The sequence below is a fragment of the Paenibacillus sp. FSL R5-0490 genome (genome assembly GCF_001956215.1).
Taxonomy (GTDB): Bacteria; Bacillota; Bacilli; order Bacillales; family Cytobacillaceae; genus Cytobacillus.
Map to the genome: position 1 here is coordinate 1 of NZ_MRTQ01000022.1, position 86,255 is coordinate 86,255.

86 protein-coding genes and 4 pseudogenes are annotated in these 86,255 nt (G+C 43.8%); 35 read left to right on the forward strand and 55 right to left on the reverse strand.

Annotation, left to right across the window (positions count from 1 at the left end):
- Positions 1-482: 482 nt before the first annotated feature.
- Positions 483-971, reverse strand: a complete 489-nt coding sequence (locus BK139_RS17440; protein WP_076261290.1) for a GNAT family N-acetyltransferase — start codon at positions 969-971, stop codon at positions 483-485.
- A 145-nt stretch (positions 972-1,116) separates the two neighbouring features.
- On the opposite strand from BK139_RS17440, the gene BK139_RS17445 reads away from it, so the two are divergent.
- A complete protein-coding gene (locus tag BK139_RS17445; protein ID WP_076261292.1) occupies positions 1,117-2,436 on the forward strand; it encodes a short-chain fatty acid transporter in 1,320 nt (439 codons plus the stop codon).
- Between the two features lie 62 nt (positions 2,437-2,498).
- Here the strand turns inward: BK139_RS17445 and BK139_RS17450 are convergent, their stop codons facing one another.
- The 4 genes from BK139_RS17450 to BK139_RS17465 form a co-directional block, all read right to left on the reverse strand.
- On the reverse strand, positions 2,499-2,690 hold the full coding sequence (locus BK139_RS17450; RefSeq protein ID WP_076261294.1) for a hypothetical protein: 192 nt from the start codon (positions 2,688-2,690) through the stop codon (positions 2,499-2,501).
- A 66-nt stretch (positions 2,691-2,756) separates the two neighbouring features.
- A complete protein-coding gene (locus tag BK139_RS17455) occupies positions 2,757-3,764 on the reverse strand; it encodes an ABC transporter ATP-binding protein (protein ID WP_076261296.1) in 1,008 nt (335 codons plus the stop codon).
- Between the two features lie 11 nt (positions 3,765-3,775).
- Positions 3,776-4,582, reverse strand: a complete 807-nt coding sequence (locus BK139_RS17460) for an ABC transporter permease (RefSeq protein WP_076261299.1) — start codon at positions 4,580-4,582, stop codon at positions 3,776-3,778.
- Between the two features lie 3 nt (positions 4,583-4,585).
- Positions 4,586-5,389, reverse strand: coding sequence for an ABC transporter permease (locus BK139_RS17465; RefSeq protein WP_076261302.1), 804 nt, complete (start codon positions 5,387-5,389; stop codon positions 4,586-4,588).
- A 174-nt stretch (positions 5,390-5,563) separates the two neighbouring features.
- Here BK139_RS17465 and BK139_RS17470 point away from each other — a divergent pair, with 174 nt between their 5' ends.
- Complete coding sequence (locus tag BK139_RS17470) at positions 5,564-6,928, forward strand: YjiH family protein (RefSeq protein WP_139325645.1); 1,365 nt, start codon at positions 5,564-5,566, stop codon at positions 6,926-6,928.
- Between the two features lie 44 nt (positions 6,929-6,972).
- Here BK139_RS17470 and BK139_RS17475 read toward each other — a convergent pair whose 3' ends face one another.
- The 10 genes and pseudogenes from BK139_RS17475 to BK139_RS17520 all read right to left on the reverse strand — a co-directional run bounded on the left by BK139_RS17475 (position 6,973) and on the right by BK139_RS17520 (position 16,006).
- Positions 6,973-7,494 carry a hypothetical protein gene (locus BK139_RS17475; RefSeq protein ID WP_076261305.1) on the reverse strand — a complete coding sequence of 174 codons (522 nt, stop codon included), beginning with the start codon at positions 7,492-7,494 and terminating at the stop codon, positions 6,973-6,975.
- Between the two features lie 20 nt (positions 7,495-7,514).
- Entirely contained in the window at positions 7,515-8,612 is a 1,098-nt protein-coding gene (locus BK139_RS17480) for a PRK06851 family protein (RefSeq protein WP_076261308.1), read from the reverse strand.
- Between the two features lie 117 nt (positions 8,613-8,729).
- Positions 8,730-9,206, reverse strand: coding sequence for a Cys-tRNA(Pro) deacylase (gene ybaK / locus BK139_RS17485; RefSeq protein WP_076261311.1), 477 nt, complete (start codon positions 9,204-9,206; stop codon positions 8,730-8,732).
- Between the two features lie 112 nt (positions 9,207-9,318).
- Positions 9,319-10,980, reverse strand: coding sequence for a glycoside hydrolase family 13 protein (locus BK139_RS17490; protein WP_076261457.1), 1,662 nt, complete (start codon positions 10,978-10,980; stop codon positions 9,319-9,321).
- Between the two features lie 265 nt (positions 10,981-11,245).
- Positions 11,246-11,907: pseudogene (locus BK139_RS17495) on the reverse strand (Type 1 glutamine amidotransferase-like domain-containing protein).
- A 220-nt stretch (positions 11,908-12,127) separates the two neighbouring features.
- Complete coding sequence (locus BK139_RS17500) at positions 12,128-12,388, reverse strand: CPCC family cysteine-rich protein (RefSeq protein ID WP_076261459.1); 261 nt, start codon at positions 12,386-12,388, stop codon at positions 12,128-12,130.
- 262 nt (positions 12,389-12,650) lie between these two features.
- Complete coding sequence (locus BK139_RS17505; protein WP_286149049.1) at positions 12,651-13,112, reverse strand: hypothetical protein; 462 nt, start codon at positions 13,110-13,112, stop codon at positions 12,651-12,653.
- Positions 13,113-13,209: 97 nt separating this feature from the next.
- Positions 13,210-14,112: an NAD(P)/FAD-dependent oxidoreductase gene (locus BK139_RS17510; protein ID WP_076261317.1), complete on the reverse strand. Its 903-nt coding sequence runs from the start codon at positions 14,110-14,112 to the stop codon at positions 13,210-13,212.
- A 107-nt stretch (positions 14,113-14,219) separates the two neighbouring features.
- A complete protein-coding gene (locus BK139_RS17515) occupies positions 14,220-14,813 on the reverse strand; it encodes a hypothetical protein (protein WP_076261320.1) in 594 nt (197 codons plus the stop codon).
- An 11-nt stretch (positions 14,814-14,824) separates the two neighbouring features.
- A complete protein-coding gene (locus BK139_RS17520; RefSeq protein ID WP_139325648.1) occupies positions 14,825-16,006 on the reverse strand; it encodes a ParM/StbA family protein in 1,182 nt (393 codons plus the stop codon).
- Positions 16,007-16,475: 469 nt separating this feature from the next.
- Here BK139_RS17520 and BK139_RS17525 point away from each other — a divergent pair, with 469 nt between their 5' ends.
- Both BK139_RS17525 and BK139_RS17530 read left to right on the forward strand, forming a co-directional pair.
- Complete coding sequence (locus BK139_RS17525) at positions 16,476-17,744, forward strand: GGDEF domain-containing protein (protein ID WP_076261326.1); 1,269 nt, start codon at positions 16,476-16,478, stop codon at positions 17,742-17,744.
- Between the two features lie 231 nt (positions 17,745-17,975).
- Positions 17,976-19,469, forward strand: coding sequence for a peptide MFS transporter (locus BK139_RS17530; RefSeq protein WP_076261328.1), 1,494 nt, complete (start codon positions 17,976-17,978; stop codon positions 19,467-19,469).
- A gap of 123 nt (positions 19,470-19,592) precedes the next feature.
- Here the strand turns inward: BK139_RS17530 and BK139_RS17535 are convergent, their stop codons facing one another.
- From BK139_RS17535 to BK139_RS17560, 6 genes are all read right to left on the reverse strand, one after another.
- Complete coding sequence (locus tag BK139_RS17535; protein WP_076261331.1) at positions 19,593-20,093, reverse strand: cupin domain-containing protein; 501 nt, start codon at positions 20,091-20,093, stop codon at positions 19,593-19,595.
- 19 nt (positions 20,094-20,112) lie between these two features.
- Positions 20,113-20,961 (reverse strand): KPN_02809 family neutral zinc metallopeptidase, encoded by an 849-nt coding sequence (gene ypfJ, locus BK139_RS17540; protein ID WP_076261334.1) that lies wholly within the window; start codon positions 20,959-20,961, stop codon positions 20,113-20,115.
- 118 nt (positions 20,962-21,079) lie between these two features.
- Complete coding sequence (locus BK139_RS17545; RefSeq protein WP_076261336.1) at positions 21,080-22,198, reverse strand: NAD(P)/FAD-dependent oxidoreductase; 1,119 nt, start codon at positions 22,196-22,198, stop codon at positions 21,080-21,082.
- 148 nt (positions 22,199-22,346) lie between these two features.
- The gene (locus BK139_RS17550) at positions 22,347-22,538 is read right to left on the reverse strand and encodes a hypothetical protein (RefSeq protein WP_076261338.1); all 192 of its coding nucleotides are present in this window, start codon (positions 22,536-22,538) and stop codon (positions 22,347-22,349) included.
- Between the two features lie 68 nt (positions 22,539-22,606).
- Positions 22,607-23,584, reverse strand: coding sequence for an ornithine cyclodeaminase family protein (locus tag BK139_RS17555; protein WP_076261341.1), 978 nt, complete (start codon positions 23,582-23,584; stop codon positions 22,607-22,609).
- Positions 23,585-23,589: 5 nt separating this feature from the next.
- Positions 23,590-24,909, reverse strand: a complete 1,320-nt coding sequence (locus tag BK139_RS17560) for an MFS transporter (protein ID WP_076261344.1) — start codon at positions 24,907-24,909, stop codon at positions 23,590-23,592.
- A gap of 198 nt (positions 24,910-25,107) precedes the next feature.
- Here BK139_RS17560 and BK139_RS17565 point away from each other — a divergent pair, with 198 nt between their 5' ends.
- Entirely contained in the window at positions 25,108-26,280 is a 1,173-nt protein-coding gene (locus BK139_RS17565; RefSeq protein ID WP_076261346.1) for an MFS transporter, read from the forward strand.
- A 29-nt stretch (positions 26,281-26,309) separates the two neighbouring features.
- Here the strand turns inward: BK139_RS17565 and BK139_RS17570 are convergent, their stop codons facing one another.
- Positions 26,310-26,906, reverse strand: a complete 597-nt coding sequence (locus BK139_RS17570; RefSeq protein WP_076261349.1) for a class I SAM-dependent methyltransferase — start codon at positions 26,904-26,906, stop codon at positions 26,310-26,312.
- 41 nt (positions 26,907-26,947) lie between these two features.
- Here BK139_RS17570 and BK139_RS24090 point away from each other — a divergent pair, with 41 nt between their 5' ends.
- From BK139_RS24090 to BK139_RS17580, 3 genes are all read left to right on the forward strand, one after another.
- Positions 26,948-27,085 (forward strand): hypothetical protein, encoded by a 138-nt coding sequence (locus BK139_RS24090; RefSeq protein ID WP_175609150.1) that lies wholly within the window; start codon positions 26,948-26,950, stop codon positions 27,083-27,085.
- Between the two features lie 36 nt (positions 27,086-27,121).
- The gene (locus BK139_RS17575) at positions 27,122-27,328 is read left to right on the forward strand and encodes a thioredoxin domain-containing protein (protein ID WP_076261351.1); all 207 of its coding nucleotides are present in this window, start codon (positions 27,122-27,124) and stop codon (positions 27,326-27,328) included.
- Between the two features lie 415 nt (positions 27,329-27,743).
- Positions 27,744-31,490: a S8 family serine peptidase gene (locus BK139_RS17580; RefSeq protein ID WP_076261353.1), complete on the forward strand. Its 3,747-nt coding sequence runs from the start codon at positions 27,744-27,746 to the stop codon at positions 31,488-31,490.
- 156 nt (positions 31,491-31,646) lie between these two features.
- Here the strand turns inward: BK139_RS17580 and BK139_RS17585 are convergent, their stop codons facing one another.
- A complete protein-coding gene (locus tag BK139_RS17585) occupies positions 31,647-33,341 on the reverse strand; it encodes a methyl-accepting chemotaxis protein (RefSeq protein WP_076261355.1) in 1,695 nt (564 codons plus the stop codon).
- A 182-nt stretch (positions 33,342-33,523) separates the two neighbouring features.
- On the opposite strand from BK139_RS17585, the gene BK139_RS17590 reads away from it, so the two are divergent.
- Positions 33,524-34,009: a hypothetical protein gene (locus BK139_RS17590; protein WP_076261357.1), complete on the forward strand. Its 486-nt coding sequence runs from the start codon at positions 33,524-33,526 to the stop codon at positions 34,007-34,009.
- 301 nt (positions 34,010-34,310) lie between these two features.
- Here the strand turns inward: BK139_RS17590 and BK139_RS24095 are convergent, their stop codons facing one another.
- Positions 34,311-34,460: a hypothetical protein gene (locus BK139_RS24095; protein ID WP_175609151.1), complete on the reverse strand. Its 150-nt coding sequence runs from the start codon at positions 34,458-34,460 to the stop codon at positions 34,311-34,313.
- Between the two features lie 162 nt (positions 34,461-34,622).
- Here BK139_RS24095 and BK139_RS17595 point away from each other — a divergent pair, with 162 nt between their 5' ends.
- The 6 genes from BK139_RS17595 to BK139_RS17620 all read left to right on the forward strand — a co-directional run bounded on the left by BK139_RS17595 (position 34,623) and on the right by BK139_RS17620 (position 38,139).
- Positions 34,623-35,327 carry a DUF421 domain-containing protein gene (locus BK139_RS17595; protein ID WP_076261360.1) on the forward strand — a complete coding sequence of 235 codons (705 nt, stop codon included), beginning with the start codon at positions 34,623-34,625 and terminating at the stop codon, positions 35,325-35,327.
- Between the two features lie 17 nt (positions 35,328-35,344).
- Positions 35,345-36,331, forward strand: a complete 987-nt coding sequence (locus BK139_RS17600; RefSeq protein ID WP_076261362.1) for a DUF3231 family protein — start codon at positions 35,345-35,347, stop codon at positions 36,329-36,331.
- A 92-nt stretch (positions 36,332-36,423) separates the two neighbouring features.
- On the forward strand, positions 36,424-37,233 hold the full coding sequence (locus BK139_RS17605) for a hypothetical protein (RefSeq protein ID WP_076261365.1): 810 nt from the start codon (positions 36,424-36,426) through the stop codon (positions 37,231-37,233).
- Between the two features lie 71 nt (positions 37,234-37,304).
- Positions 37,305-37,523, forward strand: a complete 219-nt coding sequence (locus BK139_RS17610) for a DUF1659 domain-containing protein (RefSeq protein WP_076261368.1) — start codon at positions 37,305-37,307, stop codon at positions 37,521-37,523.
- Positions 37,524-37,560: 37 nt separating this feature from the next.
- Positions 37,561-37,779, forward strand: a complete 219-nt coding sequence (locus BK139_RS17615) for a DUF2922 domain-containing protein (RefSeq protein WP_076261371.1) — start codon at positions 37,561-37,563, stop codon at positions 37,777-37,779.
- A gap of 222 nt (positions 37,780-38,001) precedes the next feature.
- On the forward strand, positions 38,002-38,139 hold the full coding sequence (locus BK139_RS17620) for a YvrJ family protein (RefSeq protein ID WP_048010265.1): 138 nt from the start codon (positions 38,002-38,004) through the stop codon (positions 38,137-38,139).
- Positions 38,140-38,173: 34 nt separating this feature from the next.
- Here the strand turns inward: BK139_RS17620 and BK139_RS17625 are convergent, their stop codons facing one another.
- The 11 genes from BK139_RS17625 to BK139_RS17675 form a co-directional block, all read right to left on the reverse strand.
- On the reverse strand, positions 38,174-39,046 hold the full coding sequence (locus BK139_RS17625) for an AraC family transcriptional regulator (protein ID WP_076261373.1): 873 nt from the start codon (positions 39,044-39,046) through the stop codon (positions 38,174-38,176).
- 83 nt (positions 39,047-39,129) lie between these two features.
- On the reverse strand, positions 39,130-39,579 hold the full coding sequence (locus BK139_RS17630; protein WP_076261375.1) for a helix-turn-helix domain-containing protein: 450 nt from the start codon (positions 39,577-39,579) through the stop codon (positions 39,130-39,132).
- Between the two features lie 164 nt (positions 39,580-39,743).
- Complete coding sequence (locus BK139_RS17635) at positions 39,744-41,492, reverse strand: FTR1 family protein (protein WP_076261377.1); 1,749 nt, start codon at positions 41,490-41,492, stop codon at positions 39,744-39,746.
- A 12-nt stretch (positions 41,493-41,504) separates the two neighbouring features.
- Complete coding sequence (efeB, locus tag BK139_RS17640; RefSeq protein ID WP_076261379.1) at positions 41,505-42,776, reverse strand: iron uptake transporter deferrochelatase/peroxidase subunit; 1,272 nt, start codon at positions 42,774-42,776, stop codon at positions 41,505-41,507.
- A 5-nt stretch (positions 42,777-42,781) separates the two neighbouring features.
- A complete protein-coding gene (efeO, locus tag BK139_RS17645; protein WP_076261461.1) occupies positions 42,782-43,630 on the reverse strand; it encodes an iron uptake system protein EfeO in 849 nt (282 codons plus the stop codon).
- A gap of 198 nt (positions 43,631-43,828) precedes the next feature.
- Positions 43,829-45,340 (reverse strand): malate:quinone oxidoreductase, encoded by a 1,512-nt coding sequence (locus BK139_RS17650; protein ID WP_076261381.1) that lies wholly within the window; start codon positions 45,338-45,340, stop codon positions 43,829-43,831.
- Between the two features lie 274 nt (positions 45,341-45,614).
- Positions 45,615-46,556: an aminoimidazole riboside kinase gene (locus tag BK139_RS17655; protein WP_076261383.1), complete on the reverse strand. Its 942-nt coding sequence runs from the start codon at positions 46,554-46,556 to the stop codon at positions 45,615-45,617.
- Between the two features lie 12 nt (positions 46,557-46,568).
- Positions 46,569-48,017, reverse strand: coding sequence for a glycoside hydrolase family 32 protein (locus BK139_RS17660; RefSeq protein WP_076261385.1), 1,449 nt, complete (start codon positions 48,015-48,017; stop codon positions 46,569-46,571).
- 30 nt (positions 48,018-48,047) lie between these two features.
- A complete protein-coding gene (locus BK139_RS17665) occupies positions 48,048-49,457 on the reverse strand; it encodes a sucrose-specific PTS transporter subunit IIBC (protein WP_076261387.1) in 1,410 nt (469 codons plus the stop codon).
- Positions 49,458-49,605: 148 nt separating this feature from the next.
- A complete protein-coding gene (locus BK139_RS17670; protein WP_076261389.1) occupies positions 49,606-50,595 on the reverse strand; it encodes a LacI family DNA-binding transcriptional regulator in 990 nt (329 codons plus the stop codon).
- An 86-nt stretch (positions 50,596-50,681) separates the two neighbouring features.
- Positions 50,682-51,626: a hypothetical protein gene (locus BK139_RS17675; protein WP_076261391.1), complete on the reverse strand. Its 945-nt coding sequence runs from the start codon at positions 51,624-51,626 to the stop codon at positions 50,682-50,684.
- A gap of 241 nt (positions 51,627-51,867) precedes the next feature.
- Here BK139_RS17675 and BK139_RS17680 point away from each other — a divergent pair, with 241 nt between their 5' ends.
- The 5 genes from BK139_RS17680 (at position 51,868) to gnd (ending at position 58,664) form a co-directional block, all read left to right on the forward strand.
- Positions 51,868-52,773 carry a nuclease-related domain-containing protein gene (locus BK139_RS17680; RefSeq protein ID WP_076261393.1) on the forward strand — a complete coding sequence of 302 codons (906 nt, stop codon included), beginning with the start codon at positions 51,868-51,870 and terminating at the stop codon, positions 52,771-52,773.
- 784 nt (positions 52,774-53,557) lie between these two features.
- Positions 53,558-54,289, forward strand: coding sequence for a GntR family transcriptional regulator (locus tag BK139_RS17685; RefSeq protein ID WP_076261395.1), 732 nt, complete (start codon positions 53,558-53,560; stop codon positions 54,287-54,289).
- The gene (gene gntK, locus BK139_RS17690) at positions 54,282-55,823 is read left to right on the forward strand and encodes a gluconokinase (protein WP_076261397.1); all 1,542 of its coding nucleotides are present in this window, start codon (positions 54,282-54,284) and stop codon (positions 55,821-55,823) included. Before BK139_RS17685 ends, gntK begins: the two co-directional genes overlap by 8 nt.
- Positions 55,824-55,835: 12 nt before the next feature.
- Positions 55,836-57,182, forward strand: coding sequence for a GntP family permease (locus BK139_RS17695; RefSeq protein ID WP_076261399.1), 1,347 nt, complete (start codon positions 55,836-55,838; stop codon positions 57,180-57,182).
- Positions 57,183-57,257: 75 nt separating this feature from the next.
- Positions 57,258-58,664 (forward strand): decarboxylating NADP(+)-dependent phosphogluconate dehydrogenase, encoded by a 1,407-nt coding sequence (gene gnd, locus BK139_RS17700; RefSeq protein ID WP_076261463.1) that lies wholly within the window; start codon positions 57,258-57,260, stop codon positions 58,662-58,664.
- Between the two features lie 54 nt (positions 58,665-58,718).
- Here the strand turns inward: gnd and aspA are convergent, their stop codons facing one another.
- Together aspA and yeiL are read right to left on the reverse strand one after the other, a co-directional pair.
- Positions 58,719-60,149 (reverse strand): aspartate ammonia-lyase, encoded by a 1,431-nt coding sequence (gene aspA / locus BK139_RS17705; protein WP_076261401.1) that lies wholly within the window; start codon positions 60,147-60,149, stop codon positions 58,719-58,721.
- A 219-nt stretch (positions 60,150-60,368) separates the two neighbouring features.
- Positions 60,369-61,055, reverse strand: a complete 687-nt coding sequence (yeiL, locus tag BK139_RS17710; RefSeq protein WP_076261403.1) for a transcriptional regulator YeiL — start codon at positions 61,053-61,055, stop codon at positions 60,369-60,371.
- Positions 61,056-61,133: 78 nt separating this feature from the next.
- On the opposite strand from yeiL, the gene BK139_RS17715 reads away from it, so the two are divergent.
- Together BK139_RS17715 and BK139_RS17720 are read left to right on the forward strand one after the other, a co-directional pair.
- Entirely contained in the window at positions 61,134-62,312 is a 1,179-nt protein-coding gene (locus BK139_RS17715; RefSeq protein WP_076261405.1) for an MFS transporter, read from the forward strand.
- A 72-nt stretch (positions 62,313-62,384) separates the two neighbouring features.
- On the forward strand, positions 62,385-63,284 hold the full coding sequence (locus BK139_RS17720; protein WP_076261407.1) for an EamA family transporter: 900 nt from the start codon (positions 62,385-62,387) through the stop codon (positions 63,282-63,284).
- 3 nt (positions 63,285-63,287) lie between these two features.
- Here BK139_RS17720 and BK139_RS24100 read toward each other — a convergent pair whose 3' ends face one another.
- From BK139_RS24100 to gltC, 3 genes are all read right to left on the reverse strand, one after another.
- On the reverse strand, positions 63,288-63,428 hold the full coding sequence (locus BK139_RS24100; protein WP_175609149.1) for a hypothetical protein: 141 nt from the start codon (positions 63,426-63,428) through the stop codon (positions 63,288-63,290).
- Positions 63,429-63,476: 48 nt separating this feature from the next.
- Positions 63,477-63,911 carry a GNAT family N-acetyltransferase gene (locus tag BK139_RS17725; RefSeq protein ID WP_076261409.1) on the reverse strand — a complete coding sequence of 145 codons (435 nt, stop codon included), beginning with the start codon at positions 63,909-63,911 and terminating at the stop codon, positions 63,477-63,479.
- 192 nt (positions 63,912-64,103) lie between these two features.
- Positions 64,104-65,006, reverse strand: coding sequence for a glutamate biosynthesis transcriptional regulator GltC (gene gltC / locus BK139_RS17730; protein WP_076261411.1), 903 nt, complete (start codon positions 65,004-65,006; stop codon positions 64,104-64,106).
- A gap of 172 nt (positions 65,007-65,178) precedes the next feature.
- Between gltC and gdhA the strand changes: the two genes are divergently transcribed.
- Positions 65,179-66,558 (forward strand): NADP-specific glutamate dehydrogenase, encoded by a 1,380-nt coding sequence (gene gdhA, locus BK139_RS17735; RefSeq protein WP_076261413.1) that lies wholly within the window; start codon positions 65,179-65,181, stop codon positions 66,556-66,558.
- Positions 66,559-66,624: 66 nt separating this feature from the next.
- Here gdhA and BK139_RS17740 read toward each other — a convergent pair.
- Positions 66,625-67,571, reverse strand: a pseudogene (locus BK139_RS17740) (helix-turn-helix transcriptional regulator).
- A 105-nt stretch (positions 67,572-67,676) separates the two neighbouring features.
- Here BK139_RS17740 and BK139_RS17745 point away from each other — a divergent pair.
- Positions 67,677-68,156, forward strand: coding sequence for a GyrI-like domain-containing protein (locus tag BK139_RS17745; protein ID WP_076261417.1), 480 nt, complete (start codon positions 67,677-67,679; stop codon positions 68,154-68,156).
- Positions 68,157-68,221: 65 nt separating this feature from the next.
- Here BK139_RS17745 and BK139_RS17750 read toward each other — a convergent pair whose 3' ends face one another.
- From BK139_RS17750 to BK139_RS17760, 3 genes are all read right to left on the reverse strand, one after another.
- Positions 68,222-69,430 carry a sensor histidine kinase gene (locus BK139_RS17750; RefSeq protein WP_076261419.1) on the reverse strand — a complete coding sequence of 403 codons (1,209 nt, stop codon included), beginning with the start codon at positions 69,428-69,430 and terminating at the stop codon, positions 68,222-68,224.
- A 135-nt stretch (positions 69,431-69,565) separates the two neighbouring features.
- A complete protein-coding gene (locus BK139_RS17755) occupies positions 69,566-70,057 on the reverse strand; it encodes a hypothetical protein (protein ID WP_076261466.1) in 492 nt (163 codons plus the stop codon).
- A gap of 11 nt (positions 70,058-70,068) precedes the next feature.
- Positions 70,069-70,785 (reverse strand): DUF2306 domain-containing protein, encoded by a 717-nt coding sequence (locus BK139_RS17760; RefSeq protein ID WP_076261421.1) that lies wholly within the window; start codon positions 70,783-70,785, stop codon positions 70,069-70,071.
- 278 nt (positions 70,786-71,063) lie between these two features.
- On the opposite strand from BK139_RS17760, the gene BK139_RS17765 reads away from it, so the two are divergent.
- Positions 71,064-71,378 (forward strand): YciI family protein, encoded by a 315-nt coding sequence (locus BK139_RS17765; RefSeq protein ID WP_076261423.1) that lies wholly within the window; start codon positions 71,064-71,066, stop codon positions 71,376-71,378.
- A 47-nt stretch (positions 71,379-71,425) separates the two neighbouring features.
- Positions 71,426-71,794 (forward strand): hypothetical protein, encoded by a 369-nt coding sequence (locus BK139_RS17770; protein ID WP_076261425.1) that lies wholly within the window; start codon positions 71,426-71,428, stop codon positions 71,792-71,794.
- A 371-nt stretch (positions 71,795-72,165) separates the two neighbouring features.
- Here BK139_RS17770 and BK139_RS17780 read toward each other — a convergent pair whose 3' ends face one another.
- The 3 genes from BK139_RS17780 to BK139_RS17790 all read right to left on the reverse strand — a co-directional run bounded on the left by BK139_RS17780 (position 72,166) and on the right by BK139_RS17790 (position 74,630).
- Positions 72,166-73,380 carry a TerD family protein gene (locus tag BK139_RS17780; RefSeq protein ID WP_076261429.1) on the reverse strand — a complete coding sequence of 405 codons (1,215 nt, stop codon included), beginning with the start codon at positions 73,378-73,380 and terminating at the stop codon, positions 72,166-72,168.
- A gap of 175 nt (positions 73,381-73,555) precedes the next feature.
- A complete protein-coding gene (locus tag BK139_RS17785) occupies positions 73,556-74,104 on the reverse strand; it encodes a DUF488 domain-containing protein (protein ID WP_076261431.1) in 549 nt (182 codons plus the stop codon).
- A gap of 79 nt (positions 74,105-74,183) precedes the next feature.
- On the reverse strand, positions 74,184-74,630 hold the full coding sequence (locus tag BK139_RS17790; protein WP_076261432.1) for a DUF4385 domain-containing protein: 447 nt from the start codon (positions 74,628-74,630) through the stop codon (positions 74,184-74,186).
- Positions 74,631-74,852: 222 nt separating this feature from the next.
- Between BK139_RS17790 and BK139_RS17795 the strand changes: the two genes are divergently transcribed.
- The 6 genes from BK139_RS17795 (at position 74,853) to BK139_RS17825 (ending at position 78,140) form a co-directional block, all read left to right on the forward strand.
- Positions 74,853-75,179, forward strand: a complete 327-nt coding sequence (locus tag BK139_RS17795) for a PadR family transcriptional regulator (protein WP_076261434.1) — start codon at positions 74,853-74,855, stop codon at positions 75,177-75,179.
- Positions 75,180-75,194: 15 nt separating this feature from the next.
- A complete protein-coding gene (locus BK139_RS17800) occupies positions 75,195-75,530 on the forward strand; it encodes a DUF1048 domain-containing protein (RefSeq protein ID WP_353615009.1) in 336 nt (111 codons plus the stop codon).
- A gap of 35 nt (positions 75,531-75,565) precedes the next feature.
- Positions 75,566-75,919 carry a DUF1048 domain-containing protein gene (locus tag BK139_RS17805; RefSeq protein ID WP_076261436.1) on the forward strand — a complete coding sequence of 118 codons (354 nt, stop codon included), beginning with the start codon at positions 75,566-75,568 and terminating at the stop codon, positions 75,917-75,919.
- The gene (locus BK139_RS17810) at positions 75,916-76,248 is read left to right on the forward strand and encodes a DUF1048 domain-containing protein (RefSeq protein ID WP_076261438.1); all 333 of its coding nucleotides are present in this window, start codon (positions 75,916-75,918) and stop codon (positions 76,246-76,248) included. The genes BK139_RS17805 and BK139_RS17810 overlap by 4 nt, the downstream gene beginning before the upstream one ends.
- A 380-nt stretch (positions 76,249-76,628) precedes the next feature.
- Entirely contained in the window at positions 76,629-77,390 is a 762-nt protein-coding gene (locus BK139_RS17820; protein WP_076261440.1) for an ABC transporter ATP-binding protein, read from the forward strand.
- Positions 77,391-78,140, forward strand: coding sequence for an ABC transporter permease (locus BK139_RS17825; protein ID WP_076261442.1), 750 nt, complete (start codon positions 77,391-77,393; stop codon positions 78,138-78,140).
- A 362-nt stretch (positions 78,141-78,502) separates the two neighbouring features.
- Here BK139_RS17825 and BK139_RS17830 read toward each other — a convergent pair whose 3' ends face one another.
- From BK139_RS17830 to BK139_RS17840, 3 genes are all read right to left on the reverse strand, one after another.
- Entirely contained in the window at positions 78,503-79,066 is a 564-nt protein-coding gene (locus tag BK139_RS17830; RefSeq protein WP_076261444.1) for an SMI1/KNR4 family protein, read from the reverse strand.
- 5 nt (positions 79,067-79,071) lie between these two features.
- Positions 79,072-80,538 (reverse strand): T7SS effector LXG polymorphic toxin, encoded by a 1,467-nt coding sequence (locus tag BK139_RS17835; protein ID WP_286149050.1) that lies wholly within the window; start codon positions 80,536-80,538, stop codon positions 79,072-79,074.
- A 122-nt stretch (positions 80,539-80,660) separates the two neighbouring features.
- A complete protein-coding gene (locus BK139_RS17840) occupies positions 80,661-81,122 on the reverse strand; it encodes an Imm30 family immunity protein (RefSeq protein WP_076261445.1) in 462 nt (153 codons plus the stop codon).
- 237 nt (positions 81,123-81,359) lie between these two features.
- Between BK139_RS17840 and BK139_RS17845 the strand changes: the two genes are divergently transcribed.
- On the forward strand, positions 81,360-81,737 hold the full coding sequence (locus BK139_RS17845) for a VOC family protein (protein WP_076261447.1): 378 nt from the start codon (positions 81,360-81,362) through the stop codon (positions 81,735-81,737).
- Between the two features lie 147 nt (positions 81,738-81,884).
- On the opposite strand, the gene BK139_RS17850 is transcribed toward BK139_RS17845, so the two are convergent.
- On the reverse strand, positions 81,885-82,307 hold the full coding sequence (locus BK139_RS17850) for a hypothetical protein (RefSeq protein WP_076261449.1): 423 nt from the start codon (positions 82,305-82,307) through the stop codon (positions 81,885-81,887).
- A 17-nt stretch (positions 82,308-82,324) separates the two neighbouring features.
- A complete protein-coding gene (locus BK139_RS17855; RefSeq protein ID WP_139325647.1) occupies positions 82,325-82,696 on the reverse strand; it encodes a hypothetical protein in 372 nt (123 codons plus the stop codon).
- A gap of 180 nt (positions 82,697-82,876) precedes the next feature.
- Here BK139_RS17855 and BK139_RS17860 point away from each other — a divergent pair.
- Positions 82,877-83,023, forward strand: a pseudogene (locus BK139_RS17860) (DUF779 domain-containing protein); the annotation flags it as partial.
- Positions 83,024-83,464: 441 nt separating this feature from the next.
- On the opposite strand, the gene BK139_RS17865 reads toward BK139_RS17860, so the two are convergent.
- The 3 genes from BK139_RS17865 to BK139_RS24440 all read right to left on the reverse strand — a co-directional run bounded on the left by BK139_RS17865 (position 83,465) and on the right by BK139_RS24440 (position 85,762).
- On the reverse strand, positions 83,465-83,800 hold the full coding sequence (locus BK139_RS17865) for a tRNA-Val4 (protein WP_076261453.1): 336 nt from the start codon (positions 83,798-83,800) through the stop codon (positions 83,465-83,467).
- A 381-nt stretch (positions 83,801-84,181) separates the two neighbouring features.
- A complete protein-coding gene (locus BK139_RS17870) occupies positions 84,182-84,607 on the reverse strand; it encodes an SMI1/KNR4 family protein (RefSeq protein WP_076261470.1) in 426 nt (141 codons plus the stop codon).
- Between the two features lie 18 nt (positions 84,608-84,625).
- On the reverse strand, positions 84,626-85,762 hold the full coding sequence (locus BK139_RS24440; RefSeq protein ID WP_083675403.1) for a T7SS effector LXG polymorphic toxin: 1,137 nt from the start codon (positions 85,760-85,762) through the stop codon (positions 84,626-84,628).
- A gap of 291 nt (positions 85,763-86,053) precedes the next feature.
- Here BK139_RS24440 and BK139_RS17885 point away from each other — a divergent pair.
- Positions 86,054-86,173 (forward strand): annotated as a pseudogene (locus BK139_RS17885) (VOC family protein); the annotation flags it as partial.
- Between the last annotated feature and the right edge of the window lie 82 nt (positions 86,174-86,255).

Genomic DNA, 86,255 nt, shown 5'->3' on the forward strand with positions numbered 1-86,255 from the left:
GGCTGGGTTCTGACTCTAGAGCGCCGATTATCGCTTTTTGTGTCCGAAGTTGATCCGGGTTCTGACTCTGGAGCGCCGATTTTCGCTTTTTGTGTCCGAAGTTGATCCGGGTTCTGACTCTAAGCCGCCCTTTTCGCTTTTTGTGTCCGAAGTTGATCCGGGTTCTGACTCTAAGCCGCTCTTTTTCTCTTTTTGTGTCCGAAGTTGATCCAGGTTCTGACTCTAAACCGCTTATTTTCGCTTTTTGTGTCCGAAGTTGACTCGGGTTCTGACTCTAAACCGCTCTTTTTCTCTTTTTGTGTCCGAAGTTGATCCGGGTTCTGACTCTAAACCGCTTATTTTCTCTTTTTGTGTCCGAAGTTGATCCAGGTTCTGACTCTAAACCGCTTATTTTCTCTTTTTGTGTCCGAAGTTGATCCGGGTTCTGACTCTAAGCCGCCCTTTTTCTCTTTTTGTGTCCAACGTCGTTCCAGGGATTCGATCTATTCCACCTTCAACAACTGCCCCACTACCTCTTCTCCATCTTCTATCCTCAAAGTCTCCTGAACCTCAAGCTGATAATCCCGATACACCTTTTCCCAAAAGCGGACGGCAGGCTCGTTTCGTTTTAATTGCTCGATATACCACGTACCCTTATAGTCACTAAAAAGCTGTCCCACAGCTGCCTGCCCCACTTTTTTCCCCCGGAACGAGTTGTACAGGAAAAAGTCATTAATGCAGTAGTCTGCTTTTGTTAAAGAAGGGGCCCTCAGAAGCAGCAGGAACCCTGCCAGTTTGCCATCAGCCTTAATAAGATAAGGTTCAATGCCTTCCTTGTCCCAGATTAATGAAAATGCATCAAATTCAAAGGTGCCTTCATCGTTTACATGCAAGGCATCTGTGTATTTTGTTAAATCATGCAGATAGAACGCATACATGTTCCTTACAATGTCCCGATCCCTGATTGCGGCTTTCACTATTTTGATGTCCATATCCCAATCCCCTTTTCACTTTTTATCTCCAAATTTAAATGGCAAGTGCATTTTAGGCAAGTTTTATTTCAGAAAAGAAGGAATAAATTGAATTTTACTGAAAATATACTAAGTTCAAGAAATATATTTTTTAGGGGGTTGCAGCATGAGGGTACTGGTATCATTCTTTAACCGCATTATGCAGCGGTACTTGCCGGATCCATTTTTATTTGTCATTATCCTAACTTTTGCGGTTTTTGGATTAGGCTTGATTTTTACAGATAATGGGCCATATCAGATGGTTCAGCATTGGGGAAATGGGTTTTGGGGCCTCCTGACTTTTTCCATGCAAATGGTGCTGGTTTTAGTCACAGGACATGTATTGGCCAGCAGCAATGTTTTTAAAAAGGGGTTAGGCGCCCTGGCATCCTTAGCCAAGTCTCCCGGCCAGGCCATCCTGATTGTGTCATTCGTGTCGATGGTTGCAAGCTTAATTAACTGGGGTTTCGGCCTTGTGATTGGCGCACTGTTTGCAAAAGAGCTTGCTAAAAAGGTGAAAAATGTGGATTACCGCCTGTTAATTGCAAGCGCTTACGGAGGGTTCGTTGTCTGGCATGGGGGGATTTCCGGGTCAATCCCATTGACGATTGCGACGAAGGGTCACTTCTCTGAAGATATGATTGGCGTCATTTCTACTGACCAGACGATTTTCGCAGGCTTTAACATCTTTATTGTTATCGCCCTATTGTTGGTTTTACCTTTTGTAAACCGCTTTATGATGCCATCAAAAGAGGAAACCATTGTGGTCGATCCTGCTCTTCTGCAAGAAGACATTCAGGCAGCTGCACTTGAAAAAGAAGCGATGACACCTGCTGAACGTCTGGAAAACAGCCGCATCATTTCCCTGCTTGCCGGGATTCTTGGGCTTGTGTTCTTATTTTATTATTTCGCTTCAAAAGGTTTTAATCTCAATCTTGATATCGTGAACTTCCTGTTTCTGTTCCTGGGCATTCTTTTCCACGGAACGCCTAAACAGTTCCTCGAAGCCGTTCTGAATGCGGTAAAAGGAGCCAGCGGCATCATTATTCAGTTCCCGTTTTATGCCGGAATCATGGGCATGATGACTGCTTCAGGGCTGGCTGCGGTGATGTCCGAAGCGTTTGTCAGCATTTCAAATGATTACACGTTCCATTTCTTCACGTTTTTAAGTGCGGGACTTGTGAACTTCTTCGTTCCTTCAGGGGGAGGACAGTGGGCTGTTCAGGCTCCGATTATGCTTGAAGCGGCTCAATCAATGGGAGCTTCCATCCCCAAAACGGCCATGGCGGTTGCATGGGGTGATGCCTGGACCAACTTAATCCAGCCTTTCTGGGCGCTGCCGGCACTCGCCATTGCGGGGTTAAAAGCGAAAGACATCATGGGATTCTGCGTGCTGACTCTTCTGGTCAGCGGCGTGATTATTTCAATGGGCTTCTTAATTTTCTAAAAGGAAAAGAGCATGGCACCCGCCATGCTCTTCTATTATGAGCAGCAGCCTCATCGGGAGGCTTATATTCCATTATGATGATCATTTTTCATGTTATGCATATAGGACTCCATGTAGGCTCTCTCTGACTCAGATACATGCTTTTCATTTTCCTCAGGGTAAAAATCGTCCATTCCATGCTTTTTATGCCACCAGTCCACAAACATTCCTGTTCCCAGCAATACTGCACAAAAGCCCAGCAAATATAGAATCATTTTGATCACCTCTATATAGTATATCGTTTTTTCAGAAAATATTGATATATTGACCAAGCCTATTTTTTACACTTTTACGGTCTCCGGCAGGTCCTGATAGCCCTCCTGATAAATACGGCTGATGATCGATTCGATTGCTGGCTCTTCCACTGTCAGATCCTTGATATTATGTGTGTCGGTAATTTGCGCAATCAAGTCCGAAGCTGACACTTCATCCCGGTTAAACCGGATCCAGAAGCGGCTTGCCTCTTCTTTAAACACCTCACCGCCCTTAAGCTTCAGGCTGCGTGATGATTCCTCCAGGTCAACGATAAGGGTCCTTGTTTTTCCAAAGCGTTCTTTTACCACAGCGATCTCCCCGTCATACACCTTCTGCCCATGGTCGATGAGGACCATCCGTTCACAGAGCTTTTCGATATCCTCCATATCATGGGTGGTTAAAATGACGGTGATGCTGCGCTCCTTATTAATCTCTTTTATAAAAGTCCTCATCTTTTCCTTTGCGACGACATCCAGGCCAATGGTCGGCTCATCCAGAAACAGGATGGGCGGATCATGCAGCAGGGAAGCGGCAATATCAGCCCTCATCCTTTGCCCTAAGGAAAGCTGGCGGACCGGCGTGTTCAGGAATTCATCCAGCCCCAATATCTCGGTGAAAGTATCCATATTTTCCTTATACCGCTTATCCGGCACCTGATAGATTTCCTTCAGCAGTTCAAACGATTCTATAGTAGGAAGATCCCACCAGAGCTGTGTTCTCTGGCCGAAAACCACTCCGATATTCTTGGCATTTTCCTGTCTGTTTTCATAGGGAATGATGCCGTTCACCTTCACACTTCCGGAGGTTGGAACCAGAATGCCCGTCAGCATTTTGATGGTGGTGGACTTTCCGGCGCCATTCGGCCCGATATAACCGACCATTTCCCCTTCATTGATCGAAAAGCTGATGTCCTTCACGGCTTCTTTTTTAATATGTTCTCTTTTGACAAGGCTCTTCACAGCGCCAAGGAAGCCTGTCTCCCGCTTGGCAATCATAAAGTCCTTCATTAAATGTTCAACCTCTATAATCGGCATTTCCAGCCCTCCTATGAACCTGTACTTTTATATCGCTTTAAACCCAGCATCCAGATCCAATAAGCGATGGAAAAAAAGACGATGCCGACAAGCGGCGAATAATACCCGATATTCTCCGGGAAAAAGGGTGTTTCTTTTTCAAGGAGGACGGCCGCAGGAAAATAGTTCACAAAGCCGAATGGAATGACAAAGGCTGTAAACCATTGGACGGCTTTCGGATAAATGACCAAAGGGTAATTGGTCAGATTTCGGGCAGGAAACATGGCCACCCAGTAAAATTGCTCCGATTTCGTCGTCCAGAATGCGAGGGCAGAAATCATGACAAGCAGTCCGCCCTGGATAAGGATGCCCCCAACCACAGACAACAGCAGAAACAAGCTTTTCCCGATTGTCCAATCCAGCTGCAGCTTAAAGCTGACCAAAATAAAAATGCCGATACTGAAGATGAACTGTCCAAAAGAGGCGACATCAAATTTCATTGCCATGAAATGAAAAAAAGGATTGATCGGCCTGACAAGGAAGCGGTCAAACGTGCCGTTTAAAATGTAGGTGTCCAATCCCCTGAAATGGAAAAAGAGAATGATGCAGAAGCCCCAGGATAAAACAGCGACTGCAAATAGAAACAGCAACTCGTAAAACGTCCAAGAGCCGAGTTCCTGAAACTGATAAAGCATGATCCACATCGTGAGAGCGGTGCCTGTATAGGATGTAATGAGGCCCACAATCCTCATGACAAAAGCAAACCGGTACTGCAGCTGTGCTCTCACCCCTGCGGAGATGAGCTTGAAATACAAATCGAAATATTTTACAACACTCACACTCTATCCCCCCTGCACCACTACTTTTTGGGATGCTCGATTCCAGACAAACCTTAACAGCAGATAACTGGCTGCAGCCCAGAATAATTGGACACCCAGGGAAAGCAGAATCTCCGTACCAGAAATTTTGCCTATAAAAATCGCATTTGGTATGTAATAGATTCCCTGAAACGGCAGGTAAAGCGCCATCGTTTCCAGCCAGCCCGGGAAAAACCACAGCGGGATGACGGATCCGGACAGAAGGGACATCGCGAAGTAAAAGACATCGACAATGCCGCCCGTTTCAACGAGGAAAAAGGAAAGCAGCCCGAAGGACATTTCAATGCAATAACGGATCAGGAATCCAATAAAAGCAGATACGATAAATAACGCCCAAGTCACCCATCTTGAAGGCAATGTCAAATCCATAAAAATGAACATGACGGTGTATAAAGGGAGCAGCGCTGTCAGTATGTAAAAGGCCACACTGCCAAAGTCGGCAAAAAGGTAGCGGAGCGGCACATCAAACGGTCTCATTAATTCCAGGGAAATATCACCTGTCCGGACCTTCTCCTGGATTTCCCACAGCGGAGTGCCCGCCCCATTTACTCCCGTTAAAAATTGGCTGACGACTATATACGTCAGCATGGACTCAAAGCTGACACCGCCTGCTTCTTCCCTTCCGGCATATAAAGCAGTCCATATCGAACCCCACATCAGCAGAAAAATAAGGTTTGAGCCGAGCCGTGACCATACATCAAACCGATAAACGGCCGAGCGAAGAAAAGCCTTCTTCGTGAAGGTCCAATATAACCGAAACCTGAACATCCGCACACCTGCTTTTTGATTTTTTTGATTATTTCATATTTTAACATAATATGGGAGCCAAAAAATAAGAAGTTTAAAAAGAAGGAAAACGGTGGAATTTAAGAGAAAGGGTTGGCATTTTCAAGGGCAATGAATTAAAATAACATGTGGTTTATAAATATAAGAAAAAGGTGAATGATATTGATTGATGCATCCAGAAAGAAGCATTCTTCTTCCGATCTGATAAAATTTCTCATACCGTCCTTAATTGGAATCAGCTTATTCATGGTTCCGATCAAATATCAGGGAGATATTACGATTCCCATAGCCATTTTTTCAGGATGGATCCAAAACCTGCTTACAGACTATCTTCCTGAAATTATGACCTTTATTATTGTCATAACATTCTTGGGTACATTGCTGGCAAAGCTCGCCAAGCCTGCTTTTATTGAGAACAGCCCTTTTTTCAGGAACTTATTTGATGTTCCCTACATCTGGGCTGCAGCGAGATTTATCGGCGCTGTTTTTGCTGTTATCACCCTATTTCAAATGGGGCCTGAACAGATCTGGTCTGAAAACACAGGAGGACTGCTCTTAAATGACCTTCTGCCGATCCTGTTCTCGGTCTTTTTATTTGCAGGGCTTTTCCTGCCTTTGCTATTGAATTTCGGATTGCTTGAATTCTTTGGCGCGCTTTTAACGAAAATCATGCGTCCAGTATTCAGGCTGCCTGGAAGGTCATCCATTGACTGTGTAGCTTCCTGGCTTGGCGATGGGACCATTGGTGTTCTTTTGACCAGCAAGCAGTATGAAGAAGGCTATTATACGAAAAGGGAAGCCGCCATTATCGGCACGACCTTTTCTGTCGTATCCATTACCTTCAGCCTTGTGGTGATTTCACAGGTGAATCTTGGCCATATGTTTGTGCCTTTTTATCTGACCATCACAGCGGCAGGTTTCATCTGCGCCATCATCAGCCCGAGAATCTGGCCTCTGGCCAAAAAGCCAGATACGTATTATAACGGACAGGAAGCGGAGCTTGATGAGAGCATTCCTGAAGGACACACTTCTTTCAGCTGGGGGCTTAAGCAGGCTTTAGATAAAGCGCGCACCAATCAAAGCCTGAAAGCCTTCTTCCAGGATGGCGCCAAAAACATTCTGGATATGTGGATGGGTGTTGCCCCAATTGTCATGGCTTTGGGAACATTGGCTCTGATCGTTGCCGAATACACACCGGTTTTCACGTATCTGGGAATGCCGTTCATTCCATTGCTTGAATTGATGCAGGTGCCGGAAGCAAAAGCAGCTTCTGAAACACTTGTGGTCGGTTTCGCCGATATGTTCCTCCCATCCGTGATCGGGGCAAGCATTGAAAGCGAGATGACCCGCTTTATTGTCGCTGCAGTATCTGTTACCCAGCTGATTTATATGTCAGAGGTCGGCGGACTTCTGCTTGGCTCTAAGATACCTGTATCCTTCTGGGATCTTGTTATTATCTTTATACAGCGAACACTGATTACACTGCCGGTGATCGTGCTGGCTGCACATCTTCTTTTTTAACATACGAAAAGAGGTATCCTTATGCGGGATACCTCTTTTGTATGTTAAAAGCATTGAAAAGAACGAATTCTCCTCAAGTCTGTTCCGTAATACGTCCAGCGCCAGTTTCTCCAGCGCCAGCCGGCAACAGAGGTCCTGCCGACAAAGGTCGGATAGAACCAGAAGCTGTTTCCGTTTTGCAGCCATATAAAGGTATTGCGGAATAAGCAGCCCCTTATGGCACCGGGATCAACAGCGAACGTGCTGACCTGCTGCATTTGAGGGGTGAAGTTTGGCGGCGGAGCCGATGGCGGTCCATCCTGTCCTCCAGGGCCTCCTCCACCACCCGGGAATCCTGGCGGCTGTCCCGGAGGTCCAAATCCGCCGCCCGGTCCACCTGGTGGCGGTCCTGGTGGCCCGAACCCTCCACCCGGCGGAAATCCCGGAATGCTGAAACCTCCTCCTGATCCTCCGCCTGGAAAACCAGGGATGCCGAAGCCTCCTCCTGATCCCCCGCCCGGAAAAATACGGCCATGTTCATTTTGTTCATACATATAGGGATAAAACGGATAGTTCATATAATCCATTTCGATACTCCTTTCGGGATTTAGACTTTCTCTGCAATCAGCAGCAATTCAGAGCGGACCTGCTCTTTGATCCTGTCTACCACTGAAAAGTCCATAGCATTTACATAGATTTTTTCCAGTGTGTCGCGCTGGGTTTTTGCCCGTGCCAGATAGGATATGGCTTCGGTCATTTTATTTTTATAACGGGTGCTGATATCCTTTAGCTGTTCAGCGTAAATTTCATCTGTGCCTGAATTGATCGTTATTTCATACATATCTACGATTTCATCGCCATCCCGATTCGGAAAATATTCATGTGGAGCCGTGCTGTCAAAAATAGCGAGGCCCAGCTCGCGCACGATGATCATATCCAGGCTGTGCGGATCAAACCCGCAATGATAGATTTCAATATCAAATCCCCGGCTTTCAGCTTCTTTTGCCAGCTTCTTCAGCATAGTGGACTTGCCGGAACCCGGACGCCCTTTTATGAAGTATCTTTTTTGAATATCCTCCGTAAGATTCGGCACAAAATCCACCGCTCCGACCGGAGTGGCTGCCCCTAAATAACGATGCTTTACACATGGAGTCTTATTTAGTTTCATATTTCCATAAAAGGTGGAAATCAGCTTTTTCGTCAGTTCATCTGCCTTCTGGAAATTCATATTTTCTATATAGATTTTTTCCCATTCATCATGAATCCTCAGTGCTTCGGCAAAGGTTTCATAGGCTGTTGCAAAGGAATTGCTGATCTGGCCCGACAGTACTGTTATTTCTTCTTTACATGCAGCCAGTGCCCTTGAATCCCAGGCTACGCCAAGATTGATATATTCTTCGACCGCGCCTGGTGCTTTCGGTTCGATCACATGCGGCGCTGTTCCATCGACAATGCCTGCTTTTAAAGAAGGAATGATGACTCCATCGAGCGATTGACTATCAGATGAGCAATAAATGTATTCCAGGTCATAGCCTTTTTCGGACAGATCTGCTCCGATTGCTTTCATCAGGGAAGATTTGCCTGTTCCCGGTCCGCCTTTTAAAATATACAGGCGATCAAGCCCTGCCAGGTTTGATTCGAATAAATTGTGGAATCCCCGGGCTGTATTCCCGCCGGCGAAGTATTTTAATATTTTCCCAGCCACTCCTACACTTCCTTTCGAAATGCATTTTCACCTTACAGTATGCAAAAGGAGCGGGATGGGTGAAAGCCTATGAAAAAAAGAGTGCTGAATCATGGTGATTCAGCACTCTTGCTTCAATTATTTGATTAAATCCGCCAGTTCAGCCCCAATAGCCTTCTGCAGGTCATCCACCTTGAGCTCCATCTGCATGCCGATTTTGCCGCCGCTGACTATGATCAGATCAAGCTCTTCTGCCTTTGCGTCGATGAAAGAGGGATATTGCTTTTTCATTCCGACAGGGGAGCAGCCTCCGCGGATGTAGCCGGTGAGCTTCTGGATATCTTTGACCGGGATCATTTCCACTTTCTTTTCGCCGGCAGCTTTTGCGGCTTTTTTCAGGTCGAGCTCTTCTGCCACAGGTATGATGAACACGAAGATCTGCTTGCTCACGCCTTGAGCAACTAAAGTTTTATAAACGGCTTCAGGATTTTTGCCAATTTTCTCTGCAACCGAAACACCATCAATTTTCCCGTCCTGGCTGTCATATGTAATCAGTTCATAAACGACCTTTTGAGCATCGAGCATACGCATCGCATTTGTTTTACCCTTTGCCATTGCCTGCGCCTCCATTGGTTATTTTCCTCATTTTAGCATTTTTGGCGGGTTTCAAAAAGGCGGAGGCAAAAGAATAGCAGGATTCCCCAAAAGAGAATCCTGCTAATAGAAATTATTTCAATCGGTACACACGGGCTTCATAAGGCTTAAGTGTAAATGAATCCATATCACCATGTTCTTCAACTGGATAGTTATTCAATAAAACCTGCTCATAAGAAAGCTTATCATCTGTTTCAAAAGAGGCTTCCTCTGTTGAAAGGTTTGTAATCACGACTACCTTGTCATCATCAGTGGTACGGGTATAGGCATAGATTTGCTTATCTTCCTCAAGAAGCAGATCGTATTGGCCATAAGTGAAGACTTCATTATCCTTTTTCAACCGGATCATTTTTTTATAGAAAGAAAGGATAGAGTCCTGATCCTGCGATTGGACCTCCACATTGACCTCCTTATAGTTCGGGTTCACCTTCATCCAAGGCTGGCCTTTTGTGAATCCTGCATTTTCTTTAGAGGACCACTGCATTGGCGTACGGCTGTTATCGCGGGAAGAAGCCCAGATGATGTCCATAATGTCCTGATGGGACATGCCTTCCTCTTTCTTCAGGCGGTACAGGTTCTTCACCGCAACGTCATCATAGTCATCAATGGAAGGGAATTGGACATTAGTCATGCCGATTTCCTGTCCCTGATAAATGAACGGCGTTCCCTGCATCAGGAAGTACATGGCCCCCATAGCTGTTGCGCTTTGCTGCCAGTATTCCTCATCATTACCCCATGTGGAAACGACACGCGGCTTATCGTGGTTCTCGATGAATAACGCGTTCCATCCGTCCGCTTCCAGGCCTTTCTGCCAGCGGGTCAGAACTTTTTTAAGCTCGACAATATCCACCTCAGGGTTTGTTTCTGCGTCCCAAAGGCCAAGGTGCTCAAATTGGAAAATCATATCCATTTTACCCTGCTCTTCACCGACCCAAAGGTCAGCTTCATCCACAGTAACACCGTTTGCTTCGCCGACTGTCATCACATCATAGTTCGCATAGGTGCGGTCTTTAAATTCCTTTAAATACTCGTGAATGCCTTCCTGGTTCATATGCATATCGAAGGAAGAAACATACTTTTTCTTCTTCGGGTTCGGCATATCAGGCAGGCCGGCACGCTTTTTGATATGGCTGATGGCATCAATCCGGAAGCCGTCGATTCCCTTATCCAGCCACCAGTTCACCGTATCATATAATGCCTCGCGGACCTCTTTATTTTCCCAGTTCAAATCAGGCTGCTTGGTGGAAAAGACATGCAGGTAATACTGCTCGGTCTTCTCATCGTATTCCCATGCCGATCCGCCGAAAATACTTTCCCAGTTATTTGGCTCCTTGCCATTCTTTCCGTCTCTCCAAATATACCAGTCTCTTTTCGGGCTCTCTTTGGACTCACGGGACTCAATAAACCAAGGATGCTCATCACTTGTATGGTTCAGCACAAGATCCAGAATCAGCTTCATATCGCGCTTATGGACCTCATCCATCAGCCCATTGAAATCCTCCATCGAACCGAAATCCTCCATGATATCCTGGTAGTCTGAAATATCGTATCCATTATCATCATTAGGGGATTTGTACATTGGGCAAATCCAGATAACATCAATGCCTAACCCTTTAATATAATCCAGCCGCTGAATAATTCCCTGAAGATCGCCAATTCCATCTCCGTTCGAATCCTGGAAACTGCGGGGATAAATTTGATATCCAACTGCTTCTTTCCACCATACCTTTTTCATGTTAACACCCTCATTATATATAAATTTCTTTTCTATAATCTTTGTTGGTGCGCAAACGTTTGCATTAAGCTGCATAAAAAAAGCTGCCTGCTTAATGCATGTGCATACTACTACAGTAAGTGTAACGCTTACAATTCAATTTTTCAATACCCTAATTAAATTAGGATTTATAGAAAAAGAAAACTCGCATATTAGCGGGTTTTCTCCGTTGTTGCAGGTTTCTTATTCAGCTAAAGCATCCTTAAGTTTAAGCCATAGCTATTCACTACAACCAGGGCGTCTCTTCCAATTTCTGAATCTTTGAGTTGGAAATTAAAAAAACATTGCCTAAAACGTCGACCCTGTCTCCCTTTACACGTACAGCACAATCTTTGTTCGAAGCATAAATATTTATTTCTTCTGATAGGAGAGATAATTCGCTTTGAACCAGTGCAATGTTATTTTCGAGATCAAAATGAGAAAGGATGGAAAAATTATCAAGACCAATTCCGTCGTAAACAGAGCTCATTTCAACTTTATATCCCAAGTTTTTCGAGCATAACCATTTTGCAGACATATTGATTGCACCAGCACTTGCTCCCATCACCACGCCGCTGCTTTTTTTAATCGACTCCGATAATTCATATTCTATCAAAAAATCATTTTGTTTAAGAGTGTTTCCCCCCAATAAGAAAATGACTGAAGCATTTTGAATTATCGTTTGGGCATCTTCCTTCTGTACGTGATAATTAATTAAATGATATTCATCAAACATAATGCCAGCCTGGTCAAGCCACGAGCGTTCAGTCGCACCATTATCTTCATAAATAGATGGATTTGAGCTAATCATAGCAAGCGATTTTCTATTAGTTATATCCGCCTGTAACACACTGCCCAGATTCTCTGGAAAAAATTGTTAAACCAACCTAAATAATAATGAGTTTTCATAAATACCCCCATAGCAAAGTATAAATTACATTTATTCCTTGCGTCATCATTCCGTTTTCCTTGTCACCAAAAAAGCTCTCAATATGGCCCCCATTGCAGAATAAAAGTAAAACAACATTCTTCACCTAATCTGCATCTTATGTTTAATGAGGAATTCACCAAAAAGGTGTCTTAATCCTTCTTGTATCGAATCACCCGTTAGCTCAATAACATCGTTGGGTTATAACGGTTTCCAATTAGGATCCTTTATATCATATTTATTTGGAGGTCTAACATATTTCAAACTTCTTTCACCTTTTGCCCCATATTTCATAAAATTTTGTTGTGCCTTTCTGAAGGAAACATAATTGGCACCCGTATCATCTGGATATTTATATTGGTATCCATCATCTACCCAAAAACAGATTTCACAAATGTTATAAGTGTCTGGGGGTTCTTCATCTAATGTTTTAAAACCACAACAAGGACAGGAATATTTCACGATTTCACCTCGTTTAATCCTTTCATCTTCAACTAAACTGCCCCTTCTGTCGAAGAAATGAATGATCCAAACCGGATTCACAATTCTTGCACCTATTAGCTGAAGAATGCCAACTCTATTTAATTTGGTAACCAATAGTAATAACTTAATATTAATATGCTTATTAACCTTATTATTCCTAGGTGTTTTCTTAATGGACTGAGCCCATTCATCCGCGAAAACAAAGAAGCCGCAGCACTCCCAGCTGCGGCTTCCAATATCGTCAGGCAGGCTCCATTTGAAGCTGATCCCTGTATGGTTTTAATGAATGATATATAATGTTCTGCATAAACGCCTTATCCATGTCAGGCAGAAGCTTTTCAGCAAATGCCCAGGCATTTTCCTCAATTTTCAATGCTGTGAGCCAGCGTTCCTGCTCTGTTATGCAGGCATCAAGATGGCTGGCCAATCGCTCCAGCTCCGCATCTTCTGCATGGCCTAACTCATGAGCACACACAACGGAAAAATAATCCAAAAAACGATCAGCAGAAGCAAACAGCTGCTGGCATTGGTTCTTAATCTCTTCTGCATAAAGGGTTACTGTATGTGTTCCCATGCTATATTTTCCGCCAGCTATACGATTTCCCGGAAAATGATTCTCTAATTTAATGTCCGCCTGACTCCCCGATCTCTTCAGCAATTCATGAACAACTAGATCCAAGCTTTCTTTATTCAATGCAAACACCTTTCTCTATTTAAAGCTTATAGGCTATTATATGAGAAAAGTGTACAGAAATAAACCATTATATACCCTTTTATTTCGACGATAAAACCTAAATTCCTTAATTTTTATCCTGCAAAAGTGATTTATGGATCCAGATCGCAGCCTGAGCGCCCTCCCCCATCGCAATGGTTACTTGTTCCGAATGGGCTGCAACATCTCCCGCAGCCCATACATTTTGGACACTAGTCATTTTCGAGCGTGAATCTGTCAGGATGTGCTTATTTTCAAGCCTCTCTGCACCGAGCTGCTTTGCCAGGCCGGATTTTATCTCATTTCCGCCAAATGCGATAAATCCTCTTTCCCCTGTAATTTCTTTGCCACCTTCCAGTCTTACACCGTTAAATTTATCATCTTCCGCAAGCACCTTATCTATGGGTTCTTCCACATATTCAATGTTTTTCTCTTTCAATTTCTCCAAAAATTCCTGATCTGGCACCTTTTTTTCATGGTTGATAAAAACAAGGTCATTTGTCCAGTAAGACAAGGTTAAGGCCATATTCGCGCCGGCATTTCCAGAGCCAAGCACAATGGTGCGTTTATCCTTCACCTCATATCCATCACAGTCTGGACAGACATAGACAGATATGCCAAGACAAGACATCAGTTCGGGGAATGGCGGCATCCGGTCCATGACTCCCGTTGCCAGTAAGATCCGTTTGCCGGAATATTTATTGCCGCTTTCTGCTGAAACGACAAATTCTCCTTCAGCCTTTTCAGCCTGCTCCACTTTTTCATGAACAAACTCCACTCCAAGGCTTTCAGCGTGCTTTTTCCCAAGCTCACGAAGTTCCGGGCCGCTTACACCATCAGGATAGCCTAAGATATTATGATAATTTTGGCATATCACCGAACGCCCATCATTGGAATCCAGCACCAGCACCTTATGCTTATACCTGCCCAGCTGAATGGCAGCCTGCAGGCCCGCAATCCCTCCTCCAACAATCAGACAATCATAATTCAAAATAATTCCTCCTTTTCATGCCAATTAAGGCTATACATGTAAACTACCCAGAAATTCCTCTTCTAAATACAAAAAGGGGAGTCTCATCGCTGAAACTCCCCTCGAACTCATTTATTCATATTTGCAAGAAAGCCGCCAAGAAGAGTATCCAGGTCTTCTTCGCTTTCCTCTTCAGTTTCTTCTTCTTGCTGTTCCTGTTTAGCTTTGTCCCAATCAAAGTCAAGCAGATCATCCTCAATATCCGTCAGATCAGCTTCAGATACCTGGTCTTCCTCTAAAGCCGCTGCTGCCGAATCATACTGATTTACAGCAGGTCTCGGCTCCTCCTGCAGATAAAGAACTTCATCTATATCAGAAGAGCGGCTGTTCAAGGACGCCAGCAGGGATGTTGCCCGCACCGGGTCCGTGATCAGCTGATAAATGATGCTGCCGAGCAGGGCTTCTGAGTGCTCATGCTTCAGCCAGTCGCGCTGAACCTTGCTTAGCCCCTTTGGAAGGGGAATGGTGATGGTTTCCCGGTCTTTTGATTGTGAACTGCTGACTCCCTGCATCACAAACTCGGCCATCTTGCTCGAAAAATTCCGCTTTTCGGTTTCCTTGAGCTTTTGCAGATGCTTCAGAATATGATCAGGAGTGTCAGATGGTACACGAAAGGATATGGATTGTCCTCTCTTAATTTCAGAAGAGGAAGCTTTACTCATGAAAAATCACCCTAGTTGGCTTTTACAGGTTTCTTATCCTGGTCTGCCTTATCTTTATTCGTTCTTCTTGAAAAATCAGAGATCAGCTTGTAATAAGCATTTGCCATCATCCAGATGCTTTCTTTTTCATCCTCGAAGAAGTCAATGTTATAGCCATCCAGATTATTATTTAATGTCTTCAGATAATCTTTTAGAACAATAGAGCCGCCGCCGACGAAATAGCAGATTTCCGTCTGGGAGTTTTTCTGCCAAACGTTGCGGAGCAGGCGGTACTGCTTCTTCGCCAGGTCAAGCAGGATGCGGTCTGTAATATCATGCACGCTTGTGCGGCTTCCTTTAACCATAATATGATTGCGGTCATTTTTCTTCGTGATGATTTCAACGACATCTGTGCGGCTGTCGAGCTCAACACCATGCTTCGAACGGATCTCTTCACGGATAGATTCAAGCGCTTCAGACACGCCAAGGTTGAAGCCCTGTGCTTTATCATCATCTACATTGCGGTTTTTAATAACAGCGATATCCGTAGATAATCCGCCAATATCCTGGATTAAAATACGTTTATCAATTAAATCCTTATTAATGATGTTTAAGTTATTATCCATTACAAGGTTGATATAAGCAGCAAATCCCTCAGGATAAACCTTGATTTCTTCAAACTTGATATTAACTTTTTGTCCCTGGTACTTCGGTGTAACAAGGAACTCAACCTGATGGACTGAGCCCAGCAGCTTGGAACGGTAGCCCGCATCCTTGCCTTCCTTTACTTCACGAAGCGGAAGTCCTGTGCCAAGTGTGTAGTTTGCATCGATTACATTACCGGATTTTTTAAAGCCAGTGGAACCGCCGTTCTGTACAGCATCCAATGCCAAAGCACTAAAAAGCATAACCAATGTCTGATCTTCTTCGGATTTGCTGCTGCCCGGATCCAATTCAGTAGCATTGTCGCTTTTTGTTGCCAGGTGTCCTACACGGTAAATCGTATTGTTTTCCTTCAGGGCAGGGGAGTGAACTCTAATATGTATGCCTTCAAGCGGATTTTTGCTGTCAAGTTCTTCAATCCCGATAACCGGCCGGTCCTCAACATCTCTCGCAATTACATTCGGTATATTTAATTCTGAATCCAATTTTCCAAAGATTGCTTTAATAGAATCGTTTCCTACGTCAACTGCTGCAATTCGTGAATTCGTCAAATCATTCAACCCTTTCATTCTCCATAATATAGAGCTCCTATTTAAAGAGTAATTCAAATTGAGAGATTAATCAATGAGAGGAAACAAAAAGTAATCAAAGCGTAAAAACGTAAACAAATTGTAAACATCTCCCTTCATTGTATACACTTTCCGTATACATGTAAACAAAAGTGCACACATCCATATATATCAACATGTACACGGATTTGTATACTTGTTTACAATATTGAATACATTTGTAAACATTATTGTATACATGTAATCAATTTTGTTTACAATCAGTTTTCCTTGGTGTTTTTCTTAAAGTTTGATAGTTTTAGAGATAAAATAAATCCTTTTCTTCTCAAGGTGAAAAGCAACTGAATCAGGTAATATTAAAAAATTTAGAAAATATACTAAATTAATCTACTTTCTTGGTAAAAATTCCTATAAAATAGGAGTATAACAATAGGAAAAGGAGTTCAGAAAGATGCAAGGCTCCAGAATATTTATGGTTTCGCTTTTTATCATTGCCGTATGCACTGCCTTTTTCTCAGAGGGTATCAGTGTCCAGAGCTCTGTATATATAAAAGCGCTGGGTATATACCTGCTGTTTGCATGCCTGTATTATCATTTACGGATTATCAGCAGAAATGGAAGTACATCGATTGATTATGGAATTAATTACAGTCTTTCCATTGGACTGTTTACAGGGCCATTAGGTCTGTTGATTTTTGAAGTCATCTACCGTTTTTGCGTCTATTTTTATAGAAAGCAAACAAAAACAGAGGATCCTGATGAATTTTTCCATACGTTTTATAACATCGGTTCCTTTGTGATGAGCAACTCCATCGCATTCTATTTGTTCCATCTGTTATCTCCCCTCTTTCAGGGTGTGCCATTCGGTTTTTGGGTCGTCATGCTGATGCTGATCACCGTAACCTCTTTGCTTTCGGATCTATTCCTGATTACTGTATTTAAACTGACAGGAGATATTAAAACGAAGCAGGAAGCGATTGATTTTATCAAAACAAGAAGTGTGCTGGATATGGGGAAGATTACCTTCACGAACGGCCTTTTGCTGTTATTCCTGAAGGAGGGAAAATGGGAAATGCTCATAAGCCTGTTTATCCTTAACTACCTTGTGAGCCGGTCCTTCCTGTCGAAATCACAGATGCTTCAGAATAAAATTGAACGTGATAAGTTTGAGCAGATGGCCTATACTGACTTTCTGACCGGTGTATTTAACCGTGCCTATATGGATAAAAAGATGACGGAGCTTAATAAATCAGAGGAATGCATTGGTATAGTTGTAGCAGATATTGACAAATTCAAGAGGATTAATGACAGCTATAATCACGCCGTTGGTGACCAGGCAATCAGGCACTTTGCCGATACATTGAAAAGCTACCTCTCTAAAGATGATTACTTGTTCAGGAGCGGCGGAGAGGAATTTACGATTATTATGAGATTCAAGACATATGAAGAGTGCCTGAATTTAGCTGAAAAGATACGCACAGGGGTTGAAACCTGCCCTTTTCAGGCAGATTTCAAAGAGCAGTCCATCTCACTTTCCTACACTGCATCTTTTGGCCTTTTTTACTATACAGTAAACGATCTGCTTTCTATTGAAAAAGCTTATGTTTATGCAGACCAACTCCTTCTCCAGTCCAAGGAAATGGGTAAAAACAGGCTATCCAGCAGGGAAGAGCCTGCCTATTCGCACAGACCTGCAGAAGCAGTTCTGAGAAACGCATAAGATATTCGCAGCCGCCGGTTTGGGCGGCTGTTTTTTTGGGTATAACACCTTTGTTTTTTATAAAATTAATAAAACTATAATTATTCTGAAAAAATAAACTTTGAATGGATTCTTCGGGAAAATCTATTTATTCCTCCTTTGAAGCCAATAATAACCATCGTTACATAAAATTTTTTTTGACAATTAGCAACTATGAAAGATATTATAGAATAGCTAAAAGGAGGATGAAACATGTCAGATTTTAATAGGCAGAAAATTGTTGAAAGTGTGCCTCAAAAAGGTTTCTTCGGACATCCTAAAGGCTTGTTCACACTTTTCTTCACGGAATTTTGGGAGCGCTTTTCTTACTATGGAATGAGAGCAATCCTTGTTTTCTATATGTACTATGAGGTTTCTAAAGGCGGATTAGGCCTCGATGAGCCAACAGCTTTAGCAATCATGTCCATTTATGGGTCATTAGTGTATATGTCAGGAATCATCGGCGGATGGATGGCTGACAGATTACTTGGAACATCCAGAGCGGTATTCTATGGCGGAATTTTAATCATGCTCGGCCATATTGCCCTTTCCATTCCTGGAAGCCTGGCTATGTTCTTTGTTTCCATGGTTTTGATTGTTTTAGGTACTGGTTTATTGAAGCCGAATGTATCGAGCGTCGTTGGGGACATTTACAGTCCTGAAGATAACCGCCGCGATGCAGGTTTCAGTATTTTCTATATGGGCATAAACCTTGGCGGATTCCTTGCGCCGTTAATTGTCGGAACAGTTGGAATGAAATATAATTTCCATCTTGGTTTCGCCATTGCAGCCGTTGGTATGTTCTTTGGCTTATTGGTGTTTATCTTTACGAAGAAGAAAAATCTTGGATTAGCAGGAACTTATATTTCTAATCCATTATCAGCAAATGAAAAGAAAACAGTTTATACAAGAATCGGCCTGGGTGCTGTTATTATTGCCATTTTAGTTGCTGTCGGCATCCCAACTGGTCTTTTAACATTTGATTCCTTTATTGCACTTGTTGGTATCCTGGGTATCGGTCTCCCAATTATTTACTTTACGATGATGTACCGCAGCCCGAAAACAACAGAAGTGGAACGTTCACGCATCATTGCGTATATTCCATTATTCATTGCATCTGTTATGTTCTGGGCAATCCAGGAGCAGGGCTCAACCATTCTTGCGAATTATGCGGACAAGCGTACACAGCTTGAGTTTATGGGACTTGATATATCACCGGCATGGTTCCAGTCTCTTAACCCATTATTTATTATTTTCCTGGCGCCAGTGTTTGCCTGGCTGTGGGTGAAGCTTGGCGACCGCCAGCCTTCAGTGCCGCAGAAATTCTCACTGGGTCTATTGTTTGCCGGTTTATCTTTCATTGTGATTCTGCTTCCTGCTTACCTTGGCGGAACAGATTCTCTAGTAAGCCCATTATGGCTGGTTCTTAGCTACTTCATTGTTGTTCTTGGAGAGCTTTGCTTATCACCTGTTGGACTTTCAGCCACAACCAAATTAGCGCCTGCTGCGTTCTCCGCGCAAACGATGAGCCTTTGGTTCCTTTCAAATGCGGCAGCACAGGCAATCAATGCACAGATTGTTAAATTCTACACACCTGAAACAGAAATGACGTATTTCGGAGTAATTGGTGCAGTAGCGATCCTGCTATCCATCATCTTATTCTTATTGAGTCCTAAGATTCAAGGATTTATGAAGGGTGTAAGATAATTTTGGATAAGGAAAAGCCAGAAGAGTTTAGTTCTTCTGGCTTTTTTTGTGCTTGTTTCAGGGGATTTTTTCAGCCGATAAATTCGCCAATTCGGCTTAAAATTGGCTGGTAAACCGCTGCCATCAGCCTCTCCATTCCGCAAGCATCGGCCCCTCTTCACCATAAACAGGGTCCATCTGAGGAACTGAAACATTATTAATTTCGGCGAGTGCCTGTACACGGTCTGATGGGTCTTTTTTCTTCATATTCGGGCTTGTTCCGCCGGGATAGGCACCCACAACTTCGAAGTCCGGGCTGCTTTCAATCTTCTTATGGCCTGTGCCTGCAGGAAGGAGAATGACGTCGCCCTGGCTGATTTCGAGGCGCTCGCCCTGATCGCCGCCGATGAGGACGGTGGCCTGTCCCGCTTTGACCCCAAGTACTTCATGGGTATTGCTGTGATAATGGTGGTAATCATATACTCCGCCCGTCCAGCTTCCGGTCCATTTGTGTCTATTGAAAGCAGCCTCTATTTCGCCGGGCTGTTCCTTAAAAACAGCTTTGTAGATGATCACCGGGAGTCCTTGATTGTTGGGTATTTGCCCATCATCGTCCAGCAAAATGGTTTGGATCCCGTTATTCATTCAATCCGCTCCTTTCGTATCAAAAACTGCTTTGCTTAAACGTATCTCCGCCTTTGATGGTTCCGTTCTGGAATCCTTTGTGAAACCATGACTTCCTTTGTTCAGACGTGCCATGTGTAAAGCTTTCCGGCACGACATAGCCCTGCGCCCGTTTTTGAAGGGTATCGTCCCCTACTGCCGTCGCGGCATTCAGGGCTTCTTCCAGATCGCCTTCCTCTAAATATCCCATTCCCTGGGCATGGTGGGCCCAAACACCTGAATAATAGTCAGCCTGCAATTCAAACCGGACGAGATATTTATTAAATTTCTCTTCACTCATTTTCTGGCGAAGAGGCATGATTTCCTCAGTTGTCCCCAGAAGTGTCTGCACATGGTGCCCAACTTCATGGGCGATAACATACGCCATGGCAAAATCACCGGGCGCCTGGAATTTCCTTTGAAGTTCTTCGTAAAAGCTTAAATCGATATACAGTTTTTGGTCACCCGGGCAATAGAAAGGCCCCACTGATGAGGACGCAGCCCCGCATGCAGACTGTACGCTGCCTGAGTATAAAACAAGGGTCGGCTCTTTATACTGCATACCCTGCTCTTCAAATATTTCCGTCCAGACTTGCTCTGTATCCGCCAGCACTACAGAGACAAAGTCAGCAAGCTCTTTTTCCTGCTCTGACTCTTCATATGGCACAGCTGTACCGGAATCTGTTCCGGTCATATTGCCTAATAGTTCACCGGGATCACCTCCGAGAAAGGTAAATAACAATACTATAATAATTCCGCCAAGGCCGCCGCCGATCAGGGTTTTACCCCCGCCGCCCATGCCTCTCCGGTCTTCCACATTCGAACTCGCTCTTCTGCCTTTCCACTTCATGATTCATCCTCCTAATGAAACATCACTTTCATTAGTGTATACCCGAAATGAAGCGATTTATTAACTTATCAGATACAAAAATAAGTGCCTGCTGCTAAAACAGGCACTTTGAAATCTATCATGTTTTTACCGCACCAGCCGGATCATAGAGGCTCAGATCAATATCAGCCTTTTGTCCGAGAGCAAGCCTGGCCGCTTGAGCGCCAAGAAAAGGCCCTGCAGTGAGCCCTGAGGCTCCAAGCCCATTTGCTAGGTAAAGACCTCTTAGACCAGGAATTTGGCCTATAATGGGCAGAAATCCGGGTGTATAGGGACGGAATCCCACGCGTGCTTCTGTAAACGTTCCATTCGATAATCCCGGGGCGATTGCCAAGGCTTTTTCAAAAATGTCATTTAACCCGCCTGCAGTCACTCTTAAATCGTAGCCCATATCATCTTCATGGGTCGCGCCAATGACGATGCGGCCGCCTTCGAATGCCAGAATGTATTGATTGTTTGGCGGCATGACAACCGGCCAGCCCGCGGTATCTTCCCCTTCAAGCTGAAGATGGACAATTTGCGCTTTTTGCGGCTTCACATCCAGCTGGATTCCAAGCGGCTCAAAAAGCTCTGCTGCCCACGCTCCCGCCGCTGCAATCACACTTTCAGCTTCATATTGGTTTCCGCTGGCTTTAACAGCTGTAACCTCATTTCCCTGGCACACAAGTTCTGCAGAGCCCTGCACGACTTCCGCACCATGCTTTTCAGCTGCACGCAGCAGTGCGTCCCTCAGTGCGCGGCCGTTGACGCGCGCCGCACCGCTTACATGTACAGAGCTATATTCATTTGCCAATGGCGGAAACAGCCGGGAGGTCTCTTCAGGAGACACGTGCGTAATCTCCCCCATTTCAGGGGCATCTTCGCGCCTTTTCATAGCCCGTTCTTCCATTTTTTCAAGCTTTGCAGGATCGGTATGCAGGCTGACGGCACCTGCCTGCTGATAGCCTGTCTCTGTCTCACCGTCTTTTTCAAGCTCCCTGATCAGTGTCTGATAATAGGCCGCTCCCCCTTTGGCGAGCGCATACCACGCCTTATTCCGCCGCTGTGACAGCCAGGGGCATATGATTCCGGCCGCTGCATCTGTTGCCTGCCCCGAATCTTTGCGATCGATAACGGTGACTTTAGCACCTGCCTTAGCCAAATGGTAGGCAGCCGAGGCCCCCAGAATTCCTGCACCAATTACGATATGACTTTTCATATTGACTCCTTTTTTGCGATCTGGTTTGCCACTTATTTTACAAGAGTTTGGGGAAAGGTTCAAAAAGGGGGTACTTACTTTGGTCCCTGGACGAGTGCTTCAAACAAAAAACTGCATGACAGGCTCAGGCACCCATCATGCAGTTTCATTAAAACGGCTTATTCGGTTCATAGGTCGGCTGCTGGTTTTGTGCCTGATACTGCTGGCTTTTAGCTGCCGCATCCTGGACGTTTTCTTCAAGAGCAAATTCGGTGTCCATTCCTTTTTTGAATTGGTCAGCCTGGTTTTGGGCTGATACGACTTGCTGTTCTTCTGTTACTTTATTTGGCTGCTTTGGCATCTCTATCTCTCCTTTAATTTAGAAGTATAGCTATAGATTTTCCAAAGCTTCTGGCACTATTCACCTTTTTACAGATCCACCTTCGTTCCGACGCCTTCAAGAATTGCTTTTTCATAAACGGCTGCTGCCACAGCGAGGTCAAAGTAGGCAATCCCGACTGATTTGAAAAAGGTAATCTCTTCTTCGTTTTCTCGGTCAGCAATCATTCCGGATGATAATTGTCCGATTTCGCCATGCAGGTCCGAAAAGCTCCAGATGCCTTCAGCGGCAGGAATAATAAAATCACCGGCTTCATCCTTGACTCCTTCTATGGTGTCCACGACGATTTTAGAGCTTCGCAGCAGTGTCTCTGCGTCTACTTCCTGCATATGTGGAAGATAAGACCCAACCCCGTTTATATGCGTCCCCGGCCGGAGGGCCTTGCCTGAGAACACGGGCTTTTCCGAGCGGGTGCTGCAGATGACAATATCCGCCCGGGAAACAGCTTCATCGGCATTTTCCAAGATGGACACCGGCCCGTTGAACTCATGGAATTTTCCAGCAAACTCATGGGCCTTTGCAGCCGTCCGGTTGTAAAGGAAAATTCCCTCTATTTTGCGAACCTCCAAAACAGCCTGAAGCTGTTCTTCAGCCATTGCCCCGCAGCCAATCACGGCCACAGATCTTGCTGTTTTTTTCGCGAGATGCTTAGTGGCAATTCCGCTCACGGCCCCGGTCCGGAGTCTTGTCAGGTACGAGGCATTCATGCATGCCAGGTGTTCCCCTGTTTTCGTATCACTTAATAATATGACTCCCTGAGTGGTTTTTTTGCCGACCGCAGGGTTCTCAGGAAAAATGGTGACCACCTTCACAGCCGCTTTTCCGATTGGCGGCAGGGCACTCGGCATATAAAGGGCAGAAGCTTTTTTCTCCGGAAAATCAAGCACGGTTCTATGGGGATTCTGGATTTTCCCTTCCTGATTATGTACCAGTGCGTTTTCAAGATCTTTAATGGCTGATTCCATCGTATAGATGGATTTGATTTCTTTTTCAGATAATAAAAGCATGAACTCTACCTTTCTAAGCCTGTAGGGAATGAATTTTCCCCTGTCAGATCAGAATCCAGGTCCTGATTGCTGCGGTCAGTGACGGATGAAATCGCAATTAAAGAGATGGCGGCAGCAAGCATGATGTATAAGGCTACAGGAACATAGGAATTGTCATAGGCATTCAGCAGGGCTGTTGCAACGAGAGGAGCTGTTCCTCCTGCCAGCGCTGCCCCTATTTGATAGCCCAGGGTGATGCCGGTATAGCGGACATTCGACTTAAAGATTTCAGAAAACATCGTTCCAAGTACAGCGGTGATTGGAGCCCAGATGATGCCGAGACCCAATATGGTAGCCACAACCAGCAGAACGGCCGAATCCTGGTGAAGAAGCCAGAAGTACGGAAAGGCATAAAGCATCATCAGGACCGTTCCGCCGACATAAAGCTTTTTCCGGCCAATTTTGTCAGACAGTTTTCCCATGATCGGGATCAGAATAGTCGTAATAATGGTTGCAATCGTAACGGCATTCAATGTAACCGTACGCGAGAAGCTAAGCTGTGTGGTCGCATAGGAAACAATAAAGGTTCCGAAGATATAAAATGGCGCGGTCTCCACCACTTTTGCGCCAACTGCAATCAATACTTCCTTCCAATGGCTGCGCATTGTTTCCACAAATGGAATCTTGGCGATTTCCCCGTTTTCCCGGGCCTTTTTAAAGGATGGAGTTTCATCAATGCCTTTGCGGATCCATAAGCCAAAAAAGACAAGCAGGGCACTCAGAATGAACGGTACGCGCCATCCCCATGATAAAAAAGCTTCCTCCGGCAATAATGTCATGATGGATAAAGCGAGTGTTCCGAGGAGCATTCCGATGGTGACACCCATTTGCGGAATGCTTCCAAAAAAGCCGCGCCGATTTTTTGGAGCATATTCAACAGCGAGCAGCAGTGCACCGCCCCATTCTCCTCCGAGTCCAATTCCTTGTATTAAGCGTAAAAGAATCAGCAGAATCGGTGCTGCCGCGCCTATATTATCGTAGGTAGGCAAAAAGCCCATGAGGACCGTTGCACCGCCCATAAGGGACAATGTGAGGACAAGGGTCTTCTTTCTGCCGATTTTATCCCCTATGTGGCTGAAAATAACCCCGCCAAGCGGACGGATGAAGAAAGCAAGTGCGAAAGAGGCATACGCCAGCATTAAGCCGACAGCCGGATCATCACTGTGAAAAAACATTTGATTAAATACAAGTGCAGCAACCGTTCCGTATAAAAAGTAATCAAACCATTCGATGGAACTTCCGATCAGGCTTGCAATCAGGACTTTCTTTTCTAATTTCTTTTCCATTCCATTTCCCCCTCTCTTAACTGTAAAAATGTACAAGTTCATCATAGTTTATATTATTTTGATATTTCAATATATTTTTAAAATTGGCTGAGAAATAGAACTTATTTACCTGTCCAATCCCTAAGGTGAAAGTATGGGAATGTTTTTGTTATAATCATAATACTTAGATGGAATTTGACTTTAACTGGAGTGAACATGTTGAATACTAAAAAAGCACTGCCTCTTTTATTCGCCGTTATGTTTCTTGTGATGGTAGGGTTTGGAATCATTATTCCTGTCATCCCCTTTTATGCGGAGGAATTAGGGGCATCACCCACTGAACTGGGCCTGTTAATGGCCGTTTATTCGCTGATGCAGCTGCTGTTTGCGCCTATGTGGGGGCGCGTTTCCGATAAAATCGGACGCAAGCCTGTCATTATGATTGGTATTTTTGGTCTTGGCCTGTCTTTTTTCATGATGGCGCTGTCCACTGAGCTTTGGATGCTGTTTGCGGCTAGAATCATCGGCGGCTTTCTGTCGTCGGCAAATATGCCGACGGTCATGGCTTATGTAGCGGATATTACATCTGAAGAAGACCGCGGAAAAGGGATGGGCATCATCGGTGCTGCAGTGGGCTTAGGCTTCATTTTTGGCCCGGCGATCGGCGGCATCTTTTCCCGGGAAAGTTTGAACCTTCCTTTCTACGCGGCAGGAACTTCTTCGTTTATCACCTTCTTCCTTGTCATGCTTGTGCTGAAGGAGTCCCTTTCACCGGAGCAGCGCAGCCAGGGAACGTCTAAGCGTCCGGGTCTGATGACCGCTTTAAGAGGAAACACTGGCATTTTGTTTATCCTTCAGCTGTTTGTTTCGCTGTCACTGGCAGGACTGGAAGCAACATTTGCGTATTTTGCGGCTGAAAAAGCCGGCCTTGGCACCGTGGAGCTGGGCTATATCTTTATGATTATGGGATTTGGAGGCGCCCTTGTGCAAGGCGGTCTCGTAGGACGAATGACGAAAAAGTATGGAGAAGGGGCTGTGATTCAGCTGGGGATTGTTGTCTCTGCCATAGGCTTTGGACTGATCCTCCTGGTTGACAGTTTTACGACTGCAGCGATTTTCCTGACGATTTTCGGCATAGGGAACGGATTTATCCGTCCGAGTGTTTCTTCCCTGCTGACAAAGACATCTCAAACTGGACACGGCAGCACGACTGGCCTGCTGTCATCCTTTGATTCCCTGGGACGCATTATCGGCCCGCCGCTCGGAGGATGGCTGTTCACCATCAGCATCGGAGCTCCGTACCTGACGGGAATCCTGCTTTCCGGTTTGGCATTCATAATGTATCGTGTGTATTCTGCCAGAGTGAACAGAACCCGTTCGATTACACCTTAAAAAAAGGAGGCTCATTTTGCCCCCTTTTTCTACTTTTGCAGGATCACCTGGATGACATGTCCCGTGCCTGTATGGCCTTTTCCTTCCACTCTTTCCTGTTCGCCATAAAAGAAATGGAGGACTTTATAGTTTCTAATCCATTGAAGAATATCTGCAGGGTGATAGACCATATCCACACTTTTCGGCCCGCCTGTTCCATAGCGGAGCTGATCCTCTGAATAGACCTCAAGCATGACAATACCACCCGGTTTGACAACGGAAACAAGCTTATCGAAAACGGTTTTTTGGTCTTTTTTCAGAAAATGGCCGAAAACCATAATCGAAGCGTCATATTCCTCAGTTGGCACAGAATCATGAATCAGATCCTTCTGCCCTGTTTCCACTCTGACTTGATGGCGCTCAGCCAGCAGCTGTGTTTTGTTTAACCCGCTTTGCGTATAATCCCATGCTGTTACATCATGCCCCTTTCTTGCCAGGAATACGGCATTTCGGCCCTCCCCCTCGGCAAAGGCCACAACTCGTTTGTGCCCTTCAAGCCGCCATACCTGCTCTCTGATGAATTCATTGGGCTCTTCGCCATATAAATAGCCTTCTTGAGAAAACTTTTCTTCCCATAGATTTGCCAATCTCACCACTCCTTTTCCCATAAGGTATTCTAGGAGAGGTTATGGAAATCCTATTGTATAATGGAAAAAATGCCAGCAAGAGGAGGATAAAAATGAAAGAGCTGACAGCGATGGAAGAGGTGCATCGATTTATTCAAAGCACAGAGCTGGGCCTTATTTATGTGCTGCATGACAGCTGAAGCGTCTGCCATGGCCTGCTTCCTCAGGTTGAGGAAGTGTTAAAGGATTACCCCCGTATCGAAGCACGGCTTGTAAATGCAGGCAAGGTAACCGAAATTGCCGGATACCTGATGGCCTTTACAGTGCCTGTGATTGCCTTATATCTGGATGGAAGAGAAGTATTAAGGGAAGCTCGGTTTATACCGGTTGAGAAGCTTCGTGATGATTTGAAAAGGATTTATGATAGGGTTTTTGATGTATAAAGCAAGGACTGGCGGTGCTTTTCCGCTGGTCTTTTTGACTGTTCAGCTGTTTGTTTTAGAAAATTAACCGTACAAGAACTTAATAGATTTGCTGTAAGTTAGAATATTATTTTCTTCCCCTATTAAATAACCCCAAATTTTATTGTTATAAATACCTACAAACTCTCCCAATAATTCATCAATTTATCGAAATCTAATTCTTTTAGCCCATCTTTCACACTTCAATCATCCTCTAATTCCCCCAATTAACAGAATGTTCTTTCTTCTTTATACTTTTCAATAGAACGCCCTTACAAACTATAAGTCAAGTATTTAAGGAGGTTGGTTCTTGATTATTTTAAAGCAGTTTAATAGGGTCATTTCTAAGCTGCTTTAACGGAAACCACTATACTTTTAAAGAGGAGAATGGACACGAATGGGAGATTTCAAGTTTAAAAAGTATTTAACCGCTGCCATGGCTGCGGCTATGCTGGCTGTTCCGCCCCTGCAGGCTTCGGCGGATGATTCCGGGAAAGGCATCCTGAAAGGGGATGATGGCAAAGCGTCCATAGCTGATCTGCAAGGGATGAATGCCAAAGCAAGTAAAGGCAAACATGTCATCACTCTTATTACAGGTGATGTCGTAACTGTAACTGAATTCGCAGATGGAAAGAATATTATTCATGTGGAACCAGCTGACCCTTCCGCCAGTGGTGCACGCATTTTAACTGCCAACAAGGAAACGTATGTCATTCCAGACAAGGCTATGCCTTACCTGGCTTCCGGATTTTTGGATCAGGATTTGTTCAATATCACAGCTTTAATCAAAGATGGCTATGATGACGAGAATCAGAAGGAATTGCCTGTCATCATTCAATATTCCGAGTCCAAGGGCCGCTCAGCTGCTGCTTTTAAAGCTCCTAAAGGCTCAAAGAAAACCCATGTACTTGAAAGTATAGATAGTGTTGCAGTCTCCGCTGATAAGAAAGAAACAAAGGAATTTTGGTCAGAAATCACCAGCAAGACTGCTAAAAAAACGAAGGCTGCACTGGCTCCAGGGATTGAAAAAATCTGGCTCGATGGCCGTGTCGAAGCATCTCTTGAACAGAGTGTCCCGCAGATCGGAGCCCCTTCCGCTTGGGAATCCGGCTATGACGGAACTGGTGTAAAAGTGGCTGTTCTGGATACTGGGATTGATTCAGGGCATCCGGACATTTCAGGTCAGTTGGATGAGGCAGTAAGCTTTGTGCCAGGAGAGGAAGTAACCGACAGACATGCACACGGAACACATGTGGCTTCCACAGTACTTGGTACCGGGGAAGCATCAGAAGGACGGAATAAGGGTGTGGCACCTGGCGCACGTCTTCTTGTAGGAAAAGTACTTAGTGATGAAGGCTTTGGCCAGGATTCATGGATTATCGACGGAATGGAATGGGCTGCTGAAAATGCAAAAGTCGTCAATATGAGCCTGGGCAGTTCTGAACCAAGCGATGGAACAGACCCAATGGCTCAAGCTGTTAACAATCTCAGTAAAGAAACAGGTTCCCTGTTTGTGATTGCTGCCGGGAACACGGACAGTGAAGGAATCGGCTCACCAGGAGCTGCTGAGGAAGCTCTAACTGTTGGCGCAGTGGACAAGTCCGACAATCTTGCCTGGTTCTCGTCTAAAGGGCCCAGCTTTGGAAGCTCAGGATTAAAGCCTGATCTCACAGCTCCCGGAGTTGGAATCCTGGCAGCACGTTCTCAATATACGAACCAGGGAAGCGGCTCTTATATGAGCATGGATGGCACCTCAATGGCAACGCCTCATGTTGCCGGAGCTGCAGCCCTTCTCGCCCAGCGCCACCCGGACTGGACAGGGGAACAGCTTAAGGAAGCTTTAATGAGCACAACCAAGAAGCTTGAACACATTAAGCCTTTTGAAGGCGGCACAGGCCGTGTGGATGCAGTGGCAGCTCTTGGCCATGTAAGGGCAACAGGATCCCTGGACTTTGGCTTCTACGACTGGCCTCATGAGAATGATGGTCCGGCTGAAAAGACCATTACGTATACAAATGATGCTGATCAGGATATAACATTGGATCTGACAGTGTCAGTCAAAGATGCCAATGACACGGATGCACCTGCCGGAATGGTAAAGCTATCAGCAGAAAAAGTGACTGTTCCAGCAAAAGGAAGCACGAATGTCACCGTTACATTGGACCCTAATGCAGGTAATTTTGGCACCCGATATCAGGGGCGCATTAGCGCTTCATCAGAGGGAGAGAGCATTGTCCATACTTCACTGGGCATGATCAAAGAAGATGAAAGATACCCGCTGACCATTAAGGCAATCGACCGTGACGGGGAAGCTGCCTCTGCCTACTTCTACCTTTTGGGACCAACTGGTGAACCGCAGTTTATGTCAGTGGATGGCACGAAGGAGCTGAGACTGCCGAAAGGAATATATTCGGTTATGTCGATGATGGATGTTGATACAGATACAGATCATGCAGGAGTAGCGCTTGTCGGCGATCCGGAAGTTCATTTGGATGGACCGCAGACCGTTATGCTGGATGCGCGAGAGGCTAATGAAATTACAGTAGATGTTCCGAAAGAAACAGAAGCCCATTACCGCAAGATGGAATATTTCCGCAGCATTGATGGAAACCAGGTGAATGACATTTACATCATGCCGGCAGTGGCAGATAAAATGTACGCTGCCCCTACTGAGAAAGTAGACACTGGTGAATTCACGCAGGCTACGCGCTGGCGCCTGGCAGAACCACTATTGACCATTGGTTTCAAGGGCAAAGAATTAGATGATATTCCGCAGGCTGGCAGCACTCTTATGAACGGGAAGTACAATCTGGAAGCTGTCTATGCAGGGAATGGATCAAACGAGGATTATCAAAAACTTGATGTTAAAGGCAAAGCTGCCATTGTCCTGCGCAGTGATGAATTAACTGGATCAGAACGTGCTGCAGCAGCTCTGGCAGCAGGAGCAAAGCTATTAATCACTGTTAATGACAGACCGCAGGAGCTTAGTGAATGGACAGGAGTAGAAAATGAAGACTTTTCACTTTCCGATAGCCCTCTCCCAGTAGCCGGAGTCAGCGGAAATGAAGGACGGGGACTGATCGAAGCGGCCAAGTCCGGCGGATTGACCTTAAACGTCGAGGGTACTCCTGATTCGGACTATTTATATGACCTGGTGGACATGCATCATCAGGCAGTTCCTAAAAAAGTAAATTATGCACCGAAAACGAAGGACCTTGTCAAAATCAACTCTGAATATAAATCAGATCGCCCTGCACCTGGTGCCGAGTTCCGCTACGATATCCTCGAGCACAGCTTTGCCGGTGTTGGCTTCCTGCAAAGACTGTCACTCCCGTCCGTCAGAACAGAGTGGGTATCGGCGCAAAACGGAACGTCCTGGTATCATCAGGCTGGTGTCCTTGATGCCCAATGGGAAGTAAGGCAGCCAAAAGTGGAATACAAACCAGGTCAAACGTTGAATGAAGAATGGTTTTCACCAGTAGTCCGCCCTCGTTTTGGTGCGGGATTTTGGGCTCCTTATCGTACAGACAATTATTTGATTCTCAATGTTCCTGCCTGGGCTGACTCAGGAGCTGGCCATACAGGCGCCGACATGAATTACCCTGGTGATCAGACATTAAAGCTATATCAGGGGGATACACTGGTTAGAGAAGGAAAGGGCCAGGCTCTCTACTTATTCAATGAATTTCCGGCAGAGAAAACCCAGTACAAACTTGTAAGTGATGCAGCCCGCGATGCAGAGCGCTGGAACACATCAGTCAGTACACATACGGAGTGGACATTCTGGTCCCAGCAGCAGGAAGAATATCAGACTGCACTTCCGCTGATTTCTCTTGATTATAAAGTGGATACGGACATGGCCGGCAACTCCACGGCCGGTAAGAAGATTAAGCTTGATTTATCAGCTGTTCAAATAGCCGATGCCCCTGAAAATGGCAAAATAAAAGGAGCCAGTCTTGAAGTGTCCTTTGATGAAGGAAAGACATGGGAAGCGGCAAAATTAGCAGCTAAAGGAAACGGCTGGTCTGCCGAAATCAAGCATCCAAATAAGAAGGGAGCCTCTGTCTCCCTGCGTACCAGTGCATGGGATGATGCAGGCAATCGTGTGAATCAGGAGATCATCAAGGCTTATGGATTAAAATAAAGAAGCTTCTGTTAGGAGCGGATTGCGTAACAGAGAAGGTGTGAACCAGACAGTCAATGCCTGGTTCACTTTTGTAATAGACTTCGTCAAACTTCGCAACCCGCCAGGGCAGCTTTGGAGGATTCAGTGCGTCTCGCCTTATGCTTTTCGTAATCCCTATACCCTATAATGGCTTGTCATTTCAGACAATGACCTTGCTAAAGAGTTGAGTTTCACCCCAATTTTATCCGTTTTCTCCATTTGTCCTGTTTGAATGACACTGGCAGCAAGCATTTCTTCTGCACTGGCCAATGTTTCCTGTGAAACAGAGGCGAACTGTTCAGCACCCTGTTCAAGCTGCGGCAGCGTTTCTTCCAGGCCTTTTAGCTCCGTTTGCATGGTTTGGAGCTTTCCGCTTACATTAGAAATTTCATTCATCAGCTCATCCAATGATAGTTTGGATTGGCCCGCCATCTCAAGATTTCCTTTGATCTCCGTATGGAGCCGGTCAAATTCATCTGAAGCTCTAAGAGTTATATTCTCCATACTTCTTATTCCCTGAGTGATATTTTCTGCAGCACCTGCAGATTGCTCCGCTAGTTTACGGACCTCTCCAGCGACCACGGCAAAGCCTTTCCCTGCCTCTCCTGCACGGGCAGCCTCAATGGAAGCATTTAAAGATAACAGTCTTGTTTGTTCAGCAATCCCTTTTACCATTCCGACAAGATTTGTAATCGATAAGGAATGGTCTTTGACCTCTCTTATTGTCAGTGTCAATTTTTCAAACTTTAACCCAAAGGAATGGATGGCAGCGATCAAATCATTGATGCTGTTCCCGCCGCGCCAGGCAGAATCATTCATAACCTCCGAACTGCGGTTTACACTTTCCATTTGCAAAAACATGTCTTCAAACCTATCTTTCATTTCTTTAAAACTGGCAACACTATTTTCAGAACTGGATGCGGTTTGCTCTGCACCCATTTTCACAAGGTGAATGGCTGATACCAGCTGCTGCCCGCTTTCAAGAGCGCTGAAGGATGACCTTTTAAGCTCATTGCCCGTACTCTCCAGCTCCTTCGTTGTGCCGGTCAGCTCCCGCAGCAGGCTCCTCATTTGTTCAATCATACTATTATAACTTTTCTGCAGAGAAGCAATTTCAGGAATTTCTGTATGAATTTCAAGCGGATTTTTCAGGTTTCCTTCCCGGACCTCCCGCATGGTGTTTCTTAAAAGGTTCAAAGGCTTCGTTATTTTTCTGACAAAAAGGCTGATAATGGCCGAAGCAGCCGATAAACTGACCACAATTGCTGCAATCATAAAATAACCGATCGCATGCACATCAGACATATACGCTTTTGCCGGGATGAGGACTACATAGGTGCCATTAATTTCCTTCATCTCCTGAAAGGCCGCTGTATAATCTGTCCCGTTCATCTCAATATGTAAGACGCCATTTTTCATTGCGCTGATTTTATTGATGACATCCCTTGAAAAAGCGGCATCCGTTTTGCTGCTGACTTTAAAAGGCTTCATCCTATTATCTGCAAGATAGAAAAAATCGGAATCTATCCCATCCGAGTGCAGCTTTTTCTGCTGAGCACGGACACTGGCCTCAAGCTGCTGCTTAAAGTACGCATCATCACTGACATACACAAACTTTAAGTTTTCCGCTATGTATCCCATTAGTTCTGCTTCTCTTGCCAATCTATCCTCAATTGTTTTGATTGCCATGTCCTTTGTTTTAAGATAGGAACTAACTCCGACTGCCGATATCGATAGCAGCAACAAGGTAAAAAACAATACCAATAATCTTTTGCCCAGGTTCAGCTTATGGCTGCAGGCTGCCGCAAAGTTGTCCAGCTGCTTCTTCATTTCTCCAAAACCCCCAAAATATCATACTAATGACCTATAAGGAAATTATACAGACCGAATGTAAATCCAATGTAAAGATTGGATGAAAGTAATGTTTTGTAAATTTACAAAGGAACGTAAAATAGGCTGTTTTAATATATTGGTTACATCCGAGGCTTTATTTTTTAGAACGGAGGAAGAACATGACCAATTTTCAATACTTCACGGGAACTATTGTGCAAATCTCTGATTTTAACATGGAAGGCTGCCTAAAGATGATTTCTGCTGATAACGGGATGGGGGGAACTGTCAATTTCATCGTATCCCCTTCGACTTTTGTTTTAGATCAAACCAGGCTGTCAGCCGGGGACATTATTACCGGATATTATGACGGCAATGCTCCTGTTCCGCTGATATATCCCCCTCAATACCGTGCTCTGGTGGTCGTAAAACATACTTCCCAGCAAAATGTGAAAACGGACTATTTTAATAGCCAGCTAATCAGCAGCGATGGCCAGCTGCAATTAAACATCTCGCCGTATACCCAGATGGTGCTGACCAATGGGCAGGCCTTTACCGGCAGCCCCGCCAACAGGGACCTGGTTGTGACCTATGGTCCGTCTACCAAGAGCATACCTGCCCAGACCACACCTTATAAGATTGTTGTGTTGTGCTTACCGTCCGCATAAGAGCCGTAATAGAAATAGCCCCAATCTGTTGTTGATTGGGGCTTTGGCTGGTTTTGGACAAAGGCGGGTTCAGACTCTAACTCGCGCTTTCCTGCTTTTTGTGTCTGAAGTTGCACCAGGTTCTGACTCTAACTGACGCTCCCATGCTTTTTGTGTCTGAAGTTGCACCAGGTTCTGACTCTAACTGACGCTCCCATGCTTTTTGTGTCTGAAGTTGCCTCTAGGTCCTGACTCTAACCCGGGCTTCCCTCCTTTTCAGTCCGAGCCGCCTCCCCCTCTTCCCAAAACCCAACCAGCTTAATTACTCATCATCCACTTCTCCGTCGCCTATTTCATCCTCTTCTTCCACATCTTCAACCTGTTCGTCTTCCTCAGGCTTTTCATCGTTTCCGCAGCCCGTTAACGTTACGAAGGATAGAGATAGAAAAAGCATCAATAAGAATTTTTTCATATAGATAACCTCCTTTCGCTTAGTTTTTCAAAAAGACAAATCATATATGTATTGTTAATAATTTACAAATATTCCTTCCCTTTGAATATTTGCAGCTGGATAGGAAAACACTTGTATAAAGCTGCACTTTACTTTTTACGCAGATAAAAGGATGTGCCAGAGATGGATTTTTTACAGAGTCAGCACTCACTTTCTGCTTTGGAGTGGGGACTCAGGGCTGTCATCGCTTATTTCTTCTTAGTCATTGTCGCCAAAGTGCTGGGGCAGCGTGCCATTTCCCAATTAAGACTCCTGGATTTAGTAATGGCTTTAGTGATTGGCAATATTATTGCCCATCCCTTATCAGATGAGGAGCTGGGACTAAAAGGTTCCATTGTTACAACCATTGTACTTGTCGTTCTTTACCTGATCAGTCTATTCAGCATCCTGAAATGGCCAGCGGTTAGAAGAATGGTAAACAGCAAGCCCATCCCCCTCGTACAGAATGGAGAAATCATCTATAAAGGCTTAAATAAAGCAAGGATTTCCATTGATGTGCTGCTGGAGGAATTACGCGAGAAAAAAGTAGAAGATGTAAAAAAGGTGGCGCTTGCTCTATGGGAAGCAAACGGAAGCATTTCCTTCTTTTTGGATCCCAAATATGAACCTATTACACCTGCTTTCCTGCAAAGAGATGCAGAACCATTCGATATGCCAAGAACGATTATTAAGGAAGGCAAAGTGGATAAAAAAGTGCTGCAAACCATACAAAAGGACGAAAGATGGCTAATCGCCCATTTAGAACGTTTCTATCAGACAGAAATTAATAATGTTTTGTTAGCTACCATGGACAGCAAAGGAACCTTGAAGATATTTTTATATCACTAATTTGACTAAAAGGAGTGATGGCAGTGCGTTCTAAGGAGCTGACGGTCTCTGAGGTCTCGAATATGTGGTCATCTTATTTAAAAAACAGCATGGAGCTTCAGTTTTTCACCTATTTTTTTCAAACAGCAGAGGATCGCAAAGTCAGAAAGATTGTTGGAAGGCTGCTGCATCAGTCCGGGAAAAACCTAAAGCAGCTCCAGGATTTTTTTCATAAAGAGAGCATTTCCGTGCCCCTCGGTTTCACTGATGAGGATATAAATATAAATGCCGGAAAAGTATTCTCCGATCATTTCATTTTATTTTTTTGCCATGATATTACCCAGCTTTCATTGAGTACATATCCAAGCGCCCTGGGTGAAAGCACCCGTAAAGATATCCGGGATTATTTTGAGATCACACTTAAGTTCACGTTAAAGATCCAAAATGAAATTGTGGATTTGATGTTATCCAAGGACATTTACCCAAAGCCGCCCAAAATCAAGCTTGATGACCGGATCGATTTTGCCCGGAGCATAATATACCTTAATGGGTTTAGGGGTGGATCCCGTGCGCTTAATGCCCCTGAAATTGCAAATCTATCCAGATTGATTCATAGGGCCCAATTCTCGAGAAATATCTTTGCAACCTTCAGCCATATTTCTCAAAGAAACGAAATGAAAGACCATTTCAGCAAAGGAAGGGCTATGGCCGAGGACGTGCTGCGATCCCTTCAGGAAGTAATGAACAAGGAAAATATTCCGGTTTCCTCTGCCAAAGAGCTTACCCAATTTGACGTGGATATTCCTCCTTTTTCAGAGAAAATGATGCTGTTCTTTGTTAACACATGTATCGGAATCTTCTGCTTCACCATGATCAGCCAGGCCATGACCTCCAGCCTAAGATCCGATATAATCATAAAACTGCTTAGCATCAGCAAAAATATGTCCCTTTATTACGGAAAAGGCCTGATGATTGCCATAAAGCAAAAATGGCTTGAACAGCCGCCACAGGCTGCGGAGAGATAGATTTTCACCATTCCGTCACAGCTTTCTCCAACCACCCTGTCTTTTTCTCCCTTTCATTTCGATTATAAGAGATGAAAGGGCGGTGCAAAGATATGAATCTTAAATCAGGACGTGTGGACCAGTTTGAACAGTTTTCTCAGTTTAAAGATCTTCAGGAATTTAATGCCCATCTGGAAATGTGGCTTGCCATACATAAGAATGATTTTTCAAAGGGAGAACTTGTTGGGCTGAAACGGCTTGTCCGGTTTGCCGCGAAGTTACCCGGTGTTTCCAATGCCAAGATCGGGACCATTTTAAAAGCCATTCATGCTGAATACAGCGGCAATGGCATCTCCCGATCTACTTTTAAAAGAATGATTGCCAAAGCGACAGAAATCGGTATTTTTACTGTTCATGAAACAGAAAGAAAAAACGGTTCCCAGTCCAGCAACTTGTATGTTTTTAATCGTTTTCCCAAGAGTGAACCACCTAAGAAGGAAAAAATGGACCACCCTAATAAAACTATCAATCTTTCTAAAACTAATAAAAATCAAAAGATTACTAAACGTAACGAAACCGTCCTCGATCACACTTTTACAAGTGACCATGTACCACAATCATTTATCAGCACAGTAAAATACTTTTTTCCGGAAGCAAGGCAGATTGAGGAGTTTTGGAAAATGACAGCCATTGCAGCCTATAAAAATAATTGTGAGTTGAACACTATTCAAGAAACCGCCATCCTTTCCTTTAAACAGCTGATCCGAAAAATGAAAACCAGCGTCATTGCTAAGCCCGCTGCTTATTTCTACGGAATCCTGAATAAGAAATTTGAAGAAAAATACTTTGAAGAACTGCATGAAATGGGGTTTTCTGCCGAAGAAAATGACTTCTCTCTAGATTTCTTTTATAAAAATAAATGATGCCTTTGAAAATTCACCCTGTCCTTTTACCCCTCCAAAACGTATATAAAGGGTGAAAGGAGGTGTTCGAGATGGCACAAGCAATTATCACTGATTCCAAACTTCGCCTGGTTTTTGAAACAGGCCTTAACGGCCAGGGCAAGCCGGTTTACAAATCCAAAACCTTTAGCGGCGTGAAGCAATCCGCTTCAGCGGACCAGCTTTTCACAGTGGGACAGGCAATCGCTGGATTATCAAGCTACCCGCTGACTGAGCTGAACAGAAATGACAGCTTCGATATCTTAGGCTAATATCTGAGAAAAATAAACAAATCAGGAGGTGAAAAACATGGCTAAATCACTTGAGATGACATTTGAAACAGAAATGGGCAAGCAAACCAAACTATCGGTCGACAGCCCTAAGGAGCCGATTGATCCGGCAGCTGTGAAGGCAGTGATGGAACAGATCATTGCGGCCAATGCATTTGACGGCAACGGCGGTGACCTTGTTGCTGCTAAAGGCGCCAGATTAGTAGAGCGCAATGTCACAGATTATGAATTAATGTAAGGAAAAGAGGCCGGATTCTTTAGAACCCGGCCTTTTTTATCGCAGTCTAACGGGCAGTAAGACCCCCACTTCAAGACTCAGAGGAATCAAAGGAGGATAAGTGGGAGTCAAACAAACTGCCCGTAAAGGCCCGATTGGTTCAACTAACAATCAGTGGGGGATAAGGAACCCCCCCACTGATTGAAGTTTCACTTTATAGATTAATAGAAAGGAGCATGCAAGATGGAACAGATGGTCACCCTGATCAGCGAACTCGGCTTCCCGATTGTGGTCACACTTTTTCTGCTGAACCGGATCGAAGCCAAGCTGGATGTCGTTGTGTCCTCAATCCAGGGATTGCCGGATCGGCTGAGGGAATAATAGACGGGACTCCATTAGCTATGGCTTAGGAGTCCTATTTTTTTGCAACCGGAATCCAGATTTCACTGCGGAATGCCGGTGAAGCCGTATCTTTGCTTTCATTCCAGAGAATTTCCGGCCCTTCTATTTGCTGATAGGAAGAGGAAGGGAACCATTCTGAGTAAATACGTCCCCATACATTCTGAAGCGTTTCCGGAAACGGCCCCACTGCTTCAAATACTGCCCATGATGTGGCCGGAATTTCAAGAGATTCCATCCCCTCAGGGCATTCCTTTGTAGTGGCAGCTCCGATATAATGGTCAAGCTCACCCTTTTCTTCCATTCTTCCTTCAGAAAAATTGGCTGATGCACTGATCAGGCCGAATGGCTCTGTGTCAGATAAACTCTTGAGCTTCATAATCTTTTCTTCATTCAGGCTCTTCCACATGGCGGCAATCTCCGGATTCACTCCGTTAAAAATAATCGGCACCCGCTTCTTTAAGCCCACAATTCGAAACGCCTCTTTTTCCTCAATACGATAGTTCATTTCAGTTCCTCCCTTAATAGATAGATGGAAGGTCATCGGCGGATAAGCCTTAAGGGCGTGGCCATAGCTTCTTGCTTCTGATGGAGTGATGCCATGAAGCTGCTGGAACGCCCTGGTAAACGAGTCAGGCGAGCTGTACCCATATTTCATGGCTACCTCAATGACCTTAGCACTCTGGTCCTTCAGGTCAAAGGCAGCCAAGGTCAGCCGTCTTCTGCGGATGTACTCGGAAAGCGATACCCCGGCCAGAAAGGAAAACATTCGTTTAAAATGGTACTCCGAGCAATAAGAAAGTTTAGCCGCTTCTTTGAAATCAACCTCTTCCGCTAAATGCTCTTCAATATAATTCATCGCCCGATTCATATTCTGCAGCAAATCCATATTGATGACCTCCTTGTATCTAAAGAATAGCAGGAGCTGCTGGTGTGAACCCGACAATCCATGCACAGAAATGCAGGATTGCGCTACTCCTTTTTATATTTCTTTTTTAACGCATCTGACACAATTCCCCCGCCCACCATTAGTACCAGCGGACCAAAGTTCCAGAAAAATGATCCGCGAAGAGAGAGTTCCATATCTGTAAATTTATTTAGGCCTAAAATGCCAAGTTTAATGAGCAGCATAGCCAGTCCGATTAAAAATAAAATTTCAAAGAACACTTTCATTCTTGGATATGCCAATTGCCTGCTGTCCTTTATCACTTTCTCTGTCAATTCCCCGTCACTCCTTAACAATTCATCAATCGTAACCCCAAACAGATCACTCAGTTTAATAATGATTTCAATGCTGGGATAGTTCTGGCCATTTTCCCATTTAGAAACAGACTGGCGGCTCACATACAGCTTTTCAGCCAGTTCCTCCTGTGACCATCCTTTCTCTTTCCTCTCCTTCTTAAGCTTTTCGGCAAAAATCATAATCGCAATCACCTTTCTCTAAATCGATCATCTCATTATGGTAATTTTTCGGATCAAAAGTAAAGATAGGAATGGTTGCAGGAGGGCGCACGCAGGGGTTGCAGGGGCCCTCACGTGTTTTTACAGCAAAAAACCCCAGCCATAGAGACTGGGGTAAAGGGCTGTTACGCTTTCGAAAAGCTTCCCTTCATATCCGAATTATTGTTCTGTCTATTAAGGATAACACTCGTAATGATAAAGATGAGAATCAGCACCAGCTGAGGTATGAGAGATTCCCAGGTCGGATAAAAGCCCAGCCAGTTGATGATCGGCAGGCTGCTGATCTGGGTGGTTTCCAGCTTATCGGTGATCTGCAGGGCATGTATGCTTACCCCCAGGATCTTAAAGGCCAGGAAGTAAATCAGAGCCGTTGCTATCTTAAAATAAATGCCAAAAGCGATTCTTTTGCTGTAGCGGATAAATAAGAAGGCAAATAAGCTCAAAATCACAACGGCAGCGCCAATCCCTGCCAGCAGGTTTCCTGTGCTGATCGAAGGGGCCATTCCGGCATAAAAGATGATGGTCTCTGCTCCTTCTCTAAAAATGGACAGGAAGCTGACGAGAGACATGGAAATAATGCTTCCCTTTGATAAAGCAGACCCAAGCTGTTTTTCGATGTATCGGTTCCATGCTTTCATACTCGATTTCTGGTGAAGCCAGATGCCGACACCAATCATCATTACCACGGCAATAATGCCTGTTACACCTTCAATTACTTCCCGGTTCGCTCCAGCTGTGGCAGAGGAAAATACCTGGCTGATGGAAACAGCAGCCGCGATGCTCATGATGATTCCGCCTGCCGCACCAGCCCAAATCCACTTTTGCTGGTCACGGGCATTCGCTTTGTTTAAAAAGGCGATTAGCGCCGCTACAATAAGCAATGCCTCCATACCTTCGCGGAGCATGATTAAAGCTGCATCCCAGAATGTGTAATTTTGTTTTTCCTGAAGCAGTTCGATTGACTGCTTATGATCCAGGATTTTCTTTTGAATGGCATCCAGATTCGCCCCTGAGGAAGACAGTTCTCCGGCAAGAACCGGAATTTCACTTTCCAGTGTTGTATATAAGGATCCATTTCTTGTCCGCACATCGCCTTCTACAGAAGGCCAGACTGTCAGAAACTGCTCCAGGCCGGCAACCGCTTCGTCTGTTCGGCCGCTTTCAACTGCCTGTGAAACTTCTTCCAGGATACCTGCCAGCGTCTGCAGGGAATAATTGTTTTTCTCTGCTTTGACTTCTTTTCCCGATACAAACTCACTGAAAGCAGCAGATAGGGAATCACTGATGCCCTTCATTTGGGCAAAATCCTTCTCGTCCTGTGTTAAGGCGATCCGCAAAAAGCCCATTTGTGTTTCGATTTTTCCGTAATGAGGAATGCTTTGGTCACGGACAATTTTTTCCTTCCGGTTCCACATCGCTAAAAGGTTCTTATATTGATTGCTGACTTCTTCTGCATTTTCTTCCGTAATGGCTGCAGATAAATCCTCGAGAATAGGGTTAAAGGCATTTTTCACTTCTTCCCGCTGCTTCTCTTTGTCTACAGGATTTTGTTTTTTTTCAAAATCAACCAGAGCATGGGATACGTTCGACAGTGCCTGCAGCGTCTCCTCTTTCTGATGCTCATCAAGAGCACCCGTTAACTCAGAAATCGTCCGGCCGACCTTTTTTGCTTCCTTGCTGTCCGTTTTCTCCACTTGCTGCCAGGATTGATCCAGCTCTGAAGCAAGTTTCTCTGCTGATTCCCAGTCATCAGCCTTCACTTTCATAATGGCATCCCCGACTAAAATAAACAGATCGCTGTAATCCTCTTCGGCGTCAGCGAATGGCGGGAAAAACATAAATAAGCATAATACGAGTAAAACCAGTTTCTTCATTTCAGCATCTCCCTATTCAAACAGCCCGGCGCCAAGATAGCTTCCTTTTTTCACACCAGGAAAGCAAGCAAATAGCGCGCTGCCGCGATGGGTTATATATTCATTTAACTTATCCATACGTCCGAAACTATTCTGAATGTTGATGAATTGCTGCGGGTTCTTCTGGAACGAGATAAACAGCAATCCGGCATCAAAAGAGCCAGTGTCAGAGTTAATTCCATCCGAGTAGGAAAAAGAACGCCTCAGCATGCGGTCTTTCACCTGTCTTGCCAAAAACACATGCGAATTTTCAGGAACGACTGACTTTCCATTCTCTTTCCGCTCGATTTCCATTTCTGAAAACTCATCGCTCTTCCCAATAGGCGCCCCTGTGTCGCGATGCCGGCCAAAGGTCGCTTCCTGTTCGCGCAAAGCGGTCCGATCCCAGGTTTCAAGGTGCATTTGAATCCGTCTAAATGCCAAATAGGACCCTCCGGTCATCCAGCTCTTTGATTCACCCGGCTGCACCCATACGACATCATCCATCTCTTTGGGATCATCCACATTCGGGTTGCCTGTGCCGTCTTTAAAGGCAAACAGATTTCGGGGCGTCATTTTTTCTTTATCTTTCATTCCATAAGAATTAAAGCCGGTCTGTGACCATCTCATCGTCACAAGTCCCCTCGCCGCACGGATTAAATTCCGCACCGCATGGAAAGCAACCTGCGGGTCGTCGGCACATGCCTGAATGCAGATATCTCCGCCGACATACCGCGGATCGAGCTGATCCTTTGGAAAATGCGGCAAATCCTTTAGTTCCTCCGGCTTCATATGTTCCAGTCCAAGCTCCTTTTTCTCAAACAAACTCGGACCCACGCCAAAGGTTAAAGTCAAATGTGAGGCATCAAGCCCGACAGCCTCTCCTGTATCCGGAGAAGGAAGCAGCTTGTTCGCTGAATCGGGTTCAACCATCTGCCCATTCATGAGCTGTACACTATAACGGGTCCAAAGCTGGAACATTTCTTTTAGTTCAGCTTTCGATTTGGCTGTACAATTCAGGGACACAAAGTAAGCATGTTCAGGATTTTTCGTCAGGATGCCTGATTGATGCTTGCCGTAGAAATTCACTTTGTTCCTGGATTCCTGGTTACCATCCACAAACGGAGATTCCCCAAAGGCGGTTAAGATTCCAGAGAATCCTGTAGCTCCCAGAATCATCCCCGCACTTCCGATCCCGGCTGTTTTCAGCATCTCACGACGGGAAAACCCTTTTTCAAAAAGAGATTTTTCCTTTTTCGTACTCATATTGATCACTCCACAACTATGGCCATTTGACTTAAAGGTTCTCCTAAATTATCAACTGCTGCTGACAATGCCTTTGTATCTTCCTGTGTCAATTTTTCGTAGGATACATATCCGCCGTTTCCATCCTCGTACTTAGCGAGCAGCTCATCCAATACGGCAAAGTTTTCATCCAGCTGCTTTACAAGGCCGGCATCTTTTTCTGTCAGCTTCTCTTTGAAGATTTCAAAGATCTTCTCTGCGCCTTCCACGTTGGCTTTAAAATCATACAAGTCGGTATGAGAGTAAATTTCTTCTTCACCTGTTATTTTGGAAGTGGATACTTCGTTTAAAAGATCCACTGCCCCTGTAATCATTAAATCAGGAGTCACTTCTACAGTTTCCACTTTCGCCCGCAGCTCTTTTACATCCTTCAGCAGCTGATCAGCTGTCTCCTCATAGCCCTCTGTTGTGCCTTCTTCCCATAGTCCGTACTCAAGCTTATGATAGCCGGTCCATTCTTCTTCTCCCTGTCCTTCTGCCTGGATATCAGCCAGACGGGCATCAATTCGCGGATCAAGGTCGCCAAAGCTCTCGGCAATCGGCTCTGAACGCTCAAAATACATCCGTGCTGGTGCATATAGCTCCTTTGCCTTTTCCACGTCTCCGGCCTTCACTGCTTCTGTAAACCCTTCAGTAGCCTTCACGAATTCATCCAGCTGCTCTATGGCAAATTGCTTATAGGCACTAACTTCCTTTTCTGTATTGCTTGCTTCCGTACCGGCACTCGCTTCTTTTTCTGTTGTTTCATGTGAAACATCCTCACCGCAGCCAGCTAAAATGCTGCCTGACAGCATCAAGATGCCTGTTACTTTCATAAACCTGTTCATATGTAAGCCTCCAATAATATCAAACTAGTAGTCCTGTCAACAATGATAATCATTATCATCGATGTAGTCAACACAATTTCTGTCAATGTAAAATTAATCTAATGCCAGCACTGGAAGCGGTTTCCTAAATGATTTTGCAAAAAAAGAACCCCCAAACCGAATTCGGCCTGAGGGTTCCTATTTTAATCAGTTATAAGCAAGCTCCTGCTGTTTTTCCTTTTCACTGAGGCCAAGCACCTGCGCTGTGGATTCGTGAATCTCACGGAACAACTCAGGATTTTCAGATAGTGACATACCGTAGGACGGAATCATTTTCTTAATTTTAAAATGCCATTCGTCCATTTGCTCAGGGAAGCACTTCTGCAATACTTCAAGCATGACATTAACGGCTGTTGAAGCACCCGGTGAAGCACCGAGCAGGGCAGCAACCGAGCCGTCAGACGCACTGACTACTTCTGTGCCGAATTGCAGGGTTCCTTTTCCGGCAGGTGTATCCTTGATGACCTGCACACGCTGGCCGGCCACTACGACACTCCAGTCTTCGCTCTTTGCGTTTGGAATGAACTCACGCAGTTCTTCAACACGCTGTTCATGGGACAGCATAACCTGCTGAATCAGATACTTTGTCAGCGCCATTTCCTTTGCACCTGCAGCCAGCATGGTGATGACATTGTTCGGCTTAACAGACTTGATCAGGTCCATATTGGAGCCTGTTTTCAGGAACTTCGGCGAAAATCCGGCAAACGGGCCGAACAGCAGGGATTTCTTGTTGTCAATAAATCTTGTATCCAGATGCGGCACGGACATTGGGGGAGCACCCACTTTGGCTTTTCCGTACACCTTCGCATGATGCTTCTCAACAATTTCCGGATCGTTGCAGACCAGGAACAATCCGCTTACCGGGAATCCGCCAATATGCTTCGATTCAGGGATGCCCGTCTTCTGCAGCAGATGCAGGCTTCCGCCGCCGCCGCCGATAAAGACAAACTTTGCCTGATGGTTTTCGATTGTGCCGCTTTCCATATTCCGCACTTTTACATTCCATGATCCATCGCCGGTACGCTTCAAATCCTCAACGCTGTGCTTATAATGGACATCGACATTTTTGCTCTTTAAATGGTCAAACAGCATGCGCGTTAATGCACCGAAATTGACATCCGTTCCAGAGTCGATTTTTGTAGCTGCAATCGGCTCATCTGATGTACGGCCTTCCATCATTACTGGAATCCATTCCTTCAGTTTCTCAGGATCATCGGAAAATTCCATGCCCTGAAACAGCGGATTAGCTGACAGCGCTTCCAAACGTTTTTTCAAAAACGAAACATTTTTTTCCCCCTGAACAAAGCTCATATGAGGGATTGGCATAATAAAGTCCTGCGGATTGGTAATCAGGCTGTTTTCTACAAGATAAGACCAAAACTGTCTGGAAAGCTGAAATTGTTCATTTACATTAATTGCTTTAGTGATATCTATTGATCCATCGGATTTTTCAGATGTATAGTTAAGCTCGCACAATGCAGCATGTCCCGTCCCTGCATTATTCCATTCGTTAGAGCTTTCTTCTCCTGCGCTGGCGAGCTTCTCAAACACTTTGATTTCCCATTCAGGTGCTAACTCTTTCAGTAAAGACCCCAAAGTCGCGCTCATGATTCCGGCACCAATTAAGATAACGTCTGTTTTGTTCTGTACGCTGCTCATTTTAAACCCTTCCTTATCCCAGAAATTTGCCAAAAACTGCAGGCGCTTTGCTCAGGCATCACCACTCGAAAGACATCACCCAAGGACGCGCCTTTTCCGTCACACAAAATACACATTCTATTCTATTATAATGATTGATAAGGTAATATAGCTAGCATTATCTGATAATTATATACTATTTTATACAAATTAGAAAGTTGGCATGGTTTTGGGGAACGAAAACAGCAGACAAAACGGTTCCAGTATTGGAAGGTTTGTCTGCTGTTTGGTAAATTTATGTCTTTTTAAGGATTTCCTGCACTTCCTCCAGGCAGGGAAGGCCGGTCATAGCGCCTTTCCTGGTAACGGCCAGACCTCCTGACACATTTGCGAAGCGAATCATCGAGGCCATTTCGTCATGCTCATGCTCCTCCAAGGCTTTAGGTGATTCATTTATGCAATAAAGGAGTCCGGAAACGAATGCATCTCCGGCACCGGTGGTATCCACCACCTTGTATGGCAATGCAGGAATTTTCCCGATCTCATCTTTATAGCGGAAGATGCAGCCATCACCGCCCAATGTAACGATTGTCAGCTTATTTTCAGTCAGCCGGGAAATTCCTTCTTCCATATCACTGCATCCGGTTAAAAAGGTGAGCTCCTCCTCCGAAATTTTTACAATATCGGCATAGGGAAGAGCCGCCATAATTTCTGCTTTTGCCCTTTCCTCGGAATCCCACAAACCCAAGCGGAGATTTGGATCATAGGAAATAAGCATATCCATCTCCCGGGCCCTCTTCACCGCTTGAAAAGCTGCAGTTCTCGAAGGCTCATGAATCAGTGAAATCGAGCCAAAGTGAAAAATCTTGTATTCTTCAAAAATGGACCAGTCTATCTCATCTTTATTCAGGAAACGATCTGCACTTGGATTAATGTAAAAACTAAAATCCCGTTCACCAGAGGGTTCTAACGTCACAAACGTAATACCTGTCCGCGCTTCATCCGTCAGTTTCATATATTGTGTATGAACCCCGTATCCCTCCAAGGTATCCTTAAGAAAGTTCCCAAGCACATCGTTGCCGACTTTCCCAACAAAGGCGGCCTTCCCTCCAAGCCGCGAGACTCCAACCGAAACATTAGCCGGCGCCCCGCCCGGAGCCTTTTGATAGGTAGAATTATCAGGATCCAGGGGAATAAAATCTATCAGAGCTTCCCCAAAACATAGAACTCCTTTCATAGTACACCTCCTTTAAAAAAGATATTTTTCCTCAAGATTCCACATGGATGCCGAAAAGCCTGCATCCCCGCTAAAAAGGATCGTCTCATTTTCAGGATCAGGAAAATATCGTGCAGTGAACACTTCCTCTCCGCCATTTATAAAAATTTCCAGTGAAGACTGATCCATAAACACATGCAGTTTGGATAGATTTGAAATTTCGCAGATTCTTGACTCCTGCATTCCTGATTTTACATTTCTTCTTTGCAGCTGGATTTCCTTTTGACCAGGATTATAAGTAAGAGAAGCCTCATTCCGAAAATCCATTTTGAAAATTCCCTTAACATTCTTAAAGGATTCCAGCATCAGTTCGGCCGTTTTTCCACTTAATCCGTCCAGCTGCAGGTTTGCTCCATTTATCTTCACATCATGGAATTCCGTTTTATCTTTGCGGAGCTTTTTGAATTCTTCCACAGGAATCTGTATAAGCCTTCCGTTTTTCATATCAAGCACTCTTGGCATGGTCAATGCGTGGATCCAGCGGTAATGGACAGTCGGCTGGCTCGATTCGGCTTCATCTGTAATGCCCATCCATCCATAAAGAATCCGCCTGCCTGAATCGTCTTTAAACGTTTGCGGTGCATAAAAATCAAAGCCGCGGTCAAGCTCTGCAAAGGAACCATGTTTAAACTTCGCTTTTTCATAATCAAGCTTTCCGGCAAAATACCCTGATTGAAAAAGGTTATGGTATTCATACCCGCTCGGCTCTAGCCCCTGCGGTGAAACAAGTAATATCTCCTGGCCACCCAGCTCAAATAGATCCGGACATTCCCACATATAGCCGAAGTCTTCCAGACCATTCATCCATGCACCGGCAATCTTCCCTTTTTCCTCCCAATGGTATAAATCCTTCGAAGCAAATAGAACAGCAGCCCCCTTCTGATTAGGAGTCTGAGCGCCAACAATCATATAGAAGCTCCCGTCCTTTTCCCAGACTTTCGGATCCCTGAAATGAGCAGTATACCCTTTCGGCAGCTCCAGGACAGGGCCTTTTTTGGCAAAATGGATGCCATCCTCTGATATGGCAAGACATTGATAAGTCTCGCGCTTGCCATCCTCCCTCTTCACATTTCCTGTATAAAAAAGATACATCTTTCCATCATGATCAATCGCACTTCCTGAATAGCAGCCATTCCGGTCATACCACTGATCAGGAGCGAGCGCGATTGGCTCCTCCTTCCAATGGATGAGATCCCTGGATGAGTAATGTCCCCAATACTTGGCACCATGGGCAGTGTCAAACGGGTTCCATTGATAAAACACATGATAAACACCCTTGAATTGGATTAAGCCATTAGGATCATTCAGCAAGCCGACAGGCGGCATGAGATGATACTTCAACCGGTATGGATCCTGGCTAACCAAATGTCTGTTTCTTTCTGCTTCTCCGCGAGCCTTCTTGAATAAATCTATTTTAGTCATCTTAGAACATCCTTGCTGTTGAAATTTCTGTTACTGTCCCTGTTCCACTTCTTTCTTTGCCTTATCCGAATATCCAAACATCCAGGTCAGGGCAAAGGCCACTGCGATGGCAATCACATTAACTAAAATGTACTGCAGAACCTGGCCGTTTAAGTAAAGAAGTGTGCCAGGAATAACGGTAACGGCCATTCCAGTCGCTTTCAGCTGAAGCAGGGAGGCAGCGAACCCGCCGGCAGCTCCGCCAATCAATCCCATGACAAACGGCTTGCCGTAGCGCAAATTGACACCGAACAATGCCGGCTCGGTTATTCCCAAAAACGCGGATAAGGCTGATGGGAAAGCCAGGGCCTTTAATTTGGCTGATTGTGTTTTTAAAGCAACTGCTAAGGTTGCACCGCCTTGTGCTGCAACGGCACATGTAACAATTGCGTTGTACGGATTGCTTTTATATTGAGCCAATAGCTGGATCTCCAGCATGTTGAAAATATGATGAACACCGGTGATAACGATAAGCTGATTAAGACCCCCGATAAGGATGCCGCTGATTCCGAACGGCCATGAGAGCACAGTTGTGGTAACATCCAGGATGCCTTGCTCCACCATATGAAATAACGGCCCAATGACCAGAAGTGATAATCCAATCATGATCAGAAGGGTTAAGAACGGGGTAATAATTAAATCCAATGCATCCGGCACCCGTTTTCGAATGACCCTTTCCAATTTTGCCCCAATAATCCCGGCAATAAAGGCTGGAAGGACAGAAGCCTGATAGCCGACAACCGGAATAAATCCAAAAAAGTAAATCGGTTCAACATTTCCGCCTGCCACATCCCATGCATTTGGCAGGGAAGGACTCACAAGCATCAACCCTAGAATTAAACCAATGATCGGAGTCCCGCCAAACACTCTAAAAGTTGACCAGGCGACAAGAGCCGGGAGGAATATAAATGCCGTATCCGTCAGTACCTGAGTGAATAAAATGAAATTTTCCGACACATCAGATGCTGTCATGCCAAATAAAGCGAGAACTTCCTCCTGCATCACCAGTCCGCGCAATCCCATAAAGAGCCCTGTCGCCACAAGGACTGGAATGATCGGCACAAATACATCCCCGAATTTCCGGATCGCCCTTTGGAAAGCAGAACCGCTTTTAACCGCTTCTTTTTTCTGCTCCGATGCTGACATGGATTCAATGTCCAGGCCGGATACTTCTTCATAGACTTTATTAACCGTTCCCGTCCCAAGAATGATCTGATATTGGCCTGAATTGAAGAAAGCGCCTTTAACCTTATTGATGCTTTCAACCTTTTCCTGATCAATTTTCTCCTTATCATTCACCATGATCCGCAGCCTGGTCGCACAGTGGGCTACTGATTGAACATTGTCCCTACCCCCGACAGCGTCAATTAATTCTTCCGCAATTTTACGATACTCCGACATTCTCTTCACCCCTATTTTTATATTTATGTGGAATCGATTCCACATCAGACAAAAAATAATGGAACGTTCCTTTGTGAAATCGATTCCATAAAAGCAAAAATAAAAGTGTAATCGATTAAACCTTCTTATGAAATCGATTACACAACCATTATATACTTTCTCTTTCTACAAGTCTATATCTAATTTTTCTGTTTATTTTCTGTTCATGCTCCCCCTTAATCTTTTGAAGGATTAATAAAGCCGCCTCCCGTCCTGCATCTTCAAACGAAAAATCGATGGTTGTTAAGGCTGGGGTGATATATTTAGAAAGCTCCGATCCGCCCATGCCTGCTATCGCAACATCACCGGGAACAGAAAATCCATTTTGCCTGAGATACTGTAAAGCACCAATCGCCAGACGGTCTGTCACAGCAAGGACTGCCTGCGGTTTATCTTCAGCAGATTCCATGATGCTCCTCATGCAATCAGACCCGGAGTCTATATCGAACATCCCTTTTTGCAGCCAGCTCGCTTCAACCGGGAGCTGATGTTCCTTCATTGCATCGAGGTATCCTTTTTTCCGGAGGTAGCCCACCGCACGGTCAGCCTCATCCACGCCTATAAAAGCAATTTTTTTATATCCCTTTTTGATTAGCAGGCAAGCCATATCCCTAGCAGCCTGATATTCATCAAATATTACACTGGTCAACTCTTCCGCATACTGCCCTACCATGATAAATGGGATTTTCAGCTGACGGATTTCCTGGATCAATTCCTGCTGCACGTTTGTAGCTGACAGAATCATGCCGTCCACATTTCTGCTTTTGAGAAGCCGTATATATTCTATCTCTTTTTCAGCATGAAGATTTGTATTAGCAAGGAGAATCTGATAGCCTTCCCCGGCCAATACGTCGTCAATCCCATTAACCAGACGGCTGGACGTTTCAGTGCTGATCTTCGGGAGAATAACACCAATAACCTTTGTTTTTTTCGTGCGGAGTGACTTCGCATGGGCACTTGGGACATAACCTGTCTCCTCGATTACGTGCAGAACTCTTTTCCTTGCGTCCTCACTCACATAACCGGAATTATTCAAAACCCTCGAAACAGTCGTCCGAGACACATTCGCCCTTTCTGCTATTTCCTTTATGGTAATCATCTAAATCCTCCCGGGCTAAAATAGTCTATTATCATTTTACACAAATGAAAGCAAAAGGAAATAGCCTGAGTAAGCAAGGACGAATATTACTCCTGCCTTATCAGCGCCCGCCGCCGATCATGCAGAACCAGGAGAAGGATGATTCCCATCATCACACCCAATACAATCCCCATCTCCGTGGTCAGCACCCGTGTCAGCGGATACTCCGGACTGGACTGAAAATCCGGGCGAATGATGGAAAAGAGGTTATACGAAAACAGCATGCCCGACGAAATCCATGCAGCAGCCATGGGCGGCAAAAAACTCCGGGAGCCGCGGCGGGTAATCAGCACCAGGAGGCCCCATGCACCCACTAGAGCCCACCCTCCTGTACTTAGCGTCAGAAGGTGCCACCACAAATCACGGGACTCCAGCATATCCGGGTTGATGCCAAGGGTTCCGCCTGCTGCCCAAAATATCTTTATGGCACCGAGAATCATGCAGCCTGCCGCGGCGATCCTCCCCAATGTGGTCTGCAGCTGCCGAGTGTGTCCCGGCATCTCCCCGCAATCGGTCGGACCGCCAAGCGCCTCAGGCCACCGCATCATAGCATATCCTGCTAAAGCCAGAGGAAGGCATATCCCGACTCCGACGAGAGAGACCATAACGAAGATTTGCTCGTAAATCCAGAAGCCGGCGGCACCTGCCTCCTGATCCTGAGCCATGGCCGCTGGGCCAAGGACAGGTGCCAGCAGCAGCAGTGGAACTAGAAGACCGGTACCGAGCCACACGGGCAGGGCCACCATCCAGGCGGGCAGCCGTTCACCCCAAGGCCTGCAGAATGCCATTGCCAGCAGGATGCCGACCGCAGCGATAACCGCTGTAGCTGCATTAATCCCCCGCCAGCTGGCTTCTCCCATTTGCTCAGTCGGAAGAAAGAAGCCAAACGTCCAGGCGATTTTGATCATTAGATAAGGAGTCACCGCTATCGCAGCGCCATAACCACAGACTTTGCGCATTTTCATCAATCGTTCGGCTGTCTTTATTGCCATACTCTTACCCCGTCTGCCAGAATGAAAATGTTATTTATATCTGGCTTTCTTTTTAAAAGAACCATATCCAAAGTGATCCCTCCCGTTTATTCCAGTAACATTGGAATTGTATTCCTTTATTTGATCTTTATGTTTCCTGCTTCATGAAAATCGGCAAATGGTAAGAAAGCCTTGGAATAGAATTTGTAATTTTTAGGATTTATTTTAAAATAGATTTAGAGGTAAAGAAAGGAAGTGGAAAATGTTATTAAAAAGAAGATTTCCGTCAGATGAATTATGGTATATGAGATATTTGAACACCCGAATGGAGTTAACCGAAAAAGAAAAGCAGCACTGGGCCAACCTTGAAAAAGGCTATGAAGGAGAGGTGAAATTTGACCTTCTGACTGAAAAATTGACCGAAGTAAGGGTGGTGATTCATGATCTGTTACTGGAAGTGAACAACTCCTATTTTCAAATTGACACCTTGATCATTTCAGAAAGAATGATCCATCTAATAGAAATAAAAAATTTCCAGGGAGACTGGCACCTGGAATCTGACAAGCTATTTGCCGTAACTACCGGCCGGGAATATAAGAATCCTGTATACCAATTAAAAAGAAGTGCCGCCCTATTCCGCCAGCTGCTTCAAATCCTCAAGCAAACCATTCCCGTTGAAGCCTCCGTTATTTTTATCAACCCTGAATTCACCTTATACCAAGCTCCCATGGACCAGCCCATTATCCTGCCAACCCAAATAAACCGATTCCTGAAAGACTTGAATCATCCCCCGTCCAAACTAAATGAGGGTCACAGAAAACTGGCCCAGCAATTACTGTCACTCCATCAAACCAAAAATCCCTATACTATTTTGCCCGATTATCACTTTGACCAGCTGAAAAAAGGGATGTATTGCATGGATTGTCATTCTCTTCTTACTCCTGTACACAAGAATCTGGTATGCAAAAAATGCGGCGGGCATGAAAAAATAGATCAGGGTATTTTGCGGAATATAAAAGAGTTCAAGCATCTCTTTCCCGAGCGAAAGCTGACAACCCAAGGCATCCATGAATGGTGTAATGCCAATATAAACAAAAGAACTTTCTCCAGGGTATTAAAGAAAAACTTTACAGCGCGCGGCAGCACCAGTAATACCTATTATGAGTGAGTGTTGTTGATGGGAGGAGGTGACGCGGGTACGGGGTTCTTATGTCCGGTGGTGTACCCGGGTTCTGACTCTGGATCCTCGATTCTACCTTTCTGTGTCCGAAGTTGAACCAGGTTCTGACTCTGAATCCTCGATTTTACCTTTCTGTGTCCGAAGTTGGCCCAGGTTCTGACTATGGATACTCGATTCTACCTTTCTGTGTCCGAAGTTGGACCAGGTTCTGACTCTGAATCCTCAATTCTACCTTTTTGTGTCCGAAGTTGGGCCGGGTTCTGACTCTGAATCCTCGATTCTACCTTTTTGTGTCCGAAGTTGGACCAGGTTCTGACTCTGGATCCCAGATTTCTTCTTTCTGTGTCCGAAGTTAGCCTAGGTTCCGACTCTGAATCCTCAATTCTAGATTAAGCCCATATAATTGTGTAAAAAGAAAAGGAGTCAAATTAATTCCTAATGGTCACAATGGTTATCAACGACGAAAAATCATTGTGGAGGAATTAATTTTGACTCAATATCAGTTTAACCTAAATCTTGACCATTTATAAGTGACCGAAGTTGATCCAGCATCAGACTCCAATTCCCGGAAGCCTACTTCCTCTGTCCGAAGCCGATCCGTTTCGGGAATGCACCCGCCCCCAGCTCCACCACCCATAAACAAACCCATATTCAAACAATAATTCCAATCAATTTTAAATTTAAAGCGTTTGCATTTTATTTCATTTGGATTATAATACTTGTATACAAGTATACACGTATACTCAAAATGTCATTTCATAAAGGTGATGTCATGAACGATTCTGCTGAATTTCTATATCCGCAAAAATGGCTGTCTAAGGCTTCCTCTGGCGATCGTGTCGCGTATGAGCTTAGGATGCGCATTATTGCCGGTTTGATTGAAAGCGGTACCACGCTTTCTGAAAATAAATTGGCCGCTGATTTTTCTGTAAGCCGTTCACCGGTTCGTGAAGCTTTAAGGACACTGGCATCTGAAAATATCATCCGCCTGGAAAGAACGGGTGCGGTGGTTGCCGGGTTAACTGAAAAAGAAATAGAAGAAATATACGATGTCCGTCTGATGATTGAGACATTCGTGTTTGAACGTCTTATCAGCATGGACACAAATGAATTGGCGATGGAGCTCAGCAAGGTGCTGGAGATGATGAAGGTGGCTGTCAAGTACCGGGATGCGGATGAGTTTGCGTATCAGGATCTTCTGTTCCACGAAATCATCATTGGATCTATTGGCCATTCTTATATCCAGCTGATCTGGAATAATTTAAAGCCCGTGATGGAAGGCTTCATTCTTTTATCCATGCGCGTGCGCTTTAAGGAAAATTATGAAGATCTTAATCGGATTGTGAAAAATCATGAACTATATATTGATGCAATTAAAACAAAAGACAGAGACCTCATGATTCAGTCGCTGCACGAAAATTTTGATGATGTTCAAGGGAAAGTGGACGATTTATGGAGGTCACAGCAAATGCTGTCAAAAGGGGTTAAACAACAAGATGACTAGCTATATGTTAGGGATTGATATTGGAACCACCAGTACAAAAGCCGTGTTATTCAGTGAAAAAGGAGATGTGATTCAGCAGGAAAACATCGGATATCCGCTGTACACTCCTGATATCTCCACAGCAGAACAGGATCCTGATGAGATTTTCTCTGCTGTCGTTCAAGCCATAGCGAATATTACGAAAAACCATCATGATAAAAAACTGTCCTTTGTGTCCTTCAGCAGTGCGATGCACAGTGTGATCGCGATGGACGAGAATGACCTGCCGCTTACGCCGGTCATTACCTGGGCCGATAACCGCAGTGAAGCCTGGGCACGCAAAATTAAAGAAGACTGGAATGGACATGAGGTCTATAAACGGACCGGCACACCGATTCATCCTATGTCCCCATTAAGCAAGATCACCTGGCTTGTGAATGAGCGTCCGGAGATTGCCAACAGGACAAAAAGATATATCGGCATTAAAGAATATATCTTCAAAAAGCTTTTTGATGAATATGCTGTCGATTATTCACTTGCTTCCTGCATGGGCATGATGAATCTCAAGACATTGGACTGGGATGAAGAGGCATTAGCGATTGCGGGCATCAACCGCTCTCAGCTATCCAAACTCGTTCCTACGACAAAGATGTTCCAAAACTGCCATCCTATTTTAGCCAAACAAATGGGCATCGATCCAGAGACACCTTTTGTGATCGGCGCAAGTGATGGTGTGCTTTCGAACCTGGGTGTGAATGCGATCAGAAAAGGTGAGATCGCCATCACCATCGGGACAAGCGGTGCGATACGGACCATTATTGATAAACCCCAGACCGATGAAAAAGGGAGAATTTTCTGTTACGCCTTAACAGAAAATCATTGGGTGATTGGCGGACCGGTGAACAATGGAGGAATGGTCCTCCGCTGGATCCGGGATGAATTTGCCTCATCTGAAATCGAAACGGCCAAGAGATTAGGCATTGATCCGTACGAAGTATTAACAAAAATCGCCGAACGCGTCAGGCCGGGCGCTGATGGCCTGCTGTTCCATCCATACCTCGCAGGTGAACGTGCTCCTTTATGGAACCCGGACGTCCGCGGATCCTTCTTCGGATTAACGATGTCCCATAAGAAGGAGCATATGATTCGGGCAGCGCTTGAAGGCGTCATTTATAATCTGTACACCGTGTACCTGGCATTAGTGGAATGCATGGACGGTCCGGTAACCCGGATTCAGGCAACAGGAGGCTTTGCCAGATCTGAGGTTTGGCGGCAAATGATGTCCGATATTTTTGAATCGGAAGTCGTCATACCTGAAAGCTATGAAAGCTCCTGTCTCGGTGCCTGTATTTTAGGATTGTATGCCACAGGAAAAATTGACTCGTTTGATGCCGTTTCGGATATGGTGGGCGATACCTACAAGCATACACCGAAGGAAGAGGCTGCAAGAGAATACAGACAGCTGCTGCCGATCTTCATCCAATTATCCAGAGCGCTTGAGGATGAATATACTTCGATCGCCAACTATCAAAGAAGCTTAATACACCATAACTAGGGGGAAATAACAATGCCGCTGTTAATAGTAGCAATTGGAATCGTTGCCTTATTAATTCTGATAATGGGCTTAAAATTAAATACCTTTATTTCTTTAATTATCGTTTCATTTGGCGTTGCGCTGGCACTCGGAATGCCGCTCGACCAAATTGTCAAAACCATTGAAGCCGGATTAGGCGGAACACTTGGCCACCTGGCACTCATCTTCGGACTTGGCGCCATGCTGGGCAAGCTGATCGCCGACTCTGGCGGCGCCCAGCGAATTGCCATGACTCTTGTCAATAAATTCGGTGAAAAGAATATCCAATGGGCCGTAGTGGCTGCATCCTTTATTATTGGTGTTGCCTTATTCTTTGAAGTGGGACTTGTTCTATTAATTCCGATCGTATTTGCTATTTCAAGAGAATTAAAGATTTCTATTTTGTATCTTGGTATCCCGATGACAGCGGCTTTATCTGTCACACACGGATTCCTGCCGCCTCACCCGGGTCCGACTGTTATTGCCGGTGAATATGGTGCAAACATTGGTGAAGTATTGCTTTATGGTTTCATCATTGCGATTCCAACCGTTATTTTAGCTGGACCGGTCTTTACGAAAATCGCTAAAAAGCTCGTTCCGGATTCATTCACAAAAAGCGGAAACATCGCTTCTCTGGGAGAGCAGAAAACCTTTAAGCTTGAAGACACACCAGCTTTTGGAATCAGTGTATTTACGGCTTTGCTTCCTGTTATTTTAATGTCAATCGCAACGATTATTACTTTGCTTCAAAAAACAATGGGATTTGAAGATAATAGCTTACTTGCTGCCATCCGCTTTATTGGAGATGCCGGCACTTCGATGCTGATCTCCTTATTGGTTGCCATCTATACCATGGGATTGGCAAGAAAAATCCCAATCAAAAATGTGATGGATTCCTGCACAACGGCCATCAGCCATATCGGGATGATGCTTTTGATTATCGGAGGAGGCGGCGCCTTCAAACAGGTATTAATTGATGGCGGTGTCGGTGACTATGTGGCCGAGCTTTTCAAAGGGACAAGCCTGTCTCCGATTTTACTGGCATGGATTATCGCGGCTATCCTGAGGATTTCATTAGGATCTGCCACAGTGGCTGCATTAACGACAGCTGGATTAGTCATTCCCCTGCTGGGCCAAACGGATGCAAATCTTGCCTTAGTGGTGCTTGCAACAGGTGCGGGAAGCTTAATCGCTTCTCACGTCAATGATGCCGGCTTCTGGATGTTCAAGGAATACTTTGGTTTGAGCATGAAGGAAACGTTTGCAACATGGACTTTGCTTGAAACAATAATATCTGTTGCTGGATTAGGATTTATTTTATTGTTAAGCTTATTTGTATAAACACTTTATGGCAATGAAACCCTACTTTATAAGAGGGTTTCATTGCCTATTATTCTGAATGAAGGAGCAGGAACTATGAAAAATACAATTGGTGTTATTGGTCTCGGCGTAATGGGGAGCAATATCGCTTTAAATATGGCCAACAACGGCGAGAAGGTAGCTGTATATAATTACACAAGGGATTTAACCGATCAGCTTGTACAAAAGCTTGAAGGGCAAGCCATAAGCCCTTATTACGAAGTAGAGGATTTTGTCCAGTCTCTGGAAACACCGAGAAAGATCTTTTTAATGGTGACGGCTGGAAAAGCCATTGATTCTGTTATCGCAAGCTTACTTCCTTTCCTTGAAGAGGGCGACGTTATCATGGACGGGGGCAACTCCCATTTCAAAGATACGGAAAAAAGATATGATGATCTGAAAGCAAAAGGAATCGGCTATCTGGGTATCGGCATTTCAGGCGGTGAAGTGGGAGCATTAACAGGGCCTTCCATCATGCCTGGCGGTGATCAGGATGTCTATGAAAAAGCGGCTCCAATTCTTACGAAGATCGCTGCAAAGGTTGACGGGATGCCTTGCTGTGTTTACATCGGACCTAAAGGGGCAGGCCACTTTGTCAAAATGGTACATAACGGAATCGAGTATGCAGATATGCAGCTGATTGCTGAGGCCTATATATTCTTAAGAGAAAAGCTGGGATTATCTGTTGAGGAAATAGCGGATATCTTTGAAACATGGAATCAAGGCGAGCTGAAGAGCTATTTAATCGAGATCACAGCAGCTATTTTAAGGAAAAAAGATGAGCGCACAGGGCTGCCGCAAATCGATGTCATCCTTGATAAAGCCGGACAAAAGGGAACCGGAAAATGGACCAGCCTGCAGGCGATCGATAATGGGATCCCAACCTCGATCATTACAGAATCTTTATTCGCACGCTATATTTCTGCTCTAAAGGATGAGCGTGTGGCGGCAGAAACACTTTTAACAGGTCCTGAGAAGGATCAGATAATCCTTGAAAAAGACGTCTGGATTGAATACATCAGACAGGCTTTATATATGGGGAAAGTGTGTGCCTATGCACAAGGATTTACACAATATAAAATGTCATCTGAGCAAAATGACTGGAATCTGCCTTTAAAGGATATCGCTCTGATTTTCCGCGACGGCTGCATCATTCGTGCGGAATTCTTAAATGTCATCAGCGAAGCCTACCAGGAGCAGCCGAACCTGGCAAACCTCCTTGTCTCCCCTTACTTTGCAGAGAGAATCAGGGACTACCAGACAGGCTTGCGCAAAATTGTCTGCGAAGGCATTCAATCCGGCATCGCATTGCCATGCTTGAGCTCTTCTCTTTCCTATTACGACAGCTACAGGAATGGAAGATCAAATGCCAGCCTGCTGCAGGCACAGCGTGATTACTTCGGTGCCCATACGTATGAGCGGACTGATTTAGAAGGGACTTTCCATACTAATTGGAATGAATAGATAGCAAAAACGCTTGCCCCCCTATTGCGGGGACAAGCGTTTTTTTTGTTTACCTTAATCTCTTTCAAGCAGCGCAGCGCCTGCAATGCCAGGATCCGTCATTTCATATGGATCGAGGATTAAATCGAGTTCTTCTTCTGTCAGAACATCATATTTCAGGCACAGCTCCCTGATGGAACGGCCTGTTAAAATCGCTTCCCGTGCAATTCTGGATACGACTTCATAGCCAAGGTGAGGGTTGACGGCAGTAATGATGCCGACACTCTTTTCAACATAGTCCCTCATTCTTTCTTCATTGGCTTCAATTCCTTTTACACAATGCTCTGTAAACGTATTGAACGCATTGTTCATAATGCTGATCGATTGCAGAAGGTTAAAGATCAGGACTGGCTCCATGACGTTCAGTTCCAGCTGTCCCGCTTCTGAAGCAAGGGAGATCGTGTTGTCGTTCCCGATGACCTGGAAGGCAACCTGATTGATCAGTTCCGGAAGAACAGGGTTTACTTTACCAGGCATAATGGATGAGCCCGGCTGTCTTGCCGGAAGAGAAATTTCACCAAGACCCGCTCTTGGGCCAGAAGCCATCAGGCGCAGGTCATTTGCGATTTTGGACATATTGGTCATGCAGATTTTCAGTGCTCCGGAAACCTCAGTGTAAGAATCCGTATTCTGAGTGGCGTCTACAAGATGTTCTGCCCCTTTAAATGGCAGGCCGCTGATATCGGCAATATGCTTCACCACTAAGTCAATGTATTTCGGGATGGCATTCAGACCTGTTCCAACTGCCGTTGCGCCCATGTTCAGCTCATATAAGTGCTGTTTGGATTGCTGAATGCGCTTGATGTCGCGAGCAATGACGCGGCTGTAGGCTTCAAATTCCTGCCCAAGCCTGATTGGAACAGCATCCTGCAAATGGGTCCGGCCCATTTTAATCACATGGCTGAATTCCTTTGATTTTTCAAGGAAAACAGAGTGCATATTTTCCATTGTCAGGATTAATTGATCCAGCAGATTTAATACTGAGATGTGCATAGCTGTCGGGAACGCATCATTCGTCGACTGCGACATATTAACATGGGTATTAGGGCTGCAATGGGAATAATCGCCCTTTTCATGGCCCATGATTTCAATCGCGCGGTTCGCAAGGATTTCATTAATATTCATATTAATGGATGTTCCGGCACCGCCCTGGATCGGGTCCACAATCACCTGATCATGCCATAATCCTTCAATCATTTCATCGGCTGCCTGTACAATCGGGTCTCCGATGCCTGAGTAAAGGCGCTTAACTTCCATATTCGCCATGGCCGCTGCCTTTTTCACGATGGCCATTGCCTTGATTAACTCCGGATGAATCCGGTAGCCTGTAATCGGAAAGTTCTCAACCGCACGAAGCGTCTGAACGCCATAATAGGCATCAGCCGGTACTTCCTTAGAGCCTAGAAAATCTTTTTCGATTCTGTAGCTGTTCTTTGCTGCTAACATTGACTTCTTCTCCTTTATATAAACCTTTCAGATATATATAGGTTTTGTAATAGCTTATCCTTCGTATTCACTATAAGCCTGAAAGGATGAATTGGCAATGGTTATGGCACAATAAAAAAGACCTTTTTCCCGGTATGCCTGAATGCTTGGGAAGCTGGTAATTTCAGTGAATGAAACCGCTTACCTTTAAGTGGGAATTTTCATTGCTTTATATCCGGTTCAGCCGCCCGTCTCCAACCCATTTTTCAGCACATCTGCAAGCCGGTGCAGATCGTCCGGCTGCCGAATAAGGTAATGGCGTCCTTCCTTCTGCAAATAGCCTTTTTCGCAAAATTGCACAAGAACATGCAGGAGATGACGGTAGGACACTCCTAAAAAGTCACAGACGGTCACATGTTTCTCTTTATACACATCCCCATCAGCGGTTTGCAGGATGAAATCGGCCAGCCGGTTTTCAAGCGGGAAGGATAGGCTCTGGGAATACTTTTCAGCCATCTTGGTTGCTTTCACACTTAAAAACTTGGTGAGCTCGCGGAGGAAGGTGGTGTCTTCAAGCAGATTTTTGCGGCAGTGGTGCAGGGGAATCGCAAAACAGACTGTCTTTGCTGAGGCTTGGATCCCCTTTGTATAGTACACTTCATGCAAAAGCTCCATCTCCCCGATATAATCATGGGCATTGATAAAATTAATCAAAGATACCTTTCCATTTTGATACGTCACGTAAATCTTGGCTTTTCCCTCGATGACATAATACAAATAATCCGGCCTCATGCCCTCGCGTATAATCCACTCATCCCGCTTATATTCGCGAACTTCTATAAACTCCTCAATTGGAAAAGAAAATAAATGGGATATAGAGTGCTTCTCCAGGTAATGCTGTCTTTTTTTCCCTTTGTATGTTTCCATCATCCACCCCAAAATATGAGATATCTCATATTATTGTACGAAGCTTCCTGATATCATGCAAATATCGGAGGGATTTTTATGAAGACACAAAGCTGGATGAGCAGGCAGTTTTTCAGCTTTTTTATGACCTGGGGCATTTTCCTGCCTTATTGGACAGGGTGGATGATCCATATAAAAGGAATGACGGTTTCACAGGCAAGTTTGATCATGAGCTTAGGCCTGGCGGTACGGGGACTTGCCACACTTTTTGCTTTTCCCTATCTATCAGGAAAATTCAGCAGCAGAACCCTGCTGAACGGGATGTCAGCCGGTACCCTGATCGCCATTCTCTGCTATATTCCGGCCGACTCTTTTGCCAGCCTGCTGCTGGTAACGCTGCTATTGCATTTCTTTTATCCGGCACTGATGCCTGCACTGGATAGTGCTGCGGGCATTCTTGTCCAAAACAAACAATTAAAGAATTACGGAAAAAGCCGCTCCTGGGGATCGATCGGATTCGTTGTGTCCGGTATGATTCTGACCTTCTTTACAGGAGGGTTCGGAGATGAGGCCATTTTCTGGGCGTTATTACTCGGCATGCTTGTAGTCCTTTGTCTCGGCTTCATGAATACACCTGCAGTACTATCTGAAAAGCCGAAACCCGGCCAGACCAAAGGAGCCATAAGGAAATTATTCAGCATCAGACACTTCGGCCTTGTGCTCATCATTGTGATTCTGCTGCAGGCAGCGCATGCTTCCTATTACAATTATGGTTATATCTACTTACAGGAAATTCAAGCACCAAAATATTTAATCGGCGCCATTATTAATATAGGCGTGATTGCAGAAATTTTTTTCTTTTTCATTGCGGAAAGGACTTTCCGGAAGTTTTCAATCGGTTCATTACTGGCACTGGCAGCACTGGGCTCCACTGCACGCTGGGTTCTCGTATTTGCCTTCCCGCATGTCATTATGTTCAGCATTAGCCAGACATTGCATGCCTTCTCATTTGCCATGGCACATTACGCCTTCATGAAATATTTAATTAAATATGTTCCTCATGAACAGGTGCCCGTTACTCAAGGGGTCTACTCGGCACTCGCCCTCAGCTGGAGCACAGCCCTTTTCACCATTTTCGGCGGGTATCTTTATGAAATGGAACCAAGGTTTGCCTTTATCGGAATGGTAGTATGTACGATCCCCGCGGCGCTGCTTGCGTTTATTTACCGGAGATTGGAAGGGAAGAAAGAGGCGGAAACCAGACATTTGGCAGTTTAATGTCACAATAAAGTTAAAAAAGGTGATACATGTGTAGCACCTTTTTTACGTTTGCATCAAGGAGGTTTCAAATTGAAAATCAATAAAGGAATTTTATATATACTGCTCGGTGCTTCCTTTTTCGGATTTACACCGATTTTTGCAAAGTTGGGGTTTAGTTATGGCTACTCGCTGGGACAGATTACGATTGCGCAGATGGTTATTTCCTTCATTTTGCTATGGTCCTTCACATTGATAAAACGCTCCAGTTTCAAAGGGCTCCATACGAAAAACGTGCTGCAAATCATGATGACCGGCTGTTTTGTCGGCTTAACCAGTATTTTCTATTATGGCTCCATGCAGTATCTTCCTGCATCATTGGCCATCATTTTAATGTTCCAGTTTGTCTGGATCGGGATCCTTTTAGAATGGGTTTTCAGCAAAATAAAACCGGCGCCTGTCACCGTGCTTTCGATCATTTTGATATTAATCGGGGTCTTTTTCGCTTCTAACATTGTAAATGGCGACATACAGGGCCTTCCAGTTAAAGGTTTTATTTTGGGAATCCTCTCCGCGATCACTTATGCCGGTTTCATTTTCTTCAGCGGCAAGGTCGCTGTGAATGTGGATCCCTGGATAAGGAGTTCATTGATGGTGACGGGATCAGCCATCCTGGTGCTGATCCTGTTCATGCGTGATATCCCGTCTGTTCTGCCTTTGGAGGAAAATCTGCTGACGATTGCCGCCGGGGTTTCGCTATTTGGCGCAGTCCTTCCTCCGCTGTTTTTCGCGGCTGGTGCGCCTTTGGTTTCAGGTGGAATTGCCAATATACTAACCTCCATTGAATTGCCAATTGCCATCCTGTCAGCCAGCATAATCTTGTCAGAAACGGTAACCCCGATGCAGTGGCTGGGCACGGCGATTATACTGGCTGCCATTGCTTTTAATGAACTGGGGACAGGCCTTTTCCGGCGTCGAAACGAAAGTGCCTGAGGATCAGACACCTGTCAGTTTTGATTGAACGGACTCCGGCAGCAGCTGAAAAAACAGCCCTTGATACTTAAGATCAAGCAGGCCGGCAATCAAAAGAATTAGGATTAAGAAAACTGCAATCCATCTGCTATTCTTTTTTAGCAATGGGTTCACCTCCATGAATAAGAGCTCCCTCAGCAGGAGCTCTTTTGATTAATACGCCAGTTTATATACGATTTCCCCATCAATCACCCGGCCATCGGCTTTAAAGCCGAGTTTTTCATATAGCCCCTTCGCGAGATGGTTCTCAGGCTCAAAACTCAAATAAATCACCTTATGCTCCTGATTCAGCTTAATCCGCTCAATCAGCTTTTCCATGGCTGCTTTCCCATACCCTTTTGACTGATGCTTCTCATCAACCATCAGGCGGTAAATCCAATATTCCTTATCGTCATCATCCATGCAGTACATCGTAAAACCCACTAACACATCATCATGATAAATCGCTAAGCACTCACACTCCGGAAACGCCTTAGCCTGCGCAAGCGAAAACACATTCGGCGCCACAAATGCCTTCTGTTCTTCCGCTACACGCAAATCAATGACATCAAAAAAATTGTGGCGGTCTATCTCTCTAAAATCAATCATATTAGCCCCCTTCTCTTTGGAAAGGCAGCTCCCCGGCCTTTTTCCAGGAACATGCCTGCCATTTCACTATCGAGGTCAAATTCGCTAATTCATCAGGGAAATCCTCTTATTGAATATATTAAATATATGAAGGCCAGAAAAAGAATCTCATAGGGCTATACCTTTTGACATTCTTCTCCTGTTAGACCTTTGTCAGTTTTGAAATTGGTCCAAAACGGCAAAGAAATCACGAATGAATTGATAGAATATTTTCTCCGTGGGCAGCAGCTGGCGTTCACTTGGAATAATGATTCCTACCGCACGGGTAATCTGTGGCATGACAGGCAGCCTTACTGTGGAACGCGGCAGGCTGTCCACCAATGTAGATTCCGGAATAAGCGTCAGCCCCAGACCTGCTGAGACCAAACCTTTAATCGTATCAATATCATCCCCTTCAAATGACACTTTAGGCTGAAAGCCATGCTGACTGCAAGCATCATCGAATAATTCTCGCAAGACATAACCCTTAGGAAACAAGATAAAGGATTCATCTTTCAGGTGGTTTAGATTCAATAAAGATTTGTCTGCTAAAGGGTGGGCAGCAGGAACCAGAGCGACCATTTTCTCGGTGAATAAAATATCCCCTTTAACCTTTTTCTCTTTCTTAGGGAGAGGGCCAATCAATGCCATATCGATTTCCCCTTCCGCCACTCCGCTGATTAAATCATGATAAGCACTCTGTTTGAGCTCAAACTTCACATGAGGATAGCGCCCGCGGAAAGCAGATATGATGGAAGGCAGCGTATAAAGTGCCAGACTGCTTGGGAAGCCGAAACGTATTCTGCCATGCTCCGGATCCAGATACTCTTTGACTTGCCGTTTGGCATTATCGATTACCTTTATGGCTTCTTCCATCTGTTCTAAAAATAGTTTGCCGATCGGCGTCAATTTCACATTCCTTCCTTCACGGATAAACAAACTAACCCCCAGCTCTGATTCAAGGTTGAAAATCTGTCTGCTCACAGCAGATTGTGCCACATGTAAAGCTAAAGCCGCATCGGTTACATGTTCTCTTTTCGCCACTTCAATAAAGTATTTAATCTGCCTTAATTCCATGTGATTTTTTCCCTCCCTTCTGCCAATCATCTAATTTCGGCATCAATATTATCTAATTTTCATATTGTTTAGATTGATTTACAACTATAAAATGAGAGAATCATACAATTTTTGAATAGTTGGAAATTTATTGAAGTATTTAATTTTGACTTAAGGGAGGTCCATTGGCAGCATGACTGCACTAACAGAAATTAATGAGAAGCGAATACAGGCGGAGGATTATGTTCAGGCGGTATTCGAAACAGTTAAAAAGCGCAATCCTAATGAAAGTGAATTTCATCAGGTCGTTAAAGAAGTGTTTGATTCACTCGTTCCAGTATTTGAGAAAAACCCCGTATACATGGAGCAAAGTATTCTTGAAAGAATAGCGGAACCTGAAAGAGTGATCACCTTTAGAGTCCCCTGGGTGGATGATCAGGGAAAAGTACAGGTGAATCGCGGCTTCCGGGTACAATTCAATAGCGCAATCGGTCCCTACAAGGGCGGCTTGCGATTCCATCCTTCTGTAAATGCCAGCATCATCAAATTTCTGGGCTTTGAACAAATTTTCAAAAATGCCCTTACAGGTCTGCCGATCGGAGGAGGAAAAGGCGGAGCTGATTTTGATCCTAAGGGGAAATCTGTTGGGGAGATAATGAGATTCACCCAAAGCTTCATGCTGGAACTAAGCAGGCATATCGGGCCGGATTTAGACGTTCCTGCCGGAGATATCGGAGTCGGCGCCAGGGAAATAGGCTATCTGTTTGGACAATATAAGAGAATCCGTGGAGGCTATGAAGCTGGAGTCCTGACAGGGAAAGGTATCGGGTATGGCGGAAGCTTAACCCGCACTGAAGCGACAGGTTACGGTACGGTTTACTTTGTACAGGAAATGCTGAAGGAAATAGGGCTTTCCTTTAAAGGAAGCACTGTCGTTGTCTCCGGTTCAGGAAATGTCTCTACTTATGCGATTGAAAAAGCGGCACAGTTAGGCGCGAAGGTTGTGGCCTGCAGCGATTCTGACGGCTATATTTATGATCCAAACGGCATCAGCCTTGATACAGTAAAAAGGCTGAAGGAAGTTGAGAGAGAAAGGATCCGGGAATATGTGAAGGAACATCCTCATGCCCAATACTTTGAGGGATGCTCCGGCATCTGGTCCATCCCCTGTGATATCGCTTTGCCATGTGCGACACAAAATGAAATCGATGAGGCCGCAGCAGAAATCCTTGTTGCCAATGGAGTTAGAGCCATTGGTGAAGGAGCAAATATGCCATGCACTTCAGGGGCCATCCATGAGTTTCTGAGAAACAGCGTTCTCTTTGGGCCTGCAAAAGCAGCCAATGCAGGCGGTGTTGCCGTTTCTGCATTAGAAATGGCCCAAAACAGCTCAAGAATATCCTGGACATTTGAAGAAGTGGATGAAAAACTGCAGCAAATTATGACGAATATATACCGGAGCACCGTCAAAGCTGCCGAGGATTATGGCTATCCAGGCAATCTGGTGGCAGGCGCTAATATCGCAGGATTTATAAAAGTAGCCGATGCCATGATCGCACAAGGAGTAATATAACCATGAAAAAGGGTGATGCTATTAAGAAAGCATCATCCTTTTCTATTTAGATACACAGTTATCTTCTTATGGACTGAACAATCTTAATCTATCCTGCAGGCCTTCTAAAACTTCTTCAGGCATTTCCCTGACATGGATATCCTCACCCAGGAAAAGCAGCCAATTGATTATTTCGGTCAGCTCTTCCGAATTATTTACATTGATAAAAGTCTTTAGAATGGCTGTGGTCTGGTAAGGATTTGTATAGGCAATGGAAGCCTTAATAGGATGGTATTTTTTGAACTGGGCAATCGCCTGCGGACCGAGTTCTAAGACAAGATTGATAGCCTCGTCCTTCATGCTTAGTTTTTCTAAAATATTTTTCCTGCTTACTCTTTTTTTCACAGGATACTCTTCAACATTGATTAGATTATCCACGGGGAAAATGTGTCTCTTTTCTTCTTTTAAGTCAAAGGCTTCCACCTTCCAAATGCTTTTTTCACGATAAAGGTGCAAAAGATAAATGGGGTAAGACCTGATTTCCTTCTCTTCTTTTACGGTAATCACTAAATAGCGATCCAAAATAAGAGATTCAATGAGTTTTTCCAGCATCGGATGAGGGAGGTCTGATAGATCAAGCAAATCGGGATTATTAGGGTTGGTCCCTTCAAACAGCAGGATTTGATTTAAAAGAACCAGGTCTTCCTGCTGGGCTTCCGAGATCAGGCCGAGCAGTTTTTCAGCTAAAGACTGACGGCTCTTTAAATAGGGGAGCTGCAGATTTCTTGTAGCCATAAAGGCGATAAACAGAGCTTTGATCTCATTATCGGTAAAGCGGACAGTGGGCAGGACGGAGTTGTTCATGACAAAATAGCCCCCATCCCTTCCGACCTCAGCGACAAGCGGCATCCCCATGGCTTCTATTTCACTGTTGAACGGGAAATGTTAAATTCCCGCATGATTTCAGAAATAGTAAAGTGGGCGCGGTTGTTGATATACCGCATCATTACATTAATCCGTTCCACTTTTTTCATTTCGGCCTCCCTAAACAGTATCATTTTTTGACATGATTTAACGTTAGTATAAACTTATCAAATGGGCAAATCATTTGAAATAATTAAAAAAGGCTGGTTTTGAAAATGGCGAATTACACTCTGGAAGAAAAAGAAAGCTTTACTGTATTAGGCATTGGAACTGAATTGAAGAGCAATTACACAGATTATGCAGGCATAAATAAGGAGAAAGCTGACTTCTGGCAGGCAGTCAAGCAGGATGGAAGGCTGGACAAATTAAAAGCCTTAGCCACAAATGATTACATTTTTGTCGTAAACGAAGCCGTAAATAACAAGATGATGCATTATGCAGGCGTTATGACAGAGGCATCTCTGCCGGAAGCAACCAGATTAATTCAATTTCCTGAAGGTGAATACCTGGTTGTGAAAGGGGAAGCCGGAACATCTGAGGAATTGAGCAATATGCTTACGGGGATTGCCTTTGGTCAAGCACTGCCGGAAGCAACGGATTACGCCTATGTCGGCGGGCCCAATGCCTCGGTTGAAATGGGGCAGCGAAACGGAATGGTATTCGGTGAGATGTGGATTCCTGTTGTAAGGAAATAGGGGATATAAACAAAAGGGGCCTGATCCTCGGCACTTGCAGTATAACTCGGGTCAGGCACCTGTATTTAAATGGCTGGAAAGCGTACCACAACGTTTGTTCCGTGCCCCAAAGCCGTGTCGAAATGAATGGTGCCTTTATATTTTTCCACTATCTCAAAGCAAATCATCATACCCAGCCCGGTGCCTTTGCTTTTCAGCGAATAAAAAGGCGTTCCGAGTGAGGCAACTTCTGATTCGGTCATCCCTCTGCCCTGGTCGGTAACCTTTATGGCAACAAAATCTTTTTCCCTTGCAGCCGTGATCTGAACGATATCCCCCAGCTCCGATGCCTCAATCGCATTTTTAATAATATTGATCAGCAATTGCTTAAACTCCAGGCGGTTCACGGCGATATGACAATCATCCGGAACATTTACTTCAATCCGGTTATCATGCAGCAGCCCATACGAATACAGTAAATCCGCCACACTCTGCAGAACAGCCTTGACCTCCACTGTTTCAGATGCAATCTCTTTTTCCGGTTTCGCAACAGACAGAAATTGAGAAATCACCTGCTCAGCTGTATTTAACTCATCAACCATCAGCGAAATCTGTCCTTTTCGGCTGGAAGAAAAGGAAGGATCCTGTTCAAATAACTGCAGAAAACCCTTCACCACGGTCAGAGGATTCCTGACTTCATGCGCAACCGCAGCTGCCAGCTGGCCCGTTATCTTCAAGCGCCCAGACTGCTGAATTTGTTCATAATAGAGCTGCTGTTTTTTTATCCTCCCATTCGTTAAGAAAAAAATAAAAAAAACAATCACCTGGCTTGCAAAAAAGTTAATCACATTCCCTATTAAATCCTGCTGTATATAGGCATATTGATGACCGTGATCAACAGCCGCAATATAACCAAACAAAAGCACCGAACCCGCACAATTGAGAACCAGCGAAAAATAAAAAATCCTGGAATCAAAAAACAGGATCGAAAGGGCGGGAATCAGACACAGAAAAATAAAATTCGACCAGGTCTCCGGATATAAAAAAAACAGCGTATAAAAGTAAACAGACGAAACAATCGTGATTATCACTCTATGTACAAACGTATCAGCCCGGGGATACAGCAGCAGACAGACCGACAGAATGAGGACCAGCACCAGATTCAGCATATAGCCAGCCCCGAAGTCACCCATCCGCGGATTACCCGCCACCAGCCCCATAATCATAATGGCGATCACAATAAACGCCACAATATGATAGATCTTTTTATTGGATTTATTATTAAACTCCTTCATACATACCCCTTTGGTTATCTATATCGTACCTATTAAAATATATCATGATTTGGGCTGCTATGGGAAAATAGGATTAATTTGTATTCCATTAAACATAAGGGTGAACCGCAGCAAGAATCTAAGCATTCGCCGCGGTCAGGCAGTGCATTTATTGATTTTAAATTTTTTAAGCAGTTCAAGGAATGCCCCGATGAGCAAACGGGCCAGTGGCACAGTCAGCGGCAGCAGGATAAACGCATAAAGGGTTCCCCAAATTAAAACACCCTCGACATTAATACCTGCAGCTTCACTTGCTGTATAAGTTCTGAGGCTTCCTCCCCTTAGAGCATACTCTCCAAATAAGGCACCAATCGTCCCGGTGTAAAGACTGTTAAACAAGGCTGAGATTATGCTCAGAAACCACAGCTTTTTATTTGAAACATTATCTTGTCTGGCAAAATAAAACCCTAATATGGAAAAGGTAATGGTAAAGGGGGGGAACGTCGCGTAATATACCCATCTCTCGCCAGCCAAAGAGGTAAAGCCGCCAGCCAGCCCCTGTGCCGCCCCCATAAACAGAAAGGAAAAACAAAGGGATATAACAAAACCAAAAATCAGGCCAAATATAATTCCTTTTATAGTTTTCATGGCTTCACCATTCATTTACTTATTTCTTGGGCGGATGGCTTTGGTTTTCGGTTGTATTTTCGATCGTACTTGATGATGAAGCCAATCATAACAGGTACCAGTATAAGGGTCGGCAGCAGCCAAAGGACCAGACTGGTTGACTTTATATTCAAGATCCTTGGCGCTCCAAACACAGTAAATGCCGTGACAGTTGAAATCCCGCAGGCAATCATGCCGCCAAAGTGTTCATACACCCAATGCATTTTCTTTGTCGGCGCCTTGAGCCAATACTTGAGCTGGATTCCAGCCAACAGTAGCCCGATCAGCGGAAAATAGGTCAGCAGGGTGGATTTCAATAGAATACCGTAGATGCTGATCCCTCCGCCTGCCAGTCCAAGAATGACTGCAGCCGTTATATCCAATGGATTCCGGTGTGCTTCCTTCCTCTTTTTATGGTTTAAAACGCGCATGCCATACAAAGCCGATACCGCGCTTAAAACAGAGATAAAAATCAGGAACCAGGAGAAAGAAATCCTCCCGCTGTCCGCAGCCTCATCAAAAGCCACCCGGTATACGCCCATATAGAAGGCGGAGAGGGCGACAACGGTCATCGACCAGACATACATCCAGCCGGTTCTATTATGCATCTTCCCTCCTTTTTTCGTTAAAAGCGGCAGCCAAAATAAAAGCAATGCCAAGAAGCCAGCCGCAATATGTGCCCCTCTAAAAACTGAAAACAGTTCTTCCATGTCTTCCTCCTCTATAAAAAAATTCAATCTTCAAAGCCTCATCATATTTTTATGCCTTCTTTTAAAAAAGAATGTGAAGCACCTCTTCTGTTTGGTTAAAATATCCATTACTATTACTATATTAAATTATTTCGTGTTGAAATAGACAGATTACAAAAAATTTGGAGGACAGATTCAATTTTACAGATGTAACTATGTTAATATTCTGTATATCAGGCTCTTGGATTTAAATTTAGCTAAAACAATCGTTCTCGAATTAATAATGAGGTGATAGATCAATGGAACAATATTTATATAAATTAAGATTAAAAGCACATTTCTTAAAAAGGGAAAGCTGGACGCAAACGGAAGAAGAGATTATCAGCCGCCATTTCTTAAAACTCAAGGAAAATACTGAAGAGGGAAAAGTAATATTGGCAGGACGAACACTGAATGACGATGATACCGGATTTGGAATTGTTATCTTCGAAGCTGAAGATGAAACGAGTGCTGAACAATTCATGAGGGATGATCCTGCTATTTCTGAGGGTATGATGGAAGGGGAATTATTCCCTTATCGGGTAGCATTGATGCGGGAAGGGAAGTCGAGGTAAAAGGTCTCCGGACGATAGAATAGCTACACAATAATGGAGGATGTATATTGAGCTGGAAAAATGTTAAAGTAACCGGGATTAATTCTATCGAAAAGTTAGTCAGTGAATTTGATGTTTCTGCTTTTAGTTTGCTGGGTGATTTGTTTGAGGAAGGTGAAGTAATACCTTATGCCGGATTCAAAGTAAGAATTTATGAAACTCAAGACGACCAAAATGGATATCTAAGTTATATGAACTTAAAAATAAAGGACACAGTTGGAGTATATGAAGGGGCCATTGGATATGGCAAGAACGAACAAACCGCACTTGAATCCATTCTTAACAATTTTATAACCAAAATCGAGGAATATAAGCTGAAAAAAAACGCTCCCATCACTCAAGATGATTTTTCTTTAGCAGATTATGATGAATTTTAATAAACAGCCAAAAGGTGCCTGACGCCTAAAGCAGCAGTATAGTTGGGGACGGGCACCTGTCCAATATCACTTGTGAAGTTTCTCTTTGGAATTCTTTATCCTGAATTGCAGAATTACAGCAACCAGCAAGGATATCCATTGCAGATTGTATAGTATGATAGAATAGTTGGATTTTATAAGATATGCTGTTACAGAAAATACACCGGAAAGGAGGATAAGCAATACGACTATAATGGATATATTATTGTGTTTGCTTTTATTCTTATAAAGTAAGAAAACTATTATTACACTGAATAAAAGAGCATTCATAATTAATATCTTTTCCATCATTAGTTATCCTCCCTAATCCAGGTTTAAGTATTTCTGTTTCTTTATTTGTAATCATTTCTGGGACCTGCATCCATTACAACCTCTACCATATTGGAAGGCCCCATTCTGAGTTTAGGTCTATACTCAGAATCCGGTGAACTGTACAGCTCCAGTGGACTGATGATTACTCCATCCGGCGTATTATGGAGGATTCCAGGCACACAGGTATAAATGCGGTCATCATTGTTGGCATTTTTGGCTGAGATCGTAACAGAGGTGCCGCTGTGATTATCTATACTCATGGACACTTTGTATCTGTAGAAAGAACCCGTTCCATTAGACTGGGCAGAGTAAACGACAGGCACGACTGCCAGGATGTCATTATTCAGCCTCAATTTAATTACTTCTGTCTTCGTTGAACTGTAATCTCTTCTGACATCTCCCATATGTTCAACTGCTCCGTTTGCATAACTTCTAAGTGGAGGTGTTCCGCTTGCACCAAACATGGCGACATCGATCTGCCTGCCATCCTTTGTATAAACCAGAGCATAAATATCATAATCTGTTCCCGTTTTCCAGGAAACCGTGGCGGTAATCTGTGGTGTTTTTTCAATGATCACCGGCTTTTGGCCTTTGTCGAGACTGATTATGCCCTTCACCTTTTCAAGGGTGATCGTATTTTGAAATTGTTTGCTTTCGGCAGCAGCAGGAAGAGGCTGAACGGATTTAGTTTCAGCAGGCTTATTTTCCTCAGTGGAATCCACTTCCACACCGTAATTTTTACATAACCCTTCAAGCCCGGACTCAAATCCGCGCCAGATTGATTTTGCCTTTATCTGTCCATTCCTTACATATAATTCTAAAACCACAATCCCATTTTCCTTTGTAAAACTCGATGGCGTTAACTCGATGGTCGTATGCCCCGCACATATCTCGGCTTTTAAATTCTTTACATTCGAGAACCCCATGTGATTATCCTCTGTCAGAGTAATCGCTATTTTATGAATGCCTGCAGGAACTTTACTCATATCAAATTGAATAGTATGTACTATCCTGGTCCCTTTAGTTTCAGCCGGCAATAGGGCTGCTGCACCGGAAGGACTCTTTGGCTGATTATAAAAAATAATCCCGCTGTCTCCTTGTACCTTATCTGAATCTGTTAAAAGGAAAGCAGTTAAGGAAATATCGATCAAATGAGACATATCGTAGCTAACGGTCACATAACCTTTTGGGGAACTTAATACTGTATTTCCCCCCATTTGCAGCATTGAATTCAATTCAACCACTCCTGTTTCTCTATTTAATTCTTTATATTAAAATGATAATCTCACTGTAAATTATACCATTTTATTGAAACCATATAGGTGAAAACTACTGCAAATTAAAAAGCAGCCACAATACAGCAGCTGCTTCAAAAAGGGGGCCAGGCACCTGTGCCCCTGCGTTTCCTTTCTATAGCTTCGGATACACGACAGTCCCATCTTCTTCAATGATTGGCATGGCTCCCCACTTCCCCAATTCATGTGGGATGATCTTCGGATTTCCCTTAGCATCAGGAATGAGATGGCACACATCCCATCCATTTGCCTTCAGCCAGTTGCTGATGAGAAGGCGGTGGCATCTTGCCGGATGATATTCCGAACACATATAGACGAGCGTCGTTTCTGCGGCCTGTTCCTTGAGCTGCTCCAAAGCAGACTGAAAATCATCTGTCAGTGTATAATCCGCATAGTTGTGAAACGAACGGTTATTCCACCCTTCGTTCAATTGCTCCCCTACCTGGCCAGACATTCTCCTTCTTCCGCCAAGACCGGGAAAATGGCGATAATGAATCCCCGCTTCTTTCAGCCACTGGATCATGTTTTCTTTTTTAAAATGTGAATTCCTGCGGCTTGCAGGAAATGCCCGGACATCTGCCACAAAACTAACTTCAGCTGCTCCCAGCAGCTTTAAAAACTGTTCGATCGAATGGTTATAATGTCCAATCGTATAGACTTTCAAGATTATCTTCCCCTTAAAACAAAGACTCTGTTGCTCAGGTTGCTGTATCCTTTACGCTGATTGCAAAGGGCATGCTGCTTCAGCCATATTTCTTCTGATGCTCTTTTTTTCGCTTAAGATAATCCGGATCCTCCCGCGCGAGCTTCCATTTTTCCATAAAGATGGAAGCCGATTCTGCCTTCTCCGGATCATTCTGCCTTTCGTTTACCTTGCCATTCTCATCATATTTCTTCCCGCCTTTGTAATTCGTATACCTGCGGGCTCGTGTATATCCCATCTGCAGAAATTTCCTCGCCATGTCCATCCCGACAAAATCTTCTTTCTCCTTATAATCAAGAAACATCTGATAAATTTTATCGGATGACTCCTCAGCGATTACCGGAGTCTTAAATCGCCAATGCTTCAGGATTTCACTCTTATAAGGCTCCACCAGCAGCACACCCTGTTCTCCCCTGCCAACCCTATACAGTTCAGGATTCTTGCGAAAATCTATTGTGTCAAAATCCAAATCGTAATCGAAAGCCATATCTGCCACCCTTTTTATATTGGGTTTACCCTTGGCAGGCTTTTTGTATGCAGAGTAGGGTTATTTAGTGCTTTCAGGAAGCAATGGGGTGGTACTGGTGTTCATTGTACACATAAAAACGGGCTTTTTTAACGAAAAGTTTTATTGACAATTCAGCTATTTAGTCATACTATATACTAGTAATAAGTAACACAGAATACCGGTAAAATGGAGATGAAGAATTTGGAAAACATCACAGAAATGCTGAAAGGGGTGCTTGAGGGTTGTGTGCTTGAGATCATCAGCCGCGGAGAAACTTATGGCTATGAAATCACGCAACAGCTGCGGGAACTTGGCTTCACTGATGTGGTTGAAGGGACTGTTTATACAATTACCATGCGACTTGAGAAAAACAATCTGGTGAACATCGAGAAAAAGCCATCCACTATGGGACCTCCGAGAAAATTTTACACACTTAACGCAGCAGGTCAAGAGCATCTTGAAATTTTTTGGAAAAAATGGGATTTCGTCTCGGGCAAAATTGACGAACTCAAAACGAAAATAAAATAAAAAAGGAGAAGTAATATGATGAGTATTTTTGAAAAAATCTTTGGCGATTTTAGCGAAAAGAAAGCATGGCGTGAAATGGAAAACCGTGCAAAATCCTTACCTGAAGACTACTGGAAAGCCTACAAAGCAATGCAAAAATATCTCTGGAACACTGGCGGCGTGATGGATTGGCAAGAAACAAAATTCGTTTTTAATCACATCATCGACCTTCTTGAAGAGGCCGCAGCCGATGGCAAAGGCGTTAAAGAAGTTACTGGCAATGATGTAGCAGCCTTCTGTGATGATCTTGCCATTGATGCAAAATCATGGGTTGATAAGCAACGGCAAAAACTCAACGATACGATTAAATAATAGAACTTTACTTTAGTATCTTAAAGGAGACTACAATGAACTTTTTAGAAAAAATAACCGGCAGCGATATGACTAAAGCAATGAAAGATTTTGAAGAGCGGGCAAAAATCTTGCCAGCTGAATATCAAAGTGCCTGGCAAGAAATTAAAAGTAATCTCTGGGTTCATGGAGATTTCACCGGTCGTAGTCTGATGCCCATCCTTGACAGTATTCTTGAACTACTTGAAGTTACATCAGCAGACGGCCAGAGCATCGAAGAAGTACTAGGAGATGATATCAGCGGCTTCTGTGCAGCGCTTGTTGGTGGCGAAGGAGCAAAATCTTATCGAGATAAATGGCGTGACCAACTCAACAAGAACGTCGCAAGAAAATTAGGAGGACTAAAATGAGCATCAAAAAAATCATTGAAGGCAAAAAAGAATGGAGAGCCCATGTTTCACGTGTCAAAGCGCTTCCACAAGATTACCAAATTGTCTATAAAGAGATCCAAAAATATCTCTTCAAAGTCGGTCCTGTTGAGCTAAACAATGGTATCGGACTGCTTTCTGACATTCTGAGCTTCTTTGAAGAAGGAGCTGCAGCTGAAAAAGGTGTGCTTGAAGTCACAGGAACAGACGTTGCTGCTTTCTGCGATGCACTTATTGATGATTCAAAAACTTATGCTGATCTCTATCAAGAATCGATCAATCAAAAAGTCGATAAGGCTATGAAAAAATAGAAGGAATTTAATAAACATGTTATCTCGTTCCTTCTTCCATTAAACAGATACGAATAAATTGAGTTGTTCGAATCCGGTGCGGCAGAAGACAGACAACTCCTGGACATCCCAGGTTCGACTTGACGTCCTTTGCCAGCGAACTAGTGGCAAACGCTAATAACTTTGTCGACAAGTATCGTGAAGATTTGAATGAGATCGATTTTTAAAAAAGGAACTTCAATAAATAGTCCGACTGAATAGCTGGTTACAAATGTGGTGCCACCTTCACTATTCAGTTATATTTTTATCCCGGTAGTAAGTAATACAGATTATCTGTGATACTAAGTAGATGGTATTTTAGGCAATCAAGCTCCCATCATTTTTATAAGGAGGAAAAAAGTATGAGTAATGCAGCGATTTCTGTAAAAGGGCTGAAAAAATCCTTTAAAGACAAGGAAGTCTTAAAGGGGGTGGATTTTGAAGTGTGGCGTGGCGAAATTTTCGCATTGCTGGGCTCAAATGGAGCAGGCAAGACAACGACGGTCAACACCCTCTCGACGCTGATGAGGCCCGATGGCGGCGAAGCAGCTATTTGCGGCTTTGACTCCCGGCGTCAACCGGATCATGTTCGCCAGAGCATCAGCCTGACAGGACAATTCTCAAGCTTAGACGGCATGCTGACAGGAAGAGAAAATCTGATGATGATCGCCAAGCTTCGCGGAGTTTCCAATCCCGCTCAAGTCGCCGACAATCTGCTTGCAAAATTCAGCCTTACCGATGCGGCCAACCGACGGGCGGACCAATATTCCGGCGGGATGAAGCGCCGGATTGACATTGCCATGAGCCTGATCGGGACGCCAGCCGTTATTTTTCTTGATGAACCGACGACAGGACTTGACCCCGAAGCGCGTATTGAAGTCTGGAATACCATAAAGGAACTTGCTGGCAGCGGCACGACCATCCTGCTGACGACCCAGTACCTGGAGGAAGCCGAACAACTGGCGGACCGTATCGCCATCCTGCATGGCGGAAAAATCATTACGACCGGTACCCTTTCCGAACTTAAAGAGATGTTCCCGCCTGCGAAAGTGGAGTATATCGAGAAGCAGCCGACATTGGAGGAAATTTTCCTCGCAATCATCGGCAAAAAGGAGGAAATGTAAATGAAAAGCAAAACAGGGGTATTACTGGGGCGTTTAATGCGCAATATTATGCGCAGTCCGGATACAATGATTACGGTGGCGATTACGCCGATTATGATGATGCTGCTGTTTGTTTATGTATTTGGAGGCTCCATAGAAACAGGCACTGACAACTACGTCAATTATTTATTGCCGGGAATTTTACTGATGGCTATTGCATCCGGCGTCGCTTACACTTCATTGCGGCTGTTTAACGATGTAAAGAACGGGCTGATGGCTCGTTTCATTACCATGCCTATCAAGCGCTCATCGGTATTGTGGGCTCACGTGTTGACTTCGCTTGTTTCCAATGCGCTTACTGTCGTGGTGGTTATCCTTGTTGCCCTCTTGATAGGCTTCCGTTCCAATGCTGATATCCTCGATTGGCTTGCCGTAGCCGGGATACTCGGGCTGTTTACGCTGGCACTGACGTGGATTGCGGTCATTCCTGGATTGACAGCAAAATCTATGGAAGGGGCGACTGCCTACTCGTACCCGCTGATTTTCCTGCCGTTTATCAGTTCGGCCTTTGTCCCTACCGATACCATGCCCAAAATTGTTCGTGCGTTTGCTGAGAACCAGCCCGTGACTTCAATCGTGAATGCAATTCGTACACTCTTGTATGAAGGGTCTGTTGGCAATGATATCTGGATCGCGCTTTCCTGGTGCATCGGCATCATGGTCATCGGTTACTTCTTCGCCACTAAAGCATTTAAACGCCAATTAGGGTAAGTACACAATTATCTATGATTAAGTAAAGGTTATTCGCTATGGAGCTACACACAAAATAGACCTTGAATGGCAGATAGCCATACAAGGTCTGTTGATATTGATCTCTAGATAAAATTATTTTTGTTCCTTATACGCAAGGCAATCTCCACTACTTCCTCTGGAGAAAAGTCCTCATCATTCCAAAAAATTAAGTCACTAAAAAATAGTGCCTGACCCCAGGCACTTTAAAGCGGTATTCTAGTTGGGGTCAGGCACCGGTTGTACTCTATAACTTTAGAGGGTGCTGTTATTTATTTGCGTATAATTTCGTCAACTTAATGGCAGTAATGCTAAGCCCAGGTATAAAGTATTCTCATTACAATTTAGTCTTTTAGTAAATCTTCATCTAAAAATAATTCGATATCATCTAAATTTACATTTTGCTCTCGGTGATGAGGGGTAAATTTTAATATGAATTCTTCAAAAGAATTTGCTATGAGATAAACATATTCTTTTCCATCTTTAGAAACTTCTCCTTCATGATACCAATAGTAAATTTTACCTCTATATCGACCATTTATTCCTATACATAATAAATCTCCCCCATCTGCATCTGCAATAGGCATCAATTCTTTCCCTAAAACATCTTTGTAGGTTTTAATAACCGATTCAATATTATAGTTATCATCTGTAATACCATAAAAACCACCAATGGAATCAAAACCATCCTTGTGAGTGACGGGCGTAATTTCAATTGGCTTATACATTATATTATCTTTTATAAAACTTCCTCCATATTCAAGTAAAAACTCTTTATAATCTGATGGTAAATCTACACCATACAAATTTTCAATCATATGAATAGATTTATAGGCATCTTTCTTTTGGGAAACTGCTATTTCTGTGTCTATTATTTTAGTTAGTGCACTCTTTAATTTTTGATTCATTTTTATTATCCTCCTCTTAAATCAGACGCTGAACCAATATGAGGTATATTTCCATGCAAATCTGTTGGGATTAATTCAATTTCAGTAGTACTTTTATGATGAGGGGTTAATCCTTTTTCTTTTAACCAAACCTTTGCCTGATTCATTGATTTATATCCTTTCAATTGCATAATTTTTTCATAAACCAAATTAAAGTCATTTTTTGACCCATCTAACATACCTTCTTTAAATTTTATGGATCCTTTACTCCATGGCGTGAAATTAGGTCTACCATCAAGGAATTCTACACCCTCACCATTAGTTACCTTATTAACTTCTGGCTTATCTGAATACCATGTTCCATTTCCAGGTTCTCCTACCCATTTTCCATTTGTTCTAGGCACCCTTGTTTTGGGCTTACCTAAACCCTTAACTCCAAATGCTTTCTCCGTTAACATCTTGATCTTCGTCAACGGGTCATATAGAACATTATAAGGCACCGGCCCCTGAGCAAGTCCACCTCCTGCCAGAGCAGGTGTCTGAACTGGCGTATAAATCGACTTCTTCCCTTTACCAGCCTGGCGAACCGTCTTGGCAATGGTTCCAGCTTTCCCAATCCCCTTATCCCCCAGAATGCCAATTCCAAGGGAAGTCAGGCCATAGGTAAAGAAGGCTGTCCGGCTCTTGGCGTCCCCATTTACAACATCCTGCTCCCATGCGCTGGAGACAGCGGACCATATATACTTCGGCATATCCAGAGCCTGGCTTACTTTTCCGATAGGGTCATTTATAATGCCCAAATAAAATTCCTGGTGCTTCCTTTGATTTTCGAGCAGCTGGTCACGGTTAAACAGCAACAACTCACTGCCTAAAAACAGCGGACTGAACGGGCCCATGATGGTTCTGCCCAGCTCATAAGTTGACTTCAGTCCATCCCATGTATCCCCTACGGCTTTGGATGCCCCTTCAATAGCTCCTTCAGCTATATCCTGAAGAATGCTTTGCCCGCTTTCTGGATTGGGATTCGATATTTCCACGTGGAAATCCTTCCAGTTGAGAGATTTAGGCTGGTATTGGGCCAGAGATAAGCTGCCGCTTTGGAACATGCCCGCGATTTTTTGGATGTATTGGTTCATGTGGGATAGATCTTGCAGGAGAGGGTCCAGTGCAGCCGTTTCCCGATGGTCGAAGTCCTCTAGTTTCTCAACGGTTTGGCGGCTTGAGTCCTCAGCGCTCTTTGTTGCCTGGATAAATCGGCCATCCTCCAGCCGCGGAAGCGCAACAATATCGCTAACGGACTTCATGATCCCATTCGCTTCCTCTGTCAGCTCAGCAGTGATCTGAAGAGTATTTTTCAGTCCCTGTTTGAGCTCATGCTCCAGGAATTCCTGGCGGATAAAGCCTGAAGGGGAGGGTTCAATGTCCTGCAATGAACCTATAAAACTTTTTAAATAGGATTGATACTCGTCAATCCAGGATTCAAGGAATTGCAAGTAAAAAAAGTGCCTGACCCCCTACACTCTAGCGTTAGTCGGGGGCAGGCACCTGTGTTTTTATAATACAGATCTTTAAATACAATTAATTTAAATTAAACTACTTGAGGCTGAGGTTATAATCATATTTCTTTTAATACTTCATCTACAGAATTGCCAAAGATGTTTGGATCTTCCTTTTTTATATCATTCAATAAGTTTATTATTGTTTCTTTTGTCTTGATATCTACTTTAGATAGTGTTTCTCCGTATAAACTTCTTACTTGGTCATTATTTAGAATTCTGTAATGTAAAATTTCCATCCATTCTCTTGCTCTATCAATAACACTTGGGACTGCTTTTGCTATAAAGTATAAACCTTCTTCAATATTTTCTTTATATAGATGTTCTATCCCATGCACTAAGCCAAACATTATTTCATATTGTTCAGTATCATCGTCAAATCCCATACATAAGTCGGTAATTACTGACGTATCTCCTAAGCCAATTAGATTGCTTAGCGCTCCTTCAAAATTAGATATTTCTTTTTGAGATTGAAGAAATCTATTTGTGTAAATCTTTGTTAATTCCAATTTTATGTCCATACATTCCACCCACTCACTTATTGAATAGCTCAGGATATAAATCCCTATTCTTTCTAATAGTATGTAGAAGTATTTCAGGTGTATATACACCATCCTTCATGTACCCCGGCTTAACTGAAATCAAATTAAATAACCATACCTACTTATGACGGTTCATCCAATTTCATTGGTTAAATATATGAATATACTTAAAATTCTATTTATTATGTATAATATTACCATAGAGAGAAAAGTTTAATGGATACTACCATGATTAAAAGTGTTGGACAAATTGGAATACCTGTAAAAGATATAAATAGGGCATTGGATTTTTATAAGGAAAAACTAGGACTCTCTCTATTATTTAACACGGATAGTATGGCATTCTTTGAATGCGATGGCTTACGGCTGATGTTATCACTACCTGAAAAAGATGAATTCGCCCATTCAAGTGCAGTTATTTATTTTCAAGTAACTAATATTAAAGATACTTATGAGCGATTAGTAAGTAAAGAAGTTATCTTTATCGATGAACCACATGTTGTAGCGAAAATGGGACAAACAGAAACATGGATGGTATTTTTTAAAGATACAGAAGATAATACTCATGCATTAATGAGTGAAGTACAAGAATAAGAAAACCAATAGGAAACCATCTCAATAACCAACGATCTCCTTCATTTTAAATTCGCCTTTTTTGAAAAAAAAACGTGCCTGACCCCCGGCACTTTAAAACGATAGTATAGTTGGGGTCAGGCACCTGTTTTTTGACTGTTGTGAGTATTAATACTTTATGAAATTAAATTTATTCTCCTTATAATCAGTAGTTGTCCTTAAAAATTCTATACTTATTCTGTCAACTTTTATTTCAATATATTTATCCATCAATTCAGGATAGTCAGAGAAATACTCATCGTCGTCAGTAAAAACTACTCCTGCATCAATATTATCTTCATGTAACAAACCTCTTATATAATACTCATAACCCAAACCAATACGTTCTATTTCTTTCTTCTCTCCCTGGATTTCACGAATCATTAACTCATTTAAAATAGTAAACCCTATTGTTACAGGGTAACTTTTTCCTACTTCAATTTTATAAGGACAAATAAAAGCAAATCCTGTAAATTTAATACCCTTGATCTCAATTGTCACTTCTTCCTCAATTTGTGGGTCTAGCCTTTTAACGAGAGCCGTATATACCATATATAAATCCTCACTTCCTACTCTGCTGGATTAATCACTGGAATATTTTCACCATTAATGGTCTTCCAGATCTTTTTGCCACTCTGAGTCTGGTAGGTCGTAATATCTCCTTTATTATTAGTACCTACAAATTCAAACTTTGCTTTACCATTTTTGTTATTTCCCATAAACTTGATATATCCTGTCCTAATTTCACCTTTATTTTCATACTTGACCTTTATGCCATTATTAATAACCTCTTTTGCACCTTCAAGATACTCGTCGGCATTTTTATATAATCCATCAAATTCCTTCCCATGCTTATCAAAATGTCCTTCTAGTTTACCACGATCTGCAAAATCTGAAGGGCTTTTACCCGTACCCTTAACCCCAAACACATCATCAGTCACTGTCTTAATCTTCTTCAACGGATCATTAACAAAAAGTGGTGCCTGACCCCCGGCACTTTAAAGCGGTAGTATAGTTGGGGTCAGGCACCTGTATCCTGGAACTTCACCAATCTGTATGACAGCAGGTGATTTTTATCTTGGCAGCCAGGATAAACAAATAGGTGAAGTGATGGATGTGCCTATTATATGCATAACTCAAACTTTGCCTATTGGGAGCACATGCAAATTGTCATTGATGTAATAGACGGGATAGGCAATTCTTTTTCACTAGAAAGCTTGAAAGATAAATCCTTCGTCATCCGTTCTAACAAATTGATTGCTGAATAATAAAGAAACACCTTTCGCTCATAATTTAAATAAAGCGAGAGGTGTTTTTTTATGAATGTATTTAAACTGAATTTTTCCTGCAGAATGATTAATCTGGACCGAGCTTACCTGTCCTTAAGTAAATAAAGGTTAGTAAAATCTTCTATTAATAACTCTAAAATAAAATCTTATTTATTAATTCTTGATCTACCTGATTATCGAACTCTTCAAAAGATCTTATTACTGAATACTCCACCATTTGTTTAAAGAAATTTCCTTTTTCATCAAACTTCATGACAATATTTCACCAGAGTGGTGTGACCCGTGCTGCAAGAAATGTGCTGAAGAAATAAAAATAGGCTGGGATAGAAAAAGGGGCCTGATGTATAGTTAGGGTCAGGCACCTGTTTTTCTTTGAATGGCAGATGGCCATTCAAGGTCTGTTTATTTTGATCTCACTATTCAACCTTTGAATATTTCTGGAATCTTCTCTCTCCATATCAATAACAGCTCTATAAATTCCTCCGTTTCAATTTTATTTTGAGTAGGTTCATCAATCCGATAATGATGTTCAGCTACTGTCACATCTTTCTTGATATTTACACTCGTAGCATTCAAAGTAATTTCAAAGTCTTCATATACCCCTTCTAAAACTTTCTTAATGTATCCTATATACTCATCCACTTCTTCTTCTGTTGAAATATCCTGAATAAAATCCGAGAAAATACTTATTTCTTCCGGCAATACTATTCCTAAATCACCAAATGGGTCTTTCTTAAATTCAAATGGATATCTCATATCCCTGAATCACCTTCTATATTATTTTTTATATAATGGATATGCCGGAAAAAGGAGCCTGACCCTCAGCCCTTTAATGCGGTAGTATAGTTGGGGTCAGGCACCTGTTGTTAAACCTGAATTTTTGCGGCAGAAAGATCTTTCTGGACCGAGCTTACCTGTCCTTAAGTAAATAAAGGTTAGCCTAACAAAACAAAAGGTGAGCTAACATCTTCTGTAGCCCACCTGTGAATGATTTAATTCCTTAAATCCTATACCTATTATTTCATTAATTTTTGATAGCTGGTTAAAGGTGATTTCATTACTGTACTGACAAGGGTTCAGTCCCAGTTGACATCAAGTGCAATTGATTCATAAGTATCCCTTGCACCTCATTGTTTTTTACCAGTTATCAATTCCTTCTTGAAATATGTCTATTACATAGTCCTCAAATGTATTATACCTTGGGTGTAAATCTGTCCCCGCCCTTTCCCAACTAAATACTCTTTCATCTTTAATATCTGCACTATACATACATCTAACAAATTCTCCCGAGTCCTCTAAAACAATTAAGTTCAAACCCAACCCTAATTTTCTCCATCTCTCTGTTGCATCAACTACAGATGCTCCTAAATTCCCCTGGACACCTTCAAGCTCGACTCCACATATTCCTCCCGAACCATATTTTTTTATAAAATTGCGGTAACTTCGAGGAAGTTTAACTTTAAGTCTTTCTTCAGCCTTATTAATATATTCTTCTGATACTTCTCCAAAAAAATCATCTTCTTCACCATAATTTTCGATCATCTTTATAATTCTTTCATCCATCAAATAAACTCACTCCTATTACTCACTAGCACGCATTTTCCAATAGTTACTTCTAAAGTTATTATACATTTTTTCGAGTTCTGGATTATTCCTAAAACTTGTTCCATTTTCAACTAAACCATGTAGCGTCGAATCGTATTTATCATGAGTTACCTCTGCAATTTCAACCATTCCACCAGGTTCTTTTTGAACTAAATGGTGTAATTCAACTTTACTTTCCACTCCGTCTTTTACAATATATGGTGATTTACCCTTTTCCATCAATTCTCCATTTGACTTTCCTAGTGCCTTCGGATTAATAGGTACATAATTTTTATCAATCTCAATTTGGTACACTCTTCTGGAGACATCTACTTTCTTCCCACCAACTTTAACTGTTCCTTTTACTTCTACAGCAATATACTTATCATCTAGCCAATCTAATTCAATTTGTTCAGAAGATAATTTTCTTGATTTAAGCCTCGCAGCTTTACCCGTACCCTTAACCCCAAACACATCATCAGTCACCGTCTTAATCTTCGTCAACGGATTAAAAAGAATATTATACGGCACTGGCCCCCTAGCCATTCCTCCTCCAGCCACAGCTGGTGTCTGAACCGGCATAAAAATCGGAAGTGCCTTCTCGCCTTTACCAGCCTGGCGAACCGTCTTGGCAACGGCTCCAGCTTTCCCGATCCCCTTATCCCCAAGAATGCTGATTCCAAGTGAAGTCAGGCCATAGGTAAAGAAGGCTGTACGGCTCTTGGCGTCCCCATTTACAACATCCCGCTCCCAGGCGCTGGAGACAGCGGACCATATATACTTCGGCATATCCAGAGCCTGGCTTACTTTTCCGATAGGGTCATTTATAATATCCAAATAAAATTCCTGGCGGATAAAGCCTGAAGGGGAGGGTTCAATGTCCTGCAATGAACCTATAAAACTTTTTAAATAGGATTGATACTCATCAATCCAGGATTCGAGAAATTGAAGGAAAGGCTGGTGGCAATCCTGATAAAATGCATGTATGGCCTGGCTGCCCTGCCCTTTGAATGCCTCTTCAAGAGACACCAGCTCCTGGATGGATACCTGAACTTGACTTATCTGATCTTTAAGGATGGATAATTGATTGCTCGTCTCGTCGATTCCTGCAAGCAAGGAATCTGCTTCTAACACCTTCAACAGAATCAGCTCCGCATTATAAATTCCATTTTCTTCTATTTATATCTTAAAGGACTCTGACATTTAGTTGAATAGGAATTTTGGCATGAAATAGTGTAAAAAGTTCCTTGAAAATTGTTTGTTCTCCTAAATATGCTGCAGTCCTCATTGACCCCGGCTTAACTGAAATCAAATTAAATAACCATACCTACTTATGCCGGTTCATCCAATTTCATTGGTTAAATATATGAATATACTTAAAATTCTATTTATTATGTATAATATTACCATAGAGAGAAAAGTTTAATGGATACTACCATGATTAAAAATGTTGGACAAATTGGAATACCTGTAAAAGATATAAATAGGGCATTGGATTTTTATAAGGAGAAACTAGGACTCTCTCTATTATTTAACACGGATAGTTGTAAACGCTAGAATAAAGTTGACAGTTTTCGCTTGATTAGATTTTACACTTTTGCTCTATCAGCCTAAAACTTTAGTAAAA

What these genes read in the sequence shown, in the direction of transcription:
- BK139_RS17440 (WP_076261290.1), bottom strand. Translation starts at nt 971, where the DNA reads ATGGACATCAAAATAGTGAAAGCCGCAATCAGGGATCGGGACATTGTA.
- BK139_RS17445 (WP_076261292.1), top strand. Translation starts at nt 1,117, where the DNA reads ATGAGGGTACTGGTATCATTCTTTAACCGCATTATGCAGCGGTACTTG.
- BK139_RS17450 (WP_076261294.1), bottom strand. Translation starts at nt 2,690, where the DNA reads ATGATTCTATATTTGCTGGGCTTTTGTGCAGTATTGCTGGGAACAGGA.
- BK139_RS17455 (WP_076261296.1), bottom strand. Translation starts at nt 3,764, where the DNA reads ATGCCGATTATAGAGGTTGAACATTTAATGAAGGACTTTATGATTGCC.
- BK139_RS17465 (WP_076261302.1), bottom strand. Translation starts at nt 5,389, where the DNA reads ATGTTCAGGTTTCGGTTATATTGGACCTTCACGAAGAAGGCTTTTCTT.
- BK139_RS17470 (WP_139325645.1), top strand. Translation starts at nt 5,564, where the DNA reads ATGATATTGATTGATGCATCCAGAAAGAAGCATTCTTCTTCCGATCTG.
- BK139_RS17475 (WP_076261305.1), bottom strand. Translation starts at nt 7,494, where the DNA reads ATGGATTATATGAACTATCCGTTTTATCCCTATATGTATGAACAAAAT.
- ybaK (WP_076261311.1), bottom strand. Translation starts at nt 9,206, where the DNA reads ATGGCAAAGGGTAAAACAAATGCGATGCGTATGCTCGATGCTCAAAAG.
- BK139_RS17490 (WP_076261457.1), bottom strand. Translation starts at nt 10,980, where the DNA reads ATGAAAAAGGTATGGTGGAAAGAAGCAGTTGGATATCAAATTTATCCC.
- BK139_RS17515 (WP_076261320.1), bottom strand. Translation starts at nt 14,813, where the DNA reads ATGAGTAAAGCTTCCTCTTCTGAAATTAAGAGAGGACAATCCATATCC.
- BK139_RS17525 (WP_076261326.1), top strand. Translation starts at nt 16,476, where the DNA reads ATGCAAGGCTCCAGAATATTTATGGTTTCGCTTTTTATCATTGCCGTA.
- BK139_RS17530 (WP_076261328.1), top strand. Translation starts at nt 17,976, where the DNA reads ATGTCAGATTTTAATAGGCAGAAAATTGTTGAAAGTGTGCCTCAAAAA.
- BK139_RS17535 (WP_076261331.1), bottom strand. Translation starts at nt 20,093, where the DNA reads ATGAATAACGGGATCCAAACCATTTTGCTGGACGATGATGGGCAAATA.
- ypfJ (WP_076261334.1), bottom strand. Translation starts at nt 20,961, where the DNA reads ATGAAGTGGAAAGGCAGAAGAGCGAGTTCGAATGTGGAAGACCGGAGA.
- BK139_RS17545 (WP_076261336.1), bottom strand. Translation starts at nt 22,198, where the DNA reads ATGAAAAGTCATATCGTAATTGGTGCAGGAATTCTGGGGGCCTCGGCT.
- BK139_RS17550 (WP_076261338.1), bottom strand. Translation starts at nt 22,538, where the DNA reads ATGCCAAAGCAGCCAAATAAAGTAACAGAAGAACAGCAAGTCGTATCA.
- BK139_RS17555 (WP_076261341.1), bottom strand. Translation starts at nt 23,584, where the DNA reads ATGCTTTTATTATCTGAAAAAGAAATCAAATCCATCTATACGATGGAA.
- BK139_RS17560 (WP_076261344.1), bottom strand. Translation starts at nt 24,909, where the DNA reads ATGGAAAAGAAATTAGAAAAGAAAGTCCTGATTGCAAGCCTGATCGGA.
- BK139_RS24090 (WP_175609150.1), top strand. Translation starts at nt 26,948, where the DNA reads ATGGAAATCCTATTGTATAATGGAAAAAATGCCAGCAAGAGGAGGATA.
- BK139_RS17580 (WP_076261353.1), top strand. Translation starts at nt 27,744, where the DNA reads ATGGGAGATTTCAAGTTTAAAAAGTATTTAACCGCTGCCATGGCTGCG.
- BK139_RS17585 (WP_076261355.1), bottom strand. Translation starts at nt 33,341, where the DNA reads ATGAAGAAGCAGCTGGACAACTTTGCGGCAGCCTGCAGCCATAAGCTG.
- BK139_RS17590 (WP_076261357.1), top strand. Translation starts at nt 33,524, where the DNA reads ATGACCAATTTTCAATACTTCACGGGAACTATTGTGCAAATCTCTGAT.
- BK139_RS24095 (WP_175609151.1), bottom strand. Translation starts at nt 34,460, where the DNA reads ATGAAAAAATTCTTATTGATGCTTTTTCTATCTCTATCCTTCGTAACG.
- BK139_RS17595 (WP_076261360.1), top strand. Translation starts at nt 34,623, where the DNA reads ATGGATTTTTTACAGAGTCAGCACTCACTTTCTGCTTTGGAGTGGGGA.
- BK139_RS17600 (WP_076261362.1), top strand. Translation starts at nt 35,345, where the DNA reads ATGGCAGTGCGTTCTAAGGAGCTGACGGTCTCTGAGGTCTCGAATATG.
- BK139_RS17605 (WP_076261365.1), top strand. Translation starts at nt 36,424, where the DNA reads ATGAATCTTAAATCAGGACGTGTGGACCAGTTTGAACAGTTTTCTCAG.
- BK139_RS17610 (WP_076261368.1), top strand. Translation starts at nt 37,305, where the DNA reads ATGGCACAAGCAATTATCACTGATTCCAAACTTCGCCTGGTTTTTGAA.
- BK139_RS17615 (WP_076261371.1), top strand. Translation starts at nt 37,561, where the DNA reads ATGGCTAAATCACTTGAGATGACATTTGAAACAGAAATGGGCAAGCAA.
- BK139_RS17620 (WP_048010265.1), top strand. Translation starts at nt 38,002, where the DNA reads ATGGAACAGATGGTCACCCTGATCAGCGAACTCGGCTTCCCGATTGTG.
- BK139_RS17625 (WP_076261373.1), bottom strand. Translation starts at nt 39,046, where the DNA reads ATGGATTTGCTGCAGAATATGAATCGGGCGATGAATTATATTGAAGAG.
- BK139_RS17630 (WP_076261375.1), bottom strand. Translation starts at nt 39,579, where the DNA reads ATGATTTTTGCCGAAAAGCTTAAGAAGGAGAGGAAAGAGAAAGGATGG.
- BK139_RS17635 (WP_076261377.1), bottom strand. Translation starts at nt 41,492, where the DNA reads ATGAAGAAACTGGTTTTACTCGTATTATGCTTATTTATGTTTTTCCCG.
- efeB (WP_076261379.1), bottom strand. Translation starts at nt 42,776, where the DNA reads ATGAGTACGAAAAAGGAAAAATCTCTTTTTGAAAAAGGGTTTTCCCGT.
- efeO (WP_076261461.1), bottom strand. Translation starts at nt 43,630, where the DNA reads ATGAAAGTAACAGGCATCTTGATGCTGTCAGGCAGCATTTTAGCTGGC.
- BK139_RS17650 (WP_076261381.1), bottom strand. Translation starts at nt 45,340, where the DNA reads ATGAGCAGCGTACAGAACAAAACAGACGTTATCTTAATTGGTGCCGGA.
- BK139_RS17655 (WP_076261383.1), bottom strand. Translation starts at nt 46,556, where the DNA reads ATGAAAGGAGTTCTATGTTTTGGGGAAGCTCTGATAGATTTTATTCCC.
- BK139_RS17660 (WP_076261385.1), bottom strand. Translation starts at nt 48,017, where the DNA reads ATGACTAAAATAGATTTATTCAAGAAGGCTCGCGGAGAAGCAGAAAGA.
- BK139_RS17665 (WP_076261387.1), bottom strand. Translation starts at nt 49,457, where the DNA reads ATGTCGGAGTATCGTAAAATTGCGGAAGAATTAATTGACGCTGTCGGG.
- BK139_RS17670 (WP_076261389.1), bottom strand. Translation starts at nt 50,595, where the DNA reads ATGATTACCATAAAGGAAATAGCAGAAAGGGCGAATGTGTCTCGGACG.
- BK139_RS17675 (WP_076261391.1), bottom strand. Translation starts at nt 51,626, where the DNA reads ATGGCAATAAAGACAGCCGAACGATTGATGAAAATGCGCAAAGTCTGT.
- BK139_RS17680 (WP_076261393.1), top strand. Translation starts at nt 51,868, where the DNA reads ATGTTATTAAAAAGAAGATTTCCGTCAGATGAATTATGGTATATGAGA.
- BK139_RS17685 (WP_076261395.1), top strand. Translation starts at nt 53,558, where the DNA reads ATGAACGATTCTGCTGAATTTCTATATCCGCAAAAATGGCTGTCTAAG.
- gntK (WP_076261397.1), top strand. Translation starts at nt 54,282, where the DNA reads ATGACTAGCTATATGTTAGGGATTGATATTGGAACCACCAGTACAAAA.
- BK139_RS17695 (WP_076261399.1), top strand. Translation starts at nt 55,836, where the DNA reads ATGCCGCTGTTAATAGTAGCAATTGGAATCGTTGCCTTATTAATTCTG.
- gnd (WP_076261463.1), top strand. Translation starts at nt 57,258, where the DNA reads ATGAAAAATACAATTGGTGTTATTGGTCTCGGCGTAATGGGGAGCAAT.
- aspA (WP_076261401.1), bottom strand. Translation starts at nt 60,149, where the DNA reads ATGTTAGCAGCAAAGAACAGCTACAGAATCGAAAAAGATTTTCTAGGC.
- yeiL (WP_076261403.1), bottom strand. Translation starts at nt 61,055, where the DNA reads ATGGAAACATACAAAGGGAAAAAAAGACAGCATTACCTGGAGAAGCAC.
- BK139_RS17715 (WP_076261405.1), top strand. Translation starts at nt 61,134, where the DNA reads ATGAAGACACAAAGCTGGATGAGCAGGCAGTTTTTCAGCTTTTTTATG.
- BK139_RS17725 (WP_076261409.1), bottom strand. Translation starts at nt 63,911, where the DNA reads ATGATTGATTTTAGAGAGATAGACCGCCACAATTTTTTTGATGTCATT.
- gltC (WP_076261411.1), bottom strand. Translation starts at nt 65,006, where the DNA reads ATGGAATTAAGGCAGATTAAATACTTTATTGAAGTGGCGAAAAGAGAA.
- gdhA (WP_076261413.1), top strand. Translation starts at nt 65,179, where the DNA reads ATGACTGCACTAACAGAAATTAATGAGAAGCGAATACAGGCGGAGGAT.
- BK139_RS17745 (WP_076261417.1), top strand. Translation starts at nt 67,677, where the DNA reads ATGGCGAATTACACTCTGGAAGAAAAAGAAAGCTTTACTGTATTAGGC.
- BK139_RS17750 (WP_076261419.1), bottom strand. Translation starts at nt 69,430, where the DNA reads ATGAAGGAGTTTAATAATAAATCCAATAAAAAGATCTATCATATTGTG.
- BK139_RS17755 (WP_076261466.1), bottom strand. Translation starts at nt 70,057, where the DNA reads ATGAAAACTATAAAAGGAATTATATTTGGCCTGATTTTTGGTTTTGTT.
- BK139_RS17760 (WP_076261421.1), bottom strand. Translation starts at nt 70,785, where the DNA reads ATGGAAGAACTGTTTTCAGTTTTTAGAGGGGCACATATTGCGGCTGGC.
- BK139_RS17765 (WP_076261423.1), top strand. Translation starts at nt 71,064, where the DNA reads ATGGAACAATATTTATATAAATTAAGATTAAAAGCACATTTCTTAAAA.
- BK139_RS17790 (WP_076261432.1), bottom strand. Translation starts at nt 74,630, where the DNA reads ATGGCTTTCGATTACGATTTGGATTTTGACACAATAGATTTTCGCAAG.
- BK139_RS17800 (WP_353615009.1), top strand. Translation starts at nt 75,195, where the DNA reads ATGATGAGTATTTTTGAAAAAATCTTTGGCGATTTTAGCGAAAAGAAA.
- BK139_RS17805 (WP_076261436.1), top strand. Translation starts at nt 75,566, where the DNA reads ATGAACTTTTTAGAAAAAATAACCGGCAGCGATATGACTAAAGCAATG.
- BK139_RS17810 (WP_076261438.1), top strand. Translation starts at nt 75,916, where the DNA reads ATGAGCATCAAAAAAATCATTGAAGGCAAAAAAGAATGGAGAGCCCAT.
- BK139_RS17820 (WP_076261440.1), top strand. Translation starts at nt 76,629, where the DNA reads ATGAGTAATGCAGCGATTTCTGTAAAAGGGCTGAAAAAATCCTTTAAA.
- BK139_RS17825 (WP_076261442.1), top strand. Translation starts at nt 77,391, where the DNA reads ATGAAAAGCAAAACAGGGGTATTACTGGGGCGTTTAATGCGCAATATT.
- BK139_RS17830 (WP_076261444.1), bottom strand. Translation starts at nt 79,066, where the DNA reads ATGAATCAAAAATTAAAGAGTGCACTAACTAAAATAATAGACACAGAA.
- BK139_RS17840 (WP_076261445.1), bottom strand. Translation starts at nt 81,122, where the DNA reads ATGGACATAAAATTGGAATTAACAAAGATTTACACAAATAGATTTCTT.
- BK139_RS17845 (WP_076261447.1), top strand. Translation starts at nt 81,360, where the DNA reads ATGGATACTACCATGATTAAAAGTGTTGGACAAATTGGAATACCTGTA.
- BK139_RS17850 (WP_076261449.1), bottom strand. Translation starts at nt 82,307, where the DNA reads ATGGTATATACGGCTCTCGTTAAAAGGCTAGACCCACAAATTGAGGAA.
- BK139_RS17865 (WP_076261453.1), bottom strand. Translation starts at nt 83,800, where the DNA reads ATGAGATATCCATTTGAATTTAAGAAAGACCCATTTGGTGATTTAGGA.
- BK139_RS17870 (WP_076261470.1), bottom strand. Translation starts at nt 84,607, where the DNA reads ATGGATGAAAGAATTATAAAGATGATCGAAAATTATGGTGAAGAAGAT.